Genomic DNA, 113,465 nt, shown 5'->3' with positions numbered 1-113,465 from the left:
AGTCGGCGTTCAGGGTAAATCGGTGACCTGGCTTCTCAGTATAAGTCTGATCGCCCTCGAAGTCGTGGATGGCTGTGGCCACGGTGTCTCCCGACTTCTTGTCGGGGCATACCGCATGGACAGTGTGGCCCACGGCCTGAAGCGCCTGAAACGGAACCATGGTTTCGTAGTCCTCGGTGAAATCACCGGTGATCATCAGAATCTTTTTGCCGCTCATACCTTTCTCCTTGTATTTGTTGGTGGTGGCAAATCCACGTTACCAAGGGTCTTAAGACAAGGGGTATTAGGGGGATACTACAGTGGCATTCAAACGGCGGGTGCCAGAAACAACAAAGCCCGCACTAGGCGGGCTTTGTCTGAATTCTTAATGGTGCCCGGAGGCGGAATCGAACCACCGACACACGGATTTTCAATCCGTTGCTCTACCAACTGAGCTATCCGGGCATGTTGCGTCTGTGCTGCAACGGGGCGCTATTAAACCGGTTTAGGGGTTTTGAGTCAAGGCTGTGCAATTAAAAAAGTACCCCGGTTTTACTGCTCTGGCGGAACGTAGCCTTCGGCCTTGTCAAAGGGTTCGTTGTTGAAGAAGCGTTCCATCTGCGCCTGCAGGTATTTGCGGGTATTCGGGTCCATCAGGCTGAGGTGTTTTTCGTTAATCAGCATGGTCTGCTGGGCCTGCCATTCTTCCCAGGCTTTTTTGCTCACGTTCTCATAAAGGTCCTGGCCTTTCTTTCCTGGCATCGGCGGGAAGTCCAGGCCTTCAAGCTCTTCCTGGTACTTGCGACAGAATACGGTGCGGCTCATGGCTGCTCCTGTGGGGTGGTCAGAATGGTGCGAATGGGGGCGGGCAGGCCCAGGGACAGGGCGTCGTCCCGGTGTACCCACTGATGGGTGCCATTGTCCGCAACTCGGGCGGTGCTGGCAACGCTGAGCCGGGCTGGCTGGATGTGCAGATGGTAGTGGCTGAAGGTGTGCCGGAAACCGCTGCCCAGTTCCGGTTGGCTGCAGTCATAGCCGAACGCTCGTTCGCAGGCGTCAGGCAGCTCTTCCGGCTGGTAGGCCGGGTCCAGTTCCGGAAGGCTCCAGAGGCCGCCCCAGATGCCGCTGGGTGGCCGGCGTTCCAGCAGGACCCGGCCCTGGCTGTCCTCCAGTATTACCATCCAGGTGGTTTTCTCGGGTTTGTCCTTTTTCGGTTTGGAGCCGGGATAAAGCTTCTGCTCACCCAGGGCCCGGGCTTCGCAGCCAGAGTACAATGGGCAGCTTTCGCAAGCAGGGCGGCTGCGTGTGCAGACCATTGCGCCCAGATCCATAATGGCCTGGGTATAGTCGCGAATGCGTTTGTCCGGGGTGTGCTGTTCGGCGCACTCCCACAGGCGGTTAAGCACGCTGGTTTTGCCTGGCCATCCGGGTACGGCGTGGTAGCGGGCCAGAACCCGTTTGACGTTGCCATCCAGGATAGTGGCCCGTTGCTCAAACGCCTGAGCGACAATTGCGGCAGCGGTCGAGCGGCCAATGCCGGTCAGCGATTCCAGCTTCGCCTGATCCGCCGGGAACTTGCCGTCATGCTCCTGAACAACCTGTTTCGCTGCTTTGTGGAGGTTTCGTGCCCGGGCATAGTAGCCAAGGCCGGACCAATGGCTGAGCACATCGTCCACCGGCGCCCCGGCAAGTGCCTCGACATCAGGGAAACGTTCCATGAAGGCCTGGAAGTAGGGGATAACGGTTGTCACCTGGGTCTGCTGCAGCATGATTTCTGATACCCAGACCCGGTAAGCGTTACGGTCGTGGTGCCAGGGCAGGTCATGCCTGCCGTTCTGGTCATACCATGACAGTAGTTTGTCCGCGACTGGCTCCGGCATCAGTTGAACAGGCCTTTCAGTTTCTCGCCTACTTTTTCTTTCAGCTTTTCTTCCGCTTTTTCCTTGGCCCGGTCCACTTCCTCATCCACTTTCGCTTTGGCTGCATTTTTGGCAATGGTTTGCAGGGTGTCCCGGAAGCGTGAGCCGTCAAAGGAGCAAATGCCTGCCGGGTCTTCGGCAAAGTTGCCACGGCATTCCACGGGGATGACGGCGTTTCTGACGGTGTCTGTGACCCGGCAGGCTTCGTCGCGGTGAATTTCACCCACGATGCGCAGGCCTGCTTCGTAGTCTATTTGCGAGGTCGCCAGATTGACCGTACCTTCGCCTTCAAGCTTCATGCCGGCCAAAGCGGCGACCAGGTCGGTATTGTTCAGGGTATTGCCGTCAATTTTCAGAGTGCCGCGCATATCATTGAATGGTGTGCTGGTGCCCCAGTCGTTGTTGCTCAGTTGATCCTGGTTGACGAGAGCAATGCCCTGGCAGGCCATGCGGGTCAGGTTCATCTTGGTGAACTGCCCTTCGGCAAGATTGAAGCCGATGTTGCCCTTGGCATTGCTTCGAAGTGCGGATATCCGGTTGCCTGTGGTTTTAACGTCCACATTCAGATTGGCGGCGCCCGCCAGCATTTCCACTTCGGCCAGATCAGTCAGCAGTGGCAGGGTTTCGACGCCTTCCACTTTGGAGCCAATCACCCAGGACGGATTGTCGCTGCGTGCATCCAGCGTGACGTTGGCTGCAAATCCACCTTCATAGAGTTTGCCGCTGAAATCTTCCACCTTCAGCAGGCCGTTGCGGGCGGTGATCACCGAGTTGATGTCCCGGATGGTGAGATTGCTGACGATCAGTTCGCCCAGGCCGAGTTTGATGTCCAGGGCAAGTGTGCGAAGCGTCTCCAGAGGCAGCAGGTCGCCTTCCTCAGTGGCTGTTTCAGGCGGTGCAGTCTCGCCTGCTGGGGCTTCTTCGTCGCTGGCTGGTGGCAGATAGCGGTCTGCGTTGATGGCGTCGCCTTTCAGGTTAAGCTCAATGCCACTGTTGGCCAGCGTGTAGGCAGCGCCACCGGAAAAGGTGGTGTCGTCCAGGGAAATAGTGAGGTCGTTCAGGGCGACAGTGCCCGGGGATCCGCCAATCGTTGTCGAGAATGCAATGGCCTTCATCACATCGGGGTCTGCCGTCTCAATGGCCGGCTGGCCCAGTGCTGTGAGCAGTGACTTGAGTGAGAATTCATCGATGCTCAGGTTGCCGGACAGCTGTGGCTTGGCTCCGAAACCCATGACGTTCAGATTGGTATTCAGCGTGAGATCGGCCAGCGACGCGGTAAAGTCAGACAGGGTCGCGGTTTCGCTTTCCAGGTTGGCCGCCAGTGAACCGGTCAGGGATGCCTGCACGGATTCTCCGCCCAGGGGCTCGCCGGCCATGTCGAAAGTGGCGTCAAGGTCTTCCACGGAGAATTCGTTCAGGGCCTCGTTCGCTGTCAGTTGTGCGCTGATATTGCCATCAAGCTCGAATTGCGGCTGGTTGGTGGCAAAGCGGAAACTGAGCTCAAGGGGGAAGCTGGATCCCAGGGTGATTTCGTTGGCTGTCAGAGTGACGCCTTCAAGGACAACGGACTGGCCGGTGCTCTTGTCTTCGTAGTTGATCCTGGCGTTGCCGATTTCAATCTGCTCGACGTTGAAATTCAGGGGTGCGCCGCCTGAGGTGTCCTCGGCTGGTGCTTCCGTTCCCGTGGCTGCCTGCTCCTGGGCTGTATCTGCGGCGGGCTCACCTTCCGGCATGATCCGCGTCCAGTTGCCGGTGCCTTGTTTGTCGACCGACAGGTTGGCATCGAGTCCGTTCAGGACAAAGGTATTCACTCTTGGTGACATGGCAATCAGCGACCAGAAATCCACTTCCGCCACCAGCTGGTCAAGGCGCACGAACGGTTGGTCATCAAGCGTCGCCTCCACATCATTCAGTTCCAGCCCCAGCGGTATGAACGACCAGCCAATATCCCCGGCCAGGATGAGGTCGAGGTTGGTGCTGGATTCCGCCGCTTTCTCAATCTGCGGTTTGTAGGTATTCGGGTCGATGAGCGTGACGGCAATGGCAACGGCTGCAATGGCCAGTATGACCAGTCCGATAAGGGTGAATGCGACGTAGCGAACAGCTTTCATGGTTCTGGCGTCCTTTCGTTGTTTCCTTTCCGCCGGAAGGACGGAAGTATGGGATCAAGGATAACTCAGGGGTAACAAAATAAAAGGCCGCAGGTATGACAATACGTTAGTGATCAGCCAAAATAGACGACAGATTCCAGAACAAGACAAAAGCGTGCACGTGCACGGAGTGCGCGACCAACAATGATAAGAGGAAAAGACTGTGGCAATTACCATCTCCATTGAGCTTAATCGTGAACTCGAACTGCCCGCCAGCTACGACGAGGCCTTTGATCTGCTGGCGGACGTGCCCAAATCCGTCAGCCATTTTCCGAAAGTCCACAAACTGGTGGATCTTGGTGACAACACCTATCGCTGGGAAATGGAAAAGGTCGGTGTGGACAAGCACGCTATCCAGTCGGTGTATGCCTGCAAATACTACCCCGACAAAGAGAAAGGCAAGATCACCTGGGAGCCGGTAAAGGGCGAGGGCAACGGTGTTGTTAGCGGATACTGGACGCTAAAGGCCAAAGGCGACAACGCGACCGAGGTCAAGTTCCACACCAGCGCAGAGCTGACGGTGCCCCTGCCAGGCATGCTTAAACTGGCGATCAGCCCCGTGGTCAAACACGAGTTCAATAGCCTGGTCGACACCTATATGAAGAACCTGAAAAAGGCGTTCTGAGGCCGGCTATCAAGACGATTGAGACCATTGCGGGACGCGGGGATTCTTAAAAGGTATAATATGGCGCTGTATTTTACGGCATTTGCCAACTGATAATTGGGAGCCCCCATGGCCGAACGCAAGGCTCGGGTAGAACGAAATACCCTGGAGACACAGATCACCGTCGAGATCGATCTTGATGGTACCGGCAAGTCCTCGTTTGATACGGGTGTGCCTTTCCTGGAACACATGATGGACCAGATCGCCCGTCATGGTCTGGTGGATCTGAACATTGTTTCCAAAGGTGATCTGCACATCGATGACCACCACACGGTGGAGGACATCGGCATTACCCTGGGGCAGGCTTTCAAGCAGGCGGTCGGTGACAAGAAGGGCATCCGCCGCTACGGGCACGCTTATGTGCCGCTGGATGAAGCGCTCTCCCGTGTGGTGATTGATCTGTCCGGCCGCCCCGGCCTGCTGATGGACGTGCCCTACACCCGTGGTGCTGTGGGTGGTTTTGATGTGGATCTGTTTGCGGAGTTCTTCCAGGGCTTTGTGAATCATTCCATGGTTACCCTGCACATCGACAACCTGAAGGGTAAGAATACCCACCATCAGATTGAAACCGTGTTCAAGGCCTTCGGGCGCGCCCTGCGCATGGCCATTGAAATGGACGAGCGCATGGCGGGGATTACCCCGTCCACCAAGGGGTCGCTGTAAGCGGCCCCGGATTTTCAATAAGACTCCCGATTCAGGAAATCTCTCTTCACATGAAAACCGTTGCCATTATCGACTACGGCATGGGTAACCTTCATTCCGTGAGTAAAGCGGTGGAGCACGTCGCACCGGGCACCCGCGTGCTGGTCACTGACAATGCTGATCAGATCCGCAGTGCGGACCGGGTGATACTGCCCGGCGTAGGCGCTATCCGGGACTGTATGGCCGAAATCCGGCGCCTGGAAATTGACCGGTTGGTGAGGGAAGTGTCGGTTGACCGGCCCCTTCTGGGCATCTGCGTGGGCATGCAGGCCCTGATGTCCCGCAGTGAGGAAAACGGCTGGGTGGACTGCATTGATCTGTTCCAGTCGGAGGTCCGCTTTTTCGGTGATGGCCTCACGGAAAACGGCCAGCGGCTGAAAGTACCCCACATGGGCTGGAATGAAGTCCACCGGACCATGGATCACCCCCTCTGGCAGGACATCCCGGACGGCGACCGTTTCTATTTTGTCCACAGCTATTACGCCGAGGCCGAGGGCAATCCCGATATTGCCGGCCGTACCCATTACGGTGTCGACCTGGCGGCAGCAGTGGCAAGAGACAACATCTTTGCGGTGCAGTTCCACCCGGAAAAAAGCGCACGGGCGGGGCTGCAATTACTGAAAAACTTCACCAACTGGACTGGAAAATGCTGATTATCCCGGCCATAGACCTCAAAGACGGCAAGTGCGTAAGACTGCGCCAGGGCCGCATGGACGACTCCACCGTGTTCGGTGATGATCCCGTTGATATGGCCACCCGCTGGGTCGAGGCCGGCGCTCGCCGCCTGCACCTGGTGGACCTGAACGGCGCCTTTGCCGGTGAGCCGGTGAACGGTGAGATTGTTCGCGCCATTGCCCGCAAATACCCCGATCTGCCCATCCAGATCGGCGGTGGCATCCGCTCGGCGGAAACCATCGAAGCCTATCTGGAGGCGGGTGTACAGTGGGTGATTATCGGCACCAAGGCGGTGAAAGAGCCGGAGTTCGTCACCGAGATGTGCAAGCGTTTCCCGGGCCACATTATTGTTGGTCTCGACGCGAAAGACGGCCGCGTAGCAACCGATGGCTGGGCGGAAGTCTCGGAAGTCATGGCGACCGACCTGGCAAAACGCTTTGCCAATGACGGCGTAGAAGCCATCGTTTATACCGATATCAGCCGTGATGGCATGATGCAGGGAGTGAACGTTGAAGCCACCGCCGCGCTGGCAAAAGAGGGCGGCATCCCGGTGATCGCCTCCGGCGGCGTAACCAATATGGATGACCTCAAACAGCTGGCTACCGTGGCTGATCAGGGCATTCTTGGCGCTATTACCGGACGCGCCATCTACGAAGGTACCCTGGATGTCAGCGAGGCCCAGGCCTTCTGTGACAGCCTGAAAGGATAAGACACGTTATGGCTCTGGCAAAACGCATTATCCCCTGTCTGGACGTCGACAAAGGGCGCGTGGTGAAAGGCGTCAACTTCGTTGATATCCGTGATGCCGGCGACCCGGTTGAGGTGGCTCGCAAGTACAACGAGCAGGGCGCTGACGAAATTACCTTTCTGGATATCACCGCGAGCCATGAAAGCCGCGATACCACCTACGAAACCGTTGAGCGAATGGCAGCTGAAGTCTTTATTCCGCTGACGGTGGGCGGTGGTGTACGAACCGTTGAGGATATCCGTAAGCTGCTGAACGCGGGTGCCGATAAGGTGTCCATCAACACGGCTGCGGTGTTCAATCCGGAATTCGTCCGTGAAGCCGCCGATCGCTTCGGTAGCCAGTGCATTGTGGTTGCCATTGATGCCAAGCGTGTCAGTGCGGAAGGAGAGCAGCCCAGATGGGAGATTTTTACCCACGGTGGTCGTAAACCCACAGGGCTGGACGCCGTTGAGTGGGCTCGCAAGATGACCGCCATGGGGGCCGGTGAACTGCTTCTGACAAGTATGGATCGTGACGGCACCAAGATCGGATTTGACCTCGGACTGACCCGGGCGATCAGTGACGCGGTGTCCGTGCCGGTTATTGCTTCAGGTGGTGTGGGTGAGCTTCAGCATCTTGCGGATGGCGTGACCGAAGGCGGCGCTGATGCGGTGCTGGCGGCTTCAATTTTCCATTTCGGGCAGCACACGATTCCTGAGGCGAAAGCGTTTATGAAGGCTCAAGGGATCGTTGTTCGGGATTGAACGCTTGTCGGATTACGCCTTTGGCTAATCCGACCTACGGGTTTTCGGCTTTTCGTAGGTCGGGTAGAGCAAAGCGAAACCCGACGTCTTTATTCCTGCTTTGCTAATGCCGGCCTGATAGCCCGCTTCTCACCTTCTGCAAACATCCGCATGTTGCCATTACGGATGGCCCATAGCCCGCTGACGGTGGCAATTGCCACGCCCTGCTGATCCAGCATCGGTAGATGCTTTCCCAGGTAGTCCACGGTCACCGTGTGGGGGTGGCCTATGCCGATGGCGCTGCCGTTCTCTTTTGCTGTCTCAATCAGCCGCTGGAACTGCTTGTGCACGTATTCCTCCGTCTGTTCATGATCCAGGAATACATCCCGGGACAAAGTTGGAATACGGTAGGCGGCGGCAACATCGCCAGCAACCGACGAGGCAATGGTCCGGCTGTCGACGAAGTACAGAGGATACTGGTTAATCTCGCCCATCACCCAGTCCATGGTCTTCAGCTTCTGGGTCAACAGGCTGCCCATGTGGTTGTTCACACCCTGGACGTGGGGAATGGATTTCAGCGCGCGTCGCAGCGTCAGGGTGATGTCGCTCTGGTTCATACCCTCATCGAGCCCACCGGGCCCAAGCGCTAACCGCCGGGTATTGGCCATCGGCGCATGGAGCATGATTTCTTTGTGCTGTTTATGCGCCTTTTCCGCAAGAAACGAGGTGTGGCGCCGATAGGGCAAAAAGGCCAGTGTCAGGGGCTGCTCGAGAGCAATCAGGCGCTCGCCTTCAACACGGTTATGCCCCATGTCATCAATAATGATGGCGATAGTGGGCGGCACCTGGCGCTGGGTTGAGGCAGGGGCCTCAGCCTGCGCCGCCATAGACAGCAATGCGCCTGCTATTAGCGCAGTGATTGTTCTCAATTCGCGCTTTCCTCTGTGGAAGTGCTGCTCTGCTGGGACACACCGCGCTTTTTGAGAATATTCAGGCCCTTCAAAAGATTGAGTGCGGAACGAAGCTGGTAGTCCCGTTCAACCGGAGACATGGACTGGTCGCCTTTTTCTTCCGTCGATTGTTTCGCGGGCTTTTGCCCGTCGCTCTCGGTCGTTTTCGGCTTTCCCTTTTCCTCGTTCTGGCCTTCAAGATGTCCAGCAAGATCCGCCTCGGTGAAAAAGGACTGGCCTTCCAGCTCAGTCAGTTCCGCCGGCTTTACCTCGATGTCCGGGCTGATGCCCTTGGCCTGGATAGATCGCCCGTCCGGCGTGTAGTAGCGCGCCGTTGTAAGCTTGATGGCATGGGTTTCATCCAGGGGTATGACGGTCTGTACACTGCCCTTGCCGAACGACTGGGTACCCATGATAACGGCACGTTCCTGATCCTGTAGTGCGCCTGCCATGATTTCCGATGCGGAAGCAGATCCACCGTTGATCAGAACAACAATCGGTGTCTCCGGCATGATCTCGCCGGCATTGGCATTGAAGCGCAGGCGCGAACTCTGGATTCGGCCCTCGGTGTAGACAATCAGCCCCTCTGAAAGCAGTGCGTCGGACGCTTCCACGGCGGCCTGTAGAATGCCGCCTGGGTTGTTGCGCAGGTCAATGACCAGGCCGTCCAGTGAGCTGCCATGTTTCTTTTCGAGAGACTCCAATGCATCGCTGAACTGGGAGCCAGTGTCTGCCTGGAACTGGGTAATACGGACATAGCCGTAGCCGTTCTCGATCATCCGGGATTTGACGCTGGCTACCTTGATGACGGCGCGCTCCACTTCGATCTCGATCGGTCCGGACTCGCCTTCTCGGATGATGGTCAGTGTCAGGGTGGTGCCCGGCTTGCCGCGCATCACTTTGACTGCCTCTTCCAGTGACATGCCTTTGACCGGCTGGTCCCCGAGTTTGACGATCAGATCGCCAGCCTTGACGCCGGCCTTCTGGGCCGGGGTATCGTCAATGGGCGAAATCACTTTTACAAAGCCATCTTCCATGCCTACTTCAATGCCCAGGCCGCCGAATTCGCCGGAGGTGCTTTCTTCCAGCCTCTCGTAGTCCTTGGGCGTCAGGTAGGTGGAGTGGGGGTCCAGATCTGAAAGCATGCCTTTGATCGCGCTTTCCAGGAGCTTCTGGTCACCGACTTCCTCGACGTAGGCATCCTTGATCCGGCCGAACACTTCGGCAAACTTTCGCAGATCATCCAGCGGTAACTGCTTCTCCGGATCGGGCAGTTCTATCTCGACCTTTTCACCGGCTTTGATGCCTTCCAGCAGGTCCTGCGCGGATTCCTCTGCCTGCTGACCGAAGGCCATGCCGGGCATGGTGGCAAAGGTGCCAAGGCAGGCGGTTAGGGCGAATGCGCAAAAGGATGCAGTTTGCTGAATACGTCTTACCCGTCTCATTCACATGTCCTGTGTTATTCCGGTGGCTGGGTCGTTGCCAGGCAGTGTCCGACAGTATGGCGTTATCAGGCTGATTTGTCAGCCTTTCGGCGGATCCTGAAGGCCCGATTCAGCGACCACTGAGCCAGCGCGCGGGGTTAACGGGCTGACCTTTGTGACGGATTTCAAAATAGACGGCCGGTTCGTCGGTGCCACCGGTGCGGCCGGCAAGTGCAATGGCCTCGCCCGCATTAATCCAGTCCCCGGGACTGGTGAACAGGCTGCTGCTGTGGCCATAAAGGGTCATGTAGCCGTCACCGTGGTCGACAATGGTGATCAGTCCGAAGCCGCGAAGCCAGTTGGCGAACACCACCCGCCCGTAGTGCACGGCCTTGATCTCGGATGCCTCGGAGGTGTTGATCAGCATGCCGGTGCGGCTCAGCTTGCCTTTAGCGTACCTATCCCCGAAGTTGCTTGTTACCTTGCCGCTAGCCGGCCAGGGCAGGCTGTTGCGAAGTGACTTGAAGGGCGCGGATTCGTTTGGCGAGGGTATGTCGGCGATGGCCTGTTCGACCTCCCGCAAGAGTTTTTCAAGCCTCTGGCGATCTGCTTCCAGCTGTTCCCGTTCGTTAAGCCGGCTTTTTATGTCGGCTTTCAGAGAGGCGAGTGTCTGCTGACGTTGTTCCTTGCTGGCCGCGAGCTTCTGCTGGCGGTCCGCCACGTCTTCTTCCAGTCGGGCAAGTCTCTGTCTGCCTTCCTGCACTTCCTTGCGGGTTGCTTTTAGTTGTTTCAGGTTGGCAGAGAAGGCTTCCAGGCGCTCAACCGTGTCGCGGCTGAGGTACTCGTAGTAGGTCATGGTGCGGGCGATCTTGTCCGGGTCGATCTCGTTCAGCAGCACCTTGACGGCCGGTGCGTCGCCCTCCATCCAGGCGGCACGGATCTGTTTTTTCAGGCTTTGCCGCTGGTTATCCAGAGTGCGGACCAGCTTTGTTTCCTGTTGGTCCAACTCCGCCAGTCGCTTTTGTTGCTGGCTGGCTTGCTGGCGAAGTTCCCTGCGTTCCCGGGTAAGCCGGCCAATGCGTTTTTCCAGATCAGCGAGCTGCCGCTCCAGCGATGACCGGTCTTCCTCGGCATCGTCGAGCCATTCATCGATGTCGGCTATTTCTTCCTTTAGCGCTTCAATCTGGCCAGGCGTTACCTGTTGTTCCGCCAGTGCTGACGAGGCACTGTAAAGTAGTGCCAGGGTCAGCAGCAGAAGGCGGATCAACCGATGCGTACCAGGCTGTGCCCGGTCATCTCGGAGGGTTGGTCCACACCCATCATCGCAAGCAGGCTGGGGGCGACATCGCTGAGGCTGCCGTCGTCGATCAGCGATACCTTGCGCGGACCCACGTAGATCAGCGGTACCGGGCCGATGGTGTGCGCGGTATGTACCTGGCCGGAATTCGGGTCCTGCATCTGCTCACAGTTGCCGTGGTCGGCGGTGATCAGTGCTTCACCGCCAACTTCTTCAAGCGCCGCTGTAATTTTCGCAACGCACTGGTCAATGCATTCCGCGGCCTTGATGGCGGCTTCCATGTTGCCGGTGTGGCCTACCATGTCGCCGTTGGCGTAGTTGCAGACAACCAGATCGTACTTGCCGCTCTTGATGGCTTCGCAGAGCTTGTCGGTCACTTCCGGCGCACTCATTTCCGGCTGCAGATCATAGGTGGCTACTTTGGGTGAGGGCACCAGAATGCGGTCCTCTCCCTCGAAAGGCGTTTCCAGGCCACCGTTAAAGAAGAAGGTAACGTGGGCGTATTTTTCGGTTTCGGCAATCCGCAGCTGGGTTTTACCCAGGTTAGACGCGTATTCCCCCAGACCGTTGGACAACTGTTCGGGCGGGTAGGCACAGCTGGTGTGGATATCCGCCGCGTACTCGGTAAGCATGACGAAATCCGCCAGTTCCGGGTGTTTGCGACGTTCAAAACCGTCGAAATCTTTCTCGACAAAACAGCGGGTCATTTCCCGAGCCCGGTCGGCACGGAAGTTCATGAAGATCACGCTGTCGCCGTCATTGATGGTGCCGCCGCTGCCCTGGATGCGGGTGGCTTTGACGAACTCGTCGTTCTCGCCACGCTCGTAGGCCTGATCCAGCGCGGTAACCGGGTCGTCTGCGGTGAACTCGGCCTCGCCAAGGGTCATGGCGTTGTAGGCCTGCTCTACCCGGTCCCAGCGATTGTCACGGTCCATGGCGAAGTAGCGGCCAACTATAGTGGCTACCCGGCCAACGCCCAGGCTTTTCAGCTTGGCGGCGGCTTTTTCCAGGGAGGGCCGGGCGCTGCGCGGAGGCATATCCCGGCCGTCGAGGAAGGCATGGATATAGACTTCTTTTGCGCCTCGCGCCGCTGCCATTTCGGCGGCGGCCATAATATGGTCTTCGTGGCTGTGAACACCGCCTGGGGACAGCAGTCCCATCAGGTGAACCGCACGGCCACTCTGAACCGCCTTGTCGATAGCGGCGCAAAGGGCCGGGTTCTCAGAAAAGGTGCCGTCTTCCAGGTCCTTGTCGATCCGGGTCAGGCTCTGATAGACAATCCGTCCGGCACCAAGGTTCATGTGGCCAACTTCGGAATTGCCCATTTGGCCTTCGGGTAGGCCAACGTACTTTCCAGAGGTATTGATAAGAGTTCTGGGATTGTCCTGCCAGAGCCTGTCCCAGCAGGGTGTGTTGGCGGAGCTGATGGCATTGTCTTCTGCCGGGTCCCGGTGGCCCCAGCCATCAAGAATGATCAGTGCGGTCGGCTTCTTTGTGGCAGTCATCACTTATCCCATCATTGAATTCAATAAATTTCGTAAAACTACTACATTTTAAACTTATTCGCATTCCATGGCCAATTTTGTCACCTTCTGTCACTGACCGTGGATGTGTATAATCCCGCTCCTGACTTTACCTTTACAGCACTCTACAGCAAGGTGGTTTCATGGAACGGGTGTTCGAATTCGCGGTTAATCATTATATTCTGGTGTCTCTGTTTGTGGCGCTGCTGATTGCGCTGATCATTCTGGAGACCCGTCGTGGTGGCCAGAAAATTTCCGCGCAGGCGGCAGTAAGTCTTATCAACCGCGATGAAGCCATCGTGATCGATATCCGCGACCGGAAAGATTTTACCGAAGGTCGCATCACCGGCGCCATTAACATTCCGCTCGCCAGCCTTAAAAGCCGGGCCAGTGAGCTGAAAAAGCATGAAGACAAGCAGATTATCGTTGCCGACAAAATGGGGCAGCATTCTGCTATGGCCGTCAAGCAATTGAAAGAAGAAGGCTTTAACAATGTTGTTCGCCTCAATGGCGGAATCGCCGATTGGAAGGGCAGCAACCTGCCTTTGGTGAAGAAATAATCCAACACAGCGCAATCAAACACAAAAGGTATTGAACATGGCTGAAAATGATCAGGCCGCAGCAGGCAACGAAAACCAGAACCAACCTCAGTTTGCCCTTCAGCGTATTTACCTGAAAGACCTGTCGTTCGAGTCGCCCAATTCGCCTTCTGTTTTTCAGGAACAGTGGAAGCCGCAGGTCAATCTTGATCTGAACACCTCGCACACCAAGTTGAACGATGAAGGTCAGTACGAAGTCGTTCTTTCACTGACGGTGACTGCCAAAATGGGCGAGAAAGTGGCTTACCTGGTTGAAATCCAGCAGGCAGGCGTTTTCATGATCAAAGGCGTTGAGGGTCAGCAGCTGGGCCACATGCTGGGTGCCTACTGCCCCAACATTCTGTTCCCTTATGCTCGTGAAGCCATCGACGCAGTGGCCAACAAGGGCAGCTTCCCGGCATTAATGCTGGCGCCGGTCAACTTCGACGCCATCTACGCTCAGGCGCTGAAGCGCAAGCAGGAGGAAACTGCTGGCGCAAACGGCGAAGGCAGTGCAGAAAAGACGCACTGAACGCGCGAGACGTTTCGTTGATAAAACCGGCTTCGGCCGGTTTTTTTGTGCCCGAAAGAAAATTCAGACGGAGTCTTTGCAATGCTTATAAATATAAACGATAATAATTCGCATTCAATAAATAGGCGAATGGAAGCGGATTATCATGCGTTTGTCCAAAGGACCCCTGGCTTTAGTAATACTGCCGGCCCTGCTGGTCTCTCCCCAGGCTTATCCTGGCTCGGAGCGTGTTGGGTATCTGGACGAGATTGTTGTCACCGGAACCCGGTCGGAAAAAAAACTGTTGGACACGCCGGTAAGAACGGAAGTGGTCACTGCCAGGGAAATTGAGAACACCCATGCCCGGAACGTGAAAGAGGCCTTGGAGAACGTGCCAGGTCTAGAGCTGAAAGCGATTCACGGCAAGGCGGGGTTTGAAGTCTGGCTCCAGGGCGTGTCCTCGGATCGGGTCCTGGTGTTGATTGACGGTTTGCCAATGACCGCGACAACGGGGTCTTCGGTAGATGTTAGCCAGCTGGCCGCGGTTGATATCGAACGTATCGAAGTGGTGAAGGGCGCGACGTCCGCCCAGTACGGCAGCTCCGCCATCGGCGGCGTGGTGAACATCATTACCCGTCCGCCTCAGCCCGGGCTCTCCGGCGAACTGACCACAGACGCGGGCACCTATCGAGATCAGAACCCGTCCGGTGAGAAATACGAGCCCAGCCGTTACAGCACCCGCGCAAAGGTTGAAGGTGGCACAGATGCCCTGGCGGTGCGGCTGTCCGGGTCCCATCAGCATCAGGATGGCATCGATCCTGAGCCTGAGAACTGGGCGATGCCAGGCGAAGAGATTGATAGAAGCGATGTGAACCTCAGGGCCGACTGGTTGCCCGGAGCGAGGGATAAACACCGCATCAGCGGGCGGTTGAATCGGTTCGAAGAGGATTCGTTTTCTCGGAGCACCCTCCCCATTTCTCCCACTCCCGTGAATCAGGGTAAGACAGAGCGAGTTGAACGCACCCGATATGTTCTCACGGGTGATCACCAGATCAGTACCGGGTTCAGTGCCGGTTGGTCGGCCCTGCACGAACGCCTAAAAGACGACACGATTAAATACAACGCTGTGCGTCGATTCGATGATCGGCGCGCAGACGCCGCGCTGTCCAAGGCATCCATTGAGGCGTCGCAAACTTTAGGTGCCAGCAACCTGTTGCAGGGCGGAATGGATTTTACCCGGGAAAGCCTGGAACAAACGATTGATGGCGCATCAGAGCTCGGCGACAGGCGCAAAAGAGAACGAGACGGGGAGGAAGTCTGGTTGCAGGATACCTGGATGCCGAATGATCAATTGGAGGTGGTCCCCGGCGTTCGTTTCCAGAACGATTCCGATTTCGGTAGCCACACAGCACCCAAGATTAACGCTCGCTACGATCTGCTTGAGTCTGATGCGGTGGCCGGGTTCTTGCGCGCTGGCGTTGGTGCGGGCTATCGAGTGCCAAATCTTAAAGAACGTTACTACCGGTTTGACCACAGTGAGATTGGTTACGTCGTTGATGGGTATGAGGGGCTGCAGCCTGAGGAGTCCGTTAGTTACCAATTTGGCGGTGGTCTGTCCTGGAACCGCAGTGCCTGGCTTGAGGCCAATGCCTTCTTTAACGACATCGAGCAGTTAATTCAGACCTACGACACCGGCGAAGTGACCAACGGTGTTCGGCAGTTCCGCTATGAGAACGTGGCCGAGGCCCGTACCTGGGGGCTGGAAACCACGGCAGGCTGGGAAGCCTCTGAGCTTTGGCAGGTTAACGCCGGCTATACGCTCACCCACACCGAAGACCTGAAAACCGGAAACGAACTGAACAGAGTGCCCCGCCATCAGGTCAGCCTCGGTATCGATGGTCCTCTGTTCGTGCCGGGGTTGTCCTGGGGACTTCGCTATCGCTATCAGAGTGACGAATTCGTCGACGCCGACCTTGGCACCCAATCCCCCGGCTACTCCGCCGTTGATCTGAAGCTGAATTACCAGCTTTCAAGTCACCTTCGCCTGTTTGGTGGTGTGGATAACGCCACCGACGTGCAGCGCGATTTTTCGATTGCCAGCAGTGGCGAGGACTTCAGGCCAGTGGCAGGGCGCTTCGCCTACGCCGGTTTGAAGGTCTCGTTTGGCCAATAACAACCAACATCCCGTTTGAATCAAGGAGCTCACATGCGTTCAACCATCCTCAAGCTGCCAGCCGTTGGGCTGGCCGTAGTGACACTGGCCGCCTGCGGTGGCAGCGACAACGCCATCGAAGACAGCGATCAGGACCTGTCCGCTTCGCAGTTTTCGCAGCAGCTTATGCCAGCGGCGACCGAAACGGTGTATCTGAATCTGGAAACCGGCGAGCTGGTCGACGAGACCGATGAGTGGCACATCTCTGCCAACCGGCTGAGTTTGAAGCTGAATAGCGGTGAGTCTGGAAGCGGTAACGTTGGTGGCGCTCTGGCGGTCGCCCAAGACGAGCACTACCCGGGGGGCGAGCCCAACGCGAACACGATTCCCAATCTAACGCCCAACAGTGAGCAAGAGCATCTGCTTGGCATCCTTGAGGAGCCGGAGAGTTGGCAGGAAGATGCGTTCGTTAGTGCTTTTGGCGGCCCTGACACCTGGTCGACGTACACTGACGACCGAACGGCTGCAGAAAACCCAAGTGGCCCAGCAGCCGGAGAGGTCAATGAAAAACCAGATGTTGGCTACCTGGTTCGTTCTGCCGAGGGAGACAGCTACGCCCGAATGCGGGTCGCAGATTTTTATTTCCCAACCCGTGCTGGCCTGGGCATCAGCGACTTCACCTTAGAGTTCGACGTGCAGGCGCAGGGCCAAGACTCATTCAGCGAAACGGCCATCACCTTTAAGCCCCCAGTTGATTACGATGGCGGCGATGCCTGCTTTGACTTCGACTCGGATGCGGTGGTGGATTGCGTGACCAGCGATTCCTGGGACGTTCAGGTCGGCTTCTCGGGTCGCTCCTGGTACCTGAAAACCAACAGCGGCGTATCTGGCGATGGCAACGGTGGCGCCTCAGACGTGATGACCTGGGCGGAACTGGATGAGGAAGTCAGCGACCCGGGCGTGCCCCAGATCTACAACACGGACGCCACCGGCGGTGTCTTTGCAGACCACACCTGGTACGAATACGGCCTGGCAAACGGCCACAGGATCTGGCCCAACTTCCGCACCTTCCTGATCAAAGCCGACGTGAATGACGATGAGTCCACGGTCTGGACGCTTCAGGTCATTGGCTACTACGACGATAGCGGCACCAGCGGCAAGCCCACGCTGCGTTGGTTGCCAGTTGAACTTCAGCAGGCCCCGGAGTAAGTCATGGAACAGACAATCATGGCCGCTGAAGCGGCAGAGCAATCCCTGGCAGCGCGTTTTGAGGCGCTTCAGGAGCAGCAACCCAAGATGCGCATCCGGCAGATGGCCGATGTACTGAACGTAAGCGAAATGGAATTGGTGCGTCTGCGAGGTGGCGACGCGCTGATTCCCCTACAGAATCGCTTTGGCGAGCTTTTGAAAGCGCTGGACGATGTGGGCCCGGTGATGATTCTGTCTCGCAATAACGAGGTGGTCCACGAGGTCACTGGCACCTTCAACGACTTTACCACTGGCAAGTCGGGGGCCATGGGCCTGGCAGTCGGCGAGATCGACGTAAGGGTGTTCTTCAAGCACTGGGCGTTCGGTTACCGGGTGAAGGAGCAGGCGCGGTCTGGGCTGCGGGAGAGTCTGCAGTTCTTCGATCAGTACGGGGCGGCCGTCCACAAGATCTACAGAGTGGCCGATACCCTCCCGGACGCCTGGGAACGCGTGATCCGTGAGTTTGCGGACGAGCAGATGGAACCGTTTGCGCCTCAGGGCAGGCGGCCGGTGCCTGAACGCGCCAAGCTGGACCACGTTAAAGCGGAGGTCCTTAGGGAAGGCTGGGCCGAGCTGAAAGACGTTCACCATTTCGGCGCTTTGCTGAAACGGGCGGGCACCGATCGATTGACTGCACTGGAAATTCTGCGCGGCGAGTGGGCGACGGAACTGCAGCGTTCTGACGACGATGTTCTGGATCGGCTGCTGGCTTTGCTGCGGGACAGCGAATGCCCCGCCATGTTCTTCGTAGGCAACCCGGGCATTGTGCAGATCTTTACCGGCAAGGTATCGAACCTGCGCCGTACCGGCCCCTGGATGAACGTGTTGGATCCGGGTTTCAACCTGCACGCCAACACGGAATCCATCAAGAGCTGGTGGCTGGTTCGTCGGCCCTCTGCCGATGGCGTTATTACCTCGGTCGAAGCGTTCAATTCGGATGGCGAACTGGTGTTGACTGTCTTCGGTGCGCGCAAGCCGGGCATTCCCGAGTCCGAGCTCTGGCGCGAGCAGGCGGCCAATCTGGAGGCGACCTCATGATGCGTTGGCTGATGGCCGTGGCAGGTATCGCTGCAGTCGTGATGGCTCCGTTGGTGGGTGCTGAGGACACGCCCCGCCTGGTCACTGCCGATGGGGCCATCACCGAAATCGTTTTCCAGCTGGGTGCCGGTGATCAGGTTGTAGGCGTGGACACCACCAGTGGTTACCCGGACGCCACCGAATCCTTGCCGAAAGTGGGGTATCTGCGAGCCTTGCCGTTCGAAGGTGTGCTGGCGTTGAAGCCGGATATGCTGATCACGTCGGACCAGGCCGCCCCTGCTGAAAATCTGAACAGGCTATCCCGGGCCGGCGTTCGGGTTGAGCAACTGGCCTCCGCGAGAACTCCGGAGGCGGCCATGCGGCGGATCGAGCGCATTGGCGAACTACTGGGTGCGGTTGAGCAAGCCCAAACGCTGACCGGCGAACTCAGGGCGAATATGGAACAAACCCGCAAAGCGGCGGCCAACCGGGGTTTCCGCCCTCGGGTGCTGTTTATTCTGGCTGCGGGCAATCATTCGGTGATGCTGGCAGGCCAGGGAACGTCCGCTGAAGCGCTGCTCAACTCGGTCGGCGCTGATAACGCGGTGGCCGACATCAAGGGCTATAAGCCGGCCAACCGGGAGGCGATTCTGGCCTCCCAACCGGATGCAATCGTGATCGCCGAATCCACACCCGGCCAATTCAACATTGAGAATTGGCCGGGCATAGAACGTCTGGATGCCTGGCAGGCTGGCAACCGCCTAATCGCCGACAGCATGTTGCTGCTGGGTTTTGGCCCGCGACTGCCCCAGGCCATGTCTCAGTTGAGCCGTGTGCTCCCGGTAGATTCCCACGTGGCGGCTAATGATTCGTGACGCTGCCGGCCGGTTCCGGTTTGGGCCGGCCCTGGTACTGATGCTAGCCGCCGCCGGATGTGCGGCGTTGGCGTCAGTTACCAGCGGGGCATACCCTCTGGCGGTTGCGGACATGTTGAACGTGCTGGCGGGAAGGGAGGCCGCCGACCCGGTGGCGTCCATGGTAATGATGGAAGTGCGACTCCCCCGGTTTTTGCTCGGCTTCTTGGTGGGCGCCGTGTTGGCCGTCGCCGGCGCCATTCTGCAGGGTTTGTTTCGCAATCCGCTGGCGGACCCAGGCCTGATTGGCGTTTCTGCCGGTGCCTCCCTGGCGGCCATCGCGGTGATTGTGTTGGGCAGCACCTGGCTGGGCGACTGGATTGCCTTCGCGGGTGAGTGGGCCTTGCCCGTGGCGGCGTTTACAGGCGGCAGTGGCACGGTGTTGCTGGCCTGGCGCATTGCCAACCGGGCGGGCCAGACCTCAGTGGCAACCCTGCTGTTGGCGGGCATCGCGATTAACGCGGTGGCCGGCGCAGCAACGGGCCTACTGACGTTCTACGCCACCGATGAAGAACTGCGTTCATTGACGTTCTGGACCATGGGTAGCCTGGGCCATGCAACCTGGGATGACCTCTTGGTGGGCGCGCCTTTCATGGTGCTGGCGCTGGTCGCCGCTCCCTGGCTGGTTCGGCCTCTCGATGCCTTTCTGTTGGGCGAGTCGGTGGTGGGGCATCTGGGCTACCGAACCGATACGGTCAAAAAAGTCGCGATTGTGGTGGTCGGTCTAGGGGTTGGCGCCGCGGTCGCCGTCAGCGGCCTGATTGGTTTTGTCGGCCTGGTGGTGCCCCATCTGGTTCGACAGTTGCTGGGTGCCAGTCATCGGGTGGTGCTTCCGCTGAGCGCTCTGCTCGGTGGCACCTTGCTGGTCGCCGCCGATTCCATTGCGCGGGTGGTCGTGGCGCCGGCGGAACTGCCCATCGGATTGATGATGGCGCTGATCGGTGGGCCCTTCTTTCTGGCGCTGTTATTAAGAATCAAGGTGACTTGACGATGCTTTCCGTTCAGAACCTGTCGGTGTCCCTGGGCGGCACCGAGATTGTTAACGGTGTCGACCTGGACGTGGCGGCCGGTAAACTCGTCATGCTGCTCGGCCCGAACGGGGCCGGTAAATCCACTGTCCTGAAAGCGTTGAGCGGTGAAGCACCGTGTCAGGGGGGCATTCACGTTGACGGCAAGGCATTGACCGATTGGCGGCCAGAGCACTTGGCGGGGCGCCGGGCGGTAATGCCCCAGCGGGTTGATGTCAATTTCCCGCTGACGGCTGAGGAAGTCGTGCGATTAGGTAGGCCTCGCGGGACGCCGGCCAGCGATCCGGTGGTGATGGAGCTTTTGCGCGCCCTCGAATTGGAACACCTGGCGCACCGGTTGGTGCCTGGGTTGTCTGGCGGCGAGCAGCAGCGCGTGCAGTTGGCCCGGGTTCTGGCGCAGATCATCGACTGCCCGCATGAGAGCCTATTGCTGCTCGACGAGTGTACTTCAGCTCTGGATCCAGCCCATCAGCAACTGGTGCTGGAGTTGATTCGACATCTGGCCCGCGCCCGAGGTATTGCGGTCCTGGCGATTGTGCACGATCTCAATCTGGCCGCGCAGTTTGGTGACCGGTTGATGCTGATGGCCTCGGGGCGTAGCGTTCTGCATGGGCGGGCAGAGCAGGTTCTGACGCCCGCGAATCTCAGGCTGGTGTACGGCTTTCACGCCCGGGTTATCCAGTTGCCGGAAGGGTATCCGATGGTGATTCCCACTGGACAGGTCGCCGGTCAGACAGCCCCGTCGAAACCCAGCTGTCGCCAGGCCTCATAGACCACCAGCGCGGCAGTGTTCGACAGGTTCAGGCTTCGGCTTTCCGGACGCATCGGAACCCGGATGCAGTGCTCCGGAAGCAGGGATTGCCGGATTTCTGCTGGCAGGCCCCGGGTTTCGGGGCCGAACATCAGGTAATCACCGCTCTGGTAGGTTACCTGGTGATACTGGCAGTTGCCTTTGGTGGTCAGCCCGAACAGGCGCTGTGGTTTTTCCCTTTCCAGAAAGCTCTGATAGTCCCGGTGGACCGTCACCGTGGCGTATTCACTGTAATCCAGTCCTGCCCGACGCATCTGCTTGTCTTCCAGGGTAAATCCCAGTGGTTCGATCAGATGCAGCCGGCAGCCAGTGTTGGCGCAGAGCCTGATGATGTTGCCGGTATTGGGCGGAATCTCAGGCTCGTATAACACCACATTCAGCACGGGCTACTGGCGTTCCACGGCCAGGGCGACGCCCATGCCGCCGCCGATGCACAGGGTTGCCAGCCCTTTCTTTGCATCCCGCCGCATCATTTCATGCAGCAGAGTCACCAGAATGCGGCAGCCGGATGCGCCGATGGGGTGGCCCAGGGCAATGGCGCCGCCGTTCACGTTCACCTTGCTTACATCCCAACCCAGATCCCGGTTCACGGATATGGCCTGGGCTGCGAAGGCTTCGTTAGCTTCGATCAGGTCAATCTCGTCGACCGTCCAGCCGGCTCGCTGAAGGCAGCGCTGGCTGGCGGGAATCGGGCCCGTGCCCATGATGGTAGGGTCAACGCCGGCATTGGCGTGGGCACGAATGGTTGCCAGCGGCGTCAGACCCAGCGCCTTTGCTTTCTCGGCACTGCAGACAATCACTGCGGCGGCGCCATCGTTCAGAGCAGAGGCGTTGCCGGCGGTCACGGTGCCATCCTTTTTGAAGGCGGGGCGCAGTTTGCCAAGGCTCTCAGCCGTCACGCCGGCACGGGGGTTCTCGTCCGTGTCGACAATCAGGGGATCACCCTTGCGCTGGGGAACCGATACGGGAACGATCTGGCTGTCGAAATAGCCAGCGTCGATGGCGGCGGCCGCTTTCTGCTGTGAGGCGGCCGCGAATTCATCCTGCTCCTGCCGGGAGATGCCGTATTTTTCGGTGATGTTCTCGGCGGTCACGCCCATGTGGTAATCATTGAACGCGTCCCACAGGCCGTCGGAAATCATGGTATCCACCATCGTCCAGTTGCCCATCCGCTGGCCGTTGCGGCTGTTGGGCAGAACGTGGGGTGCCTGGCTCATGCTCTCCTGGCCACCGGCAATCAGCAACTCCGCATCGCCACATTGAATAGCCTGCACCGCCATATGGACGGCCTTCAGCCCCGAGCCACAGACCTTGTTGATGGTCATGGCCGGCACGGTCGCCGGTATACCGGCGTTGATCGAGGCCTGCCGTGCCGGGTTCTGGCCACAACCGGCGGTAAGCACCTGGCCCAGAATCACCTCGTCAATCTGGTCAGGAGAGACGCCGGTTTCTTCCAGCAGGGCCTTGATGACGGCGCTGCCGAGCTGGTCAGCACGAAGGCTGGACAGGCCGCCTCCGAATGAGCCGACGGCAGTACGTTTGGCGGCGGCGATGACAACATCACGCATGGGCTCTTGCATTTAATTTCTCCGGGAATCAGAAAATGGCTGGAAAACTGGCGTTGTGGACCTGTCATTGTAGCGGAAACCCGGCCTCCGCCAAAGGTAGGGGTGTAGGGGTGAGTCCGCTACATATTCAGGCTGCGACCACCGTCCACCGACAGAATCTGCCCGGTTATAAAGGGTGCATCGCAAAGCAGGAAGGCGATTGCCCCGGCGATGTCCTCTGGCTTGCCGGTCGTTGCTAGTGGTGTTTTGTCCAGAATGGCCTGCTGTTGCTGTTGGTCCATTTCAGCATCGCCTTCCGGCCAGAGGATGGCGCCCGGGGACACGCCATTGACCCGCACTTCCGGCGCCAGATCCTTTGCCCAGGACTGGGTCAGTGAGGCAAGGCCTGCTTTGCTGGCACAGTACAGAGGGTGGTTGGCCAGCGGACGCTCGCTGTATATGTCGATCATGTTCACGATGGCTCCGCCGGAGCTGCGAAGGGCGGCCAGGCACGCCTGTCCCAGGAAGAACGGCGCCCGCAGGTTGGTGCTCATCACCGTGTCCCAGTCTTCACTCTGGGCTTTTTCTGTGGGGTTGGGGTAAAACACCGAGGCGCTGTTGACCAGCCCGTCCAATCGCCCCCAGGCGGCAATGGCTTGGTCGGCCAGTGGCGCAATCTGATCCGGGCGGGACAGATCGGCCTGAAGCACGATGGCAGAATGCTCCCGAAGGTTATTAAGTTCACTTGCCAGCGCCTCGGCCTGTTCCTGCCGGGAGCGGTAGTGGATAACAATGTTCCAGCCCCGATTGTGAAGATGGCGGGCGGTATGGGCGCCAAGCCGATGGGCGGCGCCGGTGATCAGTGCGACAGGTGCGGGCGAATCCATGGTGGTCTCTGGCACTCCCTAAAGGTTTTGAAATGACTCCCGGATACGTCTCAGGCGTTCACTGTGGATTGCTTTGCCCAGGGCCTTGCCGGTAACCCCCTCACTCATTAGCGATTTGGCATTAACAGAGTTGGCTACTTCAAGGGCTCGTTGCAGTTGATCGACCTTGCCGGACGATTCAGCCGGAAGCACGCATCTGAGAGTGGCAAGCAGGTTATTGAAGCGCTCTGACCGGCGCCAGGCATCGGCCTGATCAAGCAGAGCAAGGCAGCTCTCCGGCTCAACAGATTCGGTGGTTTCAAGTGTTGGTGTGGTTGCCGTTAACAGTCGAGCCATTGCGATGCAGTCGTTGGGCGCCTTCAGCTGTTTTGCCCGCGCTTCTGCTGCATTCGGGTTTTGACCAGGCGAGGAAGAAGACAGAGGCGACAGTAGCGCTGCAAATCGTGCGTCGGTATCCAGGTTGTTCTCATGGGCGCATCGCAGCGCCGCCATTGCAGACTCGAAAGCCGGCGCCGGTGTCAGCTCGGGAATCAGCGATTCCAGTGCGCCACAGTCCCGCAGAACGGAGAAGAAAGTGCCCGGTTCATTTTCGTGTAGGGCCCGCTGAACTTCCTGCCATACCCTTTCCGGTACCAGATGGCTGATCTCGCCAGCCCGGACCATTTTTGTCATCAGCTCCATGGTGGGCCCGGCCACTTTAAACCCGTTGGGCTGAAGCCGTGCCGCAAAGCGGGCAGTGCGGAGGATTCGCAGGGGGTCTTCGGTGAAAGCCTCGGATACGTGGCGAAGCCGGCGGGACTCAATATCCTTCTGGCCGTTAAAAGGGTCCACCAGTGTGCCGTCGGTGGCCTTGGCCATGGCATTGATGGTCAGATCCCGGCGCCTCAGATCGTCTTCAAGGGTGACGTCCGGCGCGCTATAAACGGTGAAGCCGTGGTAACCCTGGCCTTTTTTGCGCTCGGTACGGGCCAGTGCGTATTCTTCGCGGGTGGTAGGGTGCAGAAATACCGGGAAATCTGCACCCACCTGTTTATAACCCTGCGCCAGCATTTCATCCGGCGTGGCGCCGGTGACGACCCAGTCCCGGTCCTTGACCGGTAAACCGAGGAGCTCATCACGAACGGCGCCACCTACAAGGTATATATCCATTGCCTAGAATGCAGCTCCCAGTTCCAGAGCGGCGCCCATTTCCGCATCGCTGACCAGTGCGCCCAGGTCCAGACGGGCACCGAAGACCGACAGCCCGATACCAGCAGTGAACTGGGTTTCTTCGGCAATGCCGTTGTTGTCATCGTTGCTGGCCAGGTTCTGGCGAACGCCGAAGCGGATCTGGGCATAGCGCCAGGCATCCAGTTCTGCGCCCACAGCCAGCCACTGGGTGTCGTCAGCGTAGCCAAAGCCTTTCTTCTTGGTCAGGTCCAGCTCTGCGGTGACCACGTGAAAGTCACCGGTGTGGGCAATGCCTGCGGTCAGCATCGGATCCAGCTCCAGGGTGTATTTCTGCTCTTGCTTCAACGGGTCGGAGCTTGCGTTGGATTCCAGCTCCATGGGAATCAGGTTTTTCACAACCACTCCCGCGTTCCACGCGTTCTCTTCACCAAAGGCATAGGCTGCCCCAATATCAAGGTTGAAGCCGCTTTTTTCGGTTTCGTATTCCTCGTCCTCGGCATTATCGTCCTCGAAGCCGGAAACGCTCTCTGTATATTGGTAAGTGACCAGTTGAACGTATTTGGGCGATACCCCGACCTGAAAGCGGGTGCCGTCAGTCAGTTCAAATGATGTCGAGACCGAAATACCCGCCTCTGCCACACCGGATGCCAGAACACGGCCACGGGAGCGGAGGTCATCCAAATTTGCGTTTTGTATAGCCGTCAGATCCCCGCTTTCAAGCGCCGCGAGAGTGGCATCATCAGACTCGTCGTATTCTCCGCGAATCGCCGCTTGGACATTGCCGCTGGTAAAAAAGCCGACTGAATAAGAATCAGTGGGCACTGCCAATGCGATACCCACTCCGGCGTCGATCCGGACTGTATCACGATCGAAAGCGGCCAGTCGCTCCCTTAGATCACCGGCTGCGTCCTGAGCATCTTGTAGGTTACTGGACTGCTGCGCCTGTTCAAACTGATCAATAACGTCCTGAATGCCGTCAATCTGATCGACAGTCTCTTCCTCATCGGCAAAGCGGGCGTTCACGGAAGGAAAAATCAGCCCGAAATCGTCTGACCAGTCGTGATGTTCCGACGCCATCATGGCCGGGTTGGATGCACCGGCTGCCGCTGGATGTGCAATCGCAACGCCGGTGCCGCCCATGGCAAAGGAGCGGGATGGGGTAAAGGCCTGAGGGCTGGCCAGAGCCGAAGCAGAGGCAAGGCAAAGGGCAACGGCCAGGGGTTTTCTGGAAAAAACGGGAATTGCGCGGGTGCTCATTTTCATTGGTGTCCTCTTTATTGGTCAGAGCCAGCATTAAGCGGAGTTAAGATTATCAGGACACCTGATAGAAAAGGCTTCGAGGATACATCATTTAACAAAAGACGACAGAAACGCTAAGTGGCATGGATTTTTCATGAGGTACCTTTGTGACACCTGGCACCTCCGAATCACATATATTCTGAGCAGCGAACGATGATTTCTAGAAACAGACAGAGCTCATGGGCGATCACACTGCTCGCCGTGGCAGTGCTTTTAAGCTTGGCGACTGGTTCCAGCGCGGAGACTGAGCCCCCCTCCATAAACCTGATCATCAGCAAAGACGTAGGCGGCCGCCAGGCCGAGCTGGACCGCCTTGCCGCGACCATCCGTCAGGAACGCAACAGCACTCCGTTCGAACTGAATCAGCAATGCCCGAACCAGGAAGCCTCGCGCATCCGCAAGGAGGTGGTCGTCGCCGGGTTCAACGTGGAAGATCCGGACCAGACGGTATTCGGGGGGCTGGGTGCGGTTGGCCGTGCTTCCAGTAAGTGGCTGTACCGGAATCTTCTGGAGACGGGCGAGGTGTTGCCGCTGTCAGCGCCGGGCAGGCAAATGTTTGCCAGTTTGCAAGACGGGGCGACCCGCGCCATGCAAGGTAACACACTGGAACAGTATTCCGTGGTCAGTCGCCAGATGGGGGCCCAGTTTGTGGTTTCGGGGATCATACGGAGTCTGGATGTGAATCGCCCTGATTCCTGGGATTCGTCCTATGCCGCTTCCATCAAGCGTTCGTTGTTCAGCGCCGATACCGATCGGGCATTCGTTGTGGATGTGGTATTACACGATGGATATACCGGCCGGGTGGTGTATGAGCAACGTTATGAGGCTTACGGCCGCTGGGATATTCCCCGTACCGGAAAAGTCGACTTCGGGTCTCCGGTTTTCAATGACTCGGACTATGGAACCGAGGTTGCCAAGCTCTTTGACGAGATTACCGATGATCTGATGAGCGCCATTGACTGTCAGGCGCTGCTGGTCCGGGTTCTTCAGGTAGACGGTAAGGATCTGCTTCTGGATGTGGGCACGAAATCCGGCCTGCTGCCAGGGGACAAGCTGCGGCTAGTGCGGGCTCAATCTGCTCTGCAGTGGCCCGACGCGCCGCCAAAGCTCTGGGATACCGGTGTTGATCTTCACCTGCATCAGCTGAGCCTGGACACCAGTCGTGCCTGGATGCCGGAAGAGGGTAGCGTGATCAATATCCGTGAGGGTGACTACGCGGTGATGTACTGAGGCCTTCTCAGGCGGCCTCAGTGGCGGCGATATCCCGGATCTTGCCGACCATGGCACGGAGGCCGTTGCCTCGGGTTGGCGAGATATGGCGGAACAGGTCCAGTTGCTCGAACAGTTCGTCAATATCGGTCGCCAGAAGATCGCGGGGTGTCTTGCCGTTCAGTGCCACCAGGATGATGGCGGCAAGGCCGCGCACGATAATGGCGTCGGAATCGATCAGCAGATAGAGCTTTCCGGTGTTTTCGTCGTAGTGATGAATCAGCCACACCTGGCTCTGGCAGCCGTGCACGTAATTCTCTTCCCGGCGCTCGTCTTCCGGAAACTTCGGAAGCTGCTTGCCCAGGTCGATGATGAAGGCATAGCGCTCTTCCCAGTCATCGAGAAACTCGAAGCCTTCCAGGACGTCGTCCAGCGTGGTGTCTTTGCCCAGCGGGTTGTTTTCAAATTCCTGTGCGGAGGCAGTCATTACAGCATTCCCAGTTCAAGCTTGGCTTCGTCGGTGAGCATGTCGTTATTCCAGGGTGGATCGAAGGTGAGTTCAACCGTCACCTTGTCGACGTTGGGTACATGCTCAAGCTTGGTTTTGACGTCTTCTGTGATCACCGGGCCCATACCACAGCCGGCGGCGGTCAGGGTCATCAGAACGTAAACGTGGTTGCCGTCTTCGGTGCCGTTCTCGATCTTGCAATCGTAAATCAGGCCCAGATCCACCACGTTGACCGGAATTTCCGGGTCGTAGCAGTTCTGCATGGCTTCCCAGACCTGGTTTTCGTTGACGGTGCCGTCTTCGGGGGTGTCGAAGCTGCTTTCCAGGGGCTTCTTGCCCAGCGCTTCGGCATTGTGGCCTTCGATGCGGGCGAGGTTACCGTTTACGGCGACCGTGAAGCTGCCACCCAGGGACTGGGTGATCGTCACAAAGGTATCCGCCGGAATCATGATTTCCGTGCCGGTGGGCACCAGCCGTGCCTCTACCTCACGTTTTGTCAGAACCACTTCCCGTTCTTGCATGCCTTGATGGGCCTCGTTTTCTTTGTCTGGTTTGTTGGATACGGCTTCGCCTGATCCAATCTACGCCACTGTAAAGCTCTCGCCACAGCCACATTCAGCGGTGGCATTGGGGTTCCGGAACTGGAACACCGAATTAACGCCCTCAGTGACAAAATCAATCTCGATGCCGTTCACCAGCGGCAGATGCTCTTCCTTGACGAACAGGTCCACGCCGTCAATGTGGAATACCTTGTCGTCAGTGCCGGCATCTTCAACCCACTGGGTTTCATACTTGAAGCCGGAGCAGCCGCTTTTCTTGATGGCGAGCCGGATGCCCTTGGCTTCCGGCTTTTTATCGAGTTGTTTGCGTACGTGTTTCACCGCGCTGGGCGTCATGGTGACGGCAACGGTTGGTGTGTAGACTTCGGCTGTCATGTTTCCACCTCCATCAGGCAAACAGGCGCTGAATTTTTTGCAGCGCGGCGAAGAGTTTTTCAACTTCTTCAATTGTATTGTAGAACGCAAAAGAGGCCCGGGCTGTACCGGGTACCCCGTAAAAGTCCATCAGCGGCATAGCGCAATGGTGGCCGGTACGAATGGCAATGCCCTGCTGGTCCAGCAGAGTGCCTATATCACTGGGGTGCAGTCCGTCGATTTTAAAGGACATGACCGGCACTTTCTTTGCGGCTGTACCGATGATCTGCATGCCGGGAACGGTCTCGACCAGCTCATGGGCCCTGGCCAGCAGTGCATCCTCCGCTGCTTCCATGGCTTCGCGATCAAAGTCGTTCAGGTAGTCAATGGCTGCGCCCAGCCCCACGGCTTCGGCGATCGGTGCCGTGCCGGCTTCAAATTTATAGGGCAGGGTGTTCCAGGTGGTGCGCTCGAAAGACACCCGCTCGATCATCTCGCCACCGCCCTGGTAGGGAGGCATTTCCTCGAGAAGATGGGCTTTTCCGTAAAGCACACCGATGCCCGTGGGCCCGAACAGCTTGTGGCCGGAAAACATGTAGAAATCGCATCCCAGTGCCTGCACATCGGGCTGGAAATGCGGCACCGCCTGGGCACCGTCGATAACGGTAATCACACCCAGTGCCTTGGCCTGCTGGATCAGCGCGGCAACCGGATTGATAGTGCCCAGCACGTTGGATACGTGGGTAAGCGCCAGAACCCTGGTTTTTTCGCCAAGCAGATCGTTAAACGAATCCAGGTCCAATTCGCCCTCGGGCGTCACCTGAATCGGTACAACTTTAGCGCCGGTGCGCTCGGCAATCATCTGCCAGGGCACGATGTTGGCGTGGTGCTCCATGTGGCTCACCAGGATCTCGTCACCGGGTTTCAGGCGCTCGGCCATGCCATTGGCGACCAGGTTGATCGCCTCGGTGGTACCGCGGGTCCAGATGATTTCGCGGGTGCTGTCTGCATTAAGGAAGGCTCTGACGGTTTCCCGTGCGCCTTCGAACGCAGTGGTGGCACGATCACCCAGGGTATGGGCGCCACGGTGCACGTTGGAATGCATTTGCCGATAATAACGATCCATGGCATCCAGCACCGCCACCGGCTTCTGGGCCGAGGCGCCGTTATCCAGATACACCAGCGGATTGCCGTTGATTTCCTGGCTCAGGATCGGAAAATCACGGCGTACGGCATCAACGTCGAAACGGGTCTGGGGTGCTGTCTTGGCCATGGAAAGATCGTTCATTACCGCTCAGACCTCCTGAAACGTCTGATTGAAAAAGTCATTCAGCCGAAGCTGTACGGCATCGCGCACCGTTTCGACAGGAATCTGTTCCACCAGTTCGTTGATGAATGCCATGGTCAACAAGGTGTTGGCCTCGCGACGGCCGATGCCACGGGACACCAGATAGAACAGCGAGGTTTTGTCCAGCTGTCCGATGGTTGCGCCGTGGGCGCATTTTACGTCGTCGGCGTAGATTTCCAGTTCGGGCTTGGTGTCGATTTCCGCGCCGGTGGAGAGCAACAGGTTCTTGTTGTTCATATTGGCGTTGGATTTCTGAGCATCCTGGTGGATATGGATGCGGCCGTTGAAAATCGCGTGGGACTGGTCCGCTGCGATGTTGCGATAGGTTTCTTCGCTGTCGCAGTGGGCCGCCACGTGCTCGATCGAGGTGTGGTTGTCGTAATGCTGCTGACCCTGGGTAACCACCACGCCGTTAAGTTTGCACTCGGCGCCCTCGCCTTCAAGGCGAACCTGCAGGTCGTGCCGGCGCAACGGGCCACCAAAGCCCACGCAGTGGTTTTCAAAGCGTGAACTGGCCGCCTGGCGAACGCCGGTTGCACCGATGTGCTGAACGCTTTCGCCTTCGATGGTCAGGCGCACTCCGGTAATCTGCGCGCCTTCAGCGAGCATGAATTCTGTCACCGTGTTGACCATTACCGGTTCACTGCCGCTGGAGATGTACTCTTCCACCAGCGTCATCTGGCTGTGCCTTGCGGCGTCCACATAAATACGTGGGTAGGCCGAGCCGACGGACGAAGCAGTTACTTCGTGAATGATGAAAAGCGGCTGGTCAAGCACGGCTTCTTTATCAAGCTGGATGAACAGGCCATCTTCAAAGCGGGCGGAGTTCAGCCGGGCCATCTGAACGGCCCGGCTGTCCAGAGTGTTGTCCAGGCGCTCGGCCAGGGCCGCCGCGTCCTGATCGTTCAGGTCACAGAAACGCTGGATACGGATGCCGGGCATATCCGGAAAATCGCTGGCCTCCGGCACCATCACCCCGTTGCGGAACACGACTCGGTAGCCTGGCATGGAAAGGCTGGCGCCTTCCTTGCCGGAGGATGGCAGTGTGGTGGCAAGCTCATCCGAAAGCTTCAGATGGCGGCTGGAGTACTTCCAGTTTTCGGTTTTGCGGGTTGGCAGTGGCATATCCACCAGAGCCGTGCCCCGTTGTTTGCGCAGCTCAAGCAGCGGGCCGGGCAGGTAATGGCCGGCCGGTTCAAGAAAGGCGCTGGAAAGCGTTGGTGCTGACTTCATTCGCGGCCTCCGTTAACTGGCAGATGAGCTGGCGGTAGCTTCTTCGTCTTTCACGCCGAGCCAACCGTAACCGCGCTCTTCCAGTTCGTGAGCCAGCTCGCGGCCACCGGATTTGACGATCTTGCCACCGGCCAGCACGTGAACGTAGTCGGGCACAATGTGGTTCAGCAGGCGCTGGTAGTGGGTCACCATCAGGATGGCCCGGTCCTTGGCGCGCAGCGCATTCACGCCGTCTGAGACAACGTGAAGGGCGTCGATATCCAGGCCGGAGTCGGTTTCGTCCAGAATGGCCAGTTTCGGTTGAAGCAACAATGCCTGCAGAATCTCGTTACGCTTCTTCTCACCACCGGAGAAACCTTCGTTCACGCCGCGCTTGAGGAAAGCCGGGTCCAGATCGACCTGCTTTGATACTTCCTTCGCATGCTTCATGAATTCCGCCGCGTTCATTTCTGACTCGCCACGGTGCAGGCGCATGGCGTTCACAGCGGTGCGCAGAAACTGGAGGTTGCTGACGCCGGGAATTTCTACCGGATACTGGAACGCCAGGAACACGCCCTCACGGGCCCGCTCTTCGGTTTCCAGCTCCAGCAGGTTCTCACCGTTGAGCGTGATTTCGCCCTGAGTTACCTCGAAGGTCTCGCTGCCTGCCAGCACCTGCGACAGGGTGCTTTTGCCAGAGCCGTTGGGGCCCATGATGGCGTGGACTTCCCCGGCTTTGATTTCCAGGTTGATGCCCTTGAGGATTTCTTCACCCCCAACGGATGCGTGCAGGTTCTTGATGCTCAGCATGTATTGGATTCTCTCTTCATCTGAAATTCTGTATTTAACCGACCGAACCTTCCAGGCTCACCTCAAGCAGCTTGCCTGCCTCAACGGCGAACTCCATGGGCAGTTCCTTGAACACTTCCTTGCAGAAGCCGTTGACGATCATGGAAACCGCCTGCTCCGGGTCGATACCGCGCTGCCGGCAGAGGAACATCTGCTCGTCGCTGACCTTGGAGGTGGTGGCTTCGTGCTCAACGATGGCCGATTTATTCTTGCTCTCGATATAGGGGAAGGTGTGCGCCCCGCAGCGGTCGCCGATCAACAGCGAATCGCACTGGGTAAAGTTGCGCGCACCCTCCGCACCGGGGCCGAACTTCACCAGCCCGCGATAGGCATTGGAACTCTTGCCGGCGGAAATGCCCTTGGAAATGATGGTGCTGGACGTGTTCTTGCCCAGGTGAATCATCTTGGTGCCGGTATCCGCCTGCTGGTAGTTGTTGGTCAGTGCCACGGAGTAGAACTCGCCAACGCTGTTGTCGCCCCGCAGAATGCAGCTGGGGTATTTCCAGGTCACGGCGGAGCCGGTCTCGACCTGGGTCCAGGATATCTTGGAGTTCTTGCCAATGGCGGCGCCACGCTTGGTCACGAAGTTGAAAATACCGCCCTTGCCGTTTTCGTCGCCCGGATACCAGTTCTGCACCGTGGAGTACTTGATCTGGGCATCATCCAATGCCACCAGCTCAACTACCGCGGCGTGAAGCTGGTTCTCATCACGCATGGGAGCGGTGCAGCCTTCCAGGTAGCTCACATAACTGCTGTCTTCGGCGATGATCAGGGTGCGCTCGAACTGTCCGGTGTTGGCCGCGTTGATGCGGAAATAGGTGGACAGCTCCATGGGGCAGCGCACGCCTTTAGGCACATACACGAAGGTGCCGTCGGAGAAAACTGCCGAGTTCAGGCCGGCAAAGAAGTTGTCGCCAGCGGGCACCACAGAACCGAGATACTTTTTTACCAGCTCAGGATAGTCCTGAATGGCCTCGGAAATTGAGCAGAAGATCACGCCGGCTTTGGCCAGCGGCTCTTTGAAGGTGGTTGCCACTGAAACCGAGTCAAACACGGCGTCTACCGCCACGCCGGCGAGTTTTTCGCGCTCGTGCAGGGGAATGCCCAGTTTTTCATAGGTGCGCAGCAGCTCCGGATCCACTTCATCCAGGCTTTGGGGCATATCTTCCGGGCGTTTGGGCGCGGAATAATAGGAAATCGAGTTGTAGTCGACTTTCGGATAGCCGACATGGGCCCAGTCCGGCTCTTCCATCTCCAGCCAGCGACGATAGGCTTTCAAACGCCACTCCAGCATCCACTCCGGTTCATTTTTGATGCCGGAAAGGCGTGCGATTATCTCTTCGTTCAAACCGGGTTCGAAGGTGTCGGACTCTATATCAGTCACGAAACCGTGTTCGTATTCCCGTTTGACCAGCTCGCTTACCTCTTTATCGGTGGTCGCCATGATCGTCGCTCCGTATCTCTCATCGTGGGCGCTAGGCCCTGGTGTTTCTGCGTTTGTAAGGAGTACGCCCCACAAGCGCTTATTGGATGACGGTTTTGCTCGCAGACTGTAAAAAACTGAAGTTGTATGCGAACTCCGTTCTTCTGGTGGGAGATTATACAATACCAGAGTAAAATAGTCAGGTATTAAATCTGACCGCGACAGATTATACCGCATCGCCGGGTCGGGTGACTAAAACAGGGAAGACTGTCAGTAGCCTTGGGGAGTGGCTACTGACAGTTATTTCGGGAGTAGGCGAGGGCTGATCAGGTCTTGCGGAAGACCAGTGAGCCGTTGGTGCCGCCGAAGCCGAAGCTGTTGCTCATCACCAGGGGCAGATTCACGTTGTCCTGACGCTCCCTGACAATGGGGTAGCCTTCGGCGCCTTCGTCCAGGTTCTGAATGTTGGCCGACGGTGCAATGAAGTTTTCCCGCTGCATGATGATGCTGTAGATCGCTTCATGAACGCCGGCCGCCCCCAGGGCGTGTCCACACAGTGGCTTGGTAGAGCTCAGCGGAGGAATGCGGTCGCCGAAGGTGGTTTTCAGGGCCTTCAGTTCGGTGACGTCGCCAGCAGGTGTGCTGGTGCCGTGGGTGTTGATGTAGCTGATATCTTCATCCAGTCCTTTCATCGCTTGCTGCATGCAGCGAACAGCGCCTTCGCCGCTTGGGGCAACCATGTCGGCGCCGTCGGAGGTAGCGCCAAAGCCCACCAGCTCGGCCAGAATGTTCGCGCCGCGCGCTTCTGCGTGCTCCAGGGCTTCAAGAACCACAATCCCGCCGCCACCGGAAATCACGAAGCCGTCGCGGCCGGCATCGTAGGTGCGCGATGCCAGTTCCGGGGTATCGTTGTATTTGGTCGACAGCGCGCCCATGCCATCGAACATCAGGCTCAGGGTCCAGTGAATATCTTCGCCACCGCCAGCGAACATCACGTCCTGGCGACCAAGGGCAATCAGATCAGCCGCGTGGCCAATAGAGTGTGCGCTGGTGGCACAGGCCGAAGTAATGCCGTAGTTCACGCCCCTGATACCGTAGGCTGTGGACAGATTCGCGTTAATCGAGCTGCCCATGGTGCGGGGCACCCGATAGGGGCCAACCCGACGGATGCCGCGTTCACGGTGGGTGTCGATCGCGTCCATCAGCTCTACAGTCGATGCGCCGCCGGCACCAGTAATTACGCCGGTGGAGTCGGCCTTGATCTGTTCATCCGTCAATCCGGCCTGCTCAATGGCTTCCTGCATGGCCAGATAGCAGTAGGCCGAAGCCGGACACATGAAGCGCATCAGCTTGCGGTCGATCAGTGACGGCAGGTCCAGATTGATCTGGCCGCAGATGTGGCTGCGAAGACCGTTATCAATGGCATCCTGGCTCAGGCCGATGCCGGATCTGGATTCTTTCAGTGAATGGGTTACTTCTTTCTGGTTGGTTCCGAGGCTGGACACAATGCCCATGCCAGTAACGACAACACGACGCATTTAATCGCTCCTAAAAATCATCGGTAGAAGTAAACATGCCCACTTTCAGGTCTCGGGCGGTGTAAATCTCGCGGCCGTCCACTTCCATGCTGGCATCGGCAATCGCCATGGTCAGCTTGCGCCGGATGACCCGTTTGATATCCAGACGGTAGCGCACCAGTTTCGCGGTCGGCAGTACCTGGCCGGAAAACTTCACTTCCCCGCAACCCAGAGCGCGGCCTTTGCCTTCGCCGCCGGTCGCGGCCAGGAAAAAACCTACCAGCTGCCACATCGCATCCAGCCCCAGACAACCCGGCATTACAGGGTCATCCACGAAATGCACTTTGAAAAACCACAGGTCCGGATTGATATCCAGCTCTGCCACGATGCTGCCCTTGCCATAAGCGCCGTCGTCGTCGCTGATGTGAGTAACACGATCCATCATCAGCATCTCATCGACGGGCAGGCGCATCTTTCCCGGAAAGAGTGTGCCTTGACCACAGGCCTGTAGATCGGCCTTATCAAAGTGATCTGGGGTCATATTGCCGTATTCCCTGTTACGAGGTTATTTCTTCCACTGTAGCGTTTATTGCGCGGAAGGCTATTGACCATTGGTTGCAGTCTGCCCCCGGACCCAGAGGAATTCTAGTCGCAGAGGCCGTTTTTTTGCGTACAATGCCTTTTTCCCAGCTAAAGGCAGGTGAGTTTATGAGTGGTTATCTGGTATTAAAGAGCATTCACATGACAACCGCGTATCTGACGATCGGGCTGTTTGTGCTCTGTCTGCTGCTGGATGCGATTGGCAAGCCCAACTGGCGCACGACCCCGCTGCGCTGGATTCCCCACGCCAACAACACCGTGCTGATAGCCACTGCCATCGGCCTGCTGTTCGTTTCGCCCTGGATGGTGTTTGTGCACGGCTGGGTAACCGCCAAGCTGTTTCTTCTGATTGGCTACATTGGAGCAGGCGCGGTGGCACTGAAAGATACCCGCCGTACCCCGATTCGTGTGGTTGCTGCGGTTCTGGCTCTGGTGCAGGTGCTGGCGATTGTTCACCTGGCGGTGGCAAAGCCCTTCTGATTGAGTCAATGCTGTCGGCCAGTCCTGGGTATTTTCTCATTTCAGTGTGATCGAGAGGGCTTTTCATGACTTCACAAGTCCCTAATGAATCAAGAGAAATACCGGCCGGGCCTTTGAGCCATTTAACGGTCCTCGACTTGAGCCGGATCCTTGCAGGTCCCTGGGCGACGCAAGTTCTCGCAGATCTCGGCGCAAGGGTCATCAAAGTTGAGAGCCTCAACGGTGACGATACGCGCCGCTGGGGGCCACCGTTTTTGACCCGGGATACTTCAGACGGCACTGATGACAGTCGCGAAAGCTCGGATGCCGCCTACTTCACATGCTGCAATCGCAATAAAGAGTCTGTCTGCATCGATTTTTCGAAGCCTGAGGGAGCAGAGTTGATCCGCAAACTGGCTTGTTCCGCAGACATCCTGGTGGAAAATTTCAAGGTCGGCGGGCTGAAAAAGTACGGCCTGGATTACGATAGCCTTCACGCAATTAACCCTCGACTCGTTTATTGTTCAATCACCGGTTTTGGTCAGACGGGGCCCTACGCTGATCGCGCTGGCTATGATTTCCTGATTCAGGGCATGGGCGGGGTAATGAGTATTACCGGTCAGCCAGAGACTGATACGCAATCTGCCGAACCGTTGAAAACCGGCGTTGCCATCGCCGACGAGTTCACCGGGATGTACGCGGCCACTTCGATTCTTGCCGCTATTTCCAGTCGAGAGCAGACCGGCGAGGGGCAACACATTGATTGCTCGTTGTTCGACAGTCAGGTGGCGATGCTGGCAAACCAGGGCGCCAACTGGTTGGTCGGCAAGCGTAAGCCAAAGCCCATGGGCAATACTCACCCGAATCTGGTGCCTTATCGAGCGTATCCGGTGCGTGATGGCCATGTAATCATTGCTTGCGGCAATAATCGGCAGTTCCAGTCCCTTTGTTCTGTGCTCGAGCTGAAATCTGTATCCGAGGATTCCAGATTTCTGACAAACGCCGATCGAGTGGAAAATCGAATCTTACTTGAAGGCATCCTGGAAAAACGGCTGGCTCATTACTCTCGCGATCGCATTATCAGTCTGCTGGAGATAGCCAGTGTTCCTTGTGGCCCGATAAACACTATTCCTGATGTGTTCGATGACCCTCAGGTGATTGCTCGCGATATGGTTGTCCGGATGAAAAGGTCGGACGATCAGGACATCCCGACCGTCGCGTATCCGGTCAAGTTCAGTGCAACGCCGGCAACCTATCGATCTGCACCGCCCAAGTTAGGCGCAAACACCAGGGTTCTGTTGCAGAACGATCTTGGAATGGATAACGACGCCATTGAACGTTTGATGATTTCAAAAATCATTGTCGAGAGCGACTGAACTAGTCACCCTTGGAGTCCCCCATTTTTTCGGTCAGTTGATCCAGCTTGAGTTGAACTGACTGAAGCTGTTTGAAAATCTCGTCCCGCTCGTCGTGTGCTGTCTGTGCTTCTCTGGCGTTTTTCTCTTCGCCCATGACCTCAAGAATGGCGCCAATCATCATATTCAGGAAGACGAACGCTGTAAGAAAAATGAAGGTTATGTAGTACACCCAGCTCAGTGGGTATTGGTCCATGGTGGCGTACATCACATCCGTCCAGTCTTCAAACGTTGCCACCCGGAACAGGGTCAGCATGGCAATGGCCACATCGCCCCAGAGTTCCTCGTCAACGCTGGCAAAGAACAGAGAGCCCATGGCCGCGTAGATGTAGAAAATAATGAACATCAGCAGGGCGATGTAGCCCATGCGCGGGATGGCTTTGAGTAGCGAGTTGATCAGAAAGCGCAGCTCCGGCACCACAGAGACCAGCCGCAATACCCGGAATACTCTCAGAAGCCTGCCCAGCAGAACTGCGTCGGAGTTGTCCAGCGGCACCAGGCTGCCGATAACGACCAGCGTGTCGAACAGGTTCCACCCGTCCATCAGAAAGCGCTTTTTGTCCTGGCAGGCGGCAAAGCGGAACAGGATTTCGATCAGGAAAAACACGGTGATGGCGTTATCCATGACCGTGAGCGAGCTTTCCAGCAGAGGGGGCAGATCGTAGGTTTTGGCGCCGATGGTCAGGGCGGACAGGATGATAATGCCAATCACCACCGTCTGGAACAGCCGGCTGGATTCAATACGGCGCAGTTGCGCGAATCGGCTTAGGGTGCGCGGTTGGGGCGACATGGGGAATGGGCTCCGTGGTAATCGATAACGATCAATCGTTGTCAGGGAGCCCGGATTTTAAAGGGAGTGGGACGGATTGGATAGCAGGAACGTCGCAGGGCTATCAGCCCGGCTTTCCGTCCGCCCTTGGCGATACCAGTATTCGCCCGTAGCGGGCCAGAAAAATACCGAATGCGAGCATCCACAGCAGCGAGCTAATGCCCACCCCGGCCTGCCAGGGCAGGGAACCGAAGGCTGTGGCCACTCTCACCAGCGCCGCCAGGTGAATGATGATAAAGGCGGCCACCATACCCCGGGGCAGTACCAGCGGATGGCCCGCATGGCCCAGGGATACCCGGGCGATGACGCCCAGGATCAGGCAGCCGACCGCGCCGGTGCCGGCCGCGTGGGTCCAGGCGCTGGCGGGCCAGTCCGCCAGAATGCTGCCGGCGAGCAGCGTTAGCGACACGGGAACCCAGAGAATGGACAGGTGCAGCATCCATAGCAGAGGCTCCTTGCGAAAAAGCCAGCCTTTCCATCCGGCCAGACGGACAAGCATCAGCCCGGCGGCAATCAATGCCAGTATGGCGGTCAGGATCGGCCAGCCGGTCACCAGGGAAATCATAAGCAGGATTATTGTGAACAGCGCCGCCATGTCCAGAGCCGGAACCATCCGGACCTTCGTGGCATCCAGCCCGCGCTGACGAAGCCAGCCCGCAGAAAAAGCCGGGGTGATGCGGCCGCCAATGATACTGATCAGCGCCATGGCCATAATCAGGGCGCCGTAACTGAAGGCCGGGGCCAGCCTCGTGACGAAGCCAACCTGCATCAGCCAGAATAACCCCAGCACCAGCAGAATCATCAGTTGCCGTTTCTGCCTCGCCTTCCATATGCGCCGGCCAGCATCCAGCATGACCAGTGGCAGGAAGGCCAGGTTGACCCCATGAATCATCCAGTCCGGCAGGCCTGCACCGAAAGCCAGTAACAGGCGCCCGGCCAACCAGACACCAAACAGCAGAACCAGCGGCAATCCATGAGTTCTTTCAGTCTGGGTCCACACGCAGACCGCAGTCAGCAGGAAACCGGCGATGGCGGCAGACAGGAAACCGAACAGCATTTCGTGCTGGTGCCAGAACAGGCCGGGCAGGGCCAGTGGCAATTGGATGGCTCCGCTGACTTGAAGTATCCAGGCCGGGATTGCAAGGATGGCAAGCAGGGTCAGTGCGATGAAAAAAATGCGAAACGGATAGGCGAAAAGCTGACCGACACTCATGGCCCCCGGCGTTCCAGAGGTGGGGATGGACTGCATGATGAAACTCCATTGACTGCCTGAATATAAAAGTCATATTAAATGAATGTATATGCTCGAAACATACCCATCAGGCGGTAGTTTTGCCTACAATGCCGACACAGATCCAAGTTCCAAAGGTTTACTCTATGAGCAGCTATCTGATTCTCAAGAATATTCACATGACTGCCGCCTACCTCACCGTGGTGATGTTTGCGCTGCGCCTGCTGCTGGACCTGGTGGGTAAGCCCGAGTGGCGTAGAATGCCGGTGCGCTGGGTGCCCCACGTGAACGATACGATTTTGCTGGTAGCGGCCGTCGGCCTGCTGTTTGTGACGCCCTGGTCGCCGTTCGCCCATGGCTGGCTCATGGCCAAAATAGTCCTCCTGCTGGGTTACATCGCCGCCGGAGTGTTTGCGCTCAAGGAAAATGCCAGTTTCACTGTTCGCCTGATTGCAGCGGCGTTGGCACTGGTGCAGATTACAGCGATATTCCATCTGGCGACCGCCAAACCCTTCTGAACCGGGACCCCGCCAGTGATGACCTGTGGGGTCCCGGGCCTGCCTATTTTCTCAACGGGTAGAACAGATTTGGGGAGGCCAGTTCCGGCAAGTCGGTTTTGGCTTCCTGGGCTGCCCACTCCACCCTTTCCGCTGTGCGAATGGCGTAGTGCATCCAGGCCAGTGCCGCTGCCACGATCACGAACATCAGCATAAAGCTGCTCTGCCAGATACCGGTGATGTCATTCAGCGCACCGAACATCAATGGCAGAAGGAATCCCCCGAAGCCACCAATCATCCCGACCACGCCCCCGACCGCGCCCACATGGGTGGGGTAGTACACCGGTATATGCTTGAACACGGCCGCTTTACCCAGTGACATGAAAAAGCCAAGGATAAAGGTCAGAACCACAAAAGGAACCAGGCTCACCTCCAGGAAAAAGCGGATGTCGCCATCAATGCCGTGGACCACGTATTCCGTTGGCGGATAGCTGAGCAGGAAAGTGCAGATCACGGAGGCAATGAAAGTCCAGTACATGACCCGCCGGGCGCCATAACGATCAGACATCCAGCCCCCGAGAATGCGGAACAGGGAAGCGGGGATGGTGTAGAGCGCCGCGATCATGCCAGCTGTTTTGATGTCCAGCCCGTAAACGCCGATCAGGTAATGGGGAAGCCACAATGCCAAGGCAACAAACGCGCCGAATACGAAGAAGTAATAGAGGGCGAACCGCCACACCCGCAGCTCTTTCAATGGGGCCATCTGCTGCATGAACGACTGGGACTGCTTGCTGGCGCGTTCCTTCGCCAGGGGGTCTTCCTTTGCAAAGATAATAAAAAGCACGCCCACGATGGCCAACACGGTGGCGTAGACCTGCGCGGTCCCCTGCCAGCCCAGTGCCACAAGCAGGAAGGGCGCGCCGAAGTTGGTCACTGCCGCACCCACATTGCCCGCGCCAAAAATGCCCAGCGCGGTACCCTGCCGTTCCTGTTCAAACCAGGCCGCTGTGTAGGTTACGCCCACGATGAACGATCCTCCGGCCAGGCCGACGCCCAGCGCACCGATTAGTAGCATCGGGTAGCTGGTGGCAAAGGTGAGCAGATAAACGCAGGCGGCGGTGGTCAGCATCAGTATGCCGAACACCCAGCGACCGCCGTAACGATCCGTCCAGATGCCGAGAAACAGCCGGCTGATGGAGCCCGTCAGAATCGGTGTGGCCATCAGCAGTCCAAGCTGGGTATCCGACAGTCCCAGATCTGCACTAATGCGGATGCCGATGATGGAGAAAATCGTCCACACCGCAAAGCAAAGGGTGAAGGCAAAGGTGGATAAACCGAGCGCTCGGTACTGTTCGGGTTTTGATGGGCTATTGGCCATGCTCCACTCCCTCCGGAAATTCATCAGAAGATAACGTCTCGAAACACGCCTTAAACCTTACCAAAAACAGGGATTTTCGATGCGGGGCATTGGAGGTACCCCCTGCTGGGTGCAGTGGTGGTAGGCGATCCGGGGTTTCGGGGTTCAGGGGATAGGCCTTTGGTTTCTCTCGTGGGGTACGCGCTATCAGTGTTGATGTAAGTCAATTATGGCCGGCACTGGACTGTGGGCTAATGCTGACAGATATCAATGGATGCCCCTTGAAATAGCCTTTGAAAGGGCGCTGAAAACGCCCTTTGGAGAACCCAAAAATGAAAATCATGATTGCCTACGATGGCTCGCGGAATGCCAGGCTGGCATTGGCCCAGACCATCACCATGTTCCGCGACCTCAAACCCGTCATCACCCTCGTTGCCGTTGCCGAAAACCCCCGCGACATCACCTCGGTAAACGAGGACATGTTCCAGGAAGAGTTGAACGATCTGAAAAGGCACATCGCCGAGGCCATGGAGGTGTGTGAGCGGGAACAGATCTCGGCCGAAAACATGCTGCTGGAGGGTGACGCCCGAAAGATGCTGCTGTTCGCAGCCGAGAAAAAGGTGCATCCGGACATGCTGGTTATCGCCCGCCACAGCCATGAGCCTGACGGCGGTTTTATTGCCCGCTCACTGACTTACTTCGTGGACGAGCTGGATTACATGACCTTCGGCAGCGTGAGTTCCTTCCTTGCCCGTCGCATCCAGTGCCCGCTCCTTATTCTGCCCAGCCGTTGAGTCTGGCCATAACCATTTCTGTATCTGAAAGCCCCGGGAGGCTGACATGAAAGTCGCAGACGTTTTCCACGTCAAGAATCCGGAAGTCAGGGCGCTGCACCTGACCTGGATCGCATTTTTTATAACCTTCTATGTATGGTTCAACATGGCGCCGCTGGCGTCGAGCATGCTCAAGAGCGTCGACTGGCTGACCGCCGATGACCTCCGCCTGTTTGCCATCTGTAACGTGGCATTGACCATTCCTGCCCGGATCATCGTGGGCATGGCTCTGGACCGCTTTGGTCCCCGTCGCGTGTTCTCCGTTCTGATGGTTCTGATGTCCATCCCGGCGCTAGTGTTTGCCTTCGGTAACACCATGACCCAGCTCCTGGTCAGCCGTCTGGTGCTCAGCTCCATCGGTGCCAGCTTTGTGGTGGGTATTCATATGACCGCTATGTGGTTCAAGCCGAGAGACATCGGCTTTGCCGAAGGCTTCTATGCCGGCTGGGGCAATTTTGGTTCTGCCGCTGCGGCGATTACCCTGCCGACCATTGCGCTGCACATGTATGGTGGTGAGGATGGCTGGCGCTGGGCTATCGCCCAGAGCGCGATCGTGATGGCGGCCTATGGCGTGTACTACTGGTTTGCGATCACCGATGGCCCGGTCGGCACCGTTCATCGCAAGCCGCGCAAGGCGGTGGCTCTGGAAGTAAGCAGTTGGGGCGATATGATCAAGCTGATCCTCTGGACCATTCCCCTGGTGGGCGTTCTGGGCATTCTGGTATGGCGCATCGAGAACATGGGGTACCTGAGTGCTACCGGAGCCGCCATCTGTTATGCGGTAATTGTGGCTATTGTCTGCTATCAGATTATCCAGATTCTCCGGGTTAATATTCCCCTGTTGAAACAGGGCGTGCCGGAGGACGACAAGTACCCGTTCAACAGCGTCGCAGCTCTGAACAGCACCTACTTCGCCAACTTCGGTGCTGAGCTCGCGGTGGTATCCATGCTGCCGATGTTCTTCGAGGAAACCTGGAGCCTGAGTGCGACTGCAGCCGGCCTTATCGCTGCCTCTTTTGCTTTCGTGAACCTGGTGGCCCGCCCGATGGGTGGCCTGGTGTCAGACCGTATGGGCAACCGCCGGTTTGTGATGCTCAGCTATATGTTCGGCATCTCGGTAGGCTTCGCGCTCATGGCGCTGATGAACTCCAGCTGGCCGCTGATTATTGCCGTGGGTATTACCGTCTTCACCTCGTTCTTCGTTCAGGGAGCGGAGGGCGCCACCTTTGGCATCATCCCTTCTATCAAGCGGCGTCTCACCGGGCAGATCTCCGGGATGGCCGGTGCCTACGGTAACGTGGGTGCGGTGGTTTACCTGACCATCTTCACCTTCGTAACCTCGACCCAGTTCTTCTACATCATTGCCGGCGGTGCGTTTATCAGCTGGTTGTTGTGCATGATGTGGCTGAAGGAGCCGGAATCCGGGTTTGCCGACGAATACCAGGTATCTTCTGTGGATCTCCAGATCGAAGAGGAAGAGCGTCGCCGGCAGGCCGCTGCGACCACCTGAGCTTGGCCAATAAAAAAGCCCGCACGGAGTTATCCCTGCGGGCTTTTTTATTGGCCAAGCTCAGAAGTGATCGTAGCCAAACTTCATATACGTAATGCCGGGGCTCAGGATAAGACGCCAGGCAAGCTCCACATTATCCGTGTACTCGGGATCGAACACTCGCACAGTGTCAATCAGGCACTCCATCCAGAGGTCGTAGAGGTGAGGTTTGATATTGAGTGCCTCTGCGCTGTGACAGTGGGCAACTCTGCGGAGGACATCGTCAACCGTGCCGCTGGCGTAAAAGGCCACCAGGCTGTAGAACGATTTCTTTAACATACTTCGCTGACGGGCCATGTCCGTGTCCCGGAAAAGCATCTGGATCTCGGGCGATGCGCGGAGAAAGCGCTGGTAGAACGCTTCGAAGAAATCTGTGCCGTTGACCGAGGCCGACAGGACACGATCAAAGCTCTCGTCAAAAATGTCGTCAAAAGACATGTCGGGGCCTCCCGCTGGCACCCTGGCAAGAAGCCAGAGATCTTACTCTTATAAAACTAACATCTGGCATACATAAAACCAATGCTGATGGCGTCAGTGCACAATCAGGATTCGAAACGCCAGCTGCAAAAAAAACCGGCCTCATCTCTGGGGCCGGTTGTTGGTGTGGTGCCCGATTTTACGGGTTCTTTATATAGGCGCCTTTGCGCAGGTAAAACCACCAGTTCACTACCAGGCAGACTGCGTAGAACACGGCGAATCCGTACATGGCGACTTCCGGAGTGCCCGCCTGGATTTCCTGGCCCATCACCCGGGGGGCGATAAACGCACCGTAGGCGGCAACCGCGGAGGTCCAGCCCAGAACCGGGCCTTTCTGCTGCTGGTTGAAGATGAAGCCGATGCTGCGGAAGGTCGAGCCGTTACCGATACCACTGGCCGCAAACATGATGATGAACAGGATCAGGAACGGTGCAAAGTAGGTGTTCGGATCGGTGGAGTTATACGCCAGCATCATCACGTAGCCTGTGGCCACAGAGGCTGCGACCATCACAACCGAGATGATCTGGGTAACGATGGATCCGCCCACCTTGTCGGAAATCCAGCCGCCCACGGGGCGAATCAGGGCGCCGACAAACGGTCCCATCCAGGCCCAGGTCAGTGCGCTCGGCGCATCCGGGTTAACTACCCTGTTAACGGTGCCATCGGCCGCCACTTCCATCATATTTCCGAAGATAACGGTGATAGACAGCGGCAGGGCAGCGGAGAAGCCGATGAAGGAACCGAAGGTGAGGATGTAGAGGACGGTCATGGACCAGGTGTGCTTGTTGCTGAAGATCGCAAACTGGGCCTGGATGTTGGGCTTGATATCGCCCGGGATCAGTCGCAAAAGAATCAGAGTCAATACAATGGTCAGCGGCAGGGCAAGCCACATGTTCATTACGCTGAGGGCCCAGACGCCTGCGATAGAGGCGAGAATGCCTACGCCATAAAGTCCCAGAATCTTGCCGAATGCCGAGAGGGGGTTGCCCGGGTTCGGGGTAACCACTTTCAGGTTGTTCATGCCAAACCAGCCGGCAAACGCCAGGGGAATCAGAAACACCAACCAGATAAACCCGGCGTTCTGGATCCAGGTGTCGGTGCCCGCTTCAATGCGGCCAATCAGGGTGCCGCTCGGGCTTTGCAATTGCATCGGGTCGCCGGCCAGGGCGCCGAAAATGCCCACGGTCATGACCAGTGGGATGACCACCTGCATGGTAGTGACGCCAAAGTTACCGAGACCGGCGTTCATGCCCAGACCATAGCCCTGTTTGCTTTTCGGGTAGAAGGTGCTGATGTTGCTCATGGAGCAGGCAAAGTTACCGCCACCGATTCCGGAGAGCAGCGCCAGAGCCTGAAACACAATAAACGGTGTTTCGGGGTTCATAAGGGCGATGCCGGTACCGGCCGCAGGAATCATCAGCAGCGCGGTGGTCAGGAACACCGTGTTTCGCCCGCCGGCAATCTTGATCATGAATGAGGCCGGGATTCGCAGGGTGGCGCCAGACAGGCCCGCAATTGCAGAAAGGGTAAACAGCTGCTCAATGCTGAAGGGAAAGCCCAGGTTCTTCATCTGAGTGGTGATCATTCCCCACATCAGCCAGACCGCAAAGCCCATCAGCAGGCTGGGGATGGAAATCCACAGGTTGCGGGAGGCGATGCGTTTGCCCTCCCGCTCCCAGAATTCTTCGCTTTCGACATCCCAGTTTTCGATGTCTGCGTTGGTTTTGGCCATGATAACTGCTCCTCACGTTGCGAACCTGACGCCACGGCAACCGTGACGACCGGACTATGGAGCTATTCTGCAAAGGCCGGGCAGGAAGTAATCATGACAAATATCAAGAAGGGTCTGAAGCCGCCGATGACGGCTGCTCAGGTTTTTTAAGATGCTGTTTTCGTCTCTAAATAAATCAATTAAAACAAATATTTATATTGGTGATACAACCGATGGAGTAGTGCGTCTACCGATTGGGCGCAGTAGAGGTAGCCACGAGTTTCCAGCGGCCTTGACCCAGGCAGCGGCTTTAACTAATCAAAAGTATGCCGTGCGCTCCCTTTGTCAGCGCACGGATAAGGATGTGGTTGTGATTGTGATATCTGCCACCTACACCGTGATGGCTGCTTCGCTGCTGGCCTGGGGCATTCTGATGACGACGGTCTGGGCGTTCTGATCAGGCCGGGTAGGGCAGTACGCCGTAACAGACCGCGCTGAAATGAAGCGCACTGCCGCTGATTACGAACAAGTGCCAGAGCGCGTGCATGTAGGGCAGTCGGTCGGCGAGGTAGAAAGCCACGCCGACCGTATAAGCCAGGCCGCCAGCAACCAGAAGGTAAAAAGCCTGCTCATTCAGGTTGGCTAGCAGGTCCCCGGAGGCCACCAGTATCAGCCACCCCATGGCGAGGTAGATGCCGACCCGGGCGAGCTTGAAACGGTTGTTGTAGATTAATTTCAGCACCACACCTGTGATGGCAAGAGACCAGACAATTGCCAGCAGCGTCCAGCCGGAAGAATCCCGCATGTTCACCAGCAAGAAGGGAGTATAGGTGCCCGCGATCAACAGAAAGATGGCGCAGTGGTCCAGGGTTTTGAAAACTGCTTTCGGCCCGGGATGTCGTGCGCCGTGATAAAGCGCCGAGGCCAGGTAAAGCAGCACCAGAGAAGCCCCGAAAATACCAAAGCTGACAATCTTCCAGATGTCGCCCATCTGGCTGGCCAGAATGATCAGGGCAACGGTCCCGACAATGCTCAGAATCGCGCCAATGCCGTGGGTGGCACTGTTAAGCCATTCTTCGATGTAGTGGTGGGGGTGTTGGGTTTCAGTCATGGCGCCACCTTACTTCAGCGTACAGTTGTACGCAAATGACAATGCGGTAAATTTACCTCGTGTCGCGTCTGATGATTCAGAAAATTTGAACGAACCGGCGGAAAACTTCCGTTTTCTGTTTGTCCGGAAACCACCTAGGCTTGGTTCATCACATTGGAAACAGTCAAAGGAGACGTTCAGATGGCAAAAGTACTGGTACTTTACTATTCAATGTATGGTCATATGGAAACCATGGCCAACACCGTGGCCGAGGGTGCGAAAGGTGTAACCGGCGCCGAGGTTATCGTGAAGCGTGTGCCGGAAACCATGCCGGACCAGGCTTTCCTGGATGCTGGCGGCAAGGCAGACCAGAAGGCGCCGGTCGCTGACCCGAAAGAGCTGGCCGACTACGACGCCGTTATCTTTGGCACACCCACCCGCTTCGGCAACATGTCAGGCCAGATGCGCACGTTTATGGATCAGACCGGCGGGCTCTGGGCCCAGGGCAAGTTGCACGGCAAGGTTGCAAGCGTTTTTACTTCCACCGGTACTGGCGGCGGGCAGGAACATACCATCAGTTCATTCTGGACAACCCTGGCCCACCACGGCATGGTGATTGTACCGCTGGGTTACGGCATTCCCGAGTTTTTTGATATTTCCGAAGTCAGTGGCGGCACGCCCTATGGCGCATCGACCATTGCCGGCGGCGACGGCTCGCGGCAGCCCAGTGAAAAAGAACTGACCATTGCCCGCTATCAGGGCAAGCACGTGGCCGAGCTGGCGGTTAAACTGCACGGCTAAAGCCCTGACCCGGAGCCCCGATGGCCGCAGCCCTGGCACTGTTCTATAAACTCCTTCCCCTTTATGTAACAGTGCTTCTGGGCTGGACAGCCGGCCGCTACCTTGAGGCAAGCGGTCGGCATATCGCCGGCATCATGCTTTACATCGTCACACCATCGGTGATTTTCGCCGGTGTGATGGCGGCGCCTCTTTCCTTTTCCGTTATTCTGCTTCCGGTACTGACGTTTACCCTGTGTACCGTACTGGGGCTTCTGCACCTGGCCATCGCCAAGCGGACCGTTACCGATGAAAGTGCAAACCTGATTCCCCTGGCTGTAGGCACGGGCAACACCGGCTACTTTGGTATCCCTGTTGCGCTACTGCTGTTTGGCCAAGAAGGGCTGGCCCTCTACATCGTGTGCATGCTGGGCACGACGCTGTTCGAAAATTCTGTGGGTTTCTATCTGGCGGCCAGGGGCCGATACAGCATTGGCGACGCGCTTGGGCGAGTGGCCCGGCTGCCTTCTGTCTACGCGTTTATAGCTGGCATAGCGCTGAACCTGTTCGGCTTCTCCATACCCGAGGTGTTCGTACCACTGTTCGACAACCTGCGCGGTGCCTACAGCATTCTGGGTATGATGATTATTGGCATGAGCATTCTGTCAATGCGGGGGCTGGCGGGTAATCTGCGGTTTACCACTCTGGCGTTCTTCGGAAAGTTCGTGTCCTGGCCACTGGTCGCACTGGCGCTCTGGTGGCTGGACGCCAATGTGTTCGGCATCTACAGCGAAGCCGTGCACCAGGCGATTTTCCTGATCTCGATCACGCCGATGGCCGCTAATACGGTGGTCATCGCAACGTTGCTGGATACATCACCTCGCCAGGCGGCGGGTACGACGTTACTCAGTACCCTGTTCGCCCTGGCGTTTATTCCGGTGATGGTGGCCTGGGTGTTTCCTTAATCCAGGTGCTTGCCCAGCAGAGAGTGATAGATCTGCTTGTCAGCCACGAAGCCGATAATCTGGTTTTTATCTTCGACCAGCACACAGTGCCCCGTCACATAGCGGATCTCCACCGCCTCCCGTAGCGATGTCCGAGGTGGCACCCGAGTCGGGCGCTTTTTCAATGAACTGATGGGCTGTTCCGGATTCCAGACCTGGGTGTCGAAACTGTCTTCATGCTGGAAAACGACGGCCGCTGCGGCATCGCCGGGATTCTCCAGCCAGATGTCGTAGGCGACACTGACTAGCTTGCGACCGCGTTCGTCGGTCTCAACGGTATCCAGTGACTGAAGCACGGAGCGAACGTGGAGCACGCTCAGGGGATTGACCGAGGCTACGAAATTGCGCACATAGTCCGTGGCCGGATCCAGCACAATCTGCTCCGGGCGGCCCTGCTGGACGATTTCGCCGTCTTTCATGATCGCAATCCTATTGCCAATCTTCAGTGCCTCGTCAAGATCGTGGCTGACAAACAGAATGGTTTTGTTCAACGAGCTTTGCATCTCAAGCATCTCGTCCTGCAGTTGTTCCCGAATCAACGGATCCAGAGCCGAGAAGGGTTCATCCATCAACAGTATGTCCGAATCGGTTGCCAACGCCCTTGCCAGTCCCACTCGTTGACGCATGCCACCGGACAGCTCATCAGGGCGATGATTCGCCCATTCGGAAAGCCCGACCAGATCAAGCTGTCGCTGGGTTTTCTCCCGCCTCTCCCGTTTTGGCAATCCCTGCATCTCCAGCCCGAAAGCTACGTTTTCTGCGACGGTCATCCAGGGAAACAGGGCGAAATTCTGGAATACCATGGAAATCTTCCGGGTACGCAGCTCACGCTGAACCGCCTCGGAGGCCTTGGTGAAATCGATCTGCTGGTCTCCGTCCTGGATGCGGATAGCACCACTGGTGACTTCATTCAGACCGTTGACGCAGCGCAGCAGGCTGGATTTACCCGAGCCGGATAACCCCATCAGTACAAAGATCTCACCCTGCTCGACTTTCAGGTTGGCCCGATTGACGCCTACCACCAGGTCGGTCTTTTCACGGATATCGTCCCGGCTCAGTCCCTCTTCTATCATCGGCAGCGCTCGTTGTGGCTGCTTGCCGAAAACCACATTTACATTCTCGAATTCGATCATGTCAGCCTGCCGTTATTTTCTCTGTTTAAAGAAGCGATCGAGCCAGATGGCCAGAAGCACAATAGCCAATCCTGCCTCGAAACCTTTGGCAATATCGACGGTGTTCAGGGCGCGAACGACCGGAACACCCAGGCCGTCTGCGCCGACCAGTGCGGCGATAACCACCATCGACAGCGACAGCATGATGCACTGGGTAATGCCGGCCGCAATGGACGACATGGCCGCGGGCAATTCCACGCGGAACAGCAACTGGTTCTTGGTGCAGCCAAAGGCCTTGCCGGCTTCCAGCAGTTCTTTCGGTACCTGGGACATGCCCAGGTAGGTCAGGCGGATCGGGGCGGCAATGGCAAAGATCACTGTGGAAATCACCCCGGGTACAACGCCCAGGCCGAAAAGGGTCAGTGTGGGGATGAGATACACGAAAGGGGGAATGGTCTGCATCAGATCCAGCACTGGCTGCAACACGCGAAATGACCAGGGGTGGTGTGCGACCACAATGCCAAGGGGCACGCCTATCGTGATACAGAGAACGGTGGCGTATAACACCAGGGACAGGGTCGCCATGGTGTCTTCCCAGTAGCCCAGGTTCCAGATCAGCCCGAACGCAATAATGGTGAAGATGGGCATGCCCCAACGGCGATGCCAGGCCGCTGCTGCGGCGGTAAACGCAGCAATAAGAAGTGCAGGATGAATCCAAAGAAGCCCTTCGGTGAGACCATGGATAAGCGTGTCGAGAGTATCTGAAATGGCGTCGAAAACCACGGCGCCATTGTCGACCAGAAAATCCACGAAGTCTTCCATGGCTTCCCCGAAGGGCAGCTTGTGCTCAGTTATCCAGTTCATACTAGAAATCCGGTTTGGGAGAGATAGCGGAGGCAGTATCGTTACTGCCTCCGCCTCAATTCCTGATTACTTCAGGGCTTTCTTCACGGCAGGCATGGCAGGTTTGCCATCAATGGTCTTTACGCCTGCGAGCCACTTGCCCAGTGAGCCCGGATTTGCCTGCAGCCACTGGCGGGCCGCATCGTCGGGCTCCATGCCATCGTTGAGGATCAGGCCCATCACCTCGTTTTCCATGGCAAGGGAGAACTCCAGGTTGTTGAAGAAGGTGTTCAGGTTCGGGCAGTTGTCGAGATAGCCCGAGCGCACGTTGGTGTAGACAGTGGCACCACCGTAGTTCGGCCCGAAGTAGTCGTCACCGCCACTCAGATATTCGAGGTCATGGTTGGCGTTCATCGGATGCGGTGCCCACGCGAGGAACACAACCCACTCGTCACGCTTTACGGCGCGCCCTACCTGCGACAGCATGCCGGCTTCGCTGGATTCCACCAGACGGAAATCGCCAAGCCCGAAAGCATCGCTTTCAATCATTTCCTGAATCAGGCGGTTGCCATCGTTGCCGGGCTCAATGCCGTAAATCCGGCCGTCGAACTTGTCGGCATGCTTGGCAATGTCGGCGAAAGACTTAACGCCGGCCTCATAGGCGTAGGCAGGCACGGCGAGGGTGTACTTGGCGCCCTCCAGGTTGGCCCGCAGAGTTTTTACCGAGCCATCGTCCAGGTAAGGCTGAACATCGCCTTTCATGGTTGGCATCCAGTTACCCAGGAACACGTCAATGTCCTTGTTCTTCATCGAGCGATATGTGACCGGTACCGACAGGATCTTGGTTTCCGGCTCGTATCCGAGACCGCTAAGAACCTGGGAGGTCAGCGCCGTGGTGGCGGTAATGTCCGTCCAGCCTACATCGGAAAACCGGACCACTTTACACTCGGTGTTCGGGTTTGCTGCCCAGGCCATGGAACTGGCCAGAATACAAATCACACCAGCGATAATGGATCGCATCGTTTTTCTCCTCTTTTTCATTTTATCGTTTGGTACTTCTGATCTCCCCGGTTCAATTACCGGGGGTTTGGGTTAAAGCCGTCAGAAGGGCGATTCCAGATCGCACATTCCGACATAAATCGATTTAAGCTGAGTTACATGCTCTAGCGCCGCGCGGCCGTTTTCCCGGCCGATGCCAGACAATTTGTAGCCGCCGACGGGCATCTCGCCGGGGGAAGCGCCCCAGCTGTTGATCCAGCAGATGCCTGCCTCCATGCGGTGAATAACGCGGTGGGCACGCTTTATGTCGCGGGTAAACACACCGGCAGCAAGCCCGTAATCGGTATCGTTGGCACGGCGAATGACTTCGTCCTCGTCGTCAAAAACGAGCACTGACATCACCGGGCCAAAAATTTCTTCCCGCACGATGGTCATGTCATCGGTGCAGTCTGTAAAGACGGTGGGCTGGAGGTAGTAACCGTCCTCAACGCCCTGGGGCTGAACGCGGTTACCGCCGATGGCAAGTGTTGCGCCTTCGTTCTTTCCTTTTTCAATATAGTCCAGAACCACATTCAAATGCTTTTCAGAGATCAGGGCCCCCAGATTGGTTTCTGGATTGGAAGGATCGCCAATAACGATGTTGTTTCGGGTACGCTCGAGCAGCTGATCGATAAATGGCTGAACGATCGAGCGATGCACAAAGACCCGGGTGCCATTGGTGCAGATCTCACCCTGAGTATAAAAATTACCCAGCATGGCGCCAGAAACAGCCTGATCGAGCTCTGCATCGTCGAAGATGATCATTGGCGATTTGCCGCCCAGTTCCAAAGTGACCTGTTTGAGCGTTTTCGCGGAATCCGCCATGATGGTGCGACCGGTTTCCGCTTCTCCGGTGAAAGACACCTTGGCAATCGAGGGATGGGCCGTCAGCATCTGACCAACCTGATAATCACCCTGCACCACGTTGAACACACCGGCCGGCATGCCTGCTTCGATGAAGATTTCTGCCAGTTTTAGCGCGCCCATCGGGGTTTCTTCCGAGGGTTTGAAAATCATGCTGTTGCCCGCAGCCAGGGCCGGCGCAGACTTCCAGCATGCAATCTGTAGCGGATAATTCCAGGCGCCTATGCCTGCACAGATGCCCAGCGGCTCTCGGCGGGTATAGTAGAAATCACCGCCCAGATCCTGAGCCGTGCCCTCAAGCCCCGCCGCTTCACCGGCAAAAAACTCGATACTGTCGGCACCGGTCACAACATCAACCTCTACAGCTTCCTGCCAGGGCTTACCGGTGTCAGCCACTTCGACCGCCGCCAGCTCATCGTTACGCTCATGCAGCAGGGCAACGGCCCGGTTAAGGATGCGGCCGCGCTCTTTTCCGGTCATGGCAGACCACGCTTCGAATCCTTCCCGGGCTGAAGCGACAGCCGCCTGCATGACTGACTCATCGGCCTGTTCAACCCGATAGATGACTTTGCCGGTACCGGGATTGATCACATCGAAGGTTTCGCCGGACTGATTGGCAAACGGCTTGCCGGCGATAAAGGATCTGTAGACGGGAGTCGTCATGATGAAAGCTCCTCTGCATGGCGAATGGTTAAATCTATGTAGCTTTTGCACAAATTGGCAGCCCGGTCTGTTTCAATCCGGCCCTCGCTTAGGGCCGTCCTCAGCCAGAAACCGTCGATCAGGGCGGCCACGCTGTGTGCGGTGGCTGCAACCTGTTCATCGGGCAATAATTTGCGCAAATAGAATTTCAGGTTCGACAGTAGCCTGCGCTCGTTCAATCGCTGCAGGCGGGCCAGCGCAGGGCTGTGCATCGCCTGGGACCAGAACGCCAGCCAGGTTTTTGCTGATTTGTCTGCAGTCTGGGAGCCAGAAAAGTTAGCGTCCACGATTGCCATCAATCGTGCATGAGGGTCATTCGGGAGCTTGGCCAGCAAGTTCGCCAGATCTCGCTTCATCAGCGATAACTGGTGCTGCATCGCAGCCTCCAACAACGCCTGTTTACCGCCGAAGTAGTGGCTGACAATGCCCACGGAAAGGCCAGAGACCTGGCTGATTTTTGCGACAGTCGCCGCCTGAAACCCGTGGACCTCAATGACTTTCAGGGTGGCCTCAATCAGTTCTTGCCGCCTGATAGACTCAATGGAAATTTTCGCCATAGTCCCTCATCAAAGTTCAATGAATAGCTGCATGAGCGGGTGCCTCACAGCTGGCGCTCTGGCATACCGAGCCGCTGACGCTCGGGCCAGTCTTCTACCGAGAAGATGGGCGCTTCGGACGGCGACAGCATGCCCCGACCAAGAATGTGGTCTGCTGCTTTCTCGCCGATCATGATGGTCGGTGCGTTCAGGTTGCCATTGGTGACAGTCGGCATGATCGAAGAATCCACCACCCGCAGACCGGCAATGCCATGGACCCTGCATTCGGAATCCACCACCGCCATGGCGTCCTCACCCATGCGACAGCTGCCCGCCGGGTGGTAGGCGGTTTCAGCCGTGCTTGCGACCCACTGGTCAATCTCATCGTCGGTTTGCACGTTCTTGCCGGGGGACAGTTCTTCTCCTCGATAAGGGTCAAAGGCCGCCTGGGCAAAAATTTCCCGCGTCAGCCGCAGGGCCCGCCGCCAGGCAATCCGATCCTCTTCTTCACTCAGATAGTTGAAAACAATCTCTGGCGCTGCCTCCGGATCGGCAGACTTGAGTGTGACCTCACCACGGCTTTTGGGCTTGTTGTGACCCAGGTGCACCTGGAAACCATGCCCTTCCGACGCACTTGATCCGTCATAAGCGATGGCGCCGGGGAGGAAATGGTATTGGATATCCGGATATTGCAGCCCGGCCCGGCTGCGGATATAGCCGTTGGACTCGAAATGATTGGTCGCACCCAGCCCGGTTCGGGATAACAGCCAACGCGCGCCGATCAGCGCCTTGCCAAGCGGACCCAGCCAACCGTTCAGCGTAATCTTCTGCTTGCAGGCCTGCTGGACCCAAACTTCCAGATGGTCCTGCAGATTTTTGCCCACACCGGGCAGATTGTGAACGACATCAATGCCGTGGCGTTGCAGTTCGGTGGCCGGGCCAATACCCGACAGCATCAGCAACTTCGGCGAGTTGAAGGCACTGGCCGACAGAATTACCTCTTTCTCTGCGCGTACCCGAACAGTTTTGCCGCGCTGACGGTACTCCACGCCCACGGCTTTAGTACCGTCCATGAGAACCCGGGTGGTGAGGGCGTGAGTCTCCAGGGTCAGGTTGCTCCGGTTCAGCGCAGGCTTCAGGTAGGCCATTGCCGTGGAGCAGCGCACACCGTTGCGAACGGTCATGTCCATGCGGCAGAAACCTTCCTGGCGATGGCCGTTATAGTCATCGGTTTCGCCGTATCCTGCCTGCTTGCCGGCGTCTATAAATGCGCGGTAGAGCGGGTTTTTCATTCCGTTACCGTTACAGGTGGTCAGGTTGCCATCAACGCCACGATAGTTGTCGGAGCCATAAACACAGTCTTCAGCACGACGGAAATAAGGCAGCACATCCCGGTAACTCCAGCCCTGGGCACCCAGCGACTCCCACTCAGCGAAGTCACCGGCATTACCGCGGACGTAAGCCATGCCGTTGACCGAAGAGGAACCACCGATCACCTTTCCACGCGCCTGATGCAGCTTCCGCCCCTGGAGCCCGGCCTCGGGCTGGGTATGAAACCCCCAGTCGTACTTGCTCATGCCCATGGGGATAGAAAAGGCGGATGGCATTTTGATGAACACCGAGTTGTCCTTGCCCCCGTATTCGAGGACCAGAACCCGATGCTGACCGTCGGCAGACAGTCTGTTTGCCAGTACAGAGCCGGCAGAGCCTGCTCCAACGATCACGTAGTCAAACGTTTGGTCAAAAACCCGTTCAGCCATTGTTTAGGTCATCCAGAAAAGCGAAAGTTGAATGAGTATACAACAAATTGAACAGGTATTCAGTGTCTGGCTAAAAAACCACCAGTGGCCGGAGTGTCGGTATGCTTGGAAGGGGTGTGGTGGGAAGCAAAGGGTACTGACCTGCTGGGTACCCTTTGCACGGGCGCTTAGGTCTGTTAGCTGTAGCCCTGAAGCAGCCCCGCCATGTCGTCGGCATGTTCTTCCTCAACTGCGAGAATCTCTTCCATCAACCGGCGAGTGGTGGGGTCCTTATCGCCCAGGTACTGGATGATTTCACGGTAGCTGTCGATAGCGATGCGCTCTGCCACCAGGTCTTCCTCGATCATTTCCTTTAGCGTGTCGCCTTCGACGTATTCTGAATGGCTGCGGGTCGACAGGCTGTCCGGTGACAGATCCGGTTTCCCGCCCAGTTGCGCAATACGCTCGGCAATCTGATCGGCGTGGCCCTGTTCCTGCTGGGCATGTTCGAGAAATTCCTGCGCGACGGCTTCGGCATTCAGCCCGTCAGCGGCATAGTAATGGTGCTTGTAGCGCAGAACGCAGACGATCTCGGTCGCGAGTGCCTCATTGAGGATTTTGATCACGGTCTCGCGGTCAGCGTTGTAGCCTTCAGTAACTGCGCCATCGCGCATATTGGCGCGGGCGCGCTCGCGGATTGCCTTGATGTCGGAGAGAAATGGCTGGTGACTGCTGGTTGCGGTGTTCTTCGCGGTGCTCATGTGGCAACTCCTCTGCGTGCGACTATTGCTGCATTGGTTGTGCTTTATGGTTCAATTTTCAGCTTAACGCGCCTGTTCGAAAATAAAAACACCAGGCCGGCTGCCAACCCCGTCAGCGCGCCCAGCGAGTGGGCCTGAAAAATGATCGGCGCGCCGATCATATCTGCCGTGTTATTCGGCAGTCCCGGAACATCAGCGGAAAAAGGCTCAAGGATCAGCTTGACCGTCAAAAGACCCAGCAACAGAGCGCTCCATCGGGGGCTGCTGCGCGCATTGGCCAGTGCCAGAAGCACAAACAGACCGTGCAGACACCCGGAAAACCCCTGATACCAGTCCAGCTCAGGCGTAGCCCATAGCAAGCCTGTAGAAATGGCAACCGGAGCCCCCAGCAGGTAACCGGTCCACCAGGCTGGAGGAAGCCTGGTATCAAAAAGTAGCCCCAATAACAGTAGCCCCGCCAGATTCAGAACCAGGTGAGTCGGGCCCAGGTGCACCCAGTGCCCGGTCAGCAACCGCCACCACTGGCCCTGGCCCAGCTCGTACCGTGTCCATTGCAGCAGCTCTGCGGCAGGTGGGTGAACCCTGATGATGAGTTCGAGAATCACCAGGGCGGTGGCTACCACCATCAGGGGCATCCACGCCCTCAGGAAATTCTGTAAATGCGTATTGTTGGGCATAAATACAAGCCGTTACGGAATGGTAACTGCGCCCGTTCTCCCAATTGATTAGCGTTACCTATCAAACTTCGGAACGGGCGTTGTAATGCAGATCAAGTCTATACAGTTTGTGATGGTGCTGCTTGCCGGTGTATTTCTGACAGCCACCGCATCGGTGTCTGCGGCGGTTGACAGTGGCACTCTGGTAAAACCCCTGTGGATTGGCGGGCACGCCTACGAGGCCCTTCTTGAGGCCAGCCAGATCAATGAGGTGGCCGGCTCCGGAGAGGATGTGCATTACCAGGGTCATTTCCCGGAAGATCCGGACAGCTGGGTTCGCGTGTCCCGTATTGACGGAAGCTGGGAAGGTCTGGCGTTTGTGTTCAACCGCCTTCACAGCATCCGCAGTGGTGGCAATGATCAGGTGGCCAGTTTCAGCTTCAGCCACCAGGAAACGCCCCAGTGTGGCCTTGATCACATGCACGCGGACGCCAGTATAACCCCGGACAGCCTTGCCAGCACGGCCATGGCTCAGGCCGTCACCGCCAACTACGACACGCTCTGTACCGACAAGGTGGATGGCGCCTGCCTGATGCTGGAGCTGGAACTGGCTTTTGATCTGCAGTTCCAGAGCCGGTTTTCCTCTGATTTCAAATCCCGTGCAGGCGCGATCCTGAATATGGTGGAGGGCTTCTACAAGGCCCGGTTCGGGATCGTGTTTGACACCCTGTCTTTGACTTACATGGATAACGATCTGTTCAGTTCCACTCTGGATGCCGGGATGCTGCTGGACGACATTGCCCAGAAGCGGGGCAACGGTGCCGTGGGCTTTCTGGAAAGCGACCGATCCATTTTTCATCTCGTCAGCGGGCGGGATTTCGACGGAAGCACGGCTGGTGTCGCCTATGTGGGATCGGTCTGCAACAGCTTCGGCTTCGCTAGCGGGGTCACTAACGCCTTCAACTCAAATGCCACCACCGCCGTGGTGATCGCCCATGAAATCGGCCATAACCTTGGCTCCGGTCATGACGGAACCGGCTCAAGCGATAATGGATGCCCGGTTAGCGGAAAGATAATGAGCCCTTCGGTCAGTGGCAGTGCGTCGGAGTTTTCAAGCTGTTCTTTCGAACAGATTTCCAGCCAGATTTCCGCTCTGTCTTCGGTTGAGCAGTGTTTCAATTTCCCGGCGGACGCCGGCATCGCAGCGCTGGCGGGCAATCCTGCTGAAGTCACCCGTGGTGAGGTTTTCCAGGCCAGTTTCGATCTGGCTTACCGGGACAGCTCCCAACCAGCAGACCGTCTGGCAGTCGAGGGCTCGATTGGCGAGGGCGAAGGCCGTCTGCAGGAAGTGACGCTTGGCGGCGCCGCCTGCACGCTCACCTCCGATACCGGCTTTCGCTGCGATGGCGCCCAGGCCAGAACCGGCCAGCGGCTTTCCGTCTCGGCAACGCCCGGCAATCTGGCAACACTTAACCTGATGCAGGGCGTGGCTCTGGTGAGTGACAGCGGTGATGTGAAAGACATTCGCTCTGCCAACGACATTCTGCAAACCCGGTTTGCCGTTGCCGAGGGTGATAACACCACCACCGATGAGCCAAGCGCTCCCGAAGCGCCACAAAGAGACACTGATGGGTCCACAACAACCGCAAGCGGTGGGAGTAGTGGCGGTGGTGGATCCGTTGGCTGGTTCTGGCTGCTGGCGGGTATTGCCGGGTTTGGTCGCCTGGCGACGAGGTCTGCATGATGGCATTCCGGCCTTTGGTTCTTGCAGTTACCGTTGCAGTGCTGGTCGGGTGTGGGTCGTCGGCCCCCAGGGCCGATGGCCAGGTGGCGGATGTTAAGCCCCCGGAAAACCTGGATGACGCCCGTCAGCTCTGGCGGCAAAGCGGTGTGGCACATTACGTCGTTACCGCTCAGCAGACCTGTTTCTGCCCCCGGGAACTGGTGCAGCCCATCCGGCTGGAGGTTGAGAATGGCAGGGTGGTTGCCATGGAAGGCCTAAATCAGCCCCTCAACCATCTGAGCCAGGCGGATGCCCGGCGTATGACGGTGGAAGGGCTGTTTGAATTTATCCAGAAGGCCGTGGACCGGCAGGCCCACAAACTGGACGTGTCCTACGACAGTGAGTTCGGTTTCCCGACCCACATTGATTACGACGGCCATCCGATGATGGCCGATGATGAGCTGCAATTCCGGCTATCGGACTTCGACCCCGTTACCGTTCGCTGATTCTGCCGCTGAGCCCTTGCCGGCCTGACGGATATCATCCCTGGCGTGACGCACAACGCTGATACCCGCGGTAATTGCCAGAGAGCCCATGACCGCCGCAACGGCCAGATCCGGCCAGGCTGAGCCGGTTCCGAATACGCCCAGTGCAGCAGCCATGACGGCAACGTTGCCAATGGCATCGTTACGACTGCAAAGCCAGACCGATCGCATATCGGAATCGCCCTGACGGAATTTGAACAGTGTTATCGCCACGGCCAGGTTTGCGGCCAGTGCCAGCAGCCCCACGGCCCCCATGGTGAAGGGTTCCGGGGTGATGCCAGCCTGCAGGACCCAGATTGCCCGGCCCAGCACGACAAAGCCAAACACCGCCATGGTAATGCCTTTGACCATTGCCGCACGGCCTCGCCAGAGCATGCCCATGGAAAGCACCGACAGAGACAGCACGTAGTTGGCGCTGTCCCCGAAAAAGTCGATTGCGTCCGCCATCAGTGAGACCGAGCCGGACTGCAGGCTGGCGGCACCCTCCACCACAAACATGATCAGGTTCACCCACAGGGCAAACCAGAGTGCTTTGCGAAAACGGGGATCCGGTCCTGTGGGTTCCGGACCAGAGCAACTGCATGCCATGAGATTCTCCTGTCAGCCTTTACCAGGCATTTAAAAGCCTGTAGTTGCTACAGAGTCAACGGGGGTTATGAGTTCGGGCCGTGGGATCCCGGAATGTGGTTGTGACCATCGGGCTGTGGTTCGGGAAGAGACTCGGAGGTAAGTCCGCCGAGTATGCCGCATTCACTGACCGTGCGGCCCTGAGAGCAGGCAGTCTGAAGCTGGGTCAGCGTTTCTTCCAGGCGGGTCAGCTCTTCCAGGCGTCGGCGAACATGGCCAAGGTGTCGGGCCAGAAGGGCATCAACGTCGCTGCAATCGGCATCCGGCTGGTCGGCAAGGCGAATCAGTTCGCGGATTTCATCCTGAGCCATATCCAGGTTGCGGCACCGACGGATAAACACAAGGCGGTCCAGGTGGTGCTGGCGGTACGAGCGATAGCCGCTGGCCTCACGTTCCGGCGCGGGCACCAGGCCGATTTTCTCGTAATAACGGATGGTCTCTATGGGGACGCCTGTCGCTTTCGAGATTTCGCCGATTTTCATGGTGCTGACTCATCTGCCCTTGAGGCTTTCTTCGCAAGCTTGGGGAATTTTCCGTCCTCGTGCATGGCCCGCCGGAGGATAAGCAGAATTCCCAGGATGCTCATCATTGCCGGTGGTATGTAGGTCAGAATGCCGCCGACGAGCTGGTCAATGTCCGGGTCCAGGGGCCAGGCGCGGCCACAGACTTCGTAAACGTCGTAAACCATGTCTCGTGAGAAAACGATCCAGGCCCCGAGAATCATCTGGAGTACGCCTGCTGCGGCAAGAAGCAGCATTCGTTTGCCATAGCCCAGAGCCGGCGTATTTGCCGTTGAGCGGGGATCAAAGATCAGCCACCAGAACAGCAGGCCGTCCAGCAGCATGCTCCAGTTCATGACCCAGTAAAGGTCGCGGCTGAGCATGGCGTCAAAATGAATGGGCGGGTACAGCCAGAAGTAAATCAGCCCGACGAACAGGAACAGCGCCATCAGCGGGTATTGAAGGACCTGATACACCCATCCTACCGGCCGTAACGCGCTTTTCAGTCCGGGGCTCATCTTGCGGTACCAGTACTGCATCACCGGCAGGGGGTTCGACAGGGCAATCAGTATCGGGCCAATGTGGTGAAGAATCAGGTGCTGGCCGCGATGCACGAAAAACATGTACTGGGCGTAGTAGTCGAAGCGGGTCTGCATCACCGCGTAGCAGAGCATCACGCCCAGGACGAAAGCAAAAATCCTCAGGGCGCCCGGCCGATCCTCATCCTGCATCCGCAGCAGGCCGACACCGTAAAACCCCAGCAAAAGCATGTAGCTCAGCACGGTCAACGGCGAGAAATCGTAAGGTAAGAGGTACTCAAGCCAGGACATAGAATTGCCGATTCGTTTGTTGAGGCAGGCCGTCATCTAAAAGAGCATGGCCAGTGCAGAGGGTAATACCACAAAGCCCTTTGCCGTGCCAAATGATTGATCGGTGATTTAAACCCTGGAGCCACCACAGCATGGCAGGATCTCAGAACAGGATCGTCACGCGTAAGCCCCCATCAGAGGCTCCGGAAAAACTGAGCCTACCACCATAACGAGCCACAATCTCCCGAACGATGGCAAGGCCCAGCCCGTGCCCGGGGGTCTGCTCGTCAAGCCGCAATCCTCTTTGCCCGAGGCTGTTCATCTCGGTTTCTTTTACACCGGCGCCGTCATCGGTGACCACAATGCTCATCACGCCATTTGTCTGTTCCAGTGAAAGCTCAACACAGTGGCTGGACCATTTGCCGGCGTTGTCGATCAGGTTACCCAGTATTTCGTTCAGATCGTGCTCTTCAATCGGCCATCGGCTCTCCTCCGGCAGCGAGCTGGACAGCTCAAAGGATTTCTCCGGGTACAACCGGCCCAGCATCCAGAGCAGATCCCGTGCCTGTTTCAGGGGGTAAGCACTTTTTCCGACCTGCGGCCCGGCAAAACGGCTTCGACGCATCTCCGCCTCAAGCTGTCGGTCGATATCATCCAGGCGAGCCGTCATTTGTTGCCTGAGCTCACTGGTGAGGGGGCGCTCGCTGTCCGCCAGTATTTGCCGCACTGCCGCAATGGGTGTTTTCACGCTGTGGGACAGATTGGCCAGCGCTTCCCGCGAACGTTCAAGACGTTGGTCCATGGAGTCGAGCAGCTGATTGAGTTGCAGTACCAGTGGCTGGAATTCTTCCGGGGCCTTCACATGAATTCTTGATATCTCGCCATGCTGCAGCCGTTTCAGCGTTGCTTTCAGAGCAACAACCGGGCGTAGCGAAAGATTGATCCCAAGCCAGATGACCGCAACCAGGAGTAGTATCAGCAAGACAGAGACAACGGCTGTCCAGAGGTGGAGTTCGGCCTGGCTGCGATTCAGGGCGCCAAGATCTTCCGACACGATCACAACGACGGGCATGGTGCCTACGCGAAATGATTTCCGGTAGGCGAGAATGTCAGAAGGCGCCCCTTCGATGGCAGCATCGCTTATCTGCAGGGTGCCATCCGGTCCGGAGCTGGCCATTGGGCCCAGCAGTGGTGCCCAGGATTCAGGAGAGATGATGGTGCGGGAAGGCGAGCGTATCGCAAAGGCATGATGGAAAACTTCCTGGAAATAATCACCGGTTTGAAGAGCGTCCAGCTCCCCCCCGGCATCGCGGATCTGGTGCTCAAGGAACGCGACTTCATCCTGGAGCCGGGTCTCGACGAATTCGCGGGCCATACGGTCGAGAAGCAGGCCGTGTATCAGCCAGGCAATGGCCATCAGGCCTATACCGGCAGGCAGCAATAGTGCAAGCAGGGTTTTTTTGACCGAGGCGGGGGTTTTAAGGCGTGTCATTGAAAACATATCCCTGGCCGCGCCTAGTGGAGATGGTTTCGGTTCCGACCAGCTTTCTCAGTCTGCGAATATAGGCTTCGATGGTGTTGTCGCTGGGGCTGTCGCTCAGGTTGTACAGTTGCTCCAGGAGTTGTTCCTTGGAGAACAGCTGTCCCGGCCGGCTCATCAGGCAACGCAACAGGCGGAATTCGGTGCCGGTGAGGGAATGTTCGGCGCCATCAGGGGTCTGGAGGCACTGTCGGTGCTCGTCCAGTTCCAACCCGCCGGCGGTAAGCTTGGCCTCAACGCGGCCCTCGCTTCGGCGGATCAACGCGTTCAGTCGGGCCAGCAGCTCCTCTGTCTGGAAAGGTTTGGCCAGATAATCGTCGGCACCCGCCTTGAGTCCGTTGACCTTGTCCTGCCACTCGCCTCGGGCGGTCAGAATAAGCACCGGCATGGCAAGTTTGGCCCTACGCCATGCCCTCAGAACATCCAGTCCGTTGCAGTCGGGCAGTCCAAGGTCAAGAACAACCGCACGGTAATCTTCATGCCGGCCCAACTGCTCCGCCTGCTTCCCGGTGGATGCCTGGTCCACGGTGAATCCGGCGGCAGAAAGCTGGCGATTCAGTGTCTGGGCAATCAGGGTGTCGTCTTCTACCAGAAGTAATCTCATGGACGTCTGCCATTACCTGATTTGTGATTCATAGTAAATCATAGAGAGTAGCCGGAACGTCTGAATCCAACCTGAAATTCTGGCAATGAAGAATTCAGGTTGGATTCAGGTTGAGCAGGCAGATTAGCCTTCAATTACATCAAAAACCGCATAGAAAAATACAGCAAGGAGCAGAATATGAAACACCCATACGGGAAAATATTGATTCCTTTCATCGCAATGGTCGTTGCCTCGACAGCATGGGCGGCAGGCGCCCATGACGGTGGCCATCATGACAAAAAAATGGAAAAGCCCATGGTTGGTCAGCCTGGCAAAGCCAAGAATGTTGATCGGACCGTTGCAATCACCATGATGGATAACTATTTCGAGCCGGAGTCGGTCTCCGTCAAGCCTGGCGAAACCATCCGTTTCACGGTCAAAAACGAAGGCGCCCTGGTCCATGAGTTCAATATTGCGACTGCGGCCATGCACGAAGCGCATCAGGAAGAAATGCAGATGATGGTCGAGCATGGCGTGATCAAAGGCGATCGCATTGACGAACAGGCAATGAAAATGGACATGGGCGATGGCCACACCATGAGTCATGACCATGCCAACAGCGTGTTGCTGGAACCGGGCCAGTCCGGCGAGATCATCTGGAAGTTCAGCAAGCCTGCTGAGCTGGAGTTCGCCTGCAATGTGCCCGGTCATTATCAGGCTGGCATGTACGGCGATATTGAATTCAAGTAAGTAGGTTACCCCATGATGAAACAGTGGATCGTCGCCCTGGCGGGCGGCATGCTTTCCCTTGCCGCGAGCGCTGGGGAATATAATCTGACAGTTGACCGGGTGCAGATCGATACCGGCGACTTCGTCAAAGAAGGTATCGGTTATAACGGTGCCTCCCCGGGCCCGGTTCTAAGGTTAAAGGAAGGCGAAGACGTCACCATCAACGTCACCAACAATCTCGACGAGATGACGTCTATCCACTGGCACGGGCTGATTCTGCCGTATCAGCAGGATGGGGTGCCCGGCATCAGCTACGCCGGCATCAAACCGGGAGAGACATTCACTTATCAGTTTCCGATCGTGCAGGCGGGCACCTACTGGTTTCACAGTCATTCCGGATTCCAGGAACCCAACGGCGCCTATGGCGCAATTGTCATCGAGCCGAAGGGCCGGGAGCCGTTCCGCTACGACCGGGACTATGTGGTGCAGCTTACCGACAAGCACCCTCATTCCGGCGATCGCATTATGCGGAATCTGAAGATGTCGGCGGACTACTACAACCGTCAGCAGCAGACCGTGGGCGACTTCTTTGCCGAGGCCGACGAAAAAGGCTTCGTGGCCACCCTCGAGGACCGCTTGATGTGGGGCGACATGCGCATGATGAAGGCCGATATCGAAGACGTGCAGGGCTTTACGGCGCTGATCAATGGCAAGGGCCCGGAGCAGAACTGGACCGGCCTGTTCGAGCCGGGTGAGCGCATACGCCTGCGCTTCATAAACTCGTCTGCCATGACCTATTTCGACATTCGTATCCCCGGACTGGAAATGACGGTGGTGCAGGCCGATGGCAACAACGTTCAGCCGGTCAATGTGGACGAATTCCGCATCGGTGTCGCCGAAACCTACGATGTCATTGTCCGGATCAAGGATGAAAAGGCCTACACCATCTTTGCAGAGTCCATGGGGCGTTCAGGTTTTGGCCGGGCCACTCTGGCGCCGAAGCCGGGCATGACAGCAGCCGTGCCAGAAATGCGAGAGGCACCGTTGCTCACCATGGCGGACATGGCCGGGCATATGGATCATGGTGGAATGGACCATGGCGGGATGGATCATGGAGGCGCGGATCAGAGTGACATGGGTAAGGCCATAATGGATCACGGCTCCATGAACCATGGCGATATGGCAGGCATGGATCACTCGGCCATGAGCATGTCGGGCGGGGATGCCAGCGATCCTTTCTATGCCGCCGGAAGTGGTTTGATGCCGAAAGCGGCCAACGGTGGAAAGTTTCTGTCCTATGCCGATCTGAAAGCACAGAACCCGCTCTATGAGCACCGTGAAGCCACGCGTGAAATCGAGATGCGCCTGACCGGTAACATGGAGCGCTACGAGTGGAGCATCAACGGTGTGAAATACGAGGATGCGGATCCGGTCGTGCTTCAATACGGCGAACGGGTGCGCTTTAAATTCGTCAACGAGACCATGATGACCCATCCGATGCACCTGCATGGCATGTGGTCGATTCTTGACGTGGGCGAAGGTAAATGGAACCCCGTCAAACACGTGATCAGCGTGTCGCCGGCAACCACCGTCTATATGGAAACCGAGGTGGATGCCCCGGGCCAATGGGCGTTCCACTGCCATCTGTCATATCACGCAGCGTCTGGCATGTTCCGAAAAATCGTGGTTGAAGGCGGTCCGGACAGCGAAGTTGCTGAACGTACGCAAAAAGGGCAACAGGGAGGTGAGTCATGACCCGATTGACGGCATCCCTGAGCGCCTTCTCGCTGGCCATGGCTACCCTGGTGACCCCGGCAATGGCACAGAGCGACCTGGCCAAGAAAACCCAGACCGCAAAATCCTTCTGGGGGGTGTCCGCCGAAAAACTGGAGTATCGATACAGCGACGCCGACGAAGAGCTGGCGGTGATTGAGGGCGGTGCTTTCTATGGGACCGACGAACTCAAATTTCACTGGCTGTTCGCGGGAGAATGGGAAGAAGCTCACAATGCCTGGGAAACCCTGGAAAACCAGTTTGTTGCCCAGACCCCGGTTAGCGATTTCTGGGATGCAAAAGCCGGCGTTCGTATCGACACCCCGGAAGGAGCAGACCGGGTCTACGGCGTACTAGGGCTTACCGGCCTGGCGCCTCAGTGGGTCGAGGTGGATACCAACCTGTATGTCAGCGATGAAGGCGATGCTTCCATAGATTTAGAGGCAGAATACGAGTTGCTGATCACCAATTACTGGATCCTGTCGGCCAGTCTGGAAACCCTGGTGGCGCTTTCTGAGGATCGGGAGATCGGCGTCGGTAAGGGACTCAATTCCACTGAAGTAGGGCTTCGGCTGAGCTACGACCTTTTCGAGCGAACGTTCTCACCCTACGTGGGTGTGGTTCACGAGCGTAAGTACAGCGATACGGCTGACCTTGCGAGAGACGGTGGCGGAAGCACGGAAGACTGGTTTGCAGTCATCGGCGCACGAGTGATGTTCTAAAAGACAGCAGCACGAAAAAGGCGCCCTGGGGCGCCTTTTTGTTAATTCCGGATGGGGCCGGGCTTGCGTTAGCCCACCCGACGGAATTCGGTTTTCGAGCACTTAGGGCAGGGGGGTAGTCTGCCAGCCGCCTCAAAGTGCAGCTCTCCCTCACAGGCACGACATTTGAATGCGCCTGGTACCGCAATTTCGCCAGTGTGGTAGACGCCCGTCTCTTTTGCCCATTCCGACAGCCGCTCCAGGAAATTGCTGCCACTGTCGGCAACCTTGGCAGTCAGCTCCATAAAGCCTGACTGAACGCGGTTAGGGGAGGAGTGGGTCTTGATCCACTGGCTCCAGCGGTTGAAGTCGTTGCCGGTCTGTTCCAGATCCCGCTTGAGGTAGGCCTTGAACTGACGGCCTTCTTCCTGGGTCAACTCACCGGTTTTGTGCAGCGAATCCTTGGCCTTTTCCAGCGCCTCATCAAGCGCCTCGACAGTTGACTCTTTGGACTCGTTAAAGAACTCTTTCGTTTTCTCGGTATAGCGTTCGTAAAGGTCGAACCATTTCTGTTCTGAGTTTGCCATAGGAGTACACCTCCTGTGTTGGTAAACGAATTGGGGCATCCCTTCGCCCTTCTACTTGTATACATTGGATCGTCGCCGCCATTTTTCAACCGCGCCCATCGGGGAACCCGATCTGCCTGAGGTTGGGTGGCCGGTAATCCGGCTGCGAATGCCAGCGCTTTTCCACCGATGGGTGAACGGAGGTTTCAAGATCACCCGGTTTCAGGTTTCGGACCAGGGGCGTTGAAAACCGGAAAATATGACGCCGCGAATTGTGCAGTCTGGCACTGGGGCTGGGGTCCAGGTTTGCAAGAAGGTGCTCTTCGAGATCGAGCTCAGCCTTTTGGGCCTGTTGTGCCATCCACTGCAAAGCGATGTCTGAGGCCAGCAGGCCCTGATCGTCCTCCGGATAGCCGCCGCCTATATCGCTGTGGGAGCCGGCGAACCATACCTGTTCAAGGTCCAGCCCTTCGCGGGGTTGCCAGAGTGTGGGTTCAAAGTCCTCTCGGCGTTCGTCAATTGCCAGTGCATGCCGGGCCACACGAACGTTACTACCCAGCTTGGTATCATAGAATTCGTCCTTGCGATCAAACAGCCCCAACAGAGAAAAGGGCACCCCGAGCGCGCCCACCGTATCCCATGCACCCACAAACCGTATTTCGCGGGATTCATGGCTGTGGGCCTCGCGAAATTCAATGGATTTTCGGCCGGATGGTTTCCAGGCCTCACCGCTTTTTTTGTAGTGGTCAAACGCCTGCTGGATCAGCCTTGCGTCGGGCCGTTTCAGAATGCCGCAGTTGTTGATCAGACCGCAGAGTGAGCGAATGGTGTAGGCGCCGCGGCTGAATCCGAACAGATAGATGTCTGTGCCGGGGGCGTAGTTCTGAACAATATAACGGTACGCATCCATGATGTTCTTGTGGATGCCCTGACCGGTGATGCCGCCGACCAGGGCGTTATGATACGAGCCGATTCCCCAGTCATAAAACACATGCTGGGGCAGTCCATCCGCCGCAAACGGCCGGATTGCCCGTGCAATTCTCAGCACGTTGGTGGGAACATCTTTCTGCAGATCCTCTTCCGGGCGGTTCCAGGTGCCATCGGCACAGATTACCAGGCGCTTGGTCATGGCACGCTCCTTTGCCAATCATCAGCTTTTTAATTGATTCAATTATAGTGGCGGATTTGTATCGGGGCACCTATGAGATTCAGTTTGAATTAAGGTTTATGTGGTTTATTTTTAAAGGTGGGCTTCTGCGAAAGAACACAGATTAACTTTGTAACTCTATGAGCCGTCTGGTTCACGCTATCGCTCATACCGCAGGTGGACTCTCGAAAAGGATATTCAGCTGATGATGGAAAATAATGCGTTTGGTCACACCATGTGGGCAGGTCACTGGCTGTGGATGCTGGTGATTGGCGTCATCGTTGTGATTCCCGCCTGGCGTCTTTGCCAGCGTATGGGGTACCCGGGGCCGCTCGGCCTTCTGATACTGATCCCGCTGGTCAATCTTTTTCTGCTTTATTTCCTTGCGTTCTCGCCCTGGCCTGCAGACAAGAGTGACGATCGTAATGTCTGAGGAGCGACCCGCCGATCATCACGGTCATCATGACCACGAAAAATCCGGATCAAACGGTTTTGGTTGAGAAGGTCGGCAGGTACTGATTGGCAACCGGATGTTGGCCTGGCCATCGGCACAGGGACGGATCTCGCAATCCAGAGTGCCGGGGTCAGTCTCAGTAATTGCTGTGTTCGCAAGAGTCAGTGAAGTCATAAAGCCTGTTGCCAGCCTGGAGGTCGATCCAGACAGAAGTGGAAAACTGATTCAGGTCAAGAAATGGTCACTTAATCTGAATCGGCGTTCTTTTTTCAGTTGCAGTTCAGTTTTATGGTCTTTACTGAAAATGATGTAGATACATGCAGCCGACAAGGAGTATTTCATGAACAGATTTAATCGTTTAGTTGCGTGTTCCGTTCTAGTGGCAGCGCCGGCCTGGGCTTTTGCGCAAGGCAATCCCGGCCAAATGCCCCGCGGCGGGATGATGAATCAGGAACAGATGCAGCAGATGCATGAAAACATGACGCAAATGCAGTCCATGATGCAGCAGGTACCCAAGGCCAGCTCGCCGCAGGAGCGCCAGCGGCTGATGCAGGAGCACATGGAGGCCATGCAACAGCACATGGACATGATGCAGGGCGGCATGATGGGGCCCGGTATGATGGGTAATGGCCAGGGAATGATGGGCAACAACCCGGGCATGATGAATAGCCAGGGCAAGAAGCAGCCCGGTAATGCCCAGGGAAATCAGACCGGCGGCCCCGGAATGGATAGCGGGCAGCGTTTGCAGATGATGGAAAACCGGATGGATCAGATGCAACTTATGATGGAACAGATGCTGAAGCACCAGCAGCTGAATCAGAATTGACCTCTGTCCCGCAGCCAACGGGTACCTGTGGTAGCGTAAGGCCTCTCGCAGACTATTCAGGAAGAAACGGAGGCTCGTGTGCTGGAGCGGCTGCAACACCGGTTGGGATTACAGACCATTCCGGGGGTATTTTTCACCTCGGCGGGTATTGCTGCTTTTTTTGTCGCCCTGGCGGTCCCGTTTGACCAGGCGGTAGCCGAGAGTTTCGGGTGGCTTACCGGCTGGGTGGCCCGGAACCTCGGCTGGTTCTATATCCTTTCGGTTACCTCTTTGCTGGTGTTTCTGCTTGGCCTGGCGGTCAGCCGCTATGGCAACATTCGGCTGGGTGCGGATGACAGCCGGCCCGATTATTCCAACCTGACCTGGTTCACCATGCTGTTTGCCGCCGGCATCGGAACCATCCTGATGTTCTGGGGGGTCGCCGAGCCGGTCTCCCATTTTGCCGCTCCGCCCTTTGATGGTGTGCAGCCCGGTTCAGAGCAAGCCGCCAGCGATGCCATGACGGTCGCGCTTTACCACTTTGGCCTGCATACCTGGACCATTTTCGCCCTGCCAGGGCTTGCCATTGGCTACTTTGCCTACCGGCACAATCTTCCCATGCGCATCAGCAGCCTGTTTTTTCCGATCCTCGGGGAGCGCGCCTTCGGTCCATGGGGCTGGGCGGTGGATGTCATTGCGGTGCTCGGCACCCTGTTTGGTGTGGCCACCTCCCTCGGGCTGGGAACCCTGCAGTTGAACAGTGGCCTGAATTACCTGTTTGGCATACCGTCCACCGGCCTGGTCCAGGTTGGTCTGATTGCGGTTATCACCAGCATCGCCGCCACCTCAGTGGCGCTAGGGCTGGATAAGGGGGTGCGCCGGCTGTCCCAGCTCAATATCGTGCTGGCCATGATTCTGCTGCTATTTGTGCTGGCAGTGGGGCCGACTGTCTTTATAGCGGAGGGCATGGTCCAGAGCGTGGGTGATTACCTCCATGCGCTGCCCTGGCTGGCGTTCTGGACCCAGACGTTCACCGAGACCGACTGGCAGCGCCAGTGGACGCTCTTCTACTGGGCCTGGACCATCTCCTGGGCGCCCTATGTCGGTATCTTCATCGCCCGGATCTCCCGCGGCCGCACCATCCGGGAGTTTGTCGCCGGTGTGCTGTTTGCCCCTACGGCGTTCACCCTGGTGTGGTTCGGAATCTTCGGCTTATCCGCCATCCAGGTGGAAATGGGCGGTCAGGTTGCCCTTGCCGAGCAGGTCCAGAAGGATCCCTCAGTGGCGATTTTTGCCTTTCTGGAAGCCTTTCCCCTGGCCGATCTGGCTTCTGCGCTCAGCGTGGTGATTATCGTGATCTTCTTTACCACCTCATCCGACTCCGCCTCGTTGGTGATCGACATGCTGACCCGCCGCGATGACCAGCCTTCTCTGGTACGCCAGAGGCTCTTCTGGGCGGCGGCACAGGGCATCATTGCGGCCACTCTGCTATTGGCTGGTGGCCTGGATGCCCTGCAGAACGTGATCACCTCATTAGGGCTGCCATTCTGTATTCTGCTAGTTTTTATGGCAGTCGCACTTATTCGGGCCCTGCGCGCGGATTATCGCGGCTACAGCATGGACGAGCTGGTCCGGGGGCGGGCCTTTCCGGAGGTGGAAGCTACCTCAGAAACCAGACAGGAGAGTCAGAATGTATCGGAAACTGTTGATCGCCATTGATCCTCACGACGACGGCGAGGGCAAGCGTGCCATTGAGGCTGCCATGGACCTCCTCGACGAGGACGGTGACTTGCACCTGGCCAGCGCCTATAGCCCCGGTGGTGGAGGCTTCTTCCCCCATGTAACGGAAGAAGCCCCGGAAGAGAAGGAGGCCGAGGTCCGGGAGGTCCTGGATCTGTTGGTGCGGAAATACCTGCCCATGAACCGCACCGCGAATCTGCATGTCGTGGCAGGCAGTGCCGGTGAAAAATTGGTAGGTCTGGCAGGTCAACTGGGCGCTGACCTGCTCTTGCTGGTGTCCCGGGGAAGCAGCGGCCACTGGCCCTTGCGCCGGGCAACCGTGGAGTATGTTTCGGTGAATGCGCCGTGCCCCGTACTGGTGCTGCCGTCGTTGGATAGATCGGGGCCGGAAACACCGGAAGAGACCAACTGAATGCCAAGATAAAAGGAGGACGGAATCATGATGCTTGATCTATACACCTGGAGCACGCCGAACGGACAAAAGGCGTCGATTATGCTGGAGGAGTCAGGACTCCCTTACCGCGTGACCGCCGTGGATATCAGCAAAGGCGAACAGCATGATCCGGAGTTCCGGAAGATTAGCCCCAACGGCAAGATTCCCGCCCTGGTCGACCATGATGCTGAGGGCGCTGATGGTGGGCCAAGACGGGTATTCGAATCCGGTAATATCCTGATCTATCTGGCTGAAAAAACCGGCCGTCTGTTACCGGCTTCTGGCGAGGCACGCACCGAGGTTCTGGGTTGGTTGTTTTTCCAGATGGGCCATCTCGGACCCATGGTGGGGCAGTGGCATTGGTTCAAGAATGCGGCACCGGTCAAAAGTGATATTGGTATCAAGCGTTACCGGGAGGAGTCTCTGCGGCTGCTTGAGGTGATGAACGGGCGGCTGGGCGAGGTTCCCTATCTGGGCGGCGCTGATTACAGCATTGCCGATGTGGCCAGCTACGCCTGGGCCAGAAACGCGGTTGATGAGCTGGCGAATGAGGATGCCGAGGCAGTCGCCGGTCTGAAACCGCTTCGCGACTGGTTAAAGCGCGTGGGTGAGCGGCCGGCGGTCGAACAGGGAATGGAGATCCCGAATGACGAGCAAAAGCAGGATACCGCTGACCGGGCCCCTTTCAAGGGGCCGGCAGGCGGCGGCAGCGTACTGCCCTGAGCAGGTCATACCGGTTTGAGCGGGGCCCAGTTTGTCCTGTTGGCGAGAAACTCGGGCCTCGGCTTGTTGCCGCAGAAAGGCTCTTCCAGCGTGTTATGGACGCTGTTGTAGACGAAGAACAAGTTGCTCCGGGGCCAGCACGACATATTGATGTTGGAGCCATGCAGGGTGTTGCATTCGAAGATGATCAGCGAGCCTGGCGGTCCTTTCGGTGCCTCGATCGAGTTCTCGTCCATCAGTTTAGTCAGGCTGGCAGCATCCGGCACACCCAGGTTCTGGGTCTTCAGGGATTCCTTGTAATTGTTTTCCGGCGTGCGACCCACACAGGGGATGAAGTACTTCTGCGAGCCGGGAATCAGCATCAGCGGGCCGTTGAACTCGGTGTTATCCGTCATCACGATCGAACAGCTCAGACACCGCATCCGCGGCATGCCGTCTTCACTATGCCAGGTTTCGAAATCCGAATGCCAGTTGAAGCCTTTCCCTTTAAAGCCAGGTTTGTAGTTGATCCGCGACTGGTGGATATAGACTTCGCTGTCCAGCAATTGACGCACACAATCGAGCAGGTGCTGATCCCGGGTGAGCCGGTCAAACCTTTCGGAAATCTCGTGGATGCCGAAGATGGAACGGATTTCTTCCTTTCCCGGCTCCAGGATAGTGCCTTCAGATAGCTTAAGGTCCTCGTCCTGCTCATAATCTTTCAGTTCCTGGATGAATTTGTCCATTTCATCCTTTGAAAAAAAGGAATCGAAAAACAGAAACCCTCTCTCATCGAATTCACGCACCTGGTCGGCGGAAAGCGGGCCTTCTCCGATACGCTCCTCTGGCGTGTGTACTACCGGATCCAATCGCTCGAACATGCCCAGCTTGCGTTCCAGGCGGGTTGGGAACTGGTCTTGGGGGCGTGACATACGCGTCCTCCTCTCATTGCATCTCCCGTCTCGGGTTTGGTTGGTTTAGAGATATAAAGCTGAGGTATTAAAAGATATATTTCAACCGCTGTTTCAACGAATGTGCCCTTGAAACCTCTGATATTGAGTCCACGGTAAAGGAAGGCGCTGGTGAAGGTTGGCGTCCTTTCTGAAAACTTTTCGAACTTCAGGATTGGAAGAGGGGGGATAGACCCATGGCCGGAAGCAACTCGAAAAAGACACCCAACAATACATCCCCGAAGCGGGCTTCGGCAGCGCGCAAGGTTTATCTTGTGGATGGCGCGCGCACACCGTTTCTCAAGGCCAGGGGCCGTCCTGGACCCTTCTCGCCAGTAGATCTGGCGGTTCAGTGTGGTCGCCCGTTACTGATGCGCCAGCCAATTCCTGCAGAGGCCTATGATCAGGTGATTCTGGGTTGCGTCAACGTGGTCCCGGAGGAAATGAACCCGGCACGAATTGCCGCCCTTCGCCTGGGAATGGGCGAGGCAATGCCAGCCTTCACGGTACAGATCAACTGTGGCTCTGGCATGCAGTCCATTGATACGGCTTTCAAATACATTCGCGATGGCGACAGTGATCTGATTCTGGCCGGGGGCACCGAGGCCCTCAGCCATGCCCCAATGATGCTTCAGAGTGAGGCAGTGGAATGGCTGGCGGGACTGAATGCAGCCTCGTCTCCTCAGGATTATGCCAGCCAGCTGGCACAGTTCAGTGCGAAGCAGTTCAAGCCGGAAATAAGTCTGGAAAAAGGTCTGACCGATCCTATTGTCGGACTGAGCATGGGCCAGACGGCAGAGGTCCTGGCTCAGCAGTTCAACATTACCCGGCAGGAGGCGGACGAGTACGCCGTTTCCAGCCATCAGCGCCTTGCGCGTGCCCAGGAAGAGGGCTGGTTGGACGACGAGGTTGTGCCAGCGGTATCGCCAGAAGGCGAGCTGTTCCAGCGCGATGACGGTGTCCGCGCGGATACGTCCGCCGAAGCCCTCGCCAAGCTCAAGGCGGCCTTTGAACCGCCTTATGGGCAGGTGACGCCCGGTAACAGTTCACAGGTAACGGACGGTGCTTCCTGGATGGTTCTGGCCTCCGAGGAGGCCGTGAAGAAGTACGGCCTTAAGCCTAAGGCAGTCCTTATAGACAGTGAGTGGTCCGCCCTGGACCCCAAGATAATGGGGCTTGGCCCGGTGCTCAGTTCCACCGCGTTGCTGAAACGACACAGCGCAGGACTTAACGATATCGACCTGTGGGAAATCAACGAAGCGTTTGCCGCCCAGGTGTTGGCCTGTACGAAAGCCTGGGACGACCCGGAATTCTGCAAGGTAGCCCTGGGGCTGGATAAGCCCATGGGGAAACTTGACCCCGAGCGCCTGAATGTTGATGGCGGTGCCGTGGCCATCGGCCACCCGGTCGGCACCAGCGGAAACCGGATCGTTCTGCACTTGATGAACGCCCTGCACAGAAAAGGTGTGAAGCGGGGCATTGCCACCGAATGCATTGGTGGCGGCCAGTCCGGAGCGATGCTGATCGAGGCGGTTTAACACCTTCGAGAACACTGCCGCGCTTAGTAACCAAGCTTTAGCCAAAGGATTCTGGAGGCAATCATGACAGGTCATATTCTGAAAGCCCTGAGTAGCCGTGAAATGGCCCGGGGCCCGTTTGAAAAAACCGACACCACAAAGGATGCGGGAAACTGGCAGCACTGGCACCTGGCACGGGACAACAGCGACGTTGCATGGCTGATCTTTGACAAGAAGGATGCCGGCGCCAACGTACTCTCTGCCGGCGTCCTTGAAGAGCTCGGAGACATTGTCGGGGAGCTTGAGAGCAAGCCGCCGAGAGCCCTGGTAGTGCGGTCCACCAAGCCCACAGGCTTTTGCCTTGGCGCGGACATATCCGAATTTTCCGAGCTCAAGTCAGAGTCGGATGTAGTGAACAAGCTTACCGCCGCCCACGACGTGGTTGACCGGTTTGAGGCACTGTCGTTTCCCACTATCGCAGTGATCCACGGCTCCTGCCTCGGGGGCGGCCTGGAGCTGGCCCTGGCCTGTGATTACCGGCTTGCCATTGCGGGGGCCAAATTTGGATTCCCCGAAGTGCAACTGGGTCTTCACCCCGGCCTTGGCGGCACCGACCGGTTTACCGACCTGGTGGACCCTATAGAGGCCATGACCCTGATGCTGACCGGCAAGACGATCCCCCATTTCAAGGCAAAAAAGCTGGGGCTGGTGGATCAGGTGATTGAGGAACGCCACGTGGATGCGGCCGTTCAGGCTGCGATAGTGGGGGACATCGACAAAAGCAGCCATGGCCTTCGGGGTCGGGTGCTTTCCACCAAGCCGGCCAGGCAGCTGGAAGCCCGGCAGATGCGTTCGCAGACGGCCAAAAAGGCACCGCCACAGCATTATCCTGCCCCGGAGGCGCTGATCCAATTGTGGGAGCAGTTCGGAGGGGACTCTGGTCCATCCATGCGCAAGGCGGAGATCGCCTCGTTTGCCAGGCTGATGATGACCGACACCTCCCGCAACCTGGTCAAGGTGTTCTTCCTGCGGGAAAAAATGAAGGGCCTGACCCGCAACAAGGCAGAACCGGTCAAACATGTACATGTCGTCGGTGCTGGCGAAATGGGCGCGGACATTGCCGGCTGGTGCGCCTTCCAGGGAATGAACGTCACCCTGTTTGATATGGAGGCGGACAAACTGGCGGAAGCCGTCGGGAAATTGTCCGACCTGTGTGAGAAGAAACATCGCTCAGAATCCCAGCGTCGGGACATTCTGGATCGGCTGACACCGGATTTTGCCAACCAGGGTGTTGAACAGGCCGATGTGGTGATTGAGGCAGTGCCGGAGAAGGTAGACATCAAGCGGAAGGTCTACGAAGACGCAGAGCCCAGGCTCAAAAAGGGCGCCATCCTGGCCACCAACACCTCCAGTATTCCTCTGGAAACTCTGGGTGAGGAGCTAAAGGATCCGAAACGCCTGGTGGGCCTGCATTTCTTCAATCCGGTTGCCCTGATGCCACTGGTCGAGGTGGTGAGGCACGACAAAGCCGATGAAAAAGTGCTGGAGCGTGCCAGAGTCTTTGTCGGCCAGATTGACCGGTTGCCAGCCCCGGTCAATACCGCGCCGGGCTTCCTGGTCAACCGGGCGCTGACGCCCTATCTGGTGGAAGCAATGGTCATGCTGGATGAAGGCGTTGCCCCTGAAAGCATCGACCGGGTGGCAGAAGAGTTCGGCATGCCCATGGGGCCGATAGAGCTGGCTGACCAGGTCGGGCTGGACATCTGCCTCAGCGTAGCCGAGATGCTGCGCGAGCGCCTGGACACGGGTATGCCGCCCGCCCCGGATTGGCTTCGGCAGAAGGTTGAAGACGGCAAGCTGGGCAAAAAGTCCGGAGAGGGCCTGTATCAGTGGAAGAAAGGCAAGGCCGACAAGCAGGACAAGACAGAGCCGGCCCCGGACGACACCCTGGACAGGCTTCTGCTGCCCATGCTGAATGCCTGCATGGCGTGCCTGCGTGAGGGCGTGATCGAAGATGAAACCCTGACAGACGGCGCCATGATCTTCGGGACCGGCTTTGCCCCCTTCCGGGGTGGCCCTATGAACTATGCCCACCATCGTGGCTTTGACTCTGTCCGGAAGTCACTGGCCACGCTGGCTGACAAATATGGCGACCGGTTCAGGGCGGACCAGGGGTGGTCACATGAAGGGTGAGACTCAAACATCCCAGTCACCGCAGCCACCCCAATGGGTACGGGTACTAAACGCCCTTTTGCTGGGCTTTGCGGTTTTCTATGCCATTGAACTGTTTTCCCAGGCGGGTTCACAGGACCTGACTTACAACGAGTTCAAAAAGAATGTCACCTCCGGCCAGGTGGCGGAAGTGACGATCGAGGGGCACCAGGTAACGGGGACCATGAAGTCCGCGGGAGATTCGGCAAACGCCTCGGGCAGGCAGGTCTTCCGCACCTATATCCCCGAGGTTGGCGACACCCGTATCCTGGACTTGCTGGAGAAAAACGGTGTAGCCATTACTGCGAAGGAATCCGGTCCGGATATATTGTCGCGTCTGGTGGTCAACTTTCTTCCCTGGTTGCTTCTGATCGGCCTGTTTGTATTTTTCTGGCAGCGCATGCAAAAACAGATGGGCGGTCAGCAGGGTGGCGGCCTGTTCAGTATGGGTAAGTCCAAAGCCAAACGGTTTTCCCGGGATGAGCCCGGTAAAACGTTTGCGGATATTGCCGGTGCGGACAACGCCAAAAAGGACCTGGCGGAAATTGTCGATTACCTCAAACATCCGGACTACTACCAGCGCCTGGGCGCCAAACTCCCCCGCGGGCTGCTGATGGTGGGTTCTCCCGGCACCGGTAAAACCCTGATGGCAAGAGCAGTTGCCGGTGAAGCCGATGTGCCTTTTTTCTCCATTTCCGGGTCCGAGTTCATTGAAATGTTCGTGGGCGTCGGCGCCTCCCGCGTGCGGGATATGTTTGAGGAAGCCCGCAAGGCTTCGCCTTCCATTATTTTCATTGATGAGCTGGACGCCATCGGCCGTTCCCGCGGCGCCGGTGTGGGTGGCGGCCACGACGAGCGGGAGCAGACGCTGAACCAGATCCTCTCCGAGATGGACGGCTTCTCGCCCCACGAAACCGTGGTGGTGATTGCGGCCACCAACCGGCCGGACGTTCTGGATCCGGCGCTGATGCGCCCGGGTCGTTTCGACCGGAAAGTTACCCTGGACCGGCCGCACAGAAAGGCACGGAAGAAGATTCTGGAAATTCACACCAAAGCCATTCCCATGGAAGAGGACGTGGATCTGGAAGCGGTGGCCCGCAGAACCGTCGGCTTTGCCGGCGCCGACCTGGAAAACCTTGCCAACGAGGCTGCGCTGTTTGCAGGTCGCGAAGAGAGCAAGCTGGTTGCCATGAAGCATTTCGACATGGCCCGGGATAAGGTCATTATGGGGGCCGAGCGTGAGCAGAACCTCAGCGATGACGAGAAAAAAGTGATTGCTTTCCACGAATCCGGCCATGCGCTAACGGCGCTGCTGTTCCCCAAGGCCGACCCGCTGGAGAAGGTGACGATTATTCCCCGTGGCCAGGCCCTGGGCCTCACCGAACAGGCGCCGGACGAGGATCGCCTGAACATGACGGCCAGCTATGCCCGGGACAGAATTGCAGTCATGCTCGGCGGCCGGGCGTCGGAGCAGCTAATCTTCAATGAGGTCAGTAGTGGCGCCGAGAATGATATAGAACAGGCGACCAAACTGGCTCGCCGCATGGTCGCTCGTTGGGGCATGAGCGAGGCCATTGGCCCCATGTCCGTCAGTTCGAGTCAGGAAGAAGTCTTCCTTGGCCACGAGATCTCCCGGGAGCGCGAGTATAGCGAGGCAACCGCTGAGAAGGTTGATGACGAGGTCAGAAAACTGATCACCGATATCGAGAAAGAGGTGAACAAGCGACTCAAAGAGAACCGTGAACAGTTGGAAAAATTAGCGAATACACTGTTTGAAGAAGAAACGCTTGAGGCCAGCGATGTCGAGTCATTGCTGGATATTGAAACCGGGGGTGATCGCCAGGCCAGTGGATGATATGACGGAGAATGATGGATCCCCGGGCCTGTTGGTTCGTCGATTGTGGTCGTTCGCCCGGCGGGTTCTGCGCCATTTTTTCCGCAACCATGGAATCCTGCTGGCAGGAGGCGTTGGCTATAACGTTCTCTTGTCGGCGGTGCCGCTGCTGGCATTGCTCGGTGTCCTGCTGACCCGCATTGTGGATGAAGAGCAACTGCTGGAGGTCATGGCGATCCAGATCCAGCATTTTTCGCCAGCCCATGCCAATGTCTGGATGGATGCTGTGCGCGCCTTTATGGAATCAAGGGATATCATTGGTATCGCCGGGATTCCGGTGCTGTTGTTCTTCAGTTCGTTTGCGTTCCGGATGCTTGAAGACTCGATCGCCATCATCTTCCACCGCCCGGAAAACCCGAGCCGAGGGTTCTGGTTCTCTGCCATTTTGCCCTATGCGTTTATGCTGGCTCTGGGTGTCGGCCTTCTGGTTCTGACCCTGCTGTTCGGTTTTATTGACGCGAGCTATGAAGAGACGGGGCTTGTTTTCTATCTGCTGAGCTTCGTCAGCGTTTTTGTCATGTTCAGTGTCATCTACAAAGTATTGCCCATTTTGCACGTATCACCCCGCCGGGCTTTGATCGGAGGCCTGGTTGCCGCCATTCTGTGGGAGGCTACAAGGCTGGTGATGATGTATTACTTCCTTAACATCTCATTCGTCAACGTGGTTTATGGCTCCCTGGCAACTATCATTGTGCTGTTGATCAGCCTGGAGGTTGGCGCCATTATTCTGTTGTTGGGAGCCCAGGTAATTGCCGAGCTGGAGCGCAGTGACCGAGCCGGTGTGCCCTGGTATCTGGAACCATGATGGCCATGTCATGGTTACCATGGAGATGCCGGTAACGCGTTCAGTCAAACAGTGACAGCTGGCTGTCGCTGGTTTTTCCAGTCTTACGTTCTGGGTGCTTTGGCCGGTTCTGAACCGGTCCCTTACGGCTGCCGTGGCGGTCCAGTACCCGCTCTGTTTCTGACCGGCTAACGTGCTGCCGGCGGAACTCACCAACCGCCTTGCGGGCAACCCGGGCCGCCTGTTGATGGTCGCACACAGGCGCAATGTAGGTGTTACCGCCAAAGCGTTCCTTCTGAGCCGGGGTCATCAGCCAGGGGGTGTGAATCATCTCCGCCGGCAGCCCCGCCAGTTCCGGAATCCAGCGGCGGATGAATTCTCCCTCCGGGTCCAGCTTTTGGCTCTGCATGACCGGGTTGTAGATTCGCAGGGCGTTAATGCCGGTCAAGCCGGACTGCATCTGGGTCTGGGAATAGTGAATGCCCGGCTCGAAATCGGTGAAGAGGCGCGCCAGGTGTAGGGCCGGATCGCGCCAGTGCAGCCACAACTGGTAGCTGGCCACTGCCATCAGCATGGCCCGCATGCGGAAATTGATCCAGCCGGTGTGGTTCAGGGCGCGCATGCAGGCATCCACCAGGGGCCAGCCGGTTTGGCCTTCCTGCCAGCGTTGCAGCCGTTCGGAATCGTTGGGGCCCGATTTCAGATGTTCCATTTCCCGATGCATGGCTCGGAATTCCAGCTCCGGTTCGTCTTCCAGTTTCTGGATAAAGTGGCAGTGCCAATGCAGGCGCGAGCGGAAACTGGTCAGGCTTTTCTGCTTGCGGGGCAGGGTATTGCGATGGCCACCGATGGCCTTTGCCTGTTGGTAGATGTGGCGAAGGCTGACGCTGCCGTAGGCGATGTGCGGGCTCAGCCTCGAGCAGGCAGTAACCGCCGTGTTCGGGCTGGAGATATTGTACTGATAGCCGATGCAGCGTCGCTCCAGAAAGGACTTGAGCAGGCTTTCGCCTTTGCCGCTGCCACCGGCCTGAGGGTCCGGGCAGGCCGCTCCTGCCGCCACCTCAATATCCTTAGGAGCAAGCGCACCGTCCACCGGTGTTCCGGGCGCTGGAAGATGGCCTGGCGCCGGCAACACCGGCCGGCGCATCAGGTCCGTCCAGGCCCTGTCCCACAGGTCCCGATCGGTCAGGCGTCTGACCACACCGAACTGATTCCATTCCCGGAATTCCACCTGCTGCTCGTCACACCAGCCGATCACGGCTTTATCGCGATCAAACGTCCACTGGCCGCCGGTTTCCTGGTGGCAGAACACCCGCTGGATATCATGACTGCGTTTCAGGGATTTCAGCACGCTGATCATGTCTCCGCGCAACACCGTCAGCCGGTTGTCGGCCCGGGCGAGCTGGCGGTCAAGGTCCGCAAGGGAATCACGGACGAACCCCCATTGCCGGTCACTGGAGTCGGGCAGGTTCCAGTAGTCGTCTTCCACCACGTACAGGGCAATAACCGGCGCGCCCAGCTCGGCTGCGGCCGCCAGCGGGGCGTGGTCATGGGTTCGCAAATCGCGCTTGAACCAGACAACGGTGGTCATACCGCCAGTCCTTTGGAGCGTCGACAGCGCTCACTGCAATAGCGAACGCTGTCCCAGTCCTTTGCCCATTTTTTGCGCCAGGCAAAAGGTCGGTTGCAGACCGGGCAGGTTTTTTCAGGGAGATGGGCTTTTTTGTGCATGGTTTGCGTGTCGGTCTAATTGAATGATACTGATCAGATACGGATAAACACCCGTCGGAGATTGTTGATGGCCCAGTTCAGCGATAACCTGCCCGCCCCGTCTGTCATGGTTTTTGACTGGCACGGCACTCTGGTGGACACCCACGATGCCATGTTCAGCGCCATGGAAGAGATGCTGCCGCAGCTGGAAGATCTCGGGCTGGTGGAGCGGCTGTTACCCGAGGATCAATGCCGGACTTCTGATGATGCCCGCCTGGTGCGCTATATCCGCATTTTTCGGCGCCTCCACCCCCGGATTCTGGCTGAGCGGCGGGTGTCCCGCACGGACATTTTTAACGCCATATTCGGGGACGACAGAGAGGCCAAGCTGATTGCCCACGAGGCATACAACGACTGTTACCGGAAATATTTCGGCAAGGTGCGGCCGTTTCAGCAGGGCGCCTATGAATACCTCAAAGCTTTGAAGCAGATGGGCATCCGGCTGTCAGTCGCCACCAACCGCAACCGGGAATTCCTGGACAAGGAACTGGCCGTGGTGGACGAAGGGCGCTGGCAGAACCTGTTTGATGTCACCGTCTGTGCCGACGACGTCACCGAGTACAAACCCGATCCTGAAGTCATCACCCGTGCGCTGGATGAGCTGGACCTGCCTTTGGATGAAAGGGTCTGGTACGTGGGCGACAGCTATGTGGACATGCTGACCGCCAACAAAGGCGGGGTTTCCGGCATTTTCTACAACGGGGCGGCCTGGGAGCCGGAGCGCATCAATAGTTGGTTCAGCTCCAGAGACCGGCCGTCCGCCATTCTCGACAGCTTTGAGGAACTGATGGATCTGCTGGCACTGCTGGAGCGCAACGAGCCCGGCGCCTTCAGGGCAGTGCCGGCCGAGGTGCGCCCGCGCCCCTACCCGAAGCCCCAGCGCCCCGCGCCCCGCCAGGAGCCCGATTGGCATCCGGCGGTAGTTCGGCTGATCAGGCCTGCAGTGGTGTTATTCGACTGGCACGCCACGTTGGTGGATACGCTGGATGCCATGTATCACGCCGTGGACGATATGTTCCCGGAATTCCAGGAACTGGGATTGGTTGATCGCATGCTGGCGCCGGAAGACAGCAAGACCCCGGAGGATGCCAGGCTTGTTGCTTACGTACGGGAGTTTGCGAGGCTACACCCGAAGGTAAGGGCGGATCGTAAGATTTCCCGCACCGATATTTTCGAAGTGCTGTTCGGTGACGATCAGGAGGCCAAGCACGCCGCCCACCTGGCCTTTAACCGGCACTACCGGAATCATTATGGGACGGTAAAGGCGTTTGAACCCAAGGTCAGGGAAGTGCTCGAAGGCCTTCGGCGGCTGGGGATTCAGGTGGGGGTGATTACCAACCGGGATCGGGAGTTCTTCGAACATGAGCTCGACGCCGTGGAGGACACCGGCTGGACCCACCTGTTCGAAGTGGATGTGTGCGGTGACGATGTGCCCCTGCGCAAACCCCATCCCGACCAGCTGCTGCTGGCAGCGGAGAAACTGCACTACCCGGCGGACCCGAGTGTCTGGTATGTCGGTGACAGCACCACTGACGTGATCGCCGCCAAGCGGGCTGGTATGACGGCCGTGTTTTTTAACGGCGCCCAGTGGGATCAACCCTGGCTGAACCGGATTTTCCCCGGAACCCACAAGCATCCGGACAAACCGGATGTGGTGGTCAACAACTTTTCCGAGTTCTGGGCGCTGGTGCTGGCCTGCGAAGTCGGTCCCCCCTGAGGTTAGCGCGGCGTGGTCTGGGTCAGGTATAAAATATGGTTCTCCCCGACCAGCGCCTCCTCGACGTCCAAACCGATCACCAGGACACCCACGGGAATCCAGCGACCCTTGACGTGGATTGGAAGACTGACCGTGACCTGGAACCGGGAGGTTGACGCGTCATAGCGGATGGGTGACACGTATAGATCTCGCGTGGCTTCCCGGATGTGTCGCTGGAATTTGGGCTCGTCTCCCTGCCAGAAATCGGACGTGAGACGGCTCATGGCCACCAGCGTGCCTATGTTGTTCGTTATCATCACTTCCGTTACCAGCGAACCATGTGTTTCCTGCCATTTCCTCAAAGCGACCGATGCATCTGTGTCTGCCACCCGCCTGGCCATGGGGGAGTAGTGCAGTGGGGCCAGCGCCTGCCACTGGGCATCCAGATTGAGGATCTCTGAAAGGTTGGTGATTCCCGGCCCGTTCTTGATTGCGGCTCTGAGAGGAACCGTTGCTTCGATTTCCCGGAAAAGATCATAGGCCAAACCCCGTATGTGTGCGGTTTCCACCTCGTCCAGGTCAAAGTTGCCGTCGATGCAGTCGGGAATCTGGCGGTTGAAGGCGGCGACAAATCCGGGATTGCGGCTTTCAAAGCGTTTGCTCAGATACATGTGTAACGGCACATAGCGAAGAAACTGGCTACTCAACCCTTCGGTGCCACTGAGGGATTCCAGAACCCGCTGGTCCATCAAGACCTGGTCAATACGCTGGCGTTGCAGAAGCGCAATTAACTGCTGCGGGCTTCGAACCGTCACAAAAATGTCTTTGCCGCGGGCTCGAAGCCAGGCCTCCTCGTTGCTGCCGCTGATCGCTCCGATTCTGGGGTTCTCTGCAGGGGCGGAGTCAGCCCTTGATACCAGGTGCCATTTTTCCAGGGAGACCGGGTCGGTTCGCAGCGCCAATTCGTCCAGGGAAGTCGACGGATCGACTGCAAAATAACCGTCAACCTGATCGTTGAGCAGAAAATGCAATGCCCGTTTCTGTGGCGCAGCATGGAACCGGGCGAGGCCGCCAGCCCCTGATGCCGCACAGATGATCGTGTCCACCGTCAGGCCGCGAACAGCTCTATCCGGGCCCGAGGTCCCGTCCACGACCTGGTATGGAGCCGCCGGGAAAGTGTACAGCGACAGGACCGCTGCGCGGGATTGTCCGGTTAAAACGGACACCGCCAGCGACACTGCCAATACACCTTTCAGATATCTCATGGTTGTCAGGCTATCCAGATCCGGTTGTCAGGCAACCGTGTAATACAGCATAGCACCACCGGTTTATTCTTTGTCGAGCTAAATTGTATCCAGGTTGGCTAGCAGATAATCGGCCCTTTTGAGCAATGCTTCCCGCCCTTCCGGCTTCTGTTTTTCCCAGTTTCTGTACATCATCCCCATGCGGGGATTGTTGGAAAAATCCGCCTGGTGGCGGTTGATAAAGTGCCAATAAAGAGAATTGAACGGACAGGCATCCTCTTCCGTGCTTTTGTTCACCTTGTAATGGCAGTTGCTGCAGTGATCCGACATCCGCTGGATGTATTTGCCACTGGCGGCGTAGGGCTTGGAGCCCAGGTATCCTCCATCGGCATGCATCACCATGCCCAGCACATTGGGCAGCTCCACCCAGTCATAGGCGTCGGCGTACACTGCCAGATACCAGTCACAGATCTCCTCCGGCCTTACCCCTGCCAGCAGCGCAAAGTTCCCGGTTACCATCAGTCGCTGGATGTGATGGGCATAGGCGTTGCGTCGGGTGGCGTCGATGGCCTTGTGCATGCAGCGCATTTTGGTGTCGCCAGTCCAGTAAAACCAGGGCAGGTCGCGGGTATTGCCCAATCGGTTTTCCTTAGCGTAGCCGGGCATGTTCATCCAGTAGATACCGCGCACAAACTCCCGCCACCCCAGAATCTGGCGGATAAATCCCTCAACTGCATTAATTGGCGCTTGCCCGGCATACCAGGCCTGGGCGGCCGCCTCGCACACTGCTGACGGGTCCAGCAGGCCGCAGTTGATGTAGGGCGACAGGATGGAGTGAAATAGCCAGTCTTCTTCATCTGACATGGCATCCTGGAAGTCGCCGAAACAGGGCAGCGCGAAATCCATGAAATGAGCCAGCGCCTGCTTGGCGTCTTCTGGAGTCACCGCAAAGTGGAAGTCTTCCGTGGTGCCGAAATGGTCCGCGAAGTGTTCGTCCACCAGCTCCATTACCTCTCGCGTGACCGCATCCGGTTCTACTCGAAACGGGGCGGGTGCCGCGGGTTTGCCGGTCCATTTACGGCGATTATCGGCGTCATAATTCCATTCGCCACCCTCGGGCTTTCCTTCCGGCGTCATCAAAAGGCCGGTCTTGCGGCGCATCTCCCGGTAAAAGAATTCCATGCGCAGTTGTTTGCGGCCCTCGGCCCAGTCGGCAAATTCCTGTTTGGTAGCGAAAAAACGGGTGTCTGGCCGTATCTGAACCGGCACTCCAAGAGAGTCCTGCCACTGGCTGATCTGCTCGTGAAGCCGCCACTCGCCGCATTCCGTGGTAATGACCTGGTCTGCTCCCTGGTCACGTATAGCAGCGGCAACCACCGACTCAAGTGACTGCGCCTTGTTGTCAGGGTGATATTGCTGATAGTGAACCTGCCAGCCGTCGTCCCGAAGTTGCTGGGCAAAATGTCGCATGGCGCTGAATAACAGCACCAGTTTTTTCTTGTGGTGGTTAGTGTAGCTGGCTTCGTTGTGGACTTCGGCCATGACAATGCGGTCAGTTTCACGGTCGGCCCCTTCTAAGGCACTGATGTCCGTGGTTAACTGGTCGCCGAGAATGAGAATCAGATTTGCCATGGCCGGTTTGCCGCTCCGTTGGGTGAAGGTTTTTGTCCTGCTAGTAGAAGATACGCGTACGCCGGATGGGTGGTTCAGGCAAAATCAGTGAACTGTTTTAGGCGGGCAAGGGAATAAAACCGTTGCTCCTTCCGTTGTGACTACAGGACGTTTTAATGTCAGAAGACATCAGTGAGCAACTGGTCAGCCTGCTGCCAAGACTGCGTCGCTTTGCGACCGGGTTAACCGGCAATCTCAGCGAGGCCGATGACCTGGTTCAGCTCTCGTGCGAGAAGGCGTTACGCAAGCAGCATCAGTGGCAGGCAGGTACCCGGCTGGATTCCTGGATGTATCGCATCATTCAGACCACCTGGATCGACCTGAAGCGCCGCCAGAGGAGCGACACCGTGTCGCTTGAGGCGGAGGCAGTGCCGGAAGCTCCGGATCGCCGCAGCGAGCATGCCGCGGAGAACCACAACATGCTTGACCGGGTGTCGCAGGTTCTGGACCTGCTGCCGGAAGACCAAAGGGTGGTGATGCTGATGATTGCGGTGGAAGGCCGCAGCTATCAGGAGGTTTCGGACATGCTGGAGGTGCCAAAAGGCACGGTGATGAGCCGCCTTTACCGAGCCCGAAGCCGGATACAGGCGGAGCTGGGGTCGTCTGACGGGATAGAGCAAGATGGGGAGAAAACCCAATGAACGATCGAGAATTTGAAAAGATCATGGCGTATTTTGACGAGGAGCTGGAACCTGAACAGCAGGCCGACGTTGAAAAGCTGCTGGCAGAAGACGCCGAAGCGCGGGAATTTCTGGCGCAGCTGCGCGAATCGGACCAGTTCGTTCAGGGTGGTTTGAACAGTATTCTTGACGAACCCGTGCCCCAGCATCTGATTGATGCCGCCAGGGGAGCGCCCTCAGCCGCCAACGAGCCGGCATCCCCGGAGCCTCGGTCGACCCGGAAGGTTGTGGATTTTCCAAAAAAGCCGGTCTTCAGCCGCTGGGCCTATGCCACGGCGGCCAGTGTCACCTTGCTGGTGGCGGCCAGCGCCTTCATCATCTCGCCGGGCGATGCGCCATCCGGCCTGGCGCAGGCCCTGAACGAAAGCCTGGAACAGACCGCCAGTGGCGAGGTTTATAGCCAGCCAGAGGGTGCGGTTCAGGTGATGCCGGTGGCGACTTTCAAGACGGCTGAAGCCGGCGTATGCCGTCAGTTTGCCGCAAAAATGCAGGATCAGCAGACGGTCGGCCTTGCCTGTCGATCGGGCGAAGGTGAATGGCAGATCCGGGCCAGCGAGACCCTGGCAGACAGCGACAATGCCCAGGCCTACATTCCGGCATCCGGGAACGGTGGTGTGATTGCTGAAGCCCTGCAGTCACTCGACGGGGGAGAGCCCCTGAGTTCCGAACAGGAGCAGGCGCTGATGTCAGATCGCTGGCAATAATCGGCAACCCATACCAATTTTCCCGTACAAGGAGCGTTCATGATATTTTCGGCCCCTTTTTCTCGTTCCGTTTTTCCAGGGGCACTGTTCACCAGTGCCATTCTGTCTATCTGGCCATCCGTCCTGTCTGCCCAGACTGCTGAACAGGCGGACGAAACCTGCTGGACGGATGGGCTGGACGTCTCGGCCACCGGTGGGCTGCGGTTTGAAGACAATCTGGTGGTGGATGCCCTTGATGTTTCCTCGGCCGAGAGCGACTTTGCCGCCATTGCGGAGCTGGATCTGGGTTATGAAGACCAGATCGGAGACAACACGGAGTTACGCACAGGCTATCTGCTGGAAGACCGACGTTATTTCGAGGAACAGGATTTCAATCTTCAGCTTCATTACACCTACCTGGACCTTAGCCGGGATCTGGCCGGTGTTACCGCCGGCGCCAGGGTGGATGTGACCTATGCCAGGGTAGGAGGCGAGTCCCTGCTCAACAAACAGATGCTCAGTGGCTATGTTAGTGATCTGGTGACGCGCAAGCTTTATGTCCGCAGCAGCCTGAGCTATGAAAATACCCGACTGGACGGGGCGCCGGGTCGGGACAACCAGGGCCAGCGGCTGGATGGCTCTGCGTTCTATTTCCTGGATGGCACCACCCAGTATCTGACCGCCAAGGCCCGCTATCACAGGGAAGACGCAGACGATGCGGTGTATGATTACCAGAGCCCGCGCGTCAGTTTCGGATACGTCCAGCGGCTCAGTCTGCTGGACGAAACCCCGGTCCGTATTCGTGCGGATTGGCGCTATGAAATTCGCCGTTATGACGAAGTAGATCCCGGCCTCAACGCCAAACGACGGGATTACCGACAGCGCTGGCGAGTGCGGCTGGATGCGCCAGTAACCGATTCGGTGACCCTGGAACTAAAAGCCGAACACCGCAACTACAATTCCAATAACCAGGCGCTCGATTTCGATGATAATCGCATCGAGATGCTGGTTGAAGTGGCGCTACTCTGACAGTCCCAGAGTTTTGTCGATCCACGTCCGGCCCGGCAGGCCATGCCCGAACAACTGGTCACGACCGGGTTGACCCAGATCCACCATGTCCTTCCGGATCAGCGCCTGCAGGGCTTCGCCTTCTTCTGAGGTCACGTCGTACTGTTGCTGGTAAGCCAGCATCAGCCCGGTAATCAGTGGCGTGGCGTAGGAGGTACCGCTGACCGAATCAAACTCGGTCCCCGATCCTGCTCTCGCCACTTGCATTCCCACCCCCGGTCCCGAGTAATCCACTTGATCACCACGGCCTGCCTGGCTGTATAGCCGACCATTCCTGTCCACCGCTGTTACCCCGATCACGTTCGCATAAGCGGCCGGGTAACGCGGCTTCGCAAAAGGCCCCTGATTGCCCACGGCGGCGACCAGCAAAATACCTTCCTTCGCCAGCGACTCGACGGCCGCCGACACCACCTGGTTGAAGGGGCCTGAAAGGCTGATGTTGATGGGGTTCGCCTGTTGATCCACCAGCCAGTCCATGGCGGCGATCAGGTCGTGGGAGGTGGCAACCAGGCCCTGATCGGAATAGTCGGCGAATACTGATGCCACCAGTAGCTGGTTTCCGGGGGCAATACCTTGAAACGTCTCGGTCCGACCGACCAGCAATGACGCCACGCCGGTACCGTGTTTCAGGTCCCGTTGCTGGCTCCCGGACAGAAAATCACGCTCGGTGATGCGACTGGATGAGAATGCAGCATGCTCGGTGTCGACATTGGTATCGATCATTCCGATGCGAATGCTTTTGCTCCGGGCTTCCTTGGGGACCTGATAGACGCCCCCGGCGAGCCGGGGGTTCTCCGGGTCCTGATCGGCGGAGCCTGCGATTTGATAGCCGTGATTCAGGTCGATGCTGGCGTCCGGGAGTTGCTGCTTCAGACGTTGGGAAAGCTGCTGCGGGCTGTAGGACTGGGCAACGCGAAAGCGGGCCAGCTCCCCGGAGAGTCGCTTGAGAGAAATCCGGCTGACCAGGGACAGTTCGGCGCGACCGATCAATGTGTCGATCTGCCCGGTGTCTGCCATCACCAGCAGCTCCTGGCGCACGACCAGATCCCGTTCACCGAATTCCTCAAAAAAAGCGGTCCGCGAGTTGGCTTCTCCGCCGGAAGTTCCGGATTCTTTCACAAACTCGTCGCGATCCTCTTCCCGCTCCTGCTCAAAGTCTCCGTCTTCTTCACCTTCTTCCAGTTCGCTTTCGGCGACTTCTTCGGCGGACTCTTCCGCGGCTTCCTCCGCTGACTCTTCGGCGGCTTCTTCTGCAGCCTCTTCGGCAGACTCTTCCGCCGCTTCCTCTGCGGATTCCTCTGCCGCCTCTTCAGCGGCCTCCTCTGCCGACTCCTCGGCAGCTTCTTCCGCGGCTTCTTCTGCCATTTCTTCGGCTTCGTCATCAGCCGCCAGTGGGTTGGCGGCCAGGCAGACAGCGATCGCGATCAGCAGGGCAGCCAATTTCAGGCTTGCCAGCCATGGCCTGGCGGGCTGTTTCAGTGTGTGCAGCGTATGCGTCATAGTGTCTAGCTCGTCCAGGTTATGTCGGCTCTAGCCAAGCCTGAGTGTCTGGTCAAACAGGCCTGGAGTCAGGTAGGCATGCTCGGAGGCAATAACGGTCGCGCGCTGTTGTTTCAGCCAGTCGGTCATCGCCTGTTTTCCCGCAGCATCCAGTTGCCCGGCAGAGCTGTCAATCAGGATCAGGCCGGGTTTTGCCAGCATGACTCGCACCATGGCAACTTTGACTCGCTGGCCGGCGGACAGATCCCGGCCGCCTTCGGCAACTGATCTGTCCAGCCCTTCTTCTGACTCCAGCAGTCTCTGCAGGCCCGCAGCTCGGGCGGTTTGCGCAATGACCTTGTCATCCGGGCGGCGATCCAGTCCCAGGGTCAGCGCCTTGCGCAGTGACCCCTTGAGGATGGTCGGGTCACTGCCGATTCGCTTGACCCGCCGGCGCAGACTGCCCTGGGACAATTCCGCCAGGGATTTACCGTTAAGCATTACTGTGCCGCTTTCCAGGGTGTCCAGTCCAGCCAGCGTCCTTATCAACCGGGATTTTCCGGTGCCGTTGTCGCCAGTCAGGCTAACCCGCTCGCCGGCGCCGATCCGGGCGCTGATGGGTGGCATGCCTGCGCGGTCAAAGTGAATGTCCAGGGGCTGCTTTTTCCCGAGCTGCAGGCCCGACGCGGATTCGCGGCGGGTCGGCCGTTGCAGTGCCGCCACGCACTTGCTGTGGGCGGCCTTGAATGCCGCGCCATGGTTCCAGACCGTCGCCAGGTCCCGCATCGGTTTCAGGGCAATGCCCAGTGCCGCTAGTGCACCGGCGATGGTGCCGGTGTCCAGGTTGTGGCGGCTTCCCACCCAGATTAGCGCTACCGCGGCCACACCGGCGATCAGATCCGGCATGCTTTTCAGAATCTCGGCATGGCGGATCCGGGTGAGCGCTGCGGAAATCATCCGTTTTGAGCGCTTATCAATGCGACGGGATTCTTGGCCCCGGCGCCCAAGCTGGCCAAGTTCCGGTGCGATGGGCATACGCTCCGCCATATCGGCGGCAATGGCGGCCCGGCGGGATCTTACCCGGCGTTGCATGACCGGCAGCTTGAGCCCGCCGACCCCGATCGCAAGCAGGGCCATCAGAAACAGCGGTGCGACGGCCCAGACAAAAGGCAGATGCATCCAGCCCAATACCGCCAGTGTGGTGGGAATCAGCACGATGGCGGCCAGCAAACGTGGCAGCCCCAGCCCTAACCAGTTGCGGAATGCGGTCAGATCACCCACGAAGCGCAAAGACATATACCCGGTGCGCCGGGCGGAGACGTCGCTGACCGACATGGCCGTCCCCTGGTTGAACAGCGCGTGGCGAATATCGAGGGCGTAATACTGGCCCATACGTTCACCCTTGGCCCGGGCGGCCACCCGGCAAAAGGCGATCAACAGGCCCGATACTGCCAGCAGGATCATGGGATCCCGGGGCAGCGCCTGCTGACCGTGCAGGGCGTTGAACAGCACTCGTGTGGCAAAGGCCGCAGCGCCTGCAGCGACGCCCTCGGCGCAGATCAGCGCGAACACGCCAAGCAGCATCCGGCGACGGCCATGGTCAAGGAGTCTCGGCATCATGGCGTCTGGGTCTCTGCCTCTGTCTGTGGTTGGGTGGTCCGGCGCAGAATGGCCATGGCCTCGCCGGGGTCTGACAGCTCGCCTTTGGTCATCACCCGAATACCCGTAGCAGCCTGCGCTTCGGCGGTGGCCATGGGTGAGCAGCTGAGCATGCCGGTCAGTGCCTCTGGTTCGTAACCAAGCCGGCGCAGTTCCTGAACGCCGCCGGCTGCCGCCACGGCATCACCGCAGGCGAATACCATGCCGCCAATGCGTTCGCGGAATTCAGTGTCTGCCAGCAGTGCCGCAGACTCCCGTTGGAACAGGCCATCAGCGACTTCCATCACCACCACGTCACATTCGTTCTGCTCGGCGTCGAACAACAACCGCTCGATTCCATCCTTGATCTCATTGAGCGGCAAAAGGTAGGTGGTTGCCAGGCCGGCGTCGGTAAAATCGGCGATGTAGTGAACGCCGGTGTCGGCGAATTCGTTGAAATCGCCAAATGAGCCGGTGCCGGTCGCCTTGATGGTTGCTACCCGCAGGCCAGTCTGGCGCAAGCCATATCCCAGCCGTGCGGTGGCCAGCGTTTTGCCGGAGTTCATGGCGGTACCGAAAACCGCGATCACCGGAATCCGTGACTTCCGGGCAGGCTTGGGCAGCGCGTAGTCTGTCAGGTTTACTGGAGCGCCACCGACATTGGTCAGACGCCCGATGGGCAGAACCCGGGTGGGCGGTTTGACCCGTTCGTTCTTGGCTCTTGCCTTGCCCAGACAGCCACCACTGGCCAACATATCAGCGCCTTCGGGATCAATTTCAGCGGTGCCTTCGAACTGGTCTGGCGCGTAGCGGGCGGCGCAGGGAAGCACCACCAGATCGCCGGTAAAAAGTTCAGAACGGCGCCCGCTGGATAGCTGTATGCCGCCGTGTTTTCCAAGGCTCATCACCCGGCCCAGAATCAGGTCGCCGTGTTGGGTGTCTGCAAAATCCGTCTCCAGGGAGACGGCATCCGCCTGGTTCACCCGGCGAGTCGCGAATGACCATTTGGCTTCGGTCAGTTGGGTGGTGGGGTCGTTTACCAGTTCGTTAAAGCTCATGATCAGATCCTTTTTTGGCTGTCGTCAGTTCGGTGTTCGGGCGTTATGGGCGCTCAGACCCGGTCACGGTTACTGCTCGTGGCGGCAATGCGCGAGAGCATTCCGCCCTGGTTACAGCATTGAGAAAAATCGTGACCGCACCCCTCAAGCACCTCGAGGTGCGCATTGCCCGGTAAGCCCATCTCCAACTGATAGTGCGTGATCAGGCTTACGTAGCGTTCTGCGCGTTCGTAGCGGGTATCACCCTGGATGCGGTTCAGCAGTGGTTCACGCCTCAGGGAACTGTCGGTCAGGGTGTCTTCACTGCCAACGTAGACGTGAATCCTGCGCTCCAGGAACTGGTGCAGGCTGCTTTCCATCAGCAGGTGCCAGTTGCCCTTGCTGGCCCCCGGGCCGATGCCCAGGGGGTAGGGCAGTTTGGGAACCGGCAGTGTGTACCAGCCAGCTGCTCCCAGGTGCAGCTCGTCGACCAGTTCCGGGAACAGCATGGCGAAACGGTGAGCCAGTTGTGCGCCACCGGAATACCCGAAGAGGCTGATACGCTGTTCATCCAAAAGGCCGCTCTGACGCAGTGTGTTGATCAGTGACAGGAGCGCCAGGTCGGGACGATGCTTCCCGGTGATGCGCTGGAAAACGGGCCAGGTTTTTTGATCGAAGTGGGGGACGATCACGACCCGATTGTTCATCGTGGCCTCGGCCTGAAATTGCTCCACCAGTTCCCCGGCGTTCCGTGAGATGCCGTGGATCGCAATCATCGCTGGGTTTGTGGCGGGGCCTGCCGGTGAAATCACATAGGCGGAGATCGGACCTTTTGCGCTTACGCCGGTCACCTGTGCTACCCGGGTGCCAGTATCCTTGCTGTCTTTCTTCAGGGCGGAAATCTTCACCTTTGAGTCCTCTCGTTGTCTTGGTCAGTTTGTATGTGTGTTGTCTGGACAACGCAGGTGACCAGACTGTTATTCCGTCAGTGCCAAATTTTTTTCAGAAATCCAGACGGAAACCGACCATGGCGATCAGCAGGTCGTCGAACTGCTCAGCATCCCGGTCCAGGGATGCGCGGCGGACTGTGGCATAGGTTTCGGTGTTAATGACGTCGATGTCCTGCACCAGCTGCACACCGATGACATCGGACCGATCATTGTTCTGGTCTTCGTTGCGGGTCTGGCCCCAGTCAACGGACAGTGCTGTATTGCCCAGCTGGGGGAAGGGTTCGGAGCGGTAACCGGCCTTTGTGTAGAAGAAGGTCAGGTCGTCACGGTTGCTCACTCGGGAAGCTGCGTGGCCGGTGGCAAAGGTCAGGTTATAGCCGTTGTCGTTGCGCACGGAGATGGAGCCTGACATCTGGTAGTCGTAGGCGGCCGGGTCATTGATATCCCCCAGTTCACTGGCATTACCGACGCCGAATGCAGCCTCAATGCGCAGGTCATTGAACTCGGATGAATAGAAAGCGCCGGCATCAACCGCACCGTCGTTGATGACCGAGGTGCGAAATTCCCAGTCGCCGATTTCTGGGAAGTCATACCGTAGACGGGTGTTCCGGCCGAAACCGTCAAGGTTGTCGGATACGTCGCCCAGGTCGGTGTTGCTGAGCTGGCCGGTGCCACTGTCCCGAAAAAGGATGCCCCCACCGACAAGGCTTGTGAATGAAAACCCTGCGTTCATGGTGCCAGACAGGTCCTGCTGGGTAAGGCTATCGGTGGCTGTGGGTCCCTGGCCAAGCCAGAGCGTGCCCAGCCGTTCATGCTCCAGGTAAACCTCGGCCCGCCTGGCTTCGAACGCCTCGGTGTTGTTCTCTCCCCCTTCTTCCTGGCTGATGCTGGCACTGTTGTTAATGGTGAATTCCGCCTCATAGGCGGCGCCAGCATCCAGCGGGCCGTCGTTGGTGGATTCGGCCACAAACCGTATGCGTGAAGAGCTATTGTTGTTATCCACGTTCAGCAGCGTGGTTTTGTCACCGTCGTCGGCAACCAGCAGGGCCCGGTTTAGCTGGCCGGAAATCTCGAGACGGTAGTCATCGTTTTCTGATCGGACCAGCGGGTCATCGGCCTGGGCGTTCGCTGGAACCATGGCCGCAAGCATGAGTGCCGGCGGAAAGGCAGAACGAAAGGTAAAAGACATATCGCTTCCTCCGTTGATTGGGTGTGTGCCCATACAACGAGAGGTGGCGCGAAATTATTCCTGCAACACAGAAAATGCCCACAAAGGGGTAGGGGTTCTACGCCAATTGCCCGGCGCACCGGATGTCGGTCCTTGATAAAATGCCCACTACCGCAAACAGATTTCAGAGCATTAGCCATGACCTCCATTCCCGCCCTTGAGCCCCGCCACTCCGCGCTGCCGGACTTCATCTGGAACGACGCCCTGATCCGCCGCTACGATCTCAGCGGTCCCAGGTATACCTCCTATCCCACGGCAGTGGAGTTCAATCAGAGCTACCCGGTTGCCGACATGGTGGACGCTGCCGCACGCAGCAGGGCAAGCGGACGGCCGCTTTCGCTTTACACCCATCTGCCGTTCTGTGCGCACCTTTGCTACTACTGCGCCTGCAACAAGGTGATCACCAAAAAGCGCGACAAGGCGATGCCCTACGTGGAGCGTGTGCTGAAAGAGGCGGCGATCCAGTCCGAGCTTTTCGGTGGCCACCGGCCGGTGAAGCAGCTGCACTGGGGCGGCGGCACGCCCACCTTTCTGCCCAAGGATGTAATGGAATATCTGATGGCCGGCTATGGAGAGCTGTTCAACCTGCAGACTAACGACGATCGGGATTACAGCGTGGAAATCGATCCCCGGGAAGTGGATCAGGACACCCTGCCAACCCTTTGGAATCTGGGCTTCAATCGCATCAGCCTTGGCGTGCAGGACGTGAATCCGCAGGTACAGAAAGCGGTGAATCGCATTCAGCCCAGAGAGATGACCGAGACTGTGCTCAATGAGGCCCGGCGGATCGGTTTTCGCTCAATCAACCTGGACCTGATTTATGGCCTGCCTTTTCAGACGCCCGAAAGTTTTGCCGATACTCTGGAAGCGGTGATCGAGATGTCCCCGGACCGGCTGTCGGTGTTCAGCTACGCCCACCTGCCGGACCGCTTCTACCCACAGACCCGGATTCAGGCGGATACATTGCCCAGCCCGCAGCAGAAGCTGACCATTCTGCAAAACACCATCAACCGGTTGCTGGACGCCGGCTATGAATACATTGGCATGGACCACTTTGCCAGGCCCGATGACAGCCTGTCTGTGGCCCAGCGCGAAGGCCGCCTGCACCGGAACTTCCAGGGCTATACCACCCACTCCGAGTGCGATCTGGTGTCTCTGGGCGTCTCCGCTATTGGTCAGACCGACGATGCCTATTTCCAGAACAATCATGACTTGCCGTCCTGGGAGGCGGCCATCGACGCGGGTCAGCTGGCCATCAACAAAGGCGTGAACCTGACCCGGGATGATCGCATCCGTCGGTGGGTGATCGGCCAGCTGATCTGCCAGTTCCGTTTGGATCGACAGCAGTTCTCGGCCCTGTGGCAGGAAGAGCTGGATCGTTACTTCACGGATGAACTGAACCGACTGAAGCCAATGATTCAGGACCAACTGATCGCCGATAATGGCACCGTGCTTCAGGTCCAGCCTGCCGGTCGGTTGCTGATTCGCGCCATCTGCCAGATTTTTGACCTCTATCGGAAGGAAGGTGCGAGTCAGCGGTTTTCCCGGATCATTTGATCTCCGGGTTTATGATGCTTGGCTGTTGAACTGTTTCATGGTGGCGACAAAATCGCTGAAGCGCTCACCCTGAATCAGCACATGCTGGCGCATCGCGTCTTCGGCGGCTGCGGCATCACCGGCTTTTATCGCCGCATGAATGGCGCGGTGCTCGTTCAGTGAATTGCTGACCCGGTTGCGGACCTGTAGCTGCAGCCGGCGGTAGGGCTTGAGCCGCTGCTTGAGCTGGTTTGCTTCCCTGACCAGATAGCCGTTGTGGCTGGCCCGGTAGATGCGCTGATGGAAATCCTCGTTCTCGTAATAGTATTCATCCGGGTCGCCGGTGCTGGCTACCTGCTCGCACCGATGGAGTGATTCGCTCAGGCCGTCCAGCTCCTTCTGGGTGATGCGCCTTGCTGCCAGGCGCCCGCACATGCCTTCCAGTTCCGCCATGACTTCAAACATCTCGATCAACTGCTCCACTCCCACCTTGGCCACGAACGTGCCCTTTTTGGGAACAACGGTCACCAGCCCGCTGGCGGTCAGCTGGTGGATGGCCTCGCGGATGGGGGTGCGGGATACCTGAAAGCGCTCGGCCAGCTCTTCGGGGTCCAGTCTTTCTCCCGGCGATAACCGTCCGTTAATGATGTCATCTTCCAGGGAGTCTTTAAGTCGCTGAGTATTTGAGCGTTTCACAGGGCGGGCGCTCCTTTGCATTTGTTTGTGATTGTACGTACGCCAGCAATTAATTGTTGCACAGTTGACATAAGTATAACCCGGTACGATGATGTATACATCAGTATACGCTGATATATACATACAAGAACAAGAGAACGGGAGATTACCTACCATGAACAAGAAAGCCTTATCACTGGTTGTGGCCGCGGGCCTTGCTTTCTCTGCCAGCCTTGCGTCGGCAGAAACCGTACTTCGTGCATCTCACCAGTTCCCCGGCGGTAAAGGGGATGTGCGTGATGAAATGGTTCAGTTGATTGCTGAAGAAGTGAAAAAAGCCGATGTGGGCCTCACGGTCCAGGTCTATCCCGGGCAGTCACTGTTCAAGGCAAAAGAGCAGTGGGCCGCCATGACCCAGGGACGTCTGGACATGACCGCACTGCCTCTGGACTACGCCAGTGGGCGTCATCCCGAGTTCTCAGCCACACTCATGCCGGGTCTCGTTCGTAATCACGAGCGCGCCCAGCGGCTCAACGATTCTGAATTCATGGGCATGATCAAGAAAGTGATCAATGACGCCGGTGTTCGGGTCCTGGCCGATGCCTGGCTGGCTGGTGGCTTTGCCTCCGATGTTCGCTGCATTACCTCGCCCGACACCGTAGAGGGGCAGACCATGCGTGCTGCAGGACCGGCGTTTGACGAAATGCTGGCAGAAGCAGGTGCGTCTATCGCTTCCATGCCGTCCTCGGAAATCTACACAGCTATGCAGACCGGTGTTCTGGACGGAGCTAACACATCCTCCGGCTCGTTTGTCTCATACCGCATCTACGAGCAGGTGACCTGCCTGACTGCCCCGGGCGAAAACGCGCTCTGGTTCATGTACGAGCCCATTCTGATCTCCGAGCGCAGCTGGGACCGTCTGACTCCGGAGCAGCAGGAAGCACTGACCGATGCCGGACAAAAAGCGGAAGAGTTTTTCGCGGGAGAAGCAGCGCAGCTCGACCAGAAAATGGCCGATGTCTTCCGTGAGAACGGCGTAGAGGTCATCTCGATGTCCGCGGATGACTACCAGGCATGGCTGAAGATTGCGAAAGAAAGTTCCTACAAGTCCTTCGCTGAAAAGGTGCCCAACGGGCAGGCCCTGATTGATGCGGCACTCGCGGTTGAATAAACCGGCGTAGTTCACCGATCCAGCCAATGATCGGGCCCCCTCACGGGGGCCCTCCTCGAGAGAGTAGAAGGTATCATGTCCGACTCTGTTTCCCATTCAAGACCCGCTCCTACGGGTATTAGCGGTACCTACGTTCGCCTGATGGACCGGCTTTCAATGATTGCTGCAGTCATTGCCGGAAGCCTGTTGGGCATAGGCGTTCTTACCGTTTGTCACATGGTTTTCGTGCGTTACGTGCTGGGCGAAAGCACTGTCTGGCAAACCGAATTCACTACCTATGCCATCAGCAGCGCGATGCTGTTGGGCGCACCCTATGTATTGCTGACCGGCGGCCACGTTGCGGTCACCGTTTTGTCCGATTCCCTGACTGGTGTTGCCAAAAAAGGTGTAGACGTGCTGGGCGGATTGTGCGGCATCGGCTTTTGTCTGGCGCTGACCTATGGGTCGTGGATCTACGTTCACGAGGCATGGTCGGAAGGCTGGACCACTGGCACCGTCTGGAATCCACCGCTATGGCCTGCCATAGCCCCGATGGCGATTGGGGCGACCATGCTGTCGCTTCAGTATGTCGCTGAATTTCTGCGCGGAGGGCAATAAGTATGGATCCTGTTACCAGTGGAATCCTCGTGTTGTTGGCCCTGCTGTTTCTGATGGCTATCGGCACTCCCATTGCCTTCGCGCTGGGCGGCGTGTCCATTGCCGCGCTGGTGATCGACAGGGGTATGGGCGAACTGACGTATTTTGGTGAAACCTTTTTCGGCAGCATTGCGTCGTTCGGTTTTGTCGCCATCCCCATGTTCATCCTGATGGGCGCCGCCGTGGCCTCATCGCCGACGGGCAAGGACCTTTATCGGTCCCTCGATCTGTGGATGGGGCGTCTGCCGGGCGGCCTCGCGATTTCCAATATCGCCGCCTGCTCGGTGTTCTCTGCCCTGTCCGGGTCATCCCCGGCCACCTGTGCGGCCATCGGCAAACTGGGCATTCCGGAAATGCAGAAGCGGGGTTACCCCAACGGCGTTGCCGCAGGCTGTATTGCCGCCGGCGGCACCCTGGGCATCCTGATTCCGCCGTCCGTCACCATGATCGTCTATGGCATCTCGACGGAAACGTCGATTGGCCGGCTCTTCATCGCCGGTGCGGTACCCGGCCTGATGCTGGCGCTCCTGTTTATGGCCTGGACGCTGATCGCCTGCAAACTGGCCGGCGGCTACGATACACCCAGCGCCCTTTCGGGCATGGCCTCGAAGGTCAAGGAGAACGTCGAGGGGAACGCCCGCGCCTTGCTCCGCGTGCTGCCGTTCCTTGCCGTGGTCATGGCCATTCTTTTCGCTCTTTACGGCGGGGTTGCAACGCCCTCTGAAGCGGCGGGTGTGGGCGCGTTCCTGTGTATCGCGCTGGCCATCTTCGTCTACCGGATGTGGCAGGCAAAGCCCCTGAAAACCATCTTTCGGGATGCCTTGCGGGAAAGCGTGATGATCATGCTGATCATCGCCGCAGCAGAGATCTTTGCCTACGCGTTATCGTCGCTGTACATCACCCAGACGCTTGCCGGTGGCATTGCCGATCTGGAAGTAAACCGCTGGGTGCTGATGGGGGCCATTAACCTGTTCCTGCTGGTAGCCGGGTTCTTCCTTCCGCCGGTTGCTGTGATCGTCATGACCGCACCTATCCTGCTGCCGATCATCCTTGCGGCGAACTTCGACCCCTACTGGTTCGCGGTCATTCTGACCATCAACCTGGAAATTGGTCTGATTACGCCGCCGGTGGGTCTTAACCTGTTCATAATAAAGGGGATTGCCCCGGATATTTCCCTGAGAGATGTGCTGATGGGCAGCCTGCCCTACGCCCTTTGCATGGTTGTGGGCATCATTCTGCTCTGCTTCTTCCCACAGATTGCGTTGTGGCTGCCAGACATGATGATGAACAAACCAATCTCGTGATCCGTAGCGGGGGCGCAAGCCCCTGCTGAATCCCTACCCGAGACAACAGGGCAAATTTATGAACATGAGTTTTCTTCAGGAACTGTTCAGTAATATTACCCAGCGTGAAGCGCTACTCCGGCGGCGCGGTGGTGGCGGTGTTGCCGACCCTGCCAAGCTGCTTGAGGCCTGCAAGGCGCTGCTGAACAGCGATGGGGAAGTGTCCAGTATTACCCATGCCAGCCATGCGCTGGATATCTACTCACGCCTGGACGACGCTGGAAAAACCGTGTTTTTCGAGCGCCTGGCCACGGACTTTTCCGCTGACCCGGCTGAAATTGACGCGGCCTACGAGGCCTACCGGCAATCCCGTGACAATACCGCGCTGGAGCACCTGTTCGAGGCCTGTGAGCCACGCAGACAGGAGCTGCTGCGGCGTCTGAACCTGAGTACCGGCGGAACCCACGAAATCGTAAAGATGCGGGAAGACATGCTGCGCCTGATGAAGGGCCATGCAGAGTTTGAGCCCATCAATGCAGACTTCATCCATCTGTTCGCGTCCTGGTTCAACCGGGGTTTTCTGGTACTCAAGCGCATTGACTGGAATACCCCGGCCACCATTCTGGAGAAAATCATCCGCTACGAGGCGGTGCACAAAATTCAGGACTGGGACGACCTTCGCCGGCGGCTGGACGCCCGTGACCGCCGCTGTTTTGCGTTTTTCCATCCGGCCATCGGTGACGAACCGCTGATCTTTGTGGAGGTGGCACTGACCCGGGGGCTGCCGGCCCAGATCCAGACCATCCTGGCCAGTGACCGGTACGATATCGATTCCGCCGAGTCCGCCAACGCGGCGGCCTTTTTTGGCATCAGCAACTGCCAGGTAGGGCTGCGGGGCATCTCCTTCGGCAATTTCCTGATCAAGCAGGTGGTTCAGGAGCTGAAACAGGAGCTGCCCAATCTCAAGCACTTTGTCACGCTCTCACCCATGCCGGGATTCCGCCGGTGGCTGCAAACCACCTACCTGGAACACCCGGAGCTTCTGGAGCCAGATGCCGTGGAGACGCTCAGGCATCTTGACGACCCGAGCTGGACAGAGGATCCGGAACGATCCGAGGCACTGGATAACGTGATTCGCCCGCTGGCGGCCCGCTATCTGCTGAAAACCAAGGCCGCTGATGGCCAGCCGATGAATCCGGTGGCGCGTTTCCATCTGGGTAACGGTGCTGAGCTACACCGGATCAACTGGCTGGGTGACGTGTCGGCACAGGGCATACAGCAGTCCTGCGGCCTCATGGTCAATTACCTCTATGTGCTCGATAACATCGAGCGCAATCACGAACAGTACACCGCCAACTACACCATCGTGTGCTCCTCTAGCGTACGAGATTTGAGCAAGCGCGGGCGTAAACTGCTTAAGGGAGAAACCACAAAATGAATGACAATCTCTTCAGTACCTTTGCCGAGCGCATGACCCCGCGCTCCGACAAAACCTTTATTGAAACGCCGGAGGGCCGTAACTACACCTTCGGTCAGGCACTTGAGCTCAGCAGCCGGCTGGCCGGTGCCTTGAAGGCGTTGGGCGTGACCCCGGGGGACCGCGTTGCGGTGCAGGTCGACAAGAGCCCGGAGGCAATACTGCTGTATCTGGCCTGCCTGCGGATGGGGGGTGTCTATCTGCCGCTGAATACCGGCTACACTGCGTCAGAGATCGGCTATTTCCTGGGGGACGCGGAGCCGGCGCTGTTTGTCTGCCGTCCGGAATCGCTGACCGATGCCCGGGCCATTGCGAAGGAGAAGGGTTGCCCGGCAGTTGAAACCCTCGGGACCGAAGCCGATGGTTCGCTGATGGACAAGGCCAACGCCGCCGAGCCCTTTACCGAAATTGAACCCCGGGACAGCGACGACCTGGCCGCCATTCTTTATACCTCCGGCACCACCGGTCGCTCCAAGGGCGCGATGCTGACACACCACAACCTGGGCTCTAACGCCCGGTCGCTGACCGAGGCCTGGCGTTTCACCGACGCGGACCGGTTGATTCATGCGTTGCCTATTTTCCACACCCACGGCCTGTTTGTGGCCTGCAACGTGACCCTGATGGCGGGCGGCAGTCTCTATTTCATGCCGCGTTTCGACGCCGATGCCATCATTGAGGCCATGCCACGGGGCACCGCCCTGATGGGCGTGCCTACCTTTTATACCCGCCTGCTGCAGGATGACCGGCTGACCCCGGAGCTGGTGGCGAACATGCGTCTGTTTGTCTCCGGCTCCGCCCCGCTGACGGCGGACACCCACCGGGAATTCGAAAAGCGCACCGGCCATGCCATTCTGGAGCGTTATGGCATGACCGAAACCAATATGAATACCTCCAACCCCTATGATGGCGACCGCATAGCCGGCACTGTTGGCCAGCCTTTGCCCGGAGTGGAGGTTCGCATTACCGACGACAACCACACACCTCTGCCGGATGGCGAGATCGGTATGCTGGAAGTGCGCGGCCCCAACGTGTTCAAGGGGTACTGGCGGATGCCGGAAAAAACCCGGGAAGAACTACTAGAAGACGGCTTTTTTGTCACCGGCGACCTGGCCCTGCGGGATGAACGGGGCTACATCCAGATTGTGGGCCGCGACAAGGACCTGGTGATCTCCGGCGGCTTCAACGTGTACCCCAAGGAAGTGGAGCAGATCATCGATGAGATGGATGGCGTCTCGGAATCAGCGGTCGTGGGCGTGCCCCATCCCGACTTCGGTGAGGGCGTAACCGCAGTCGTTGTTCTGGAGCCGGGCGCAACCCTGACCGAGAAGGAGGTCATCGGCGCGTTGAAGGAGGACCTTGCCCGCTACAAGCAGCCCAAGCGAGTCTTCTTTGTGGAAAGCCTGCCCAGAAACACCATGGGCAAGGTCCAGAAGAAACAGCTCCGGGAAGACTACAAGGACATCTATCAGAACCCGGCCTGATTCTCCAGGCCGGATACTCAGGGACTTTATTCTCGAAGGGGTTGCGGGTTAAGGTTTATGACAGATGCACGTTCAAGGTGCGTCGGCAATTGCTGATATTTCTCTGAGCATCAGGAGGCAATCATGGCCTGTAAAAAGCCCGAGAACATGACAGACGAGGCGTGGAACCAGCATCTGAAATGGCTGGACCTGGTCGACAACGAGTTCAAATCCAACCAGCTGAAACGTCGCCGTGAAGAGCGCCGGGACCAGTCTCGAAAAAGGAATCCCGAGGATGTCATTCGACCGTCCGCCTGAAAGGGCGATCACGGAAGCAGGCTTGCCCAGGGCGCATGTAACTTAAGCTTTGTGCAAACCTTCCTCCACGGCCCACACTGCCACTTCCACCCGTGAGCGCAGGTTCAGTTTCTTCAGAAGGTGCTTCACATGAACCTTCACGGTGCCGTCGCTGATATCCAGCTTGCGGCCGATCATCTTATTGGACAGGCCTTCGGCAATCAGGCGCAGAATGTCTTTTTCCCGCGGGGTCAGGCTGTCGAAGTCCGGGCGGGATGTCTGTTGGGGTTTCTGGGAGCGCAGTGCCTGTGCCAGCAGGGTGGTCAGGCGATCACTGATCACCAGCTTGCCCACCGCCGCCTGGTGTAGCTGCCCGATCATGTCCTCCGGTTCCATGTCCTTCAGCAGGTAGCCGTCAGCGCCGGCTCTCAGTGCGGCGACAACATCATCTTCGTGATCCGAGACCGTGAACATGATGATCCGCGAACTGACGCTTTCTTCCCGCAATTTTTTAAGAGCCTCGATACCGTTCATTTCCGGCATGTTCAGGTCCATCAGTATCAGGTCCGGCTCAAGTTCCTGTGCCAGGCGGATACCGTCGGCGGCGTTGCTGGCCTGGCCTACCACCTGCATGTCGTCTTCCATGTCGATCAGTTGCTTGATGCCCTGGCGCAATAGAGGGTGATCGTCGATCAACAGAATACCTGCGGGTGTGTCTGACAGTTTGTCTGGCATAGTGCTTCTCATTCTTTAACGGATTGTTGTAAAGACTGACTGATGGCCGGCTCTGACGTAATCAGGTGCCGGCTCTTGGGTACAAAACTCAGGGCGACTTCCACACCGCCGCTGTCGCGATTTCTCACGCTGACTTTTCCACCCAGGGTGCGTGCTCGGTCCTGCATGATAATTAGGCCATAGTGGTGAGCCGGCTGATCACTCGAGGGAAGTCCTTTGCCGTTGTCCAGTATTCTGACCTGTACCCGCGGCGACTCAAACAGTACCTGTACCACGATTTCTGATGCGTCAGAGTGTTTGACTGCATTGGCCAGACCCTCACGGACGATCTGTAGTGTATGGATCTCCTCGTTTGGCGACAGTGTCTGCGGAGGCAAGCGGTATTCCAGTTTTACTTCACTGCCCAGCCGCTCCGAGAATTCGTGTGCGGTCTGGGCCAGGGCAGTAGCCAGGTCCGGGGTGTCCAGTTTCAGGCGGAAGGTGGTCAGCAATTCCCTCAGCTGACGATAGGCACTGTTCAGGCCATTGCTCAACTCTTCCAGAATGTTGTGGTGGACTTCTTCATGTTCCCCGGCGATGTTCAAACGGCGCAGGCGCGATACCTGCATCTTCAGATATGACAGCGACTGGGCTAGTGAGTCGTGTAGTTCCCGGGCAATCACGGCACGCTCTTCTGCCAGGGTCAGTTGCTGCTCTTCGGTGATCTGTCGCTCCAGGAAAATCGCGGTGGCCAGTTGGTCGCTCAGGGTTTCCAGCAGGCGGCGCGAAGTTTCCGGCAGCCCGGTGCTGGCCGGGTACCAGACCTCCAGGGTGCCCAGCAACTGTCCCGGCGTGCGAATGGGCAGCAGCAATCGGCGACCGTCATTGTCTTCCGAGGGCAGTTCGTCAAACACTTCCGGGGTCACCAGACAAGCGTTGCAGTGATGATCCTTGCAATAGAAAGGCCGATCCTTGGTGGAGGTGGTAATTGCCTCTACCGGTTCGCTGGAATGCTTGTCGTGGAGGAATAGCCGGATCGGGCCAATGCCCAGTAACTGTTCGAGATCCTGGAGCATGGGTATCGCGCCACTGCAAAGGTCATGGTTGGCAAACAGCGAGCGGCTGGCGGAATGAAGCAGCTCCAGGGCTGCGTGGCTGCGCTCCAGTTCACGGGTCTTGCCGCGGGCTTCTTCTTTTAATTCGTGGTAGCTCAGGGCCAGCTCGCTGGTCATCTGATCGAAGGCAATGCCAAGCTGTGAAAGTTCATCCGAGCCACTGAACCTGGCCTTCCTGGAAAAATCCTGTTGCCTGACCGCGTCCGCGATATTCACCAGCTTGCGCAGTGGCCGCAGTACCCGGTTTTTCAGATCCAGAAACAGGCCACTGATAATGACGATGGAAAGCACGAGGCTGACGATCTGGATAAGGTGCAGAAGATCAATGCGTGCCTCCGTCCGGTCTTCCAGCATGCTGACCAGTTGGTCCGCCTCCGCTACATACTGACGGGTCAGGCCGAGCAGGTTTTCCATCGCGACCTGGTTGCTGCTGCCAGCCTTGGCGGTTAACGCCGGACGCAGAGACTCGAGCCAAAGTGATCGCATGGTCTGGTATTGGCGGGAAAGCGGATGATCGTCGGTGTCCGGAATCGATCGGGTGAATTCCGGATGGGCCATTCTGGCTTCGTAGGCATCAAGCTGTGCAATGAAACCGGCGGACTCGCTTTCGCGGGTGCTTGAACGTGCAAGCAGCTCATAGGCGCCCATTCGTAACGATCCGGCAATATTGATGGCCGTGGCATTGCCCTCGATGCTGCGCGATACCCCCAGGGTTGTTGCCATGCTGACAACCGCCGTGAGCACGACAGCGCCAACAACAATGGCGATGCGTTTTACGAGGGGGCTGTTACCTGTCATTCGATGCCTTCCGGAAACCGCCAGTCAAATGGCGTTCTGATCTTCTTTTCACCGGTAGTGTACCCACTTGAGGTTAAAACACGACTCCGGATTACCCCTACTGGTGATATTCCATCGTAGTCTTTGACGCTTTGCAGGGCAAAACATGACACTTAAAGTCTACTTATTAAAGGTAATGCCATGGGGCCGTCGAAGGTGGACGAGGAAAATGAGGCTGACAGCCTGACGTCGCTGGCGGTGGTCCTTCCGCTGGCGCTGGTCGGTTTTGTGGTTGCTTCCGGTTGCTGGACCATTTTTGCGGCAGCCGGCATTCACCTGCGGAGCGCCCTTGGCCTTGATAGCCTGCAGCTCGGTCTTTTGCTGGCCATGCCCATGGCCTCTGGTGCCCTGTTCGCGGTGCCGGCCGGCATTGCCGCCCAACGTTCAGGGGCCAGGCGGGTAATGATTGCCTGCCTTCTGGGGCTGGCGGTATCGATGGTGTTCCTGCTTGTTGTGAAAACCTGGGTCGGCTATCTGCTGGTGGCCGTGGGGCTGGGTCTTGGTGGCGGGTTCTACAGCGCCGGTCTTGGGTTTGTGACTTCCCACACGCCCGCCCGCAGGGCAGGGCTGGCGCTGGGCCTGTTTGGTGCGGGGGTGACTGGCGCAGGCTTCAACTACTACCTTGTGCCGGTGATCCTGCAGGCGTTTTCCTGGGAAGGCGTACCGATTGCCTACCTGATCGTTCTGCTGCTGGTGGCCGCGTTGCTTGTGTTGTTGACGGACGAACCGGAAGCCCGGAGTGATCGCGAAACCGCTGCCCGTCAGTTGGTCGGGCGCCTGGCCAACCCCTCGAGTTTGCGGCTGTGCCTGTATTTCGGGGTAGTCGCAGGCAGCTTTTTCTCGCTGGCGCTGTGGCTCCCGGATTTTATGGCATTCCGTTTTTTACTGACGATGGAAACAGGCGCCCGGTTGGCAATATGGTTTGTGGTTCCCGGCGCCCTTGCCCAGATTGTCGGCGGCGCGCTTTCAGACCGCTTTGGTGCCGGGCCGGTCATCCTGCGCTCGCTGGCGGTCGCGCTGCTGGCTCTGTTTGTTCTGTCCTATCCGCCCATGACCCTGGCGATTTACGGAGTGGATTCGATCATTGCGCTGGAACTGGCGCTGCCACTTTTCCTCGAAGGCCTGCTGATTGTGCTGCTGGGTCTGGCGCTGGGTTGTTCCATGGGTGGCCTTCAGCGTCTGGTTATTGCCCGCAGTCCTGATGTCGCGGCGCTTTTTGCCGGTGTCCTGCTGTCCACTGCCTGCCTGGTGGCTTTCCTTTTGCCCGTGTTGTTTGGCGCCGTGATTGATTGGGTCGGTGTGGGTACAGCCATGTTCATGATTCCTTTTGTTCTGGTGGGCGCCAGCCTGGTGATGTTTGCCAGGGATAACCGCCGTGCAGAGCGTCAGGCGTTGTTACACAAGGGTGTATAGCTCTCATACCACCTGGGGAGTAGAGACGGGTTATGTGGTAGTAACCCCGCAGATATCGAGGTTTTTCTCGCACACAATGATCTCAGAGCTGAACGCCGATCCGTCCGACGGAGAGCGTGCGATAAGCGGACAGAGCCGAGAGATCCGAGAGAGCGGAGAGAAAACCATGAGTCATCTGATCGACAAGCTGAACTACTTCAGGAAGAAGCGCGAGCCGTTCGCCAACGGCCACGGTGAAACCCACAACGTCAGCCGTGAATGGGAAGACAGCTACCGCCGTCGGTGGCAACACGACAAGATTGTGCGTTCCACCCACGGCGTGAACTGTACCGGCTCCTGCAGCTGGAAAATCTACGTCAAGAACGGTCTGGTCACCTGGGAGACCCAGCAGACCGATTACCCCCGCACCCGTCCGGACCTGCCCAACCACGAGCCCCGCGGCTGCCCCCGGGGCGCCAGCTATTCCTGGTACATGTACAGCGCCAACCGCCTGAAGTACCCGCTGATGCGCAAGCACCTGATGCAGCTGTGGCGCGCGGCGAAAGTTGAGCACACGGACCCGGTGGACGCCTGGGCTTCCATCGTGGAAGACCCGAAGAAAACCGCCGAGTACAAGCCCCGTCGGGGTATGGGCGGTTTTGTGCGTTCCAGCTGGGACGAAGTCAACGAACTGATCGCGGCGTCCAATGTGTATACCGCTAAAAAATACGGCCCGGACCGGATTCTCGGCTTCTCTCCGATCCCGGCCATGTCCATGGTGTCCTACGCCGCTGGCAGCCGCTACCTGTCGATGATTGGTGGCGTGTGCATGAGCTTCTACGACTGGTATTGCGACCTGCCGCCGGCCTCTCCCCAGACCTGGGGCGAGCAGACCGACGTGCCGGAATCTGCCGACTGGTATAACTCCGGATACATCATTGCCTGGGGCTCAAACGTGCCCCAGACCCGCAGCCCCGATGCCCACTTCTTCACCGAGGTGCGTTACAAGGGCACCAAGACCGTTGCGATCACGCCGGATTACGCGGAAGTGTCCAAGCTCTCCGACGAGTGGCTGAACCCGAAGCAGGGCACCGATGCCGCGCTGGGTATGGCCATGGGCCACGTGATTCTGAAGGAATTCCACGTCGACAAGCCCAGCGAATACTTCACCGACTATGTACGTCGTTACACCGATATGCCGTACCTGGTCATGCTGGAGCAGCGGGAAGACGGCCGCTACGTTCCGGGTCGCTTCCTGCGGGCCAGTGATCTGGTGGACGGTCTGGGGGAGGAGAACAACCCCGAGTGGAAGACCATCGCCATTGACCAGAAAACCAATCAGCTGACTGCACCCAATGGTTCAATCGGCTACCGCTGGGGTCAGAAGGGCAAGTGGAACCTCAAGCAGACTGCCGGCGATTCCGAGGTAGAACTGCAGCTGTCGATGGTAGAAAAGCACGATGACGTTGTGGATGTCGCTTTTCCCTATTTCGGCGGCATTGAACACGACTATTTCAAAAGCGTGGAAGTCTCCGACACCCTCACCCACAAGCTTGGCAGCCGCAAGGTACAGCTGGCGGATGGAACAGAGGGGCGCGTGGTCACCGTCTATGACCTGATGGTCGCCAACTACGGCATCAGCCGTGGTCTGGGCGAGGATGACGGTGCCACCTCCTACGACGAAATCAAGCCGTACACTCCGGCCTGGCAGGAAAAGATCACCGGCGTCCCCGCCGAGAAAGTGATCCGCATTGCCCGTGAGTTTGCCGACAACGCTGACAAGACCAAAGGCCGCTCCATGGTCATCGTTGGTGCCGGTATGAACCACTGGTACCACATGGACATGAACTACCGCGGCCTGATCAATATGCTGATCATGTGTGGCTGTGTCGGACAAAGCGGTGGTGGCTGGGCCCACTATGTTGGCCAGGAGAAGCTGCGCCCACAGACCGGCTGGCAGCCGCTGGCCTTTGGCCTGGACTGGCAGCGTCCGCCCCGGCACATGAACTCCACCTCTTTCTTCTACGCCCACTCCGGCCAGTGGCGCTACGAGAAACTGGGTGTCGATGAAATCCTGTCGCCGCTGGCGGACAAGTCCAAATTCGGTGGCAGCCTGATCGACTACAACGTGCGCGCCGAGCGCATGGGCTGGCTGCCGTCTGCCCCGCAGCTGAACCGTAACCCGCTGGGTATTGCTGCCGAGGCGGAAAAAGCCGGCATGGAAGTCTCGGACTACGTGGCGCAATCCATGAAGGACGGATCCCTGGCGTTTGCCAGTGAAGATCCGGAAGCGCCCCAGAACCATCCGCGCAATATGTTCATCTGGCGGTCCAACCTGCTGGGCTCTTCCGGTAAGGGCCACGAGTACATGCTCAAGTACCTGCTGGGCACCAAGAGCGGTCTGCAGGGCAAGGACCTGGGCCATGAAGGTGGCGCCAAGCCGAAAGAGGTCAAGTGGCATGACGAGGCGCCGGAAGGCAAGCTCGACCTGCTGGTGACCCTGGATTTCCGCATGTCCACCACCTGTCTGTATTCGGACATCGTTCTTCCCACGGCCACCTGGTACGAGAAGAACGATCTGAACACCTCGGACATGCACCCGTTCATCCACCCGCTGACCGCGGCCACCGATCCGGCCTGGGAAGCCCGCAGTGACTGGGAGATCTACAAGGGCATTGCCAAAGCCTTCTCGAAAGCGACCGAGGGCCACCTGGGTGTCGAGAAAGACGTAGTGACTCTGCCACTGCTGCACGACGCACCGGCGGAACTGGGCCAGCCCTTTGACGTGAAGGACTGGAAGCGGGGCGAATGCGACCTGATCCCGGGCAAGACCGCGCCCAACTTCATCACCGTTGAACGGGACTACCCGAACACCTACGCGCGCTTCACCTCCCTTGGCCCGCTGATGGACAAGCTGGGTAATGGTGGCAAGGGCATCAACTGGAATACCGAGAAGGAAGTGAAGTTCCTGGGTGATCTGAACTACAAGCACATCGACGGAGCCAACGCCGGCCGGCCGAAGATTGAAAGCGCCATTGATGCGGCGGAAGTGATTCTGACCCTGGCGCCGGAAACCAATGGCCAGGTGGCGGTAAAAGCCTGGGCAGCCTTGTCCGAGTTCACCGGCCTGGATCACACCCATCTGGCGAGGAACAAGGAAGAGGAAAAAATCCGCTTCAGGGACATCGTAGCGCAGCCGCGCAAGATCATATCCAGCCCGACCTGGTCTGGCCTGGAAGACGAGCACGTGTCCTACAACGCCGGTTACACCAACGTGCACGAGCTGATCCCCTGGCGCACCCTGACCGGCCGCCAGCAGTTCTACCAGGACCACGAGTGGATGCGTGCCTTCGGGGAGAGCCTGCTGGTGTATCGCCCGCCGATCAACACCAAAACCGTCAGCCACATGCTCAACCAGCGCGGCAACGGTCACCCGGAGAAAGCGTTGAACTGGATTACCCCTCACCAGAAGTGGGGTATTCACAGCACTTACAGCGACAACCTGTTGATGCTGACCCTGTCCCGCGGCGGCCCCATCGTGTGGCTGAGCGAAGACGACGCCAAAGAGATGCAGATTGAGGACAACGACTGGATCGAGCTGTTCAACGCCAACGGTGCCATCGCGGCCCGGGCGGTGGTCAGCCAACGGGTCATGCCGGGCATGGTGATGATGTACCACGCCCAGGAGCGGATCGTGAATATTCCGGGGTCGGAAATCACCGGTACCCGCGGTGGTATTCACAACTCTGTCACCCGGGTATGCCCGAAGCCGACCCACATGATCGGCGGCTACGCCCAGTATTCCTACGGCTTCAACTACTATGGCACCGTAGGCTCCAACCGCGACGAGTTCGTGGTGGTTCGCAAGATGCACAACGTCGACTGGCTCGATGGCGAAGGCAATGACACTGTTCAGGAGGTTGTAAAATGAAGATCCGTTCCCAAGTCGGCATGGTGCTGAACCTGGACAAGTGCATCGGTTGCCACACCTGTTCAGTGACCTGTAAAAACGTATGGACCAGCCGTGAAGGCATGGAGTATGCCTGGTTCAACAACGTCGAAACCAAGCCCGGTATCGGCTACCCCAAAGAGTGGGAAAACCAGGACAAATGGAAGGGCGGCTGGATGCGTGACAGTTCCGGCAAGATCCGCCCGAAAATCGGTGGCCGCTTCCGGATCCTGGCGAACATCTTCGCCAATCCGGACCTGCCCCAGATCGACGACTACTACGAGCCGTTCGATTTCGATTACCAGCATTTGCACACCGCCGGCGACAGCAAGCATCAGCCGGTGGCCCGGCCGCGTTCGCTGATCTCCGGCCAGCGCATGCAGAAAATCGAGTGGGGCCCGAACTGGGAAGAGATTCTGGGCACCGAGTTTGCAAAGCGCCGTAAGGACAAGAACTTTGACCAGGTGCAGGCGGACATCTACGGCCAGTTTGAAAACACCTTCATGATGTACCTGCCGCGTCTGTGCGAGCACTGCCTCAACCCCACCTGTGTGGCCAGCTGCCCCAGCGGCGCCATCTACAAGCGGGAAGAAGACGGCATCGTGCTGATCGACCAGGACAAGTGCCGTGGCTGGCGGATGTGTGTCTCCGGCTGCCCCTACAAGAAGATCTACTTCAACTGGAAAACCGGCAAGTCCGAGAAGTGCATCTTCTGCTACCCGCGGATCGAAGCCGGCATGCCCACCGTGTGCTCCGAGACCTGTGTAGGCCGGATTCGCTACCTCGGTGTGCTCCTGTACGACGCAGACCGCATTGAAGAAGTGGCCAGCGCCCCGGGCGAGCATGAGCTTTACGAGAAGCAGCTGGAAATCTTCCTGGACCCGTTTGATCCGGCCGTGATCGAGCAGGCGAAGAAAGACGGCGTGCCCATGAACGTGATCGAGGCGGCCCAGCGCAGCCCGGTCTACAAGATGGCGGTGGACTGGAAACTGGCCCTGCCGCTGCACCCGGAATACCGCACCCTGCCCATGGTCTGGTACGTGCCGCCCCTGAGCCCGATCCAGTCCGCGGCGGAAGCCGGCAGGGTCGAGTTCGACGGCGTCCTGCCGAAAATCGAAAGTCTGCGGATTCCGGTCAAGTACCTGGCCAACATGCTGACCGCGGGTGACGAAAAGCCCATTGTGCTGGCTCTCAAGCGAATCATGGCCATGCGTCTGTACAAGCGTGCCGAGACCGTCGAGGGCAAGGAAGACCTGCGGGCGTTGCAGGAGTGTGGTCTGACCAAGGCCCAGGCGGATGAGATGTACCGCTACCTGGCAATCGCAGATTACGAAGACCGCTTCGTGATCCCCACCAGCCACCGCGAGCTGGCGAAAGAGGCCTTCCCGGACGCCAGCGCCCACGGTGAACGCAATGGCTGCGGTTTCAGCTTTGGTGACGGCTGCAATGGTGATAGCAAATTCAACATGTTCGGCGGCCGCAGGCAGACCACCAGCATGGTCCAGAAACTGTCCACGGTTAAGCAGGTGGACCCGAAGCAGCTGCAGGAATAGGGAGACCGGGATGCAACTTCTAAAAGTAATAGCACGGGTGCTTGAGTACCCCACCGAGGAGCTCCAGGCCTCCAAAGACGCAATGGTCGCGGCTGTTCTGGAGGACAGCCGGCTGCCGGGGAAGAGCAAGGAACAGCTTCTGCGGTGCCTTGACCTGGTGTGTGACGGCAACCTGCTCGACATGCAGGAAAACTACGTGGGCACCTTCGACCGGGGCAGAGCGACCTCACTGCTGCTGTTTGAACACGTTCACGGCGAATCCCGGGATCGGGGCCAGGCGATGGTTGACCTGATGGAGGAATACCGCGCCAACGGCCTTGAGATCGACGCCCGGGAATTGCCCGATTATCTGCCCCTGTTTCTGGAATACCTCTCGACACGGCCCTGGGATGAAATCAGAAACTGGCTGGAAGACATCCACCATATTCTGGGGCTGTTGGGTGAGCGGCTATACCAGCGCGAGAGCCTGTATCACGTCCTGATGGATTCACTGCTGGTGTTGTCGGGCCGGGAGGCGG

107 protein-coding genes and 1 tRNA gene (2 of these 108 running past the window's edge) are annotated in these 113,465 nt (G+C 58.0%); 51 read left to right on the top strand and 57 right to left on the bottom strand.

Going from position 1 to position 113,465, the window contains the following annotated elements; translation table 11 throughout:
• The 5 genes from FPL19_RS04015 to FPL19_RS03995 all read right to left on the bottom strand — a co-directional run.
• A protein-coding gene (locus FPL19_RS04015) for a DJ-1/PfpI family protein (protein ID WP_150910829.1) crosses the window boundary here: on the bottom strand, positions 1 to 217 show its 5' portion. Its footprint begins 353 nt before the window's first position; the window shows 217 of its 570 coding nt (coding positions 1-217); the start codon lies at positions 215 to 217; the stop codon falls past the left edge of the window.
• Positions 218 to 368: 151 nt separating this feature from the next.
• A tRNA-Phe gene (locus tag FPL19_RS04010) sits at positions 369 to 444 on the bottom strand.
• Positions 445 to 531: 87 nt separating this feature from the next.
• Positions 532 to 804, bottom strand: a complete 273-nt coding sequence (locus FPL19_RS04005) for an oxidative damage protection protein (RefSeq protein ID WP_150910827.1) — start codon at positions 802 to 804, stop codon at positions 532 to 534.
• A complete protein-coding gene (gene mutY, locus FPL19_RS04000; protein WP_150910825.1) occupies positions 801 to 1,859 on the bottom strand; it encodes an A/G-specific adenine glycosylase in 1,059 nt (352 codons plus the stop codon). The genes FPL19_RS04005 and mutY overlap by 4 nt, the downstream gene beginning before the upstream one ends.
• On the bottom strand, positions 1,859 to 4,009 hold the full coding sequence (locus tag FPL19_RS03995; RefSeq protein WP_150910824.1) for an AsmA family protein: 2,151 nt from the start codon (positions 4,007 to 4,009) through the stop codon (positions 1,859 to 1,861). The genes mutY and FPL19_RS03995 overlap by 1 nt, the downstream gene beginning before the upstream one ends.
• A gap of 202 nt (positions 4,010 to 4,211) precedes the next feature.
• Here FPL19_RS03995 and FPL19_RS03990 point away from each other — a divergent pair, with 202 nt between their 5' ends.
• The 5 genes from FPL19_RS03990 to hisF all read left to right on the top strand — a co-directional run bounded on the left by FPL19_RS03990 (position 4,212) and on the right by hisF (position 7,580).
• On the top strand, positions 4,212 to 4,673 hold the full coding sequence (locus tag FPL19_RS03990; RefSeq protein ID WP_150910822.1) for an SRPBCC family protein: 462 nt from the start codon (positions 4,212 to 4,214) through the stop codon (positions 4,671 to 4,673).
• A gap of 108 nt (positions 4,674 to 4,781) precedes the next feature.
• Entirely contained in the window at positions 4,782 to 5,375 is a 594-nt protein-coding gene (gene hisB / locus FPL19_RS03985) for an imidazoleglycerol-phosphate dehydratase HisB (RefSeq protein ID WP_135803146.1), read from the top strand.
• Between the two features lie 50 nt (positions 5,376 to 5,425).
• Positions 5,426 to 6,067 (top strand): imidazole glycerol phosphate synthase subunit HisH, encoded by a 642-nt coding sequence (hisH, locus tag FPL19_RS03980; protein ID WP_150910820.1) that lies wholly within the window; start codon positions 5,426 to 5,428, stop codon positions 6,065 to 6,067.
• Positions 6,061 to 6,798: a 1-(5-phosphoribosyl)-5-[(5-phosphoribosylamino)methylideneamino]imidazole-4-carboxamide isomerase gene (gene hisA, locus FPL19_RS03975; RefSeq protein ID WP_150910818.1), complete on the top strand. Its 738-nt coding sequence runs from the start codon at positions 6,061 to 6,063 to the stop codon at positions 6,796 to 6,798. The genes hisH and hisA overlap by 7 nt, the downstream gene beginning before the upstream one ends.
• 8 nt (positions 6,799 to 6,806) lie before the next feature.
• Positions 6,807 to 7,580: an imidazole glycerol phosphate synthase subunit HisF gene (gene hisF / locus FPL19_RS03970; RefSeq protein ID WP_150910816.1), complete on the top strand. Its 774-nt coding sequence runs from the start codon at positions 6,807 to 6,809 to the stop codon at positions 7,578 to 7,580.
• Positions 7,581 to 7,669: 89 nt separating this feature from the next.
• On the opposite strand, the gene FPL19_RS03965 is transcribed toward hisF, so the two are convergent.
• The 4 genes from FPL19_RS03965 to gpmI all read right to left on the bottom strand — a co-directional run bounded on the left by FPL19_RS03965 (position 7,670) and on the right by gpmI (position 12,735).
• Complete coding sequence (locus FPL19_RS03965; protein WP_150912388.1) at positions 7,670 to 8,446, bottom strand: divergent polysaccharide deacetylase family protein; 777 nt, start codon at positions 8,444 to 8,446, stop codon at positions 7,670 to 7,672.
• 38 nt (positions 8,447 to 8,484) lie between these two features.
• Positions 8,485 to 9,954, bottom strand: a complete 1,470-nt coding sequence (locus FPL19_RS03960) for a S41 family peptidase (RefSeq protein ID WP_150910814.1) — start codon at positions 9,952 to 9,954, stop codon at positions 8,485 to 8,487.
• A gap of 109 nt (positions 9,955 to 10,063) precedes the next feature.
• Positions 10,064 to 11,200 (bottom strand): murein hydrolase activator EnvC family protein, encoded by a 1,137-nt coding sequence (locus tag FPL19_RS03955; protein WP_404802795.1) that lies wholly within the window; start codon positions 11,198 to 11,200, stop codon positions 10,064 to 10,066.
• Entirely contained in the window at positions 11,197 to 12,735 is a 1,539-nt protein-coding gene (gene gpmI, locus FPL19_RS03950; protein WP_150910812.1) for a 2,3-bisphosphoglycerate-independent phosphoglycerate mutase, read from the bottom strand. The genes FPL19_RS03955 and gpmI overlap by 4 nt, the downstream gene beginning before the upstream one ends.
• A 161-nt stretch (positions 12,736 to 12,896) precedes the next feature.
• Between gpmI and FPL19_RS03945 the strand changes: the two genes are divergently transcribed.
• The 8 genes from FPL19_RS03945 to FPL19_RS03910 all read left to right on the top strand — a co-directional run bounded on the left by FPL19_RS03945 (position 12,897) and on the right by FPL19_RS03910 (position 20,973).
• Positions 12,897 to 13,313, top strand: coding sequence for a rhodanese-like domain-containing protein (locus FPL19_RS03945; protein WP_150910810.1), 417 nt, complete (start codon positions 12,897 to 12,899; stop codon positions 13,311 to 13,313).
• A 37-nt stretch (positions 13,314 to 13,350) separates the two neighbouring features.
• Positions 13,351 to 13,863, top strand: a complete 513-nt coding sequence (gene secB / locus FPL19_RS03940) for a protein-export chaperone SecB (RefSeq protein ID WP_150910808.1) — start codon at positions 13,351 to 13,353, stop codon at positions 13,861 to 13,863.
• 145 nt (positions 13,864 to 14,008) lie between these two features.
• Positions 14,009 to 16,015 carry a TonB-dependent receptor plug domain-containing protein gene (locus FPL19_RS03935; protein ID WP_150910806.1) on the top strand — a complete coding sequence of 669 codons (2,007 nt, stop codon included), beginning with the start codon at positions 14,009 to 14,011 and terminating at the stop codon, positions 16,013 to 16,015.
• A 33-nt stretch (positions 16,016 to 16,048) separates the two neighbouring features.
• Positions 16,049 to 17,203, top strand: a complete 1,155-nt coding sequence (locus FPL19_RS03930) for an HmuY family protein (protein ID WP_150910804.1) — start codon at positions 16,049 to 16,051, stop codon at positions 17,201 to 17,203.
• 3 nt (positions 17,204 to 17,206) lie between these two features.
• Entirely contained in the window at positions 17,207 to 18,280 is a 1,074-nt protein-coding gene (locus tag FPL19_RS03925) for a hemin-degrading factor (protein ID WP_150910802.1), read from the top strand.
• Positions 18,277 to 19,134 carry a heme/hemin ABC transporter substrate-binding protein gene (locus FPL19_RS03920; RefSeq protein ID WP_225314281.1) on the top strand — a complete coding sequence of 286 codons (858 nt, stop codon included), beginning with the start codon at positions 18,277 to 18,279 and terminating at the stop codon, positions 19,132 to 19,134. The genes FPL19_RS03925 and FPL19_RS03920 overlap by 4 nt, the downstream gene beginning before the upstream one ends.
• Positions 19,124 to 20,161 (top strand): FecCD family ABC transporter permease, encoded by a 1,038-nt coding sequence (locus FPL19_RS03915; RefSeq protein WP_150910800.1) that lies wholly within the window; start codon positions 19,124 to 19,126, stop codon positions 20,159 to 20,161. Before FPL19_RS03920 ends, FPL19_RS03915 begins: the two co-directional genes overlap by 11 nt.
• A gap of 2 nt (positions 20,162 to 20,163) precedes the next feature.
• Positions 20,164 to 20,973 (top strand): heme ABC transporter ATP-binding protein, encoded by an 810-nt coding sequence (locus tag FPL19_RS03910; RefSeq protein ID WP_150910798.1) that lies wholly within the window; start codon positions 20,164 to 20,166, stop codon positions 20,971 to 20,973.
• On the opposite strand, the gene trmL is transcribed toward FPL19_RS03910, so the two are convergent.
• The 5 genes from trmL to FPL19_RS03885 all read right to left on the bottom strand — a co-directional run bounded on the left by trmL (position 20,931) and on the right by FPL19_RS03885 (position 25,873).
• Complete coding sequence (trmL, locus tag FPL19_RS03905) at positions 20,931 to 21,395, bottom strand: tRNA (uridine(34)/cytosine(34)/5-carboxymethylaminomethyluridine(34)-2'-O)-methyltransferase TrmL (RefSeq protein WP_150910796.1); 465 nt, start codon at positions 21,393 to 21,395, stop codon at positions 20,931 to 20,933. The genes FPL19_RS03910 and trmL overlap by 43 nt on opposite strands.
• Before the next feature lie 3 nt (positions 21,396 to 21,398).
• Positions 21,399 to 22,580, bottom strand: coding sequence for an acetyl-CoA C-acetyltransferase (locus tag FPL19_RS03900; RefSeq protein WP_150912385.1), 1,182 nt, complete (start codon positions 22,578 to 22,580; stop codon positions 21,399 to 21,401).
• A 119-nt stretch (positions 22,581 to 22,699) separates the two neighbouring features.
• Entirely contained in the window at positions 22,700 to 23,446 is a 747-nt protein-coding gene (locus FPL19_RS03895; RefSeq protein ID WP_150910794.1) for a pteridine reductase, read from the bottom strand.
• Between the two features lie 18 nt (positions 23,447 to 23,464).
• Complete coding sequence (locus FPL19_RS03890; protein WP_150910792.1) at positions 23,465 to 24,595, bottom strand: multifunctional CCA tRNA nucleotidyl transferase/2'3'-cyclic phosphodiesterase/2'nucleotidase/phosphatase; 1,131 nt, start codon at positions 24,593 to 24,595, stop codon at positions 23,465 to 23,467.
• 3 nt (positions 24,596 to 24,598) lie between these two features.
• On the bottom strand, positions 24,599 to 25,873 hold the full coding sequence (locus tag FPL19_RS03885) for a conjugal transfer protein TraF (RefSeq protein WP_225314280.1): 1,275 nt from the start codon (positions 25,871 to 25,873) through the stop codon (positions 24,599 to 24,601).
• 261 nt (positions 25,874 to 26,134) lie between these two features.
• On the opposite strand from FPL19_RS03885, the gene FPL19_RS03880 reads away from it, so the two are divergent.
• Positions 26,135 to 27,145, top strand: a complete 1,011-nt coding sequence (locus FPL19_RS03880; RefSeq protein WP_191965213.1) for a flagella assembly protein FlgT middle domain-containing protein — start codon at positions 26,135 to 26,137, stop codon at positions 27,143 to 27,145.
• A gap of 7 nt (positions 27,146 to 27,152) precedes the next feature.
• Here FPL19_RS03880 and FPL19_RS03875 read toward each other — a convergent pair whose 3' ends face one another.
• The 9 genes from FPL19_RS03875 to fabA form a co-directional block, all read right to left on the bottom strand.
• Positions 27,153 to 27,611, bottom strand: a complete 459-nt coding sequence (locus tag FPL19_RS03875; RefSeq protein ID WP_150910788.1) for a SufE family protein — start codon at positions 27,609 to 27,611, stop codon at positions 27,153 to 27,155.
• On the bottom strand, positions 27,611 to 28,153 hold the full coding sequence (gene sufT, locus FPL19_RS03870; RefSeq protein ID WP_150910785.1) for a putative Fe-S cluster assembly protein SufT: 543 nt from the start codon (positions 28,151 to 28,153) through the stop codon (positions 27,611 to 27,613). Before sufT ends, FPL19_RS03875 begins: the two co-directional genes overlap by 1 nt.
• 60 nt (positions 28,154 to 28,213) lie before the next feature.
• Positions 28,214 to 28,567, bottom strand: a complete 354-nt coding sequence (locus tag FPL19_RS03865; RefSeq protein ID WP_150910783.1) for a HesB/IscA family protein — start codon at positions 28,565 to 28,567, stop codon at positions 28,214 to 28,216.
• A 13-nt stretch (positions 28,568 to 28,580) separates the two neighbouring features.
• A complete protein-coding gene (locus FPL19_RS03860) occupies positions 28,581 to 29,834 on the bottom strand; it encodes an aminotransferase class V-fold PLP-dependent enzyme (protein WP_150910781.1) in 1,254 nt (417 codons plus the stop codon).
• A gap of 6 nt (positions 29,835 to 29,840) precedes the next feature.
• Positions 29,841 to 31,127 (bottom strand): Fe-S cluster assembly protein SufD, encoded by a 1,287-nt coding sequence (gene sufD, locus FPL19_RS03855; protein WP_150910779.1) that lies wholly within the window; start codon positions 31,125 to 31,127, stop codon positions 29,841 to 29,843.
• 12 nt (positions 31,128 to 31,139) lie between these two features.
• The gene (gene sufC, locus FPL19_RS03850; protein ID WP_150910777.1) at positions 31,140 to 31,916 is read right to left on the bottom strand and encodes a Fe-S cluster assembly ATPase SufC; all 777 of its coding nucleotides are present in this window, start codon (positions 31,914 to 31,916) and stop codon (positions 31,140 to 31,142) included.
• A 34-nt stretch (positions 31,917 to 31,950) separates the two neighbouring features.
• The gene (sufB, locus tag FPL19_RS03845; RefSeq protein ID WP_150910775.1) at positions 31,951 to 33,399 is read right to left on the bottom strand and encodes a Fe-S cluster assembly protein SufB; all 1,449 of its coding nucleotides are present in this window, start codon (positions 33,397 to 33,399) and stop codon (positions 31,951 to 31,953) included.
• Between the two features lie 305 nt (positions 33,400 to 33,704).
• On the bottom strand, positions 33,705 to 34,916 hold the full coding sequence (gene fabB / locus FPL19_RS03840) for a beta-ketoacyl-ACP synthase I (protein WP_150910773.1): 1,212 nt from the start codon (positions 34,914 to 34,916) through the stop codon (positions 33,705 to 33,707).
• Between the two features lie 10 nt (positions 34,917 to 34,926).
• Positions 34,927 to 35,436: a bifunctional 3-hydroxydecanoyl-ACP dehydratase/trans-2-decenoyl-ACP isomerase gene (fabA, locus tag FPL19_RS03835; RefSeq protein ID WP_150910771.1), complete on the bottom strand. Its 510-nt coding sequence runs from the start codon at positions 35,434 to 35,436 to the stop codon at positions 34,927 to 34,929.
• Positions 35,437 to 35,603: 167 nt separating this feature from the next.
• On the opposite strand from fabA, the gene FPL19_RS03830 reads away from it, so the two are divergent.
• Complete coding sequence (locus tag FPL19_RS03830) at positions 35,604 to 35,975, top strand: SirB2 family protein (protein WP_150910769.1); 372 nt, start codon at positions 35,604 to 35,606, stop codon at positions 35,973 to 35,975.
• Between the two features lie 65 nt (positions 35,976 to 36,040).
• On the top strand, positions 36,041 to 37,330 hold the full coding sequence (locus FPL19_RS03825; protein ID WP_150910767.1) for a CaiB/BaiF CoA transferase family protein: 1,290 nt from the start codon (positions 36,041 to 36,043) through the stop codon (positions 37,328 to 37,330).
• 1 nt (position 37,331) lies between these two features.
• On the opposite strand, the gene FPL19_RS03820 is transcribed toward FPL19_RS03825, so the two are convergent.
• Positions 37,332 to 38,159, bottom strand: a complete 828-nt coding sequence (locus FPL19_RS03820; RefSeq protein ID WP_150910765.1) for an ion transporter — start codon at positions 38,157 to 38,159, stop codon at positions 37,332 to 37,334.
• Between the two features lie 103 nt (positions 38,160 to 38,262).
• Positions 38,263 to 39,447, bottom strand: a complete 1,185-nt coding sequence (locus tag FPL19_RS03815; protein ID WP_150910763.1) for an NnrS family protein — start codon at positions 39,445 to 39,447, stop codon at positions 38,263 to 38,265.
• 128 nt (positions 39,448 to 39,575) lie between these two features.
• Between FPL19_RS03815 and FPL19_RS03810 the strand changes: the two genes are divergently transcribed.
• Complete coding sequence (locus FPL19_RS03810; RefSeq protein WP_150910761.1) at positions 39,576 to 39,947, top strand: SirB2 family protein; 372 nt, start codon at positions 39,576 to 39,578, stop codon at positions 39,945 to 39,947.
• 43 nt (positions 39,948 to 39,990) lie between these two features.
• Here the strand turns inward: FPL19_RS03810 and FPL19_RS03805 are convergent, their stop codons facing one another.
• Positions 39,991 to 41,304 (bottom strand): MFS transporter, encoded by a 1,314-nt coding sequence (locus FPL19_RS03805; protein WP_150910759.1) that lies wholly within the window; start codon positions 41,302 to 41,304, stop codon positions 39,991 to 39,993.
• A gap of 311 nt (positions 41,305 to 41,615) precedes the next feature.
• Between FPL19_RS03805 and FPL19_RS03800 the strand changes: the two genes are divergently transcribed.
• Both FPL19_RS03800 and FPL19_RS03795 read left to right on the top strand, forming a co-directional pair.
• On the top strand, positions 41,616 to 42,077 hold the full coding sequence (locus tag FPL19_RS03800; RefSeq protein WP_150910757.1) for a universal stress protein: 462 nt from the start codon (positions 41,616 to 41,618) through the stop codon (positions 42,075 to 42,077).
• 46 nt (positions 42,078 to 42,123) lie between these two features.
• Positions 42,124 to 43,626, top strand: a complete 1,503-nt coding sequence (locus FPL19_RS03795) for an MFS transporter (protein ID WP_150910755.1) — start codon at positions 42,124 to 42,126, stop codon at positions 43,624 to 43,626.
• Positions 43,627 to 43,686: 60 nt separating this feature from the next.
• Here FPL19_RS03795 and FPL19_RS03790 read toward each other — a convergent pair whose 3' ends face one another.
• Both FPL19_RS03790 and FPL19_RS03785 read right to left on the bottom strand, forming a co-directional pair.
• Complete coding sequence (locus FPL19_RS03790) at positions 43,687 to 44,103, bottom strand: globin (RefSeq protein WP_150910753.1); 417 nt, start codon at positions 44,101 to 44,103, stop codon at positions 43,687 to 43,689.
• A gap of 178 nt (positions 44,104 to 44,281) precedes the next feature.
• Positions 44,282 to 45,874, bottom strand: a complete 1,593-nt coding sequence (locus FPL19_RS03785) for an MFS transporter (protein WP_150910751.1) — start codon at positions 45,872 to 45,874, stop codon at positions 44,282 to 44,284.
• A 151-nt stretch (positions 45,875 to 46,025) separates the two neighbouring features.
• Between FPL19_RS03785 and FPL19_RS03780 the strand changes: the two genes are divergently transcribed.
• Positions 46,026 to 46,310, top strand: a complete 285-nt coding sequence (locus tag FPL19_RS03780) for a hypothetical protein (RefSeq protein ID WP_150910749.1) — start codon at positions 46,026 to 46,028, stop codon at positions 46,308 to 46,310.
• On the opposite strand, the gene trhA is transcribed toward FPL19_RS03780, so the two are convergent.
• Positions 46,311 to 46,964 (bottom strand): PAQR family membrane homeostasis protein TrhA, encoded by a 654-nt coding sequence (trhA, locus tag FPL19_RS03775; protein ID WP_150910748.1) that lies wholly within the window; start codon positions 46,962 to 46,964, stop codon positions 46,311 to 46,313.
• Positions 46,965 to 47,144: 180 nt separating this feature from the next.
• On the opposite strand from trhA, the gene wrbA reads away from it, so the two are divergent.
• On the top strand, positions 47,145 to 47,744 hold the full coding sequence (gene wrbA, locus FPL19_RS03770; protein WP_150910746.1) for an NAD(P)H:quinone oxidoreductase: 600 nt from the start codon (positions 47,145 to 47,147) through the stop codon (positions 47,742 to 47,744).
• 20 nt (positions 47,745 to 47,764) lie between these two features.
• Positions 47,765 to 48,685: an AEC family transporter gene (locus FPL19_RS03765; RefSeq protein WP_150910744.1), complete on the top strand. Its 921-nt coding sequence runs from the start codon at positions 47,765 to 47,767 to the stop codon at positions 48,683 to 48,685.
• Here FPL19_RS03765 and choV read toward each other — a convergent pair.
• From choV to rrtA, 8 genes are all read right to left on the bottom strand, one after another.
• On the bottom strand, positions 48,682 to 49,857 hold the full coding sequence (gene choV / locus FPL19_RS03760; protein ID WP_150910742.1) for a choline ABC transporter ATP-binding protein: 1,176 nt from the start codon (positions 49,855 to 49,857) through the stop codon (positions 48,682 to 48,684). The two genes, FPL19_RS03765 and choV, sit on opposite strands and share 4 nt — an antisense overlap.
• A gap of 12 nt (positions 49,858 to 49,869) precedes the next feature.
• A complete protein-coding gene (gene choW / locus FPL19_RS03755) occupies positions 49,870 to 50,700 on the bottom strand; it encodes a choline ABC transporter permease subunit (RefSeq protein ID WP_150910740.1) in 831 nt (276 codons plus the stop codon).
• A 66-nt stretch (positions 50,701 to 50,766) separates the two neighbouring features.
• Positions 50,767 to 51,699, bottom strand: coding sequence for a choline ABC transporter substrate-binding protein (locus FPL19_RS03750; RefSeq protein ID WP_150910738.1), 933 nt, complete (start codon positions 51,697 to 51,699; stop codon positions 50,767 to 50,769).
• Positions 51,700 to 51,780: 81 nt separating this feature from the next.
• Positions 51,781 to 53,244 carry a betaine-aldehyde dehydrogenase gene (betB, locus tag FPL19_RS03745; RefSeq protein ID WP_150910736.1) on the bottom strand — a complete coding sequence of 488 codons (1,464 nt, stop codon included), beginning with the start codon at positions 53,242 to 53,244 and terminating at the stop codon, positions 51,781 to 51,783.
• Complete coding sequence (gene betI / locus FPL19_RS03740; protein ID WP_150910734.1) at positions 53,241 to 53,840, bottom strand: transcriptional regulator BetI; 600 nt, start codon at positions 53,838 to 53,840, stop codon at positions 53,241 to 53,243. Before betI ends, betB begins: the two co-directional genes overlap by 4 nt.
• A 44-nt stretch (positions 53,841 to 53,884) precedes the next feature.
• Positions 53,885 to 55,579 carry a choline dehydrogenase gene (gene betA / locus FPL19_RS03735; protein WP_150910732.1) on the bottom strand — a complete coding sequence of 565 codons (1,695 nt, stop codon included), beginning with the start codon at positions 55,577 to 55,579 and terminating at the stop codon, positions 53,885 to 53,887.
• Between the two features lie 176 nt (positions 55,580 to 55,755).
• A complete protein-coding gene (locus tag FPL19_RS03730; RefSeq protein ID WP_150910730.1) occupies positions 55,756 to 56,319 on the bottom strand; it encodes a ferritin-like domain-containing protein in 564 nt (187 codons plus the stop codon).
• A gap of 44 nt (positions 56,320 to 56,363) precedes the next feature.
• The gene (gene rrtA, locus FPL19_RS03725) at positions 56,364 to 56,996 is read right to left on the bottom strand and encodes a rhombosortase (RefSeq protein WP_150910728.1); all 633 of its coding nucleotides are present in this window, start codon (positions 56,994 to 56,996) and stop codon (positions 56,364 to 56,366) included.
• A gap of 85 nt (positions 56,997 to 57,081) precedes the next feature.
• Between rrtA and FPL19_RS03720 the strand changes: the two genes are divergently transcribed.
• Positions 57,082 to 58,719, top strand: coding sequence for a M12 family metallo-peptidase (locus FPL19_RS03720; RefSeq protein ID WP_150910726.1), 1,638 nt, complete (start codon positions 57,082 to 57,084; stop codon positions 58,717 to 58,719).
• Entirely contained in the window at positions 58,716 to 59,204 is a 489-nt protein-coding gene (locus tag FPL19_RS03715) for a DUF6174 domain-containing protein (RefSeq protein ID WP_150910724.1), read from the top strand. Before FPL19_RS03720 ends, FPL19_RS03715 begins: the two co-directional genes overlap by 4 nt.
• On the opposite strand, the gene FPL19_RS03710 is transcribed toward FPL19_RS03715, so the two are convergent.
• From FPL19_RS03710 to FPL19_RS03690, 5 genes are all read right to left on the bottom strand, one after another.
• Complete coding sequence (locus FPL19_RS03710) at positions 59,172 to 59,831, bottom strand: cation diffusion facilitator family transporter (RefSeq protein WP_150910722.1); 660 nt, start codon at positions 59,829 to 59,831, stop codon at positions 59,172 to 59,174. The two genes, FPL19_RS03715 and FPL19_RS03710, sit on opposite strands and share 33 nt — an antisense overlap.
• Positions 59,832 to 59,896: 65 nt before the next feature.
• Positions 59,897 to 60,352: a Cd(II)/Pb(II)-responsive transcriptional regulator gene (cadR, locus tag FPL19_RS03705; RefSeq protein ID WP_150910720.1), complete on the bottom strand. Its 456-nt coding sequence runs from the start codon at positions 60,350 to 60,352 to the stop codon at positions 59,897 to 59,899.
• Positions 60,349 to 61,200: a cytochrome c oxidase assembly protein gene (locus FPL19_RS03700; protein WP_150910718.1), complete on the bottom strand. Its 852-nt coding sequence runs from the start codon at positions 61,198 to 61,200 to the stop codon at positions 60,349 to 60,351. Before FPL19_RS03700 ends, cadR begins: the two co-directional genes overlap by 4 nt.
• 142 nt (positions 61,201 to 61,342) lie before the next feature.
• Positions 61,343 to 62,671: an ATP-binding protein gene (locus FPL19_RS03695; protein ID WP_150910716.1), complete on the bottom strand. Its 1,329-nt coding sequence runs from the start codon at positions 62,669 to 62,671 to the stop codon at positions 61,343 to 61,345.
• On the bottom strand, positions 62,658 to 63,323 hold the full coding sequence (locus FPL19_RS03690; protein ID WP_150910714.1) for a response regulator transcription factor: 666 nt from the start codon (positions 63,321 to 63,323) through the stop codon (positions 62,658 to 62,660). The genes FPL19_RS03695 and FPL19_RS03690 overlap by 14 nt, the downstream gene beginning before the upstream one ends.
• A 177-nt stretch (positions 63,324 to 63,500) precedes the next feature.
• On the opposite strand from FPL19_RS03690, the gene FPL19_RS03685 reads away from it, so the two are divergent.
• Genes FPL19_RS03685 through FPL19_RS03675 form a run of 3 tightly spaced genes read left to right on the top strand, consistent with a single transcriptional unit; the run spans position 63,501 to position 66,526 of the window.
• Positions 63,501 to 64,052, top strand: a complete 552-nt coding sequence (locus FPL19_RS03685) for a cupredoxin domain-containing protein (protein WP_150910712.1) — start codon at positions 63,501 to 63,503, stop codon at positions 64,050 to 64,052.
• Positions 64,053 to 64,064: 12 nt separating this feature from the next.
• On the top strand, positions 64,065 to 65,786 hold the full coding sequence (locus FPL19_RS03680) for a copper resistance system multicopper oxidase (protein ID WP_404802793.1): 1,722 nt from the start codon (positions 64,065 to 64,067) through the stop codon (positions 65,784 to 65,786).
• The gene (locus FPL19_RS03675) at positions 65,783 to 66,526 is read left to right on the top strand and encodes a copper resistance protein B (protein ID WP_150910710.1); all 744 of its coding nucleotides are present in this window, start codon (positions 65,783 to 65,785) and stop codon (positions 66,524 to 66,526) included. Before FPL19_RS03680 ends, FPL19_RS03675 begins: the two co-directional genes overlap by 4 nt.
• Positions 66,527 to 66,594: 68 nt before the next feature.
• Here FPL19_RS03675 and FPL19_RS03670 read toward each other — a convergent pair whose 3' ends face one another.
• Together FPL19_RS03670 and FPL19_RS03665 are read right to left on the bottom strand one after the other, a co-directional pair.
• Positions 66,595 to 67,092, bottom strand: coding sequence for a zinc ribbon-containing protein (locus FPL19_RS03670; protein ID WP_191965212.1), 498 nt, complete (start codon positions 67,090 to 67,092; stop codon positions 66,595 to 66,597).
• 85 nt (positions 67,093 to 67,177) lie between these two features.
• Positions 67,178 to 68,200, bottom strand: coding sequence for a DUF2235 domain-containing protein (locus tag FPL19_RS03665; protein WP_150910706.1), 1,023 nt, complete (start codon positions 68,198 to 68,200; stop codon positions 67,178 to 67,180).
• 223 nt (positions 68,201 to 68,423) lie between these two features.
• Here FPL19_RS03665 and FPL19_RS03660 point away from each other — a divergent pair, with 223 nt between their 5' ends.
• The 5 genes from FPL19_RS03660 to FPL19_RS03640 all read left to right on the top strand — a co-directional run bounded on the left by FPL19_RS03660 (position 68,424) and on the right by FPL19_RS03640 (position 72,373).
• On the top strand, positions 68,424 to 68,651 hold the full coding sequence (locus FPL19_RS03660; RefSeq protein WP_150910704.1) for a hypothetical protein: 228 nt from the start codon (positions 68,424 to 68,426) through the stop codon (positions 68,649 to 68,651).
• 361 nt (positions 68,652 to 69,012) lie between these two features.
• Positions 69,013 to 69,498, top strand: coding sequence for a hypothetical protein (locus tag FPL19_RS03655; protein WP_150910702.1), 486 nt, complete (start codon positions 69,013 to 69,015; stop codon positions 69,496 to 69,498).
• A gap of 78 nt (positions 69,499 to 69,576) precedes the next feature.
• Positions 69,577 to 71,196, top strand: a complete 1,620-nt coding sequence (locus FPL19_RS03650) for a BCCT family transporter (RefSeq protein WP_150910700.1) — start codon at positions 69,577 to 69,579, stop codon at positions 71,194 to 71,196.
• Positions 71,168 to 71,629, top strand: coding sequence for a universal stress protein (locus FPL19_RS03645; RefSeq protein WP_150910698.1), 462 nt, complete (start codon positions 71,168 to 71,170; stop codon positions 71,627 to 71,629). Before FPL19_RS03650 ends, FPL19_RS03645 begins: the two co-directional genes overlap by 29 nt.
• Before the next feature lie 27 nt (positions 71,630 to 71,656).
• Entirely contained in the window at positions 71,657 to 72,373 is a 717-nt protein-coding gene (locus tag FPL19_RS03640) for a glutathione S-transferase N-terminal domain-containing protein (protein ID WP_225314279.1), read from the top strand.
• A 5-nt stretch (positions 72,374 to 72,378) separates the two neighbouring features.
• Here the strand turns inward: FPL19_RS03640 and thpD are convergent, their stop codons facing one another.
• Positions 72,379 to 73,284: an ectoine hydroxylase gene (thpD, locus tag FPL19_RS03635; protein WP_150910696.1), complete on the bottom strand. Its 906-nt coding sequence runs from the start codon at positions 73,282 to 73,284 to the stop codon at positions 72,379 to 72,381.
• A 215-nt stretch (positions 73,285 to 73,499) separates the two neighbouring features.
• Between thpD and FPL19_RS03630 the strand changes: the two genes are divergently transcribed.
• From FPL19_RS03630 to FPL19_RS03615, 4 genes are all read left to right on the top strand, one after another.
• Entirely contained in the window at positions 73,500 to 74,840 is a 1,341-nt protein-coding gene (locus tag FPL19_RS03630; protein ID WP_150910694.1) for an acetyl-CoA C-acetyltransferase, read from the top strand.
• Between the two features lie 63 nt (positions 74,841 to 74,903).
• The gene (locus tag FPL19_RS03625; protein WP_150910692.1) at positions 74,904 to 77,012 is read left to right on the top strand and encodes a 3-hydroxyacyl-CoA dehydrogenase NAD-binding domain-containing protein; all 2,109 of its coding nucleotides are present in this window, start codon (positions 74,904 to 74,906) and stop codon (positions 77,010 to 77,012) included.
• Positions 77,002 to 78,885 (top strand): ATP-dependent zinc metalloprotease FtsH, encoded by a 1,884-nt coding sequence (ftsH, locus tag FPL19_RS03620; protein ID WP_225314278.1) that lies wholly within the window; start codon positions 77,002 to 77,004, stop codon positions 78,883 to 78,885. The genes FPL19_RS03625 and ftsH overlap by 11 nt, the downstream gene beginning before the upstream one ends.
• A gap of 1 nt (position 78,886) precedes the next feature.
• Positions 78,887 to 79,729: a YihY/virulence factor BrkB family protein gene (locus FPL19_RS03615; protein WP_150910688.1), complete on the top strand. Its 843-nt coding sequence runs from the start codon at positions 78,887 to 78,889 to the stop codon at positions 79,727 to 79,729.
• A 40-nt stretch (positions 79,730 to 79,769) separates the two neighbouring features.
• Here FPL19_RS03615 and FPL19_RS03610 read toward each other — a convergent pair whose 3' ends face one another.
• Together FPL19_RS03610 and FPL19_RS03605 are read right to left on the bottom strand one after the other, a co-directional pair.
• Positions 79,770 to 81,299 (bottom strand): FAD-binding domain-containing protein, encoded by a 1,530-nt coding sequence (locus FPL19_RS03610; RefSeq protein ID WP_150910686.1) that lies wholly within the window; start codon positions 81,297 to 81,299, stop codon positions 79,770 to 79,772.
• A complete protein-coding gene (locus FPL19_RS03605) occupies positions 81,296 to 81,439 on the bottom strand; it encodes a DUF2256 domain-containing protein (protein WP_150910684.1) in 144 nt (47 codons plus the stop codon). Before FPL19_RS03605 ends, FPL19_RS03610 begins: the two co-directional genes overlap by 4 nt.
• Before the next feature lie 67 nt (positions 81,440 to 81,506).
• Here FPL19_RS03605 and FPL19_RS03600 point away from each other — a divergent pair, with 67 nt between their 5' ends.
• On the top strand, positions 81,507 to 83,195 hold the full coding sequence (locus tag FPL19_RS03600) for an HAD family hydrolase (protein WP_150910682.1): 1,689 nt from the start codon (positions 81,507 to 81,509) through the stop codon (positions 83,193 to 83,195).
• Positions 83,196 to 83,197: 2 nt separating this feature from the next.
• Here the strand turns inward: FPL19_RS03600 and FPL19_RS03595 are convergent, their stop codons facing one another.
• Positions 83,198 to 84,439 (bottom strand): transporter substrate-binding domain-containing protein, encoded by a 1,242-nt coding sequence (locus FPL19_RS03595; protein ID WP_150910680.1) that lies wholly within the window; start codon positions 84,437 to 84,439, stop codon positions 83,198 to 83,200.
• A 78-nt stretch (positions 84,440 to 84,517) separates the two neighbouring features.
• Complete coding sequence (locus FPL19_RS03590) at positions 84,518 to 86,050, bottom strand: cryptochrome/photolyase family protein (protein ID WP_150910678.1); 1,533 nt, start codon at positions 86,048 to 86,050, stop codon at positions 84,518 to 84,520.
• 155 nt (positions 86,051 to 86,205) lie between these two features.
• On the opposite strand from FPL19_RS03590, the gene FPL19_RS03585 reads away from it, so the two are divergent.
• Genes FPL19_RS03585 through FPL19_RS03575 form a run of 3 tightly spaced genes read left to right on the top strand, consistent with a single transcriptional unit; the run spans position 86,206 to position 88,481 of the window.
• A complete protein-coding gene (locus FPL19_RS03585) occupies positions 86,206 to 86,730 on the top strand; it encodes an RNA polymerase sigma factor (RefSeq protein WP_150910676.1) in 525 nt (174 codons plus the stop codon).
• Positions 86,727 to 87,473, top strand: coding sequence for an anti-sigma factor (locus FPL19_RS03580; protein WP_150910674.1), 747 nt, complete (start codon positions 86,727 to 86,729; stop codon positions 87,471 to 87,473). The genes FPL19_RS03585 and FPL19_RS03580 overlap by 4 nt, the downstream gene beginning before the upstream one ends.
• Positions 87,474 to 87,512: 39 nt before the next feature.
• The gene (locus tag FPL19_RS03575; protein WP_150910672.1) at positions 87,513 to 88,481 is read left to right on the top strand and encodes a porin family protein; all 969 of its coding nucleotides are present in this window, start codon (positions 87,513 to 87,515) and stop codon (positions 88,479 to 88,481) included.
• Here FPL19_RS03575 and FPL19_RS03570 read toward each other — a convergent pair.
• The 5 genes from FPL19_RS03570 to FPL19_RS03545 form a co-directional block, all read right to left on the bottom strand.
• Positions 88,473 to 90,020: a S8 family serine peptidase gene (locus FPL19_RS03570; protein ID WP_191965211.1), complete on the bottom strand. Its 1,548-nt coding sequence runs from the start codon at positions 90,018 to 90,020 to the stop codon at positions 88,473 to 88,475. The two genes, FPL19_RS03575 and FPL19_RS03570, sit on opposite strands and share 9 nt — an antisense overlap.
• A gap of 30 nt (positions 90,021 to 90,050) precedes the next feature.
• Positions 90,051 to 91,619 carry an ATP-binding cassette domain-containing protein gene (locus tag FPL19_RS03560; protein WP_150910668.1) on the bottom strand — a complete coding sequence of 523 codons (1,569 nt, stop codon included), beginning with the start codon at positions 91,617 to 91,619 and terminating at the stop codon, positions 90,051 to 90,053.
• On the bottom strand, positions 91,616 to 92,695 hold the full coding sequence (locus FPL19_RS03555) for a P-loop NTPase family protein (protein ID WP_150910666.1): 1,080 nt from the start codon (positions 92,693 to 92,695) through the stop codon (positions 91,616 to 91,618). The genes FPL19_RS03560 and FPL19_RS03555 overlap by 4 nt, the downstream gene beginning before the upstream one ends.
• Before the next feature lie 53 nt (positions 92,696 to 92,748).
• Positions 92,749 to 93,582, bottom strand: coding sequence for an alpha/beta hydrolase (locus FPL19_RS03550; RefSeq protein WP_150910664.1), 834 nt, complete (start codon positions 93,580 to 93,582; stop codon positions 92,749 to 92,751).
• 94 nt (positions 93,583 to 93,676) lie between these two features.
• Positions 93,677 to 94,813, bottom strand: coding sequence for a porin family protein (locus FPL19_RS03545; RefSeq protein ID WP_150910662.1), 1,137 nt, complete (start codon positions 94,811 to 94,813; stop codon positions 93,677 to 93,679).
• A 177-nt stretch (positions 94,814 to 94,990) separates the two neighbouring features.
• Here FPL19_RS03545 and hemN point away from each other — a divergent pair, with 177 nt between their 5' ends.
• Positions 94,991 to 96,409 (top strand): oxygen-independent coproporphyrinogen III oxidase, encoded by a 1,419-nt coding sequence (gene hemN / locus FPL19_RS03540; protein WP_150910659.1) that lies wholly within the window; start codon positions 94,991 to 94,993, stop codon positions 96,407 to 96,409.
• Between the two features lie 9 nt (positions 96,410 to 96,418).
• Here the strand turns inward: hemN and FPL19_RS03535 are convergent, their stop codons facing one another.
• Positions 96,419 to 97,084 (bottom strand): GntR family transcriptional regulator, encoded by a 666-nt coding sequence (locus FPL19_RS03535; protein ID WP_150910657.1) that lies wholly within the window; start codon positions 97,082 to 97,084, stop codon positions 96,419 to 96,421.
• A gap of 154 nt (positions 97,085 to 97,238) precedes the next feature.
• Between FPL19_RS03535 and dctP the strand changes: the two genes are divergently transcribed.
• From dctP to FPL19_RS17520, 6 genes are all read left to right on the top strand, one after another.
• Positions 97,239 to 98,234, top strand: a complete 996-nt coding sequence (gene dctP / locus FPL19_RS03530; RefSeq protein WP_150910655.1) for a TRAP transporter substrate-binding protein DctP — start codon at positions 97,239 to 97,241, stop codon at positions 98,232 to 98,234.
• Between the two features lie 75 nt (positions 98,235 to 98,309).
• Positions 98,310 to 98,831 carry a TRAP transporter small permease subunit gene (locus FPL19_RS03525; RefSeq protein ID WP_225314277.1) on the top strand — a complete coding sequence of 174 codons (522 nt, stop codon included), beginning with the start codon at positions 98,310 to 98,312 and terminating at the stop codon, positions 98,829 to 98,831.
• Between the two features lie 2 nt (positions 98,832 to 98,833).
• Positions 98,834 to 100,174 (top strand): TRAP transporter large permease, encoded by a 1,341-nt coding sequence (locus FPL19_RS03520; RefSeq protein ID WP_150910653.1) that lies wholly within the window; start codon positions 98,834 to 98,836, stop codon positions 100,172 to 100,174.
• Positions 100,175 to 100,232: 58 nt separating this feature from the next.
• Positions 100,233 to 101,591: a malonyl-CoA decarboxylase gene (locus tag FPL19_RS03515; RefSeq protein WP_150910651.1), complete on the top strand. Its 1,359-nt coding sequence runs from the start codon at positions 100,233 to 100,235 to the stop codon at positions 101,589 to 101,591.
• Positions 101,588 to 103,111 (top strand): malonate--CoA ligase, encoded by a 1,524-nt coding sequence (locus tag FPL19_RS03510; RefSeq protein WP_150910649.1) that lies wholly within the window; start codon positions 101,588 to 101,590, stop codon positions 103,109 to 103,111. The genes FPL19_RS03515 and FPL19_RS03510 overlap by 4 nt, the downstream gene beginning before the upstream one ends.
• A 123-nt stretch (positions 103,112 to 103,234) precedes the next feature.
• A complete protein-coding gene (locus FPL19_RS17520) occupies positions 103,235 to 103,408 on the top strand; it encodes a hypothetical protein (RefSeq protein ID WP_191965210.1) in 174 nt (57 codons plus the stop codon).
• A 42-nt stretch (positions 103,409 to 103,450) separates the two neighbouring features.
• On the opposite strand, the gene narL is transcribed toward FPL19_RS17520, so the two are convergent.
• Positions 103,451 to 104,110: a two-component system response regulator NarL gene (narL, locus tag FPL19_RS03505; protein ID WP_150912380.1), complete on the bottom strand. Its 660-nt coding sequence runs from the start codon at positions 104,108 to 104,110 to the stop codon at positions 103,451 to 103,453.
• A 20-nt stretch (positions 104,111 to 104,130) separates the two neighbouring features.
• Positions 104,131 to 106,014, bottom strand: a complete 1,884-nt coding sequence (locus FPL19_RS03500; protein ID WP_150910647.1) for a histidine kinase — start codon at positions 106,012 to 106,014, stop codon at positions 104,131 to 104,133.
• Positions 106,015 to 106,194: 180 nt separating this feature from the next.
• Between FPL19_RS03500 and FPL19_RS03495 the strand changes: the two genes are divergently transcribed.
• The 4 genes from FPL19_RS03495 to narJ all read left to right on the top strand — a co-directional run.
• Positions 106,195 to 107,466: an MFS transporter gene (locus FPL19_RS03495; protein WP_150910645.1), complete on the top strand. Its 1,272-nt coding sequence runs from the start codon at positions 106,195 to 106,197 to the stop codon at positions 107,464 to 107,466.
• A gap of 166 nt (positions 107,467 to 107,632) precedes the next feature.
• On the top strand, positions 107,633 to 111,376 hold the full coding sequence (locus FPL19_RS03490) for a nitrate reductase subunit alpha (RefSeq protein ID WP_150910643.1): 3,744 nt from the start codon (positions 107,633 to 107,635) through the stop codon (positions 111,374 to 111,376).
• Entirely contained in the window at positions 111,373 to 112,947 is a 1,575-nt protein-coding gene (gene narH, locus FPL19_RS03485; RefSeq protein WP_150910641.1) for a nitrate reductase subunit beta, read from the top strand. Before FPL19_RS03490 ends, narH begins: the two co-directional genes overlap by 4 nt.
• 10 nt (positions 112,948 to 112,957) lie before the next feature.
• Positions 112,958 to 113,465: the 5' portion of a nitrate reductase molybdenum cofactor assembly chaperone gene (narJ, locus tag FPL19_RS03480; protein WP_150910639.1), read on the top strand. 233 nt of this gene lie beyond the right edge of the window; only the first 508 of its 741 coding nucleotides appear in the window; it begins with the start codon at positions 112,958 to 112,960; the stop codon falls past the right edge of the window.

Source organism: Marinobacter halotolerans (genome assembly GCF_008795985.1).
In the GTDB taxonomy this organism is placed as follows: Bacteria; Pseudomonadota; Gammaproteobacteria; order Pseudomonadales; family Oleiphilaceae; genus Marinobacter; species Marinobacter halotolerans.
This window is presented reverse-complemented; position numbering and strand designations above follow the sequence as displayed.

Bases quoted from the DNA above. Each gene is read 5' to 3' on its own strand.
- FPL19_RS04005 (WP_150910827.1), bottom strand. From the start codon at position 804: ATGAGCCGCACCGTATTCTGTCGCAAGTACCAGGAAGAGCTTGAAGGC.
- mutY (WP_150910825.1), bottom strand. From the start codon at position 1,859: ATGCCGGAGCCAGTCGCGGACAAACTACTGTCATGGTATGACCAGAAC.
- FPL19_RS03995 (WP_150910824.1), bottom strand. From the start codon at position 4,009: ATGAAAGCTGTTCGCTACGTCGCATTCACCCTTATCGGACTGGTCATA.
- hisB (WP_135803146.1), top strand. From the start codon at position 4,782: ATGGCCGAACGCAAGGCTCGGGTAGAACGAAATACCCTGGAGACACAG.
- hisH (WP_150910820.1), top strand. From the start codon at position 5,426: ATGAAAACCGTTGCCATTATCGACTACGGCATGGGTAACCTTCATTCC.
- hisA (WP_150910818.1), top strand. From the start codon at position 6,061: ATGCTGATTATCCCGGCCATAGACCTCAAAGACGGCAAGTGCGTAAGA.
- hisF (WP_150910816.1), top strand. From the start codon at position 6,807: ATGGCTCTGGCAAAACGCATTATCCCCTGTCTGGACGTCGACAAAGGG.
- FPL19_RS03965 (WP_150912388.1), bottom strand. From the start codon at position 8,446: ATGGCGGCGCAGGCTGAGGCCCCTGCCTCAACCCAGCGCCAGGTGCCG.
- FPL19_RS03960 (WP_150910814.1), bottom strand. From the start codon at position 9,954: ATGAGACGGGTAAGACGTATTCAGCAAACTGCATCCTTTTGCGCATTC.
- gpmI (WP_150910812.1), bottom strand. From the start codon at position 12,735: ATGACTGCCACAAAGAAGCCGACCGCACTGATCATTCTTGATGGCTGG.
- FPL19_RS03945 (WP_150910810.1), top strand. From the start codon at position 12,897: ATGGAACGGGTGTTCGAATTCGCGGTTAATCATTATATTCTGGTGTCT.
- secB (WP_150910808.1), top strand. From the start codon at position 13,351: ATGGCTGAAAATGATCAGGCCGCAGCAGGCAACGAAAACCAGAACCAA.
- FPL19_RS03935 (WP_150910806.1), top strand. From the start codon at position 14,009: ATGCGTTTGTCCAAAGGACCCCTGGCTTTAGTAATACTGCCGGCCCTG.
- FPL19_RS03930 (WP_150910804.1), top strand. From the start codon at position 16,049: ATGCGTTCAACCATCCTCAAGCTGCCAGCCGTTGGGCTGGCCGTAGTG.
- FPL19_RS03925 (WP_150910802.1), top strand. From the start codon at position 17,207: ATGGAACAGACAATCATGGCCGCTGAAGCGGCAGAGCAATCCCTGGCA.
- FPL19_RS03920 (WP_225314281.1), top strand. From the start codon at position 18,277: ATGATGCGTTGGCTGATGGCCGTGGCAGGTATCGCTGCAGTCGTGATG.
- FPL19_RS03915 (WP_150910800.1), top strand. From the start codon at position 19,124: ATGATTCGTGACGCTGCCGGCCGGTTCCGGTTTGGGCCGGCCCTGGTA.
- FPL19_RS03910 (WP_150910798.1), top strand. From the start codon at position 20,164: ATGCTTTCCGTTCAGAACCTGTCGGTGTCCCTGGGCGGCACCGAGATT.
- FPL19_RS03900 (WP_150912385.1), bottom strand. From the start codon at position 22,580: ATGCGTGATGTTGTCATCGCCGCCGCCAAACGTACTGCCGTCGGCTCA.
- FPL19_RS03895 (WP_150910794.1), bottom strand. From the start codon at position 23,446: ATGGATTCGCCCGCACCTGTCGCACTGATCACCGGCGCCGCCCATCGG.
- FPL19_RS03890 (WP_150910792.1), bottom strand. From the start codon at position 24,595: ATGGATATATACCTTGTAGGTGGCGCCGTTCGTGATGAGCTCCTCGGT.
- FPL19_RS03885 (WP_225314280.1), bottom strand. From the start codon at position 25,873: ATGAGCACCCGCGCAATTCCCGTTTTTTCCAGAAAACCCCTGGCCGTT.
- FPL19_RS03875 (WP_150910788.1), bottom strand. From the start codon at position 27,611: ATGACTGCCTCCGCACAGGAATTTGAAAACAACCCGCTGGGCAAAGAC.
- sufT (WP_150910785.1), bottom strand. From the start codon at position 28,153: ATGCAAGAACGGGAAGTGGTTCTGACAAAACGTGAGGTAGAGGCACGG.
- FPL19_RS03865 (WP_150910783.1), bottom strand. From the start codon at position 28,567: ATGACAGCCGAAGTCTACACACCAACCGTTGCCGTCACCATGACGCCC.
- FPL19_RS03860 (WP_150910781.1), bottom strand. From the start codon at position 29,834: ATGAACGATCTTTCCATGGCCAAGACAGCACCCCAGACCCGTTTCGAC.
- sufD (WP_150910779.1), bottom strand. From the start codon at position 31,127: ATGAAGTCAGCACCAACGCTTTCCAGCGCCTTTCTTGAACCGGCCGGC.
- sufC (WP_150910777.1), bottom strand. From the start codon at position 31,916: ATGCTGAGCATCAAGAACCTGCACGCATCCGTTGGGGGTGAAGAAATC.
- sufB (WP_150910775.1), bottom strand. From the start codon at position 33,399: ATGGCGACCACCGATAAAGAGGTAAGCGAGCTGGTCAAACGGGAATAC.
- fabB (WP_150910773.1), bottom strand. From the start codon at position 34,916: ATGCGTCGTGTTGTCGTTACTGGCATGGGCATTGTGTCCAGCCTCGGA.
- fabA (WP_150910771.1), bottom strand. From the start codon at position 35,436: ATGACCCCAGATCACTTTGATAAGGCCGATCTACAGGCCTGTGGTCAA.
- FPL19_RS03830 (WP_150910769.1), top strand. From the start codon at position 35,604: ATGAGTGGTTATCTGGTATTAAAGAGCATTCACATGACAACCGCGTAT.
- FPL19_RS03825 (WP_150910767.1), top strand. From the start codon at position 36,041: ATGACTTCACAAGTCCCTAATGAATCAAGAGAAATACCGGCCGGGCCT.
- FPL19_RS03820 (WP_150910765.1), bottom strand. From the start codon at position 38,159: ATGTCGCCCCAACCGCGCACCCTAAGCCGATTCGCGCAACTGCGCCGT.
- FPL19_RS03815 (WP_150910763.1), bottom strand. From the start codon at position 39,447: ATGCAGTCCATCCCCACCTCTGGAACGCCGGGGGCCATGAGTGTCGGT.
- FPL19_RS03810 (WP_150910761.1), top strand. From the start codon at position 39,576: ATGAGCAGCTATCTGATTCTCAAGAATATTCACATGACTGCCGCCTAC.
- FPL19_RS03805 (WP_150910759.1), bottom strand. From the start codon at position 41,304: ATGGCCAATAGCCCATCAAAACCCGAACAGTACCGAGCGCTCGGTTTA.
- FPL19_RS03800 (WP_150910757.1), top strand. From the start codon at position 41,616: ATGAAAATCATGATTGCCTACGATGGCTCGCGGAATGCCAGGCTGGCA.
- FPL19_RS03795 (WP_150910755.1), top strand. From the start codon at position 42,124: ATGAAAGTCGCAGACGTTTTCCACGTCAAGAATCCGGAAGTCAGGGCG.
- FPL19_RS03790 (WP_150910753.1), bottom strand. From the start codon at position 44,103: ATGTCTTTTGACGACATTTTTGACGAGAGCTTTGATCGTGTCCTGTCG.
- FPL19_RS03785 (WP_150910751.1), bottom strand. From the start codon at position 45,874: ATGGCCAAAACCAACGCAGACATCGAAAACTGGGATGTCGAAAGCGAA.
- FPL19_RS03780 (WP_150910749.1), top strand. From the start codon at position 46,026: ATGCTGTTTTCGTCTCTAAATAAATCAATTAAAACAAATATTTATATT.
- trhA (WP_150910748.1), bottom strand. From the start codon at position 46,964: ATGACTGAAACCCAACACCCCCACCACTACATCGAAGAATGGCTTAAC.
- wrbA (WP_150910746.1), top strand. From the start codon at position 47,145: ATGGCAAAAGTACTGGTACTTTACTATTCAATGTATGGTCATATGGAA.
- FPL19_RS03765 (WP_150910744.1), top strand. From the start codon at position 47,765: ATGGCCGCAGCCCTGGCACTGTTCTATAAACTCCTTCCCCTTTATGTA.
- choV (WP_150910742.1), bottom strand. From the start codon at position 49,857: ATGATCGAATTCGAGAATGTAAATGTGGTTTTCGGCAAGCAGCCACAA.
- choW (WP_150910740.1), bottom strand. From the start codon at position 50,700: ATGAACTGGATAACTGAGCACAAGCTGCCCTTCGGGGAAGCCATGGAA.
- FPL19_RS03750 (WP_150910738.1), bottom strand. From the start codon at position 51,699: ATGCGATCCATTATCGCTGGTGTGATTTGTATTCTGGCCAGTTCCATG.
- betB (WP_150910736.1), bottom strand. From the start codon at position 53,244: ATGACGACTCCCGTCTACAGATCCTTTATCGCCGGCAAGCCGTTTGCC.
- betI (WP_150910734.1), bottom strand. From the start codon at position 53,840: ATGGCGAAAATTTCCATTGAGTCTATCAGGCGGCAAGAACTGATTGAG.
- betA (WP_150910732.1), bottom strand. From the start codon at position 55,579: ATGGCTGAACGGGTTTTTGACCAAACGTTTGACTACGTGATCGTTGGA.
- FPL19_RS03730 (WP_150910730.1), bottom strand. From the start codon at position 56,319: ATGAGCACCGCGAAGAACACCGCAACCAGCAGTCACCAGCCATTTCTC.
- rrtA (WP_150910728.1), bottom strand. From the start codon at position 56,996: ATGCCCAACAATACGCATTTACAGAATTTCCTGAGGGCGTGGATGCCC.
- FPL19_RS03720 (WP_150910726.1), top strand. From the start codon at position 57,082: ATGCAGATCAAGTCTATACAGTTTGTGATGGTGCTGCTTGCCGGTGTA.
- FPL19_RS03715 (WP_150910724.1), top strand. From the start codon at position 58,716: ATGATGGCATTCCGGCCTTTGGTTCTTGCAGTTACCGTTGCAGTGCTG.
- FPL19_RS03710 (WP_150910722.1), bottom strand. From the start codon at position 59,831: ATGGCATGCAGTTGCTCTGGTCCGGAACCCACAGGACCGGATCCCCGT.
- cadR (WP_150910720.1), bottom strand. From the start codon at position 60,352: ATGAAAATCGGCGAAATCTCGAAAGCGACAGGCGTCCCCATAGAGACC.
- FPL19_RS03700 (WP_150910718.1), bottom strand. From the start codon at position 61,200: ATGTCCTGGCTTGAGTACCTCTTACCTTACGATTTCTCGCCGTTGACC.
- FPL19_RS03695 (WP_150910716.1), bottom strand. From the start codon at position 62,671: ATGACACGCCTTAAAACCCCCGCCTCGGTCAAAAAAACCCTGCTTGCA.
- FPL19_RS03690 (WP_150910714.1), bottom strand. From the start codon at position 63,323: ATGAGATTACTTCTGGTAGAAGACGACACCCTGATTGCCCAGACACTG.
- FPL19_RS03685 (WP_150910712.1), top strand. From the start codon at position 63,501: ATGAAACACCCATACGGGAAAATATTGATTCCTTTCATCGCAATGGTC.
- FPL19_RS03680 (WP_404802793.1), top strand. From the start codon at position 64,065: ATGATGAAACAGTGGATCGTCGCCCTGGCGGGCGGCATGCTTTCCCTT.
- FPL19_RS03675 (WP_150910710.1), top strand. From the start codon at position 65,783: ATGACCCGATTGACGGCATCCCTGAGCGCCTTCTCGCTGGCCATGGCT.
- FPL19_RS03670 (WP_191965212.1), bottom strand. From the start codon at position 67,092: ATGGCAAACTCAGAACAGAAATGGTTCGACCTTTACGAACGCTATACC.
- FPL19_RS03665 (WP_150910706.1), bottom strand. From the start codon at position 68,200: ATGACCAAGCGCCTGGTAATCTGTGCCGATGGCACCTGGAACCGCCCG.
- FPL19_RS03660 (WP_150910704.1), top strand. From the start codon at position 68,424: ATGATGGAAAATAATGCGTTTGGTCACACCATGTGGGCAGGTCACTGG.
- FPL19_RS03655 (WP_150910702.1), top strand. From the start codon at position 69,013: ATGAACAGATTTAATCGTTTAGTTGCGTGTTCCGTTCTAGTGGCAGCG.
- FPL19_RS03645 (WP_150910698.1), top strand. From the start codon at position 71,168: ATGTATCGGAAACTGTTGATCGCCATTGATCCTCACGACGACGGCGAG.
- FPL19_RS03640 (WP_225314279.1), top strand. From the start codon at position 71,657: ATGATGCTTGATCTATACACCTGGAGCACGCCGAACGGACAAAAGGCG.
- thpD (WP_150910696.1), bottom strand. From the start codon at position 73,284: ATGTCACGCCCCCAAGACCAGTTCCCAACCCGCCTGGAACGCAAGCTG.
- FPL19_RS03630 (WP_150910694.1), top strand. From the start codon at position 73,500: ATGGCCGGAAGCAACTCGAAAAAGACACCCAACAATACATCCCCGAAG.
- FPL19_RS03625 (WP_150910692.1), top strand. From the start codon at position 74,904: ATGACAGGTCATATTCTGAAAGCCCTGAGTAGCCGTGAAATGGCCCGG.
- ftsH (WP_225314278.1), top strand. From the start codon at position 77,002: ATGAAGGGTGAGACTCAAACATCCCAGTCACCGCAGCCACCCCAATGG.
- FPL19_RS03615 (WP_150910688.1), top strand. From the start codon at position 78,887: ATGACGGAGAATGATGGATCCCCGGGCCTGTTGGTTCGTCGATTGTGG.
- FPL19_RS03610 (WP_150910686.1), bottom strand. From the start codon at position 81,299: ATGACCACCGTTGTCTGGTTCAAGCGCGATTTGCGAACCCATGACCAC.
- FPL19_RS03605 (WP_150910684.1), bottom strand. From the start codon at position 81,439: ATGCACAAAAAAGCCCATCTCCCTGAAAAAACCTGCCCGGTCTGCAAC.
- FPL19_RS03600 (WP_150910682.1), top strand. From the start codon at position 81,507: ATGGCCCAGTTCAGCGATAACCTGCCCGCCCCGTCTGTCATGGTTTTT.
- FPL19_RS03595 (WP_150910680.1), bottom strand. From the start codon at position 84,439: ATGAGATATCTGAAAGGTGTATTGGCAGTGTCGCTGGCGGTGTCCGTT.
- FPL19_RS03590 (WP_150910678.1), bottom strand. From the start codon at position 86,050: ATGGCAAATCTGATTCTCATTCTCGGCGACCAGTTAACCACGGACATC.
- FPL19_RS03585 (WP_150910676.1), top strand. From the start codon at position 86,206: ATGTCAGAAGACATCAGTGAGCAACTGGTCAGCCTGCTGCCAAGACTG.
- FPL19_RS03580 (WP_150910674.1), top strand. From the start codon at position 86,727: ATGAACGATCGAGAATTTGAAAAGATCATGGCGTATTTTGACGAGGAG.
- FPL19_RS03575 (WP_150910672.1), top strand. From the start codon at position 87,513: ATGATATTTTCGGCCCCTTTTTCTCGTTCCGTTTTTCCAGGGGCACTG.
- FPL19_RS03570 (WP_191965211.1), bottom strand. From the start codon at position 90,020: ATGACGCATACGCTGCACACACTGAAACAGCCCGCCAGGCCATGGCTG.
- FPL19_RS03560 (WP_150910668.1), bottom strand. From the start codon at position 91,619: ATGATGCCGAGACTCCTTGACCATGGCCGTCGCCGGATGCTGCTTGGC.
- FPL19_RS03555 (WP_150910666.1), bottom strand. From the start codon at position 92,695: ATGAGCTTTAACGAACTGGTAAACGACCCCACCACCCAACTGACCGAA.
- FPL19_RS03545 (WP_150910662.1), bottom strand. From the start codon at position 94,813: ATGTCTTTTACCTTTCGTTCTGCCTTTCCGCCGGCACTCATGCTTGCG.
- hemN (WP_150910659.1), top strand. From the start codon at position 94,991: ATGACCTCCATTCCCGCCCTTGAGCCCCGCCACTCCGCGCTGCCGGAC.
- dctP (WP_150910655.1), top strand. From the start codon at position 97,239: ATGAACAAGAAAGCCTTATCACTGGTTGTGGCCGCGGGCCTTGCTTTC.
- FPL19_RS03525 (WP_225314277.1), top strand. From the start codon at position 98,310: ATGTCCGACTCTGTTTCCCATTCAAGACCCGCTCCTACGGGTATTAGC.
- FPL19_RS03520 (WP_150910653.1), top strand. From the start codon at position 98,834: ATGGATCCTGTTACCAGTGGAATCCTCGTGTTGTTGGCCCTGCTGTTT.
- FPL19_RS03515 (WP_150910651.1), top strand. From the start codon at position 100,233: ATGAACATGAGTTTTCTTCAGGAACTGTTCAGTAATATTACCCAGCGT.
- FPL19_RS03510 (WP_150910649.1), top strand. From the start codon at position 101,588: ATGAATGACAATCTCTTCAGTACCTTTGCCGAGCGCATGACCCCGCGC.
- FPL19_RS17520 (WP_191965210.1), top strand. From the start codon at position 103,235: ATGGCCTGTAAAAAGCCCGAGAACATGACAGACGAGGCGTGGAACCAG.
- FPL19_RS03500 (WP_150910647.1), bottom strand. From the start codon at position 106,014: ATGACAGGTAACAGCCCCCTCGTAAAACGCATCGCCATTGTTGTTGGC.
- FPL19_RS03495 (WP_150910645.1), top strand. From the start codon at position 106,195: ATGGGGCCGTCGAAGGTGGACGAGGAAAATGAGGCTGACAGCCTGACG.
- FPL19_RS03490 (WP_150910643.1), top strand. From the start codon at position 107,633: ATGAGTCATCTGATCGACAAGCTGAACTACTTCAGGAAGAAGCGCGAG.
- narH (WP_150910641.1), top strand. From the start codon at position 111,373: ATGAAGATCCGTTCCCAAGTCGGCATGGTGCTGAACCTGGACAAGTGC.